At 42.9% G+C, this 115343-nt stretch carries 110 protein-coding genes and 1 pseudogene (1 of these 111 running past the window's edge); 80 read left to right on the top strand and 31 right to left on the bottom strand.

Features of this window, described 5'->3' with window-relative positions:
• The 12 genes from E5331_RS08160 to E5331_RS08105 all read left to right on the top strand — a co-directional run.
• Window positions 1–192: the final stretch of a phage portal protein family protein gene (locus tag E5331_RS08160; protein ID WP_275441139.1), read on the top strand. 1269 nt of this gene lie to the left of the window's left edge; only the last 192 of its 1461 coding nucleotides appear in the window; its start codon lies beyond the left edge, outside the window; its stop codon occupies window positions 190–192.
• A gap of 44 nt (window positions 193–236) precedes the next feature.
• Window positions 237–1091 carry a structural protein gene (locus E5331_RS08155; RefSeq protein WP_135984498.1) on the top strand — a complete coding sequence of 285 codons (855 nt, stop codon included), beginning with the start codon at window positions 237–239 and terminating at the stop codon, window positions 1089–1091.
• Complete coding sequence (locus E5331_RS08150) at window positions 1072–1995, top strand: phage virion morphogenesis protein (RefSeq protein WP_135984496.1); 924 nt, start codon at window positions 1072–1074, stop codon at window positions 1993–1995. Before E5331_RS08155 ends, E5331_RS08150 begins: the two co-directional genes overlap by 20 nt.
• Before the next feature lie 24 nt (window positions 1996–2019).
• Window positions 2020–2760 carry a hypothetical protein gene (locus tag E5331_RS08145; RefSeq protein WP_135984494.1) on the top strand — a complete coding sequence of 247 codons (741 nt, stop codon included), beginning with the start codon at window positions 2020–2022 and terminating at the stop codon, window positions 2758–2760.
• A gap of 97 nt (window positions 2761–2857) precedes the next feature.
• Window positions 2858–4105 carry an ATP-dependent Clp protease proteolytic subunit gene (locus tag E5331_RS08140; RefSeq protein WP_135984493.1) on the top strand — a complete coding sequence of 416 codons (1248 nt, stop codon included), beginning with the start codon at window positions 2858–2860 and terminating at the stop codon, window positions 4103–4105.
• A 43-nt stretch (window positions 4106–4148) separates the two neighbouring features.
• Window positions 4149–5204 (top strand): hypothetical protein, encoded by a 1056-nt coding sequence (locus E5331_RS08135; protein WP_135984491.1) that lies wholly within the window; start codon window positions 4149–4151, stop codon window positions 5202–5204.
• A 60-nt stretch (window positions 5205–5264) separates the two neighbouring features.
• Window positions 5265–5621, top strand: a complete 357-nt coding sequence (locus tag E5331_RS08130; protein ID WP_135984489.1) for a hypothetical protein — start codon at window positions 5265–5267, stop codon at window positions 5619–5621.
• A 6-nt stretch (window positions 5622–5627) separates the two neighbouring features.
• Window positions 5628–6998, top strand: coding sequence for a DUF2586 family protein (locus E5331_RS08125; RefSeq protein WP_135984484.1), 1371 nt, complete (start codon window positions 5628–5630; stop codon window positions 6996–6998).
• Window positions 6999–7031: 33 nt separating this feature from the next.
• Window positions 7032–7532, top strand: a complete 501-nt coding sequence (locus tag E5331_RS08120; RefSeq protein ID WP_275441138.1) for a hypothetical protein — start codon at window positions 7032–7034, stop codon at window positions 7530–7532.
• A 147-nt stretch (window positions 7533–7679) separates the two neighbouring features.
• Entirely contained in the window at window positions 7680–8099 is a 420-nt protein-coding gene (locus E5331_RS08115) for a hypothetical protein (protein WP_135984482.1), read from the top strand.
• A 262-nt stretch (window positions 8100–8361) separates the two neighbouring features.
• The gene (locus tag E5331_RS08110; protein ID WP_135984480.1) at window positions 8362–9645 is read left to right on the top strand and encodes a DUF2586 family protein; all 1284 of its coding nucleotides are present in this window, start codon (window positions 8362–8364) and stop codon (window positions 9643–9645) included.
• Between the two features lie 108 nt (window positions 9646–9753).
• Window positions 9754–17601 (top strand): phage tail tape measure protein, encoded by a 7848-nt coding sequence (locus E5331_RS08105; protein WP_135984478.1) that lies wholly within the window; start codon window positions 9754–9756, stop codon window positions 17599–17601.
• Between the two features lie 70 nt (window positions 17602–17671).
• Here the strand turns inward: E5331_RS08105 and E5331_RS08100 are convergent, their stop codons facing one another.
• Window positions 17672–18016: a hypothetical protein gene (locus tag E5331_RS08100; protein ID WP_135984476.1), complete on the bottom strand. Its 345-nt coding sequence runs from the start codon at window positions 18014–18016 to the stop codon at window positions 17672–17674.
• A 49-nt stretch (window positions 18017–18065) separates the two neighbouring features.
• Window positions 18066–18287, bottom strand: a complete 222-nt coding sequence (locus E5331_RS08095) for a hypothetical protein (protein WP_135984474.1) — start codon at window positions 18285–18287, stop codon at window positions 18066–18068.
• A gap of 182 nt (window positions 18288–18469) precedes the next feature.
• Here E5331_RS08095 and E5331_RS08090 point away from each other — a divergent pair, with 182 nt between their 5' ends.
• From E5331_RS08090 to E5331_RS08010, 17 genes are all read left to right on the top strand, one after another.
• Entirely contained in the window at window positions 18470–19549 is a 1080-nt protein-coding gene (locus E5331_RS08090; protein WP_135984472.1) for a DUF6046 domain-containing protein, read from the top strand.
• Between the two features lie 2 nt (window positions 19550–19551).
• Window positions 19552–21195 carry a hypothetical protein gene (locus E5331_RS08085; RefSeq protein ID WP_135984470.1) on the top strand — a complete coding sequence of 548 codons (1644 nt, stop codon included), beginning with the start codon at window positions 19552–19554 and terminating at the stop codon, window positions 21193–21195.
• A 2-nt stretch (window positions 21196–21197) separates the two neighbouring features.
• Complete coding sequence (locus tag E5331_RS08080) at window positions 21198–22130, top strand: hypothetical protein (RefSeq protein ID WP_135984469.1); 933 nt, start codon at window positions 21198–21200, stop codon at window positions 22128–22130.
• 1 nt (window position 22131) lies between these two features.
• A complete protein-coding gene (locus E5331_RS08075; protein WP_135984467.1) occupies window positions 22132–22707 on the top strand; it encodes a hypothetical protein in 576 nt (191 codons plus the stop codon).
• A 67-nt stretch (window positions 22708–22774) separates the two neighbouring features.
• Complete coding sequence (locus E5331_RS08070; protein WP_135984465.1) at window positions 22775–24133, top strand: hypothetical protein; 1359 nt, start codon at window positions 22775–22777, stop codon at window positions 24131–24133.
• Between the two features lies 1 nt (window position 24134).
• Window positions 24135–27491, top strand: coding sequence for a coiled-coil domain-containing protein (locus E5331_RS08065; protein WP_135984463.1), 3357 nt, complete (start codon window positions 24135–24137; stop codon window positions 27489–27491).
• Between the two features lie 60 nt (window positions 27492–27551).
• Window positions 27552–28382, top strand: coding sequence for a hypothetical protein (locus E5331_RS08060; RefSeq protein ID WP_135984461.1), 831 nt, complete (start codon window positions 27552–27554; stop codon window positions 28380–28382).
• 19 nt (window positions 28383–28401) lie between these two features.
• Entirely contained in the window at window positions 28402–28866 is a 465-nt protein-coding gene (locus E5331_RS08055; RefSeq protein WP_135984460.1) for a hypothetical protein, read from the top strand.
• A 60-nt stretch (window positions 28867–28926) separates the two neighbouring features.
• Window positions 28927–29760, top strand: a complete 834-nt coding sequence (locus E5331_RS08050; RefSeq protein ID WP_135984458.1) for an Lcl C-terminal domain-containing protein — start codon at window positions 28927–28929, stop codon at window positions 29758–29760.
• A 264-nt stretch (window positions 29761–30024) separates the two neighbouring features.
• Window positions 30025–30408, top strand: a complete 384-nt coding sequence (locus E5331_RS08045) for a four helix bundle protein (protein ID WP_104404834.1) — start codon at window positions 30025–30027, stop codon at window positions 30406–30408.
• Between the two features lie 382 nt (window positions 30409–30790).
• Window positions 30791–32020 (top strand): RNA-directed DNA polymerase, encoded by a 1230-nt coding sequence (locus E5331_RS08040; RefSeq protein WP_168355179.1) that lies wholly within the window; start codon window positions 30791–30793, stop codon window positions 32018–32020.
• Between the two features lie 41 nt (window positions 32021–32061).
• Entirely contained in the window at window positions 32062–32472 is a 411-nt protein-coding gene (locus tag E5331_RS08035; protein ID WP_135984454.1) for a hypothetical protein, read from the top strand.
• Window positions 32473–32555: 83 nt separating this feature from the next.
• Window positions 32556–32786 carry a hypothetical protein gene (locus tag E5331_RS08030; RefSeq protein ID WP_121698833.1) on the top strand — a complete coding sequence of 77 codons (231 nt, stop codon included), beginning with the start codon at window positions 32556–32558 and terminating at the stop codon, window positions 32784–32786.
• 26 nt (window positions 32787–32812) lie between these two features.
• A complete protein-coding gene (locus E5331_RS08025) occupies window positions 32813–33484 on the top strand; it encodes a hypothetical protein (protein WP_135984452.1) in 672 nt (223 codons plus the stop codon).
• Window positions 33481–34422, top strand: coding sequence for a hypothetical protein (locus E5331_RS08020; protein WP_121698835.1), 942 nt, complete (start codon window positions 33481–33483; stop codon window positions 34420–34422). The genes E5331_RS08025 and E5331_RS08020 overlap by 4 nt, the downstream gene beginning before the upstream one ends.
• Window positions 34419–35063 (top strand): hypothetical protein, encoded by a 645-nt coding sequence (locus E5331_RS08015; protein ID WP_135984450.1) that lies wholly within the window; start codon window positions 34419–34421, stop codon window positions 35061–35063. The genes E5331_RS08020 and E5331_RS08015 overlap by 4 nt, the downstream gene beginning before the upstream one ends.
• 19 nt (window positions 35064–35082) lie before the next feature.
• Window positions 35083–35331, top strand: coding sequence for a hypothetical protein (locus E5331_RS08010; RefSeq protein WP_135984448.1), 249 nt, complete (start codon window positions 35083–35085; stop codon window positions 35329–35331).
• A gap of 343 nt (window positions 35332–35674) precedes the next feature.
• On the opposite strand, the gene E5331_RS08005 is transcribed toward E5331_RS08010, so the two are convergent.
• The 5 genes from E5331_RS08005 to E5331_RS07985 form a co-directional block, all read right to left on the bottom strand.
• Window positions 35675–36052: a hypothetical protein gene (locus tag E5331_RS08005; RefSeq protein WP_135984447.1), complete on the bottom strand. Its 378-nt coding sequence runs from the start codon at window positions 36050–36052 to the stop codon at window positions 35675–35677.
• 323 nt (window positions 36053–36375) lie between these two features.
• Entirely contained in the window at window positions 36376–36837 is a 462-nt protein-coding gene (locus E5331_RS08000) for a 4Fe-4S cluster-binding domain-containing protein (RefSeq protein ID WP_275441137.1), read from the bottom strand.
• Window positions 36837–39080, bottom strand: coding sequence for an adenosylcobalamin-dependent ribonucleoside-diphosphate reductase (locus E5331_RS07995; protein ID WP_136013237.1), 2244 nt, complete (start codon window positions 39078–39080; stop codon window positions 36837–36839). The genes E5331_RS08000 and E5331_RS07995 overlap by 1 nt, the downstream gene beginning before the upstream one ends.
• Before the next feature lie 107 nt (window positions 39081–39187).
• On the bottom strand, window positions 39188–39586 hold the full coding sequence (locus E5331_RS07990; RefSeq protein ID WP_135984443.1) for a hypothetical protein: 399 nt from the start codon (window positions 39584–39586) through the stop codon (window positions 39188–39190).
• A complete protein-coding gene (locus tag E5331_RS07985) occupies window positions 39573–39773 on the bottom strand; it encodes a hypothetical protein (RefSeq protein WP_135984441.1) in 201 nt (66 codons plus the stop codon). The genes E5331_RS07990 and E5331_RS07985 overlap by 14 nt, the downstream gene beginning before the upstream one ends.
• A 1000-nt stretch (window positions 39774–40773) precedes the next feature.
• Here E5331_RS07985 and E5331_RS07980 point away from each other — a divergent pair.
• The 20 genes from E5331_RS07980 (at window position 40774) to E5331_RS07885 (ending at window position 62913) form a co-directional block, all read left to right on the top strand.
• Entirely contained in the window at window positions 40774–41298 is a 525-nt protein-coding gene (locus E5331_RS07980; RefSeq protein ID WP_135984439.1) for a hypothetical protein, read from the top strand.
• A complete protein-coding gene (locus tag E5331_RS07975; RefSeq protein WP_135984437.1) occupies window positions 41264–42739 on the top strand; it encodes a hypothetical protein in 1476 nt (491 codons plus the stop codon). The genes E5331_RS07980 and E5331_RS07975 overlap by 35 nt, the downstream gene beginning before the upstream one ends.
• Window positions 42740–42830: 91 nt before the next feature.
• Window positions 42831–43868: a metallophosphoesterase family protein gene (locus tag E5331_RS07970; RefSeq protein ID WP_135984435.1), complete on the top strand. Its 1038-nt coding sequence runs from the start codon at window positions 42831–42833 to the stop codon at window positions 43866–43868.
• 3 nt (window positions 43869–43871) lie between these two features.
• Window positions 43872–46241, top strand: coding sequence for an AAA family ATPase (locus E5331_RS07965; protein WP_135984433.1), 2370 nt, complete (start codon window positions 43872–43874; stop codon window positions 46239–46241).
• 5 nt (window positions 46242–46246) lie between these two features.
• Complete coding sequence (locus E5331_RS07960; protein ID WP_135984431.1) at window positions 46247–46747, top strand: crossover junction endodeoxyribonuclease RuvC; 501 nt, start codon at window positions 46247–46249, stop codon at window positions 46745–46747.
• 57 nt (window positions 46748–46804) lie between these two features.
• Window positions 46805–47482, top strand: coding sequence for a sigma factor (locus tag E5331_RS07955; RefSeq protein ID WP_135984429.1), 678 nt, complete (start codon window positions 46805–46807; stop codon window positions 47480–47482).
• Window positions 47451–48047 (top strand): hypothetical protein, encoded by a 597-nt coding sequence (locus E5331_RS07950; protein WP_168355178.1) that lies wholly within the window; start codon window positions 47451–47453, stop codon window positions 48045–48047. Before E5331_RS07955 ends, E5331_RS07950 begins: the two co-directional genes overlap by 32 nt.
• Entirely contained in the window at window positions 48028–49386 is a 1359-nt protein-coding gene (locus tag E5331_RS07945; RefSeq protein ID WP_135984425.1) for a DnaB-like helicase C-terminal domain-containing protein, read from the top strand. Before E5331_RS07950 ends, E5331_RS07945 begins: the two co-directional genes overlap by 20 nt.
• A 45-nt stretch (window positions 49387–49431) precedes the next feature.
• A complete protein-coding gene (locus E5331_RS07940) occupies window positions 49432–50451 on the top strand; it encodes a toprim domain-containing protein (protein WP_275441136.1) in 1020 nt (339 codons plus the stop codon).
• A gap of 1 nt (window position 50452) precedes the next feature.
• Window positions 50453–52213, top strand: a complete 1761-nt coding sequence (locus E5331_RS07935; protein WP_135984423.1) for a PHP domain-containing protein — start codon at window positions 50453–50455, stop codon at window positions 52211–52213.
• Window positions 52107–55178 (top strand): helix-hairpin-helix domain-containing protein, encoded by a 3072-nt coding sequence (locus E5331_RS07930; RefSeq protein WP_168355177.1) that lies wholly within the window; start codon window positions 52107–52109, stop codon window positions 55176–55178. The genes E5331_RS07935 and E5331_RS07930 overlap by 107 nt, the downstream gene beginning before the upstream one ends.
• Window position 55179: 1 nt before the next feature.
• Window positions 55180–56079 carry a nucleoside/nucleotide kinase family protein gene (locus E5331_RS07925; RefSeq protein WP_135984419.1) on the top strand — a complete coding sequence of 300 codons (900 nt, stop codon included), beginning with the start codon at window positions 55180–55182 and terminating at the stop codon, window positions 56077–56079.
• Window position 56080: 1 nt separating this feature from the next.
• On the top strand, window positions 56081–56863 hold the full coding sequence (locus tag E5331_RS07920; protein WP_135984417.1) for a 3'-5' exonuclease: 783 nt from the start codon (window positions 56081–56083) through the stop codon (window positions 56861–56863).
• A gap of 3 nt (window positions 56864–56866) precedes the next feature.
• Window positions 56867–57379 (top strand): hypothetical protein, encoded by a 513-nt coding sequence (locus tag E5331_RS07915; RefSeq protein ID WP_135984415.1) that lies wholly within the window; start codon window positions 56867–56869, stop codon window positions 57377–57379.
• 67 nt (window positions 57380–57446) lie between these two features.
• Window positions 57447–57989 carry a hypothetical protein gene (locus E5331_RS07910; RefSeq protein WP_135984413.1) on the top strand — a complete coding sequence of 181 codons (543 nt, stop codon included), beginning with the start codon at window positions 57447–57449 and terminating at the stop codon, window positions 57987–57989.
• Window positions 57990–58009: 20 nt separating this feature from the next.
• Window positions 58010–58339, top strand: a complete 330-nt coding sequence (locus E5331_RS07905; protein WP_135984411.1) for a hypothetical protein — start codon at window positions 58010–58012, stop codon at window positions 58337–58339.
• A 259-nt stretch (window positions 58340–58598) separates the two neighbouring features.
• On the top strand, window positions 58599–59285 hold the full coding sequence (locus E5331_RS07900) for a peptidoglycan recognition protein family protein (protein ID WP_275441135.1): 687 nt from the start codon (window positions 58599–58601) through the stop codon (window positions 59283–59285).
• Window positions 59286–59296: 11 nt separating this feature from the next.
• Window positions 59297–59893, top strand: coding sequence for a DUF6549 family protein (locus tag E5331_RS07895; RefSeq protein ID WP_135984409.1), 597 nt, complete (start codon window positions 59297–59299; stop codon window positions 59891–59893).
• 211 nt (window positions 59894–60104) lie between these two features.
• Window positions 60105–61688, top strand: coding sequence for a phage terminase large subunit (locus E5331_RS07890; protein ID WP_135984407.1), 1584 nt, complete (start codon window positions 60105–60107; stop codon window positions 61686–61688).
• Window positions 61689–61707: 19 nt separating this feature from the next.
• Window positions 61708–62913, top strand: a complete 1206-nt coding sequence (locus tag E5331_RS07885; RefSeq protein ID WP_135984405.1) for a hypothetical protein — start codon at window positions 61708–61710, stop codon at window positions 62911–62913.
• Between the two features lie 534 nt (window positions 62914–63447).
• On the opposite strand, the gene E5331_RS07880 is transcribed toward E5331_RS07885, so the two are convergent.
• The 18 genes from E5331_RS07880 to E5331_RS07800 all read right to left on the bottom strand — a co-directional run bounded on the left by E5331_RS07880 (window position 63448) and on the right by E5331_RS07800 (window position 78598).
• The gene (locus E5331_RS07880; protein WP_123483805.1) at window positions 63448–65205 is read right to left on the bottom strand and encodes a relaxase/mobilization nuclease domain-containing protein; all 1758 of its coding nucleotides are present in this window, start codon (window positions 65203–65205) and stop codon (window positions 63448–63450) included.
• Entirely contained in the window at window positions 65202–65582 is a 381-nt protein-coding gene (locus tag E5331_RS07875) for a hypothetical protein (RefSeq protein ID WP_123483804.1), read from the bottom strand. Before E5331_RS07875 ends, E5331_RS07880 begins: the two co-directional genes overlap by 4 nt.
• 337 nt (window positions 65583–65919) lie before the next feature.
• On the bottom strand, window positions 65920–66087 hold the full coding sequence (locus tag E5331_RS20335; RefSeq protein WP_168353813.1) for a hypothetical protein: 168 nt from the start codon (window positions 66085–66087) through the stop codon (window positions 65920–65922).
• 32 nt (window positions 66088–66119) lie between these two features.
• Window positions 66120–67532 carry a DUF3987 domain-containing protein gene (locus E5331_RS07870; protein WP_123483803.1) on the bottom strand — a complete coding sequence of 471 codons (1413 nt, stop codon included), beginning with the start codon at window positions 67530–67532 and terminating at the stop codon, window positions 66120–66122.
• A 5-nt stretch (window positions 67533–67537) separates the two neighbouring features.
• Entirely contained in the window at window positions 67538–67852 is a 315-nt protein-coding gene (locus tag E5331_RS07865) for a helix-turn-helix domain-containing protein (protein WP_024988675.1), read from the bottom strand.
• 181 nt (window positions 67853–68033) lie between these two features.
• Window positions 68034–68981, bottom strand: a complete 948-nt coding sequence (locus tag E5331_RS07860; RefSeq protein WP_123483802.1) for a DUF6043 family protein — start codon at window positions 68979–68981, stop codon at window positions 68034–68036.
• A 182-nt stretch (window positions 68982–69163) separates the two neighbouring features.
• Entirely contained in the window at window positions 69164–70240 is a 1077-nt protein-coding gene (locus tag E5331_RS20660; protein ID WP_275441134.1) for a hypothetical protein, read from the bottom strand.
• Window positions 70237–70617 (bottom strand): hypothetical protein, encoded by a 381-nt coding sequence (locus tag E5331_RS07850; protein ID WP_123483801.1) that lies wholly within the window; start codon window positions 70615–70617, stop codon window positions 70237–70239. The genes E5331_RS20660 and E5331_RS07850 overlap by 4 nt, the downstream gene beginning before the upstream one ends.
• Window positions 70617–71192, bottom strand: a complete 576-nt coding sequence (locus E5331_RS07845; RefSeq protein WP_123483800.1) for a hypothetical protein — start codon at window positions 71190–71192, stop codon at window positions 70617–70619. The genes E5331_RS07850 and E5331_RS07845 overlap by 1 nt, the downstream gene beginning before the upstream one ends.
• A complete protein-coding gene (locus E5331_RS20330) occupies window positions 71176–71454 on the bottom strand; it encodes a hypothetical protein (protein WP_168355176.1) in 279 nt (92 codons plus the stop codon). The genes E5331_RS07845 and E5331_RS20330 overlap by 17 nt, the downstream gene beginning before the upstream one ends.
• A 376-nt stretch (window positions 71455–71830) precedes the next feature.
• Entirely contained in the window at window positions 71831–72388 is a 558-nt protein-coding gene (locus E5331_RS07835) for a hypothetical protein (RefSeq protein WP_123483798.1), read from the bottom strand.
• 45 nt (window positions 72389–72433) lie between these two features.
• Entirely contained in the window at window positions 72434–73024 is a 591-nt protein-coding gene (locus E5331_RS07830; RefSeq protein ID WP_123483797.1) for a hypothetical protein, read from the bottom strand.
• 172 nt (window positions 73025–73196) lie between these two features.
• Window positions 73197–74072, bottom strand: coding sequence for a hypothetical protein (locus E5331_RS07825; RefSeq protein WP_123483796.1), 876 nt, complete (start codon window positions 74070–74072; stop codon window positions 73197–73199).
• Window positions 74056–74823 carry a hypothetical protein gene (locus E5331_RS07820; protein ID WP_123483795.1) on the bottom strand — a complete coding sequence of 256 codons (768 nt, stop codon included), beginning with the start codon at window positions 74821–74823 and terminating at the stop codon, window positions 74056–74058. The genes E5331_RS07825 and E5331_RS07820 overlap by 17 nt, the downstream gene beginning before the upstream one ends.
• Window positions 74820–75533, bottom strand: coding sequence for a DUF4304 domain-containing protein (locus E5331_RS07815; RefSeq protein WP_123483794.1), 714 nt, complete (start codon window positions 75531–75533; stop codon window positions 74820–74822). The genes E5331_RS07820 and E5331_RS07815 overlap by 4 nt, the downstream gene beginning before the upstream one ends.
• Before the next feature lie 10 nt (window positions 75534–75543).
• Window positions 75544–75945: a hypothetical protein gene (locus tag E5331_RS07810; protein ID WP_123483793.1), complete on the bottom strand. Its 402-nt coding sequence runs from the start codon at window positions 75943–75945 to the stop codon at window positions 75544–75546.
• A gap of 188 nt (window positions 75946–76133) precedes the next feature.
• Window positions 76134–77108: a virulence RhuM family protein/type II toxin-antitoxin system death-on-curing family toxin gene (locus E5331_RS07805; RefSeq protein ID WP_123483792.1), complete on the bottom strand. Its 975-nt coding sequence runs from the start codon at window positions 77106–77108 to the stop codon at window positions 76134–76136.
• Window positions 77109–77161: 53 nt separating this feature from the next.
• Window positions 77162–78598, bottom strand: a complete 1437-nt coding sequence (locus tag E5331_RS07800) for a tyrosine-type recombinase/integrase (protein WP_123483791.1) — start codon at window positions 78596–78598, stop codon at window positions 77162–77164.
• A 621-nt stretch (window positions 78599–79219) separates the two neighbouring features.
• On the opposite strand from E5331_RS07800, the gene E5331_RS07795 reads away from it, so the two are divergent.
• The 4 genes from E5331_RS07795 to E5331_RS07780 all read left to right on the top strand — a co-directional run bounded on the left by E5331_RS07795 (window position 79220) and on the right by E5331_RS07780 (window position 84902).
• A complete protein-coding gene (locus tag E5331_RS07795; protein WP_123483263.1) occupies window positions 79220–80335 on the top strand; it encodes an ISAs1 family transposase in 1116 nt (371 codons plus the stop codon).
• A 71-nt stretch (window positions 80336–80406) separates the two neighbouring features.
• On the top strand, window positions 80407–82050 hold the full coding sequence (locus E5331_RS07790; protein ID WP_135984402.1) for a LuxR C-terminal-related transcriptional regulator: 1644 nt from the start codon (window positions 80407–80409) through the stop codon (window positions 82048–82050).
• 156 nt (window positions 82051–82206) lie between these two features.
• A complete protein-coding gene (locus E5331_RS07785) occupies window positions 82207–84300 on the top strand; it encodes a porin family protein (RefSeq protein WP_123484393.1) in 2094 nt (697 codons plus the stop codon).
• Window positions 84301–84518: 218 nt separating this feature from the next.
• Window positions 84519–84902, top strand: a complete 384-nt coding sequence (locus E5331_RS07780; protein WP_123484394.1) for a hypothetical protein — start codon at window positions 84519–84521, stop codon at window positions 84900–84902.
• A 288-nt stretch (window positions 84903–85190) separates the two neighbouring features.
• On the opposite strand, the gene E5331_RS07775 is transcribed toward E5331_RS07780, so the two are convergent.
• A complete protein-coding gene (locus E5331_RS07775; protein ID WP_135984401.1) occupies window positions 85191–85556 on the bottom strand; it encodes a hypothetical protein in 366 nt (121 codons plus the stop codon).
• 238 nt (window positions 85557–85794) lie between these two features.
• Window positions 85795–86409 carry a DJ-1 family glyoxalase III gene (locus E5331_RS07770; protein ID WP_123484396.1) on the bottom strand — a complete coding sequence of 205 codons (615 nt, stop codon included), beginning with the start codon at window positions 86407–86409 and terminating at the stop codon, window positions 85795–85797.
• A 153-nt stretch (window positions 86410–86562) separates the two neighbouring features.
• Between E5331_RS07770 and E5331_RS07765 the strand changes: the two genes are divergently transcribed.
• Window positions 86563–86931: a winged helix-turn-helix transcriptional regulator gene (locus tag E5331_RS07765; RefSeq protein WP_123484397.1), complete on the top strand. Its 369-nt coding sequence runs from the start codon at window positions 86563–86565 to the stop codon at window positions 86929–86931.
• A 24-nt stretch (window positions 86932–86955) separates the two neighbouring features.
• Here the strand turns inward: E5331_RS07765 and E5331_RS07760 are convergent, their stop codons facing one another.
• Window positions 86956–87306, bottom strand: a complete 351-nt coding sequence (locus E5331_RS07760; protein ID WP_123484443.1) for a winged helix-turn-helix transcriptional regulator — start codon at window positions 87304–87306, stop codon at window positions 86956–86958.
• Window positions 87307–87507: 201 nt separating this feature from the next.
• Between E5331_RS07760 and E5331_RS07755 the strand changes: the two genes are divergently transcribed.
• On the top strand, window positions 87508–88335 hold the full coding sequence (locus E5331_RS07755; protein WP_338033516.1) for a radical SAM protein: 828 nt from the start codon (window positions 87508–87510) through the stop codon (window positions 88333–88335).
• Between the two features lie 42 nt (window positions 88336–88377).
• Here E5331_RS07755 and dmpI (E5331_RS07750) read toward each other — a convergent pair whose 3' ends face one another.
• The gene (gene dmpI, locus E5331_RS07750; RefSeq protein WP_123484398.1) at window positions 88378–88581 is read right to left on the bottom strand and encodes a 4-oxalocrotonate tautomerase DmpI; all 204 of its coding nucleotides are present in this window, start codon (window positions 88579–88581) and stop codon (window positions 88378–88380) included.
• 366 nt (window positions 88582–88947) lie between these two features.
• On the opposite strand from dmpI (E5331_RS07750), the gene E5331_RS07745 reads away from it, so the two are divergent.
• Window positions 88948–89169, top strand: coding sequence for a hypothetical protein (locus E5331_RS07745; protein WP_123484400.1), 222 nt, complete (start codon window positions 88948–88950; stop codon window positions 89167–89169).
• Window positions 89170–89226: 57 nt separating this feature from the next.
• Here E5331_RS07745 and E5331_RS07740 read toward each other — a convergent pair whose 3' ends face one another.
• Complete coding sequence (locus E5331_RS07740) at window positions 89227–90174, bottom strand: LuxR C-terminal-related transcriptional regulator (RefSeq protein WP_135984400.1); 948 nt, start codon at window positions 90172–90174, stop codon at window positions 89227–89229.
• 221 nt (window positions 90175–90395) lie between these two features.
• On the opposite strand from E5331_RS07740, the gene E5331_RS07735 reads away from it, so the two are divergent.
• From E5331_RS07735 to E5331_RS07635, 21 genes and pseudogenes are all read left to right on the top strand, one after another.
• Window positions 90396–91235, top strand: coding sequence for a calycin-like domain-containing protein (locus tag E5331_RS07735; protein ID WP_123484402.1), 840 nt, complete (start codon window positions 90396–90398; stop codon window positions 91233–91235).
• A gap of 8 nt (window positions 91236–91243) precedes the next feature.
• The gene (locus E5331_RS07730) at window positions 91244–91957 is read left to right on the top strand and encodes an HmuY family protein (RefSeq protein WP_123484403.1); all 714 of its coding nucleotides are present in this window, start codon (window positions 91244–91246) and stop codon (window positions 91955–91957) included.
• Complete coding sequence (locus E5331_RS07725) at window positions 91954–94128, top strand: TonB-dependent receptor (RefSeq protein ID WP_123484404.1); 2175 nt, start codon at window positions 91954–91956, stop codon at window positions 94126–94128. The genes E5331_RS07730 and E5331_RS07725 overlap by 4 nt, the downstream gene beginning before the upstream one ends.
• A gap of 19 nt (window positions 94129–94147) precedes the next feature.
• Complete coding sequence (locus E5331_RS07720; protein WP_123484405.1) at window positions 94148–98107, top strand: cobaltochelatase subunit CobN; 3960 nt, start codon at window positions 94148–94150, stop codon at window positions 98105–98107.
• Between the two features lies 1 nt (window position 98108).
• Window positions 98109–98813 carry a hypothetical protein gene (locus E5331_RS07715; protein WP_123484406.1) on the top strand — a complete coding sequence of 235 codons (705 nt, stop codon included), beginning with the start codon at window positions 98109–98111 and terminating at the stop codon, window positions 98811–98813.
• Window positions 98810–99388: a MotA/TolQ/ExbB proton channel family protein gene (locus E5331_RS07710; RefSeq protein WP_135984399.1), complete on the top strand. Its 579-nt coding sequence runs from the start codon at window positions 98810–98812 to the stop codon at window positions 99386–99388. The genes E5331_RS07715 and E5331_RS07710 overlap by 4 nt, the downstream gene beginning before the upstream one ends.
• Window positions 99385–99711 carry a DUF2149 domain-containing protein gene (locus tag E5331_RS07705; RefSeq protein ID WP_123484408.1) on the top strand — a complete coding sequence of 109 codons (327 nt, stop codon included), beginning with the start codon at window positions 99385–99387 and terminating at the stop codon, window positions 99709–99711. The genes E5331_RS07710 and E5331_RS07705 overlap by 4 nt, the downstream gene beginning before the upstream one ends.
• Window positions 99712–99825: 114 nt before the next feature.
• Window positions 99826–100329 (top strand): flavodoxin FldA, encoded by a 504-nt coding sequence (gene fldA / locus E5331_RS07700; protein ID WP_135984397.1) that lies wholly within the window; start codon window positions 99826–99828, stop codon window positions 100327–100329.
• A 320-nt stretch (window positions 100330–100649) separates the two neighbouring features.
• Window positions 100650–101264 (top strand): TetR/AcrR family transcriptional regulator, encoded by a 615-nt coding sequence (locus E5331_RS07695; RefSeq protein WP_123484410.1) that lies wholly within the window; start codon window positions 100650–100652, stop codon window positions 101262–101264.
• A 121-nt stretch (window positions 101265–101385) separates the two neighbouring features.
• Window positions 101386–102594, top strand: coding sequence for an efflux RND transporter permease subunit (locus E5331_RS07690; protein ID WP_123484444.1), 1209 nt, complete (start codon window positions 101386–101388; stop codon window positions 102592–102594).
• A gap of 113 nt (window positions 102595–102707) precedes the next feature.
• A complete protein-coding gene (locus E5331_RS07685; protein ID WP_123484411.1) occupies window positions 102708–103058 on the top strand; it encodes a hypothetical protein in 351 nt (116 codons plus the stop codon).
• Window positions 103059–103788: 730 nt separating this feature from the next.
• Window positions 103789–104076, top strand: a pseudogene (locus E5331_RS07680) (YciI family protein).
• A complete protein-coding gene (locus tag E5331_RS07675; RefSeq protein ID WP_123484413.1) occupies window positions 104073–104573 on the top strand; it encodes a GNAT family N-acetyltransferase in 501 nt (166 codons plus the stop codon). The pseudogene E5331_RS07680 and the gene E5331_RS07675 overlap by 4 nt, the downstream one beginning before the upstream one ends.
• Before the next feature lie 10 nt (window positions 104574–104583).
• A complete protein-coding gene (dmpI, locus tag E5331_RS07670) occupies window positions 104584–104784 on the top strand; it encodes a 4-oxalocrotonate tautomerase DmpI (RefSeq protein WP_123484414.1) in 201 nt (66 codons plus the stop codon).
• A 146-nt stretch (window positions 104785–104930) separates the two neighbouring features.
• Window positions 104931–105725: a helix-turn-helix transcriptional regulator gene (locus E5331_RS07665; RefSeq protein ID WP_135984395.1), complete on the top strand. Its 795-nt coding sequence runs from the start codon at window positions 104931–104933 to the stop codon at window positions 105723–105725.
• Window positions 105726–105780: 55 nt separating this feature from the next.
• The gene (locus tag E5331_RS07660; protein ID WP_123484416.1) at window positions 105781–106413 is read left to right on the top strand and encodes a CatA-like O-acetyltransferase, family 2; all 633 of its coding nucleotides are present in this window, start codon (window positions 105781–105783) and stop codon (window positions 106411–106413) included.
• Window positions 106414–106581: 168 nt separating this feature from the next.
• Entirely contained in the window at window positions 106582–107073 is a 492-nt protein-coding gene (locus E5331_RS07655; protein WP_123484417.1) for an RNA polymerase sigma factor, read from the top strand.
• A 2-nt stretch (window positions 107074–107075) separates the two neighbouring features.
• Window positions 107076–107636 carry a hypothetical protein gene (locus tag E5331_RS07650; protein WP_123484418.1) on the top strand — a complete coding sequence of 187 codons (561 nt, stop codon included), beginning with the start codon at window positions 107076–107078 and terminating at the stop codon, window positions 107634–107636.
• Between the two features lie 32 nt (window positions 107637–107668).
• On the top strand, window positions 107669–108361 hold the full coding sequence (locus E5331_RS07645; RefSeq protein WP_123484419.1) for a CPBP family glutamic-type intramembrane protease: 693 nt from the start codon (window positions 107669–107671) through the stop codon (window positions 108359–108361).
• A gap of 661 nt (window positions 108362–109022) precedes the next feature.
• Window positions 109023–109742 carry a DUF3800 domain-containing protein gene (locus E5331_RS07640; protein WP_123484420.1) on the top strand — a complete coding sequence of 240 codons (720 nt, stop codon included), beginning with the start codon at window positions 109023–109025 and terminating at the stop codon, window positions 109740–109742.
• Window positions 109735–110271 (top strand): hypothetical protein, encoded by a 537-nt coding sequence (locus E5331_RS07635; RefSeq protein WP_168355175.1) that lies wholly within the window; start codon window positions 109735–109737, stop codon window positions 110269–110271. Before E5331_RS07640 ends, E5331_RS07635 begins: the two co-directional genes overlap by 8 nt.
• 489 nt (window positions 110272–110760) lie before the next feature.
• Here the strand turns inward: E5331_RS07635 and E5331_RS07630 are convergent, their stop codons facing one another.
• Entirely contained in the window at window positions 110761–111516 is a 756-nt protein-coding gene (locus E5331_RS07630; protein WP_123484421.1) for a hypothetical protein, read from the bottom strand.
• A gap of 133 nt (window positions 111517–111649) precedes the next feature.
• Here E5331_RS07630 and E5331_RS07625 point away from each other — a divergent pair, with 133 nt between their 5' ends.
• The 3 genes from E5331_RS07625 (at window position 111650) to E5331_RS07615 (ending at window position 115260) form a co-directional block, all read left to right on the top strand.
• Complete coding sequence (locus E5331_RS07625; RefSeq protein WP_135984393.1) at window positions 111650–112966, top strand: sensor histidine kinase; 1317 nt, start codon at window positions 111650–111652, stop codon at window positions 112964–112966.
• On the top strand, window positions 112953–113633 hold the full coding sequence (locus E5331_RS07620) for a response regulator transcription factor (RefSeq protein WP_123484423.1): 681 nt from the start codon (window positions 112953–112955) through the stop codon (window positions 113631–113633). Before E5331_RS07625 ends, E5331_RS07620 begins: the two co-directional genes overlap by 14 nt.
• A 421-nt stretch (window positions 113634–114054) precedes the next feature.
• Complete coding sequence (locus E5331_RS07615; RefSeq protein ID WP_123484424.1) at window positions 114055–115260, top strand: dicarboxylate/amino acid:cation symporter; 1206 nt, start codon at window positions 114055–114057, stop codon at window positions 115258–115260.
• Window positions 115261–115343 lie beyond the last annotated feature (83 nt).

The following is a 115343-nucleotide window of genomic DNA, read 5'->3' as shown; positions in this document are numbered from 1 at the left end:
GAAGAAATCAACAAAGAATGGGGTGTTGAAGTTGGCAAGCAACGCAACTTTGAAGCTGGTAACGGAGGCGGTGGCCTTGGTGACTGGGAAGGTGATGAAGATGGCGATGGTCATCGAATGAGTGATGAGGAGTATTACAAACGCTATGGTCATCACAGGAATAAAGTAAATTTTCTATCAGGGGTGCGTTAAAAGGCGGGCGCACCTCTGAATTGGTCAAACAGACTAAAGCTGCCATGACCGAAGAACAACAAGCAGAGCATGACAGCGATTATCAGTCTTTGTTAGCCTTATATACTCAGCTACTTAAATCCTTACATAACGATGATAAGGAAGAGGCTCTATATGCTCTTGCAGAACTGAGAACAGAGATTGCTTTTAAGCACGTTGTCAAAGGGTTAGGGATTGATATTGATGAGGCTCTTCAATTATTGAAGAACTCAAATGATGAAAACCTCACCCAGCATGATAAAGACCTTATAGCCCGTCTTACAGCCGGCATCTTAAATCTCATTGACTTTTCAGTATGTGAAGAGTATCAGTTGTATGATGAGGTGCTGGAGGTTGTGGGAGACACTGAGATTGACTTCAACTCTGATGATTATGATGACTTGGTTGCATTGTGTAAAAAATACAATGACCAATATTCTGCCATAGAAAACTCCGACATTGAATATGCTGGTGTGATGGCTGCCTTGTGGCTAAAGATGTCAGCAACTGATTATGCTGTCTATTGGACTCAAAATGATGCAAAGGTTAGACCCTGGCACATGGCGTTACAAGGATATGCTGCACCCAGAGATGAATTTCCATCGTGGATGATTCCACCTATTGAATACAACTGTCGTTGTTTCTTGGAGATTTTGGAGGTTCCACACGCTAATGCAAAGTTGAGCCAAATCAAGGGGTCTGCCAAAGACCTTACCAAACCTCAGCAGCTAAATACTGTTTACAGTGAGTCTTTGGCAAAATGTGGTAGAATTTTTGGACCATCCCATAGTTATTTTTCAATTAAAGAAGCTGATTCTTCGATGCTTATGGGCTTTGTTTCCAGATTAAGAGAAAAGTATTATGTCTCGGCAGAAATTTGATCCCAGTAAAGTCAAAACCCAATTTGGCAAGCATTTCTACGAGGGGCAACGATTAGGTTCTCATCGGGAGAGATTGTATCAGCAATGGCTTCGTAATCAAGGTGGTGGTAGCGTTAAAGGACGTGCCACCTTCCCGAAGCAATATAGCAAATACTTCAGCTCTGGTACAAAATTCACCACTCGACAAGGCCATATTGCTCCTTGGGCCAAACCTATGACTTTGAAAGGAGGCTCAAATCCCAACTATAACTGGGGAAGAGTAAGCTATATCAATTCAAAAGGTTTGGTCAGTAAGTCCTCATCCAGTGGTCGTTGGGGTGCTGATACCAATCAGGGGAAAAGAGGCGCCGGTGGTTCAGCTACAATTCTTAATGGAACAAAGCAATGGATAAGACAAATTCAAATCAGTCAGTATGCTCTTCGTGTGCAGGCAGAAAACTTTAGGGTTGTAGTCGGTCGAAGAGCAATGAAAGTGTTTCAAAATTCTTTCAAATATCAGCAATTCTATAGTAATCGCTCTCGAAGATGGACTCCGCTTTCCCCCTATACTCTAAAGAAACGTGCGAAAAGAGGTACTGGCAGTCGAATCCTCAAAGAATATGGGGATTTGTATAACTCAATCAAACTGGATGAAAGTGCTGGAATGGGACGTACCAGGGTTTACACTGATATTGTGCCGGCCAATGCTGGTCATCATAAAAAGCACAGCATCTGTTACGCTGGTTATCACAATGAGGGTAAAGGAACCTATGGTAGTGCATGGAATGGGCATAAACCCAAACCATATATAAAACGACAATTTATGGGCCACTCCAGTTACTTAAATCCATTTACCGATAGCTTTATGCGCAAAATGATGAAGCTATACCTCTTTGACAGTGTGTTCCTTATGAAGAAAACCTAAGCTATTATCAATAAAGATTGAACAATGCTTGTAGATAAGAAAAACAATAAAGTCATAAGTGGCAATAAAACCAGTGCCATAGCACCAAAAGACCCACCTAAAGAGAAGCCTATTAAGCCTCTTCAGGTGGAGTCTAATGGGCCTATGGATATACTGAAAGCGATGAAAGAGATTCTTCGCTCCGTCACTTGGGAATATGGGGTTGAAAATAGCCCTAAGATATTCAAAACTGTTCAAATTGATGATGGTCAATATGAGCGCATTATTTCTCCCAGTGGCAATAAGGAAGAAACTTTGGGTTTTCCAGCAGCCTTTGTTCACTTTATAAACTGGAGGTATTTGGTGCAGCAATCCAGAATTAATGAGGGTCGAGCAGAACTGAGAATAAGATTTATCCTCAATAGTCTTAACGTACATGAGGACGGTCACGATATGGGAGTGTATTATGTCGCAGAGCGTATCCATCAGACAATTCAAGAAAGTATCAGTAAATATGAGTGTCTGCAAGAACGCTGTCAACTGGAATATATCGACCCAATGGAAAGTTTTGATCACGGACTCCAACCTTGCTGGATGACTTATGAAGTATGGTGCAGGCAAAGGAATATTTGGGCCACACGCAATAAAATCTATAAGAAATTTGTGTGTCCTCCATTTACAAATCATGCCGACCAAGACCCCACAGTCGAAGGCGTTAATCCAGATGAACATACCAATTTGGAACACCCTAAGACTTATGATGAGGCCACAGAGTACATTCCATAGCCATTTTGAATGTAATATATTGTATTACCGATATTTAGCCCCTGTTTATCGCAGGGGCTTTTTTGTTGCTCACTATTACTAAGAAAATTAAGCAACAATGGCAAAAAGTAAAGAATTTAAGTTTATCAAAGGTGCTTATTGTACCGGTTCTCCTGCCGATATTTGCTACTACACCGATGTTGATTACTGGAGTGTACAAGACTTTATCTGGGAATTTGATTACCTCGTCAATTATATCAATCCCAGCAAAATCCGCATCCATATTAATTCAGTCGGGGGCAGTGTCATCGAAGGGATGAGCGTATTCGCCAAAATTATGGATTGTAAGATCCCCACTGAATGTATCAACGACGCTTTGGCTGCTTCTATGGGCTCAATCATTTGGGCTGCCGGCGATGAGCTCTTTATGAAAGATTATGCTCTTCTGATGATACACAATCCTTTTTGCGATTGCAATGGGGATAAGCAATACAATCAGGCAACTGAAGCCTTCACTCAGCAACTTAAAACTATCTATGTCAAGCGTTTCGGCCTCTCAGAAGATGAAGTTGAAAACATTATGAATGGCAAAGAGGGTGAAGATGGAACATTCCTTACAGCAACCCAGGCTCTTGAAAAGGGATTTGTGGACGCAGAACACATCATTGAAACACCAAAAGCCATCAAAGATAAAATTCAAGCTGCCCTGAAAGACACCAAAGATGTGGCTCAAATCAGGGCCATTTACGGATTGATGGCACCTACGCTTCCCTCCACGACTATTAACGAACAGAATATCACATCAAATTCAAACACAATGGATAAAAGCGAAATCACAGTTTTTGCCGCTCTTTTCGGACTGACTGGAGAGAAGGCTACCGCCGACAACATCACGGCGAAGATTAATGAGCTTAAAGCCAAAGCTGACAAGGCAGAGGCAAACCAGAAAGCTCTTGATGAAGCAAAGGCAGAGCTTACCACTGTCAAAGCGGAACTCACCGGCGCAAAGACTTCAATCAGCAACCTTACCGCCGATCTCACCAAGGCCAAGGATGCACTGAAGGTCTATCAGGATGCAGAGGCGAAGGCTAAGGAGGACAAGATAAATGCTCTTGTTGACAAGGCCATCAAGGACTGCAAAATCAGCAAGGATGATCGTGAGGCTTACGTCAAGATGGCCCAGAACGATTTTGAGCTTGCTGAACGCATCCTCGCCACCATCCCCGCTCGTGACAACATCGGCGCAGCTATTTCTGAGGCCAACCAGGACACCGCCAAAGACGGTATCCAGACCGAAGAGCAGAAAGTTCAGGCCAAGGTCGAAGATGTCGTGGGAAAAGACTTCAAGTTCAAATCCCTCGACTAATCGCCAGCAAATCAATCAATAAATAATTTAATTCACAACAACAATGGCAGCATTTACTTTTAACGCGGGTCAGAGTAACTATACTGGTGAAGTCCTTGGTGATCTTCTGACCCTTACCGCCCAGGAGAATGAGACCTACAAGGAGGGTCTTATTCACATCAAGTCGGGCATCCAGAAGAAATATGCTCTTCCCAGTGTACGTCTTGGAAAAATCATTCAGGACCACAAGGCTACTCCTAATTCAAGCGTGGGCGAATATCAGTTTGCAGAGCGCTATCTGGAGCCGGAAGATTTTATGATCTATCTGGAGTTCAACCCCCGCGACTTCGAGCAGTATTATCGTCCGTTCCAGCCGAAGGGCAATCTCGTATTCCGCGAACTCGACCCCAAGGTTCAGGCAACAATGATCCGTCTGCTTATGGAGTCAGAGCATGAATACATCAACCAGGCTATCTGGTGCTCCGCAACTGCAACAGAACGTGCCAAGATCGCAAGCAGCGATGGCTCAGTTGCCGCTGGTGCAACAGAAATTGGTGGCGATGCAGAGGCCGGCCCCATGAAGTATTTTAACGGTGCTATCGCCCGTATGCTTATGAACGCCGCCGCAGCTGCTACCTCCGAAGATGCAAAATGTGGTCAGGTCAATATCGCCGGCACCGGCACATTTGCCGATGGTGAGGCTGTCGAGAAAGAGCTTTACGCGATGTGGGAAGCAACCGCTCCCAAGATCCGCAAGAAAGCTGGTCTTGTCATCCTTATGGACTACAAGTCTTGGGATGCTTACAACAAGTACCTCTCGGCCAAGACCATGAAGTACAGCGACAACCGCAAGGAGAACGAGCATCGTTTCCAGGGCAAGCGCATCATTCCTATGGTTGCTCTTCCCAACGATACCATCTTCATGGGCGTGTTCACTACTGGCGTTGACTCAAATCTCTGGATGGGTGTTGACTACGCCAACGATGAGGACGTACTTCAGATCGACAAGCTCCAGAACAACTCTGAGCTTTACTTCTTCAAGGTGCTTCTCAAAATGGACGTCAACATTGTCCGTCCTTCGGAGATCACGGCTCACATTCCGTTCAAGTACACCGCGTAACCAACATCAACAACTTAGCAAGGTGGTGTAAAAGCCACCTTGCTTAAATCCTTCACAACTATGGGTAGAAGCAAAAAAACCGAAACAGCAAAAGCCGAAGAAGCAGTTGTGGTTGACGTTCAGGTGAGCGAAGAGGTAACACCCTCAGAACCTACTCCAGAAGCGGAAGCACAGCCGTCAAATGAAATCGAAGAGGTCGAAGAAGCTCCTAAGATTGCTAAAGAGGTGAAAACCTCAGCAAAGAGCGAGCCGGCCGAAGAGATTTCCCCTCGTGAAGCAGAGCTGATGCGCCTTTATCCCCAGTATGAGAAAATCTGGATTACTCCCAGAGGATTTGTACATCCCGAAGGAACTCCAGCCTATCTGCTGAAAGGTGCTAAACTTTTCAAAAACAAATTTTTCAACAATAAAAAGTAATTCACAATGGCTACGAATACAAATTTAGGTGGTGTTTTTACCACTGACATTGACGGCAAGCGCAATAGCAATGTGTTCCTGAGCACTGAGAATGTTGTGGGTATCATCTTCGATACAAGTATCGTTGGTGGTCTTGACAAGGCTCTGGGCGAAGATACTCTTGCTGCTCAGACGTTTGCCAAGGGCAGTGTCGTGGAACTTAACACCACAAAGGATGTAGCTGAAGCCGGTATCGACGATACTGTACTTGCTGGTATTGCAAAATATCATCTTGACAGCTTCTTCAGTCTGGCCGGTGGCACTCAGCGCATCTTCGTTTCATTTATGAACAGCGATGAGGATCCCGATTTTGAGGCTGTTGAGCAGATGCAGCTCGCATCGGGTGGTATCATCTATCAGATCGGTGTCTGGACCGGCAAGCCGATTGCCAAGACAAATAAGGATGGTTCCTATTCTGTCGAGGCCGGTAACATCTGTGCAAAGCTCGAAGCAGTGGCAGAAGTTCTCGGTGGCAAAGTCGGTATCACAAACTATGAGGGCAACGCGCCTCTGAACCTTCTCGTTTCGGCGCCTATTCTCAATGAGCCTACAATCGACATCAAGAAACTGCCCGATCTGAGCGGTCTCAATATGCCGAAAACTACAGTGCTTATTGGTCAGGCTCCCACCGATACTGTTCACGAGCTGATGTATGCTGTCAATCACGTTGCTGACACCCCCTCCTACGCTCCTGTAGGTTGTGTAGGTGCCGCTCTGGGTTGTCTTGCAGTTGCACCGGCCAATGAGAGTATCGCCCACGTCGCCAGCTTCAATCTTGCTGCTGTGATGCAGGATGCAGAGCTTGGTTTTGGTAATCTCGTCGAGGACGCAGAGAACAAGACCTACTCCGATGAGTCCTCATTCACCAACATCAAGACTCTTGGTTATACCAAGCGCAACACTTTCCTTCACAAGAATGGTTATGTGTTCCTGATGAACTATGATGGTCTTGAAAACAGCATCTTCTTCAGCAGCGACCAGACCCTCAGCACCGGCGATTATCGCACACTTGCTCGTTGTCGCGTAATGCACAAGAGCCGTCGTGTAGTTCGCCGCGCCCTTCTTCCCCGTGTCAACTCTAACGTAGAGGTGGATCTGTCAACCGGACATCTTTCTGCTTCTGCTGTGGCAGAGTTCCAGAATCTCGTTATCGAGGCTTTGGATAAGAATATGGTCGAACCCGGCACCTCAAAGCCCCAGGTAAGTGGCCGCACCTGTACGATTGACCCCAATCAGAACGTGCTTGACACTGATGCCATCGACATCAATTATGCCCTCGTTCCGCTGGGTGTAACTGGAGAGATCAAAGTCACCGAAGGTTTTGCCAACTCCATCTAAAGCCAATGTTTAACAAACTAATATAATACAACAATGGCAGCAACAATCAATAATGTAGCATACAGTTGGTCAATGATTCAGCTTCAGACCAACCTCGATGGTGAGAGTGCTCAGAACCCGATTTTCGTTGATTGTACCGCTATCAAGTGGGACACCAAACGTAAAATCGAGCCTATCTACGGACTCGGTGGCCAGCCTCGCAAGCGTGGTTTCGGTAATGTGACCTATGAGGCAAGTATCACTCTGCCTTACGGCACACAGATTGACCTTCGTGACCGTTCAACTGACGGTACGCTTCTGGGTCTTGGTGAGTTCAACCTCATCATCTCTTGGGTCAACGACGTGGCCGCAAACATCACTACCGAAACCGTAACTCTCGCAGGATGTATTCTTGCAGAAGGTGGTATGGATGCCAGCCAGGACGATACTTCTCTGTCAAGAGAGTTCGATCTGCACCCGCACCGCATCTACACCGGCAAGGTTCAAAGCAACGCAAACATGAGCTGGTCTCACGAGCTTTACGGCGGCGCGTAATCGGTTTTCTTGTTATACTTTCAGTTGGAGAGAGCAGTCGGAAACGGTTGCTCTCTCATATTTTTTTGAAGATGAACTATTATATATTGACGACTGACAAAACTCGTCAAACTGATAACATTTAACAATTAAACCAAATAACCAACAATGGCAAAAGAAAAGAAAACAGCAGATGCTGTAGCTGAGGCTCAGGCTGCTCCCGCAATCGAGTTCGTAGGTAACGTGAATGTACCTCTCGAAATCCGTGAAGAAATCGTCAAGAAGGCCGAAGCTCTGAAGGCCGAGCATAAGCTCCGCAAGATCTTTATCATCGTTGTCGAAGGCGAAGAAGGTGATGACAAACCTTTCTACATCGCTTACATGCGCCGCCCCAGCCTCATGCACTTCAGCCAGTATATGAATTTCGCCCAGAAGGACGTGATTCAGGCAAACAAGATGCTCGCAACAAACGTGTTCCTCGCCGGCGACCGCGAACTGGTCGATGATGATGAACTCTTCCTCTACGGTGCGATGAACCAGCTCACCTCGCTCATTGAGGCCCGCAATGCCGAAATGGTAAAAAAATAGAGCGTTGTCGAATAGACAAAGAGGATGTTTACAGACAACGCTATGCACTGATGGCTTACTACTATCCTCATTTGGACTTAGACAACATGACAGACGATGATTTTGCCTTTTGGTCAGAAAATGCCTACTGGGTACATTCTCAGATGCTCATGGTTCAACAAGCCAATACGGTAGGTATGCTGACAGGAGGTGCAAAATAATTCAGGATAGGAGCTTAACGGCTCCTATTCTTGTTTTTGGACTATTATTATAAAAAGACAGAATGGCACAACTCAGTTATATAAATACCGGGGTTAAGCAAACCCCAGACTTAACTTTCAATATCCCGACAGATGAGAGTGTCGGAGCCTTTTTATTTGACACAAGCGGGTTTGATAAGCCGTTTGAGTCATTCCCACTGCTATATCACAATTTCAAAGATGGCCAGATTCAGTGTATCAAAAATATGGATGATGCACTCTTGCTTGGTATAACTAATGATGGTTTTCTCAATGGATTGATATACTATCATTTATCTCAATTCTTTGATTTTATTGGAGAGAACCAAGCTGTATATATTGCCATTGCTGATTGTACTAAGGACTGGGATGTGATACAGTATATTCAGCAGCAGGCCAGCGGGCGAATATTTCATATTGGAGTTTGGACTTCTCAACCTATCTGGAATAAGAAAACCGATGGGTCAATGGGGTTTACCTCGCTCATAACCGACCTTCAGGCACAAGCTGATGAAATCAATGGTAAAATCGGAGTGTCAACTCATACGATGGTGCCTCTGCATATAATGTTATGCGGAAATACGAATTATATTGGAGGTGATCAAATCCATTATAAGAAATTGCCTAACGCTATTGAATTGAATTGCCCTAAGGTTTCCGTAGCTTTAGTACAAAACGGCTCTCAGGAAGTGCGCCAGATGCAGGGCAACAATCCTCTTCAGGCCCCAGTTTCTTCTTTGGGATTGATAATGGCTTGTCTGGCTTTATGTGGAGCTGAAGAAAGTATTGCATCTCTGGAAAAATGTGATTTGAACAAAAATGAGGGATTCAATAATCCGGAATGGGGCGTAGGTAGTACCGGCACTCCAATGAGTAGCGTACACCGTGTATGGGCCAATACTATCTCTTCACGAGGCTACATCATTCCAGTTGATTATGAAGGGTTGGAAGCCTCATACTTTCTTAGCAGTGACCAGACTTTGTGTGAAGGTGACTTCAACAATATAGCCAACAATCGTGTAATGCACAAATGTCGCCGGGCAATGTGTACAGCTCTTATTCCCTATGTAAACAGCAATCATATTTATGTTCCCGGCACCCATAATATCAGCGCAACATCAATCACTATTATCACAGATTCTATCAACACACTTTTGGATTCCGTGATGAGAAATAAGCAAGGTCAAAATCAGATTAATGGTCGAGTAGTAACATTCTTGGAAAATGATGAGCTTCTGGAGAATGACTCTATTTCACTGAGACTGGAAATCGGGCCGGTAAACTATAGTGGTTTCTTGTCAGAAGAAGTTTCTCACGATATAGATTAAGATTTTTAAGGTTCAAGCGTATCAAAGAACCACATGCCCCAGGCCGTAAATGGCTTGGGGCTTCTCTTTGACTATTAATAGGTAGCAAATCATTTAGCATTACTACCAATGGCAGATTATAAAGATTACATCGTTAGGTATGACATTATTGCTGATGTAACCAAGGCCGCCGAGGGACTTCAATCCATTGCGAACATCGCAAAGGAATTTGAAGTTCCAATGAACACGCTTAAAACAGCGATCACTCAGGTTAGCCAGTCGGTATATCAGCTCAAACAGAACTCGCAAATGACATTTGCTCCTAAGATTGATGTAGGGGCATTTAATAATCAGTTGCGAGCAATGGTGACACAAGTAAAAAGTGCCGCCGCCGAGATGCACGCTGCAATATTTGAAGCTCTCTCCGGCAATGCTACTGCTACAAAAACTGCTCAAAAGGGCATTGGAACAGCATTAGGAGGGAATAGATCAGTTGCAGCCATAAAGAAGGATATTGAGGCTTATAACAAAGAGTTAGACAAACTCTTAGGTACACCCAAAAAAAATAAAAAGGGGGAAACCATAAGGAATCGTGATGGCTCTATTTTAATGACCAAAAACGCTTTGGCAAAGGGCAATGCGCAGATTCAAGCTCAAATGCAAGATAGACTTCTGGAACTGGAGGCAAAAAAACAAATGTTCCAGAAGATGATTCAGCAGAGAAAAGCTGAACTGGCAGTTGCGGAAAAGATGGAAAAAGAAGCCGCTGCACAACAAGCGAAGGCTTCTAAAACATCTGCTCCAGCTACTGTTTCTCGATCAGCAGCCTCTCAGCCGGCGAAACTCACAAATGTAACCCCAGCTGTTATCAGAGAATGGAAAAAAGCATTTGGTGATGCAAAAAGTAAAGCTCTCACGGTCAATATCAGGGGTAACGCCACAGGTGCTGGTGGTGCCTTAACTGTTATTGAACAGATACAAGCCTCTCTAAAAGCATTACAAGCCCAAGGTACTTTCAATATCAATCCTATACTGAATACAGAAGGTTTTGCAGCAGCTGAAGCAAAACTTAAACAGTTGGCCGGTCTGAGTGCAGCAGTTGTCGCTCCTTTTACACCCAAAGAAACTAAGACTAAAACTGGAAAGTCATCCAGCCTTGTTTCTTCGCTTACAAAGGACGAAAAGACTAAACTCACAAACGCTCAAAAGCAGGTAAAAACTTGGAATGAGAAGATTGCCACCATCCAATCTCGTCTTAATACAAATCAGGCTATTCCGGAAGATCAACGTACTCCTGCTATAAAAGGTCAGATTACGAGAGACTCCAAAGCTCTTGCTACATATCAGGCCAATAAAGCGGAACAAGAAAATATAATCAAGTCTTTTCAAGGTAAAACAGCGGCGGCTACTCAAAGTGCGGTAAAAACTGCAAAACCATTTGCGATTGACGTTATAGGCAATATTTCAAAACTTAATGTCACTGCCAAGCCTCCAGTAATACCGATAGTCGGAGAAATATCTAAATTACAAGGCAAAGTAACTGAAGCAATTCCTGTTAATGTTAAAATTAGTGGGGAACAAGTTGCCGCATCCTTAAAGACCATTACTCCTACGCCTATATTGGATGTCAAAGTACATCTAATTCCAGATGGAATACAGCAACAACTTCAAGCTATTTCAGGTCAAACCAAACCAGTTAGTAAAACAGTTGCTAAAACTTCGACCTCAACTGCACCGACCGCTACACCTCATCCAGCATATACTCCCCCGACTTTTACAGCTGCTGATGAAAAACAGTTGAATAATTTGGCAGCGAAATATGGGACCCTATCAACAGCTCAAGAAAAAGCTGCCAAAGCAATGGCTTCTGCCAAGGCTAAATTGGATAAGAGTGGAGGCAGTAGTCATGCTTTTGACCGATATATGACAGCTCAACGTGAACATGCCAGCATTAAACAGCAGGCTATGGATGTTCATAAACAGCTCCAACCCCTAATGTTCAAGCAATTCCAAAGCACAGTACAAAGAGCTTTAACCAATGAAGAGCTTGTAAGAGGTATTGGAGCACAGAGTGTTATTAATCAGCTAAATGCCAAGAAACGACTGACGGCTGCTCAAAAGACCCAACTTGCAGAAGCAAATCAAACTCTTGCATCGTTACGCGCACCGGCGCCAATACCTACTACTCCTGCTCCTGAATCCACACAATCTACAGTAGCATCTCAACCAACTAAGGCGAAAAAGGCTCCTGCTAAAAATACTATAACCGCAACTGTTGATACAAAAAATATCATCAGTCAGATTCAAAGCATTCCCAAACAGACAATTCCAGTCTCAATTAAATTAAAATGGGAAAGAGGTGCTGTTGGCCGTCAAGAGCAGATAAAAAAACTCACTGGCAATATTCCTCCCATCCCCCTAAACTTAGATATTGCAAATGCAATTACAGGACTGGACGAGTTTATTGCCAAGGTAAAAGCTGCCAGCCCTCAAAATATCAAACTGACTGCTACTGGAGTCGCTACAAATGCAGCTCCAGCAACAACTGTAGCTCCTACACAAAAGGCTCCTACAACAGTTGCCACTCCAGCAAAGGGGAAAAAGACAACTGCCATCGGCCAGAAGAAACCTGCTGTTGTTGATACGACTAAGGGTTTAGCTCAAACTAAACTCCCTTCAGTCGCATTAAAACTCGACACTACAGCTGCTGTGGCCGCTTTGGAAGAGTTCGTAGCCAAGGTAAGAGCTGCCAGCCCTCAAAATATCAAACTGACTGCTACTGGAGTCGCTACAAATGCAGCTCCAGCAACAACTGTAGCTCCTACACAAAAGGCTCCTACAACAGTTGCCACTCCAGCAAAGGGGAAAAAGACAACTGCCATCGGCCAGAAGAAACCTGCTGTTGTTGATACGACTAAGGGTTTAGCTCAAACTAAACTCCCTTCAGTCGCATTAAAACTCGACACTACAGCTGCTGTGGCCGCTTTGGAAGAGTTCGTAGCCAAGGTAAGAGCTGCCAGCCCTCAAAATATCAAACTGACTGCTACTGGGGTGCCGCCTGCTGGAACACAACAAAATGTAACAGCGCCGGCCACAAATACTGTGCCGCCAGTTGCTCCGATTGTACCTCCTACGACCGGCGGAACTACTCAAAAAGGTCAAAAACAGAGTGGGCATACCGGCCACCAGCCTCTTACTCCAAGACAATATAGAGACCAACTTGGAGCACATTTGGCAAAAGGTGGAATGTTACCTCCAAATTACGCTACCCAAATTGCAGATCAGCAGAGAAGAAGAGCGTGGCATCTTGACCAGATGAAACGTGACGCTATGGCAGCTTTTGCGCAAAAGACTCCATACGAACTTGCTGAAGAAGAACGCTTGCGTAAGTTGGCTCCAACAACTGCTGGTACTGGGAAAAATAAAGTTGCCTGGGATTCTACTGCTCCGGCTGCCCATACTGCGCCTAATGGGTACAAGTGGGTACGAGCCAATGATCTTACATCATATCTCAATAATGAACAGCAACAGCAATTAGCCAAACTTAGAGGTGATGAAAGCAATGCGCGTGGAAATGTAGCGAGAATTCAATCTCAGATTGCTCGTAGTACAGGAAAGTCCAATGCTCGTCTGGAGGCGGCAAGGACACAATATGCAGCTATCCAAAAACAGATGGAGCCATATTTGAAACAAATGGCACAGCTGGAGGAGATGAAGAAGCCACTGCTCTCTTTGAAGAAACCCAATAAAACTCAGAGAAGTGCTCTTGCAAGAATCGAATCATCACAAGCTGCATTACAAACTCAGATAGACCAGTATCGTCAAGCACAAGCACCTTTCGCTAACGCAATTCAACACGAAACGGCATTGATGGCTCGATATGGTACGATGTCAAGTAATGCTCTTTCTGCCGCAACCCAACAACATTCTTCAGCACAGGCTGCTGTATCAAGATATACAGATGGCTGGAAATTGGCTCAAACAAATCCCAAGGGTAAGCCAAGTGAGTCTAATATCCAGAAAGCTGCTCGTTTACAAGCTCAGGCTCAAAATGCAATGTTGCCTTTTGCTCAAAACAAAGAGCAACTGAACATGCTGACAAAACATCGTCGGTATTTCCGTCAGGCCGTAGCAACGACTGGCATTATGCCGACTCCGGGTATGGAGGCACCTCAAATGCTGAAATACTTGCAGGGCGTATCAACTCAGATGCAGAAAGCAAGTGTTGCAGTACCCTGGACTTTGCAGAGTCAGATTAATAAACTTGAAGGTGATGTTGCTAAGGCAAATGGTGTAGGACAGCCCACCCAATCTCGTGGAACTGGTATGGTGCCTATGCGCACTGGTCAGCCAAAACCATTCTTTGATCGTTCCCGTAGATGGGCTTATCCATTTACGGGCCAGACCTCGTTTGGTGTTCGCACTCCAATGGCTGTAGATATGGCCAAGGGTATGGGTGTAATGTTTGCGATTGGTGGCGCGATGTCAGCCATTGGAAGCTCCTTCAGTCAGGCGATGGAGTATCAAAACACCATGCGCACTACTCAGGCCATTCTTCAGAACGGAACAGACTCATATAGTCAAAATTCGTTCAAGAATATGGAAGCCACTGTGCGTAATGTCGGTGTTAAGACAAAATTCTCTGCTCCCGAAGTCGCCAGTGCTGCTCGCTTCCTTGCTATGGCCGGATATGATATAGACGCTATCAATGCTGCTATACGACCCATCGCAGACCTTGCACTTATTGGAGATTCTGATTTGGGCGAGACTGCTGATAAGATGACCAATATTATGACCACCTTCCAAATCGCTCCTGAGCGTATGCGTGAGGCGGCAAATATAATGGCCACGACAGCTACTCGATCCAACACCGACCTTATGATGCTGGCAGAGTCTGCTAAATATGGCGGTGGTGTCGCAAATATGTATGGCCGTAATGACCCTCACCTTTTTGCCGATACAATGGCATTGTTTGGTGTTATGGGTAACGCCGGTATTCAGGCTTCTTCCGCTGGTACTGCACTCCGTATGATGTATCAAAACCTCTTTAAGCCGAACAAGACTCAAAAGGCGGTTCTTGATATGATGAAACAGAGCTATGGCATTACCACTCTTAAAGAGGATGGTAGCTATCGCTCTATATCTGACATCTTGATTGATATGGTCCAACGTATTCCTGAAAATCAGATGGCTCAGATTGTCGGAAACCTTTTCCGTATTACAGCTCAACCAGGTGCTGCTGCAACATTGTTGGCTGCTGCCGGTGGAGATACTGGAGTTGCACAAGAAATTGGCACTGGTATCGAAGCCATGTCATCAAAGATGAGTAGCAAGGCCGGCATGAGTTCTCTTGTATCTCTGATGTTGGCAAACCGCAACTCTGCATACGGCAATATCTCAGGAGCGATTGCTGAAGAGAAACAGAATACTATTTCAGGTCTTTGGGCGCAGGTAACTTCAACTTTTACTGAAGGTATCGTTCAGGCATTTGAAAATCGTCAAGGTGGCTTTGAGGGTATGCTCAAAAAGCTCAGGGATTACCTTGCAAAACCTGAAACTATACAAATGATGCAGAACCTTCTCGATTTGATTATCGAAATCGGCAAGGTTATGGCTTGGTTTGTTAAGATTTGGGCCTCGCTTTACAATGCTGCTCCCGGTCTTATCAAATTCTGGATTACATTCCAAATGGGCATTACTCAGATGGGTACTCTAATTGCTCCTATTATATCACTGATAGGTGTATTTGACCGTCTGAAGGGTTCAATTATGGCTCTGGCTGGCATTTCTGCTGTCGGAGGATCAGCTGTGACACGCAATGTGGCCGGTAGTGTGGCTGCCGGTACAGCAGCTAATGCTGCAATAGCGAACACACCATTCATAGTTGGTTCTGGTAAATTCGGCACTAATAAGGTTATTCGTGGTAATATTGCTACCAGAGCGCATAATGCTATGGCTGCAAATGCTATCCTTGCCGGAGAGCTTGCACTAAGTGGCGCCAATAAGCAGACCACACTGGCCGCTCTCAATAAAGAGACACGTCAGCATTATGCTGCTGTTCGTGAACGTGCTGCAAGAATATATGGACCGGCCAGGGCTGGCAGAGCTTTCCGTGCCGCCGCCACTGCTGTTCCTACAATGGCCTCTTTCGCTCCGATGTTTGGAGGATTGAAGAGTATGCTCATGGGATTGCTCACTGGTTTGGCTAAGGCTGCTGGATTCTTGGTTAATCCCGTAACATTAGCAGTAGGTGCAGTAGCCGGTTTAGGATATGGCTTATATAAGCTGAAACAGCGCATTGACGGTACTTCGGAAGCGCAGCAACGTGCAAGAGTGCAAGCGAACAAAGCTGCCGACCAGACTCATAGAGAGCTTACTAAGGAAGGTAAATGGTATCAGGATATGATGTCAGAGAATATTCCTGAAGCTGCCCCAGTTATATCCAGTATTGATACGGCTCAGATTGAGAAGTATAATGCAGATAAGCAAAGATTTAATCAGCTTTATGCAACAATCTTCAATGACTTCTCCAAGGATGCCAGCAAACAATCTATCAATGACGTAACTACCAAATGGCGTAATGTCATAACTGCAAACCCGGCATATTCGCTCGCTATTGGTAATGCCCGAAATTATGACTTCTCCAAGAAACATAAGCAAATGGAGTACAATGTTCATAATGACGCTGGCAATCTGGGCATAGCTTTGTGGAATTTATGGCACGCAGATGAAGATACCGCCATAAATCAACGTAATGGTATGGTTCAGGACGCCCTTATGATTGAGGGTGCAAATGATCTTCGGACTCAACAAGCTATCAGAGAAATTGCTGACCTCCGTCAAAAGTATCTTGCCGGAGAAACATCTTATAAAACTGAAGAGGAATATCAGCAAGCTGCCATTGCCATTAGAAACAAATATATGTCGCAATTCACAGCGAAACTTCCCTCTGCCGGAATGACACCAGAGCAATTCCAGCAGACTACTAATCGCAGTGTCTATGATAAATATCAGTTAGGCGCCCAGAATCTTATGGATGCAACTATCAATGGTCAAATGGGGACCTTGGTAGGAAAAATGAATGCTTATCAGTGGCTGTCAGATGCAGAAAATCGTGCTAAGTTATATACTGACGAATGGTATAATGCAATTTCCAATATCATTGGCGATTATCACGTTATCTACAACGCCGTCTCAGCCGATGGTCAGCAGCAGGCCAACATCGAATTAATGCTTTCGACTCTTCCAAATGGACGGTTGAACTTCACCAATATTTTAGACCAGATTCGAGCCAAAGTTACAAACTTTAATCTGACTCTTCAAGGTTTTTCTGATATTATTGGCGCGTCGTACAAAATGATGGCCGAAGCTGGAGTCATTGATATTAATGATGCAAATGGACTTAAAGAACAGATAAGGCATCAAATGAATGGCGCGAAATATGGAGATAAGACCGTTCAGGACTATTGGGCACAATGGATTGCAAGTAATGAAAACTCTGAATGGGTAAAAGCTGGTATCAATGAGAAGCAATATGTGGACTTTATAATGGGAAGATCTGGGGAAACTATCAATTTGGGTAATCGAATTGTTTCGCGTTCCGCAGAACAACAGCAAATGTACCATAATATCTCTCGTAAAACTGCTAACACCATTATTGAGCAGAATAAACATCTTATAGACAAAGCTCAACAGTTAGGGAATAATAACTCAGGCACTCAATATACTCCAACCCCAACCCCAACCTCTACCAAAGATCAGCAAGCATACGCCTCTCATTATGATCGGGCTGCTGCAAGACCAACTCAGGTTGTGTTTAATATCAATAATCTGGCGAGCTTCGACAGAACTACAGTGGCTTCCAGTGCTGAAGAGCGTGACTTGATGGCAGCAATGGAAGATAGAATTGCCGGAGCAGTATATCAAATGTTTGCAGAAGCCTCCAATCAGGCACAGCGAGTAATGGATCTTACATAATGATACACATAAAAAAGAAAGATGGGGCTTTTAGTCTCATCTTTCTTTTAACACTTATATAACCCCTAAATCAACACTCCTGAAGGTAAACACCAACTTTTGCTACTTGGTCATAAGGCATTTTGAGTCTGATAATTACATTCCCAACATAAGGTAGATTTCGTTTTTTTAATTCAAATTGCGTACTTTCTCCAATTTGAATAATCTTTCCATCATAGTCAAACAATGAGATAACAACATGAACCCATTGTTTGCTTTGCCTTCCAGCGCGAAACAAAAGATAATTCATAGTGATATATTCACTATCTATTGGAGAAAATGACATAGTTTGAACTTTTACGTTCAAATCTTCAAATGAAGAAGTACAGATCTCTATTTTTTCTGATAAAGATACTGCTTTTTCTACTGCATCCATATATATAAGATGAATTTTCTAAACGATAAAGTTAGAATCTTCACATTTATCATTTGCATTTATTTAATTCATCATTATACCATTGGGCTGCTTTATTTAGTTCTTCTGTTGTTTTATCGGCAGCTTCATTTGCACGTTTTCTGGCTTCTATCTGAGCCTTCGTGTTCCCATTGATATGGTCTATAAAATAGGACACGCCCCAACATACACTGACACCTACAATGGCAGCAAACAACATGCCTATCAGGGCACTTTTTTTAATTTTTCCCATAGTCATTTTGAATTTGGTATTATAGTTCACAAAATGACATATACCCTTTTTCTTATCCGAGGTGGTGATTTCGACGCGAAACAGGACTTATGCCACTTTCCAAAAATTTTCTGAAAAGTAGTGCAAAATTACTCAAAAATCGTCGATCTACCAAATTCATTGCACCAGAACTATTATAGAGTATGAGTACAAGTCTAAATAACCTCGCAATAACAACCACTGGCAGTGCAATGGCTTCTACAATGGGAGCCTTGTTTAATACTTTACAGAGTAAAATTGCTAATGGTGGTAGAGATAGTAACTGTAAATTTTACTATAAAGACGGCGCCGGCGGCTCACTTCTTCAAGTAGCAGTCAAGGGAGTTGTCCGGGGAGCCGTATCTGAATTAAAAAATGAAGCCGTCAATGCCTTTAACTCTTTGCTGAATGGTAAAAGAACCAAAGATACAGTTGGTGCAGCCTGGGTGGAGTCCGAATTGAAGAAGCAGGAGATCGAGGCAAAAGAATATGGGATGATGCAAGTAGATGGTGGTACTATCTATGCTTTAGATGACTGGGGTGGCAAAGCTCCAGAAGCTCTGATGTTGGGAATTGAACTCGATCAGAATATCACCATAACTCAAAAATTCCCTGTATATCGTACTAAAGTAATTGATGCAAAGAAAGGTATCTATAAAGAACAAGAGCCTGATACTGTAACCAATACCGTCAATACTAAAACTTTGGTATGGTATGACACCACTGCTTTGATAACCATTAATTCCGATAAAAATCTTATAGCCACTCGTGTTACCGGGCGTGATTATAGCCGTAAGGAACTTGTTTCCAATGGCGATATAAAATTTACTGTCTCAGGTCAAATCACAAGTGGAAAGCCAGACATCTATCCCACAGAAGAGATGCAGAAATTCTACAAGATTATGCAATACAAAGGCATTATCAAGGTCAATAATATGGTTCTTGATATGCTGGGTATCACGCATATTGTCATTGAGAACTTCAGTGTCTCTCCACGTCAAGGATACAAATCTCTCCAACAATACACCTTCTCAGCTATTGGATTGCAGCCGGAAAATGAAATTGAAATCTCTGAAGATACAGTTTCAATCATTCCGCAGAAGAATGTTTCCGCAAAAGAAGATGATGGCAGTGAATGGATGAAGATGTTGAACAATCAGCTTGAAGGACTTAAATCTATGGCTTCTGATTTGGTTAAGCAGGGCGTAGGTTTGGCTGCCGGCTTGCTGGAAGAACAATTATAATTATGGCATCAGATTTAACTTCACTCCGCACACAGCGACCCGATCTGGTGCAACAGGTCGAGTACACACTTACCCCTAAATACTATCAGCATAAAGCCTATGAGGATAAGCTCGCTATACTGGTATGTCAAATCAAAATTTGGAAAGCAAGTGGGAATAATTGGTTTTCTATTCCCTCTGCAAACCAGTGTTTGACCATACGAGAATGTGAGAGCATTGAAATATCTGACTCTGCTAAAAACCTTATCAATAAAGCAGTTGTCAGATTTCCTCGTGGCACTGTTATCAATCTCTCCAGTCGTAAGGAAAAAGATGTGATGAGTGGTGATAAAGCGGATTCAACCGATAAAGAAAACACCCTCAAAACAGCCAATAATGATGGTGATGTAACCTCCACTCCTACTGCATTATTCACTGAAGATGGTGTCTCCACCACCTCTATGGCTGCTAATTATGATGATAAGGGCTTAATTGACTTCAACCGCACCAAGACTGAAGCTGCATTGCTTAGTCCTAATGATGTGGCCGTCGGTAATCGTATCGAAATACGTTTAGGGTACGCATATTCTGAAACCGAGTTTAAGAAGATGAACACTGCTGACAGTGATCCGAATATGGATGTGGTGTTTACCGGCTTTATAACCGCTATTTCTGTTGATACTCCCTTGGAGTTAGAGTGTACCAATATGGCCCATATCCTCGCTTCTGTCAGCACACCCAACATATCAGCTAAGGCCACGTTAATGGTCAAGGATTTTCTTGATGATGACGGAGAATATCATCTTTTGAAAGATACAGGAATACCTCTGGCCGAAGCAAGTAAAGGCTCAACCATTTCTGTGAGTGGTGGCTCTATCAGCAATAACTTGACCATTGCCGATGTGCTTACTGAATGGAGCAAGAGCGGTGTCCTTTGTATGATTGAAACAAAATCAGATGGGTCCGCTCAACTGCGTGTTGGTCTTACTTATTATGCCGGCAAAGGAGGTGGGCTTCCCAATAATGATAAGAAGTACATTACCTATAATGGGGGAAACAACTCAGTCAAACTCATTCAGTTTGATTGGGATGTTGCCCAGGATAAACTGAATCTGAAACGCAACGACAAGAAATATCTGGCAGTCGAAGCTCAGGGGCGCACGAAAGACAATCAATTTTTTAAGCTGACACTCCGAAAAAATCCAAACCCTGATGATGAGGGGTGGATGATTGAGAGTGACGGTCAATTCCAGATTGTCAATCGCCGAAAGGTAAAGGATCGTAAGAAAATGAAATTTGTCAATGGTACTTATAGCACCAAAAGAATTGAAGGTCATCTTACGGATCCGGCCAAGCTCGATAAGTACAATGTCATCCAATATCTCTCAACCAAGGTAGGTATTACTGAAGAAGAACTTATTGAGGAGGCAAAGCAATATTGGGCCAACTATAATCCCAACGGTATATCAGGCTCAATAGTGATATTTGGTGATTTGTACATCAAACCTACTGATATAGTTGGCCTGATAGATGTACGCCAGCCGGAGAAAAACGGATATTACTATGTCGAAGCTGTGAATACCAGCTTTGGAATGGGTGGTTATCGCCGTGAACTTCATATCCCTTATAAGATAGCCACGTTTTCAAAACCAGTTCAAATCATATAATTATGTCGCTTAAAGGAGAAATCAATAAATATTTAGGAGATGTCAGACGTTCTGTAGGGCAAATGGCCCGACAAGGGATGACTGGTCCTGATGGTGCTGTGCGTGGCACCAAGAAAATTCTGGGATATGTATGTGCTATTCACGAAGAGGGGGATTTAGCTGGCACTATTGACGTTCAGGAATTTAACTATGAGCCTGATGAATATCCGATTATGGGTACTGGTCATCACGAAGGAGTATTGCTTTCTGCTATTCAGGACAATTCCCAGGGTGTGCTGATTGTTCCGGTGCTTTATTCGGAAGTTGTCATTACTCAAAATCCCACCGATGGCCGTGAATATGTGCTGATGTATAGTCACGCAAAGCGTATTCAATTTTTAGCTCAATCTATCGAAGGTGAAGATGATGGGGAAATTGAGATTGGTGTTACCGAAACGGAAAAGCCTGTTGAAACAGATGATGGCCTGGATAAGGATTATTATGAGTTGGAACCTACCAAAAATAAAACCAACACAAAATATACTTCCAAATCTATCACTGACCAAATCACCTCTCCAGATGATGAAGAAGGCTTTAAGCAAGAAAAAACTGTTGAGCATAAAATTATTACTGTGGGAGACACCAAAATTACTATTGATGGTGAGAATGTGACAATCGAGACAAGTGGTAAGGTTTCATTCACGGTTGGAGGCACCAGCATTACTGAAGAGGACGGCTCTGTCAATATTAAGACCGATAAGGCCAAAATCGAAACAAGCAGTTGTGAAATCAAAGGTTCTGATGTCAAAGTTGATGGGGCCTCAGTAACTATTACTGGTGGTACTCTTAAAACCAAGGGAGTGTCAGCAACAGATTTGAATGGCCCATTTAACGCCATTAAAGTCTGTCCTTTCAGTGGCGCTCCCCATTGCGGATCGTCAGTTAGCGGAACATAATATGAGTAAATCAGCATTTGCACAAACTATCATATCAAAGCTCAAAAGCTCAATAGGCACTTCTGGTAAAGATTATTCTGCCGGAAGTGCCTCTGCCGCTATGAGCGCAGTAGCAGCTGGGATAACCGAATATCTGATTGCTAATACAACTGTTATGGTTGCTTATGTAGGCATTATCCCTGGAACCCCACCAGTTCCCGACCCATTAGTTACTGATACATTCAAGATAATCGGAAGTTGCGCACCTACTGGCCCATCAAACAGCTTTGATAGTTGGATAAGGCAAATAGAGTCCAATATTATTGCTGGATTCCAGCTTGCACCCAAGGGAAATGCTGGCCTTGTGTTCGCTCAAATGCCTTTTGCCATTCCCGGCATTGTTACGACACAAGCTAATTTGACCGCAACACACGATGTGAGTGATGAGGATCCTCAGCAAAAAGTTTGGGAGGTTGTATGTGGAGGAATTATGGACTGGATAAACAGTTTGGCAATGAACGTAACTCCGGGAGCAGCTACTCATCCCACAGCACCCTCCACTGGCACAGCAACTATCACCAAAATAACCATCACTTGACCCATCTCACTTGACTATTATAGATAAAAAGCAGTCAAGAAAGATGGTAAGAGACATAATCATAGATATGAAGGAGCGTGACTTATTGACCGAAGATAAGTCAAATGCTTCTATACCCATATTTGATTCACTTTGGGGCAATATATTCGATGAGGATAAAGAACTTGACATCCTGATTTGTAACATCATTATCCCTGAAGCGTATTGGAGTATGGTTAAGTATGAGGACGGCGAAATGACTTGTCGTTTCAAGTCTGCATATATACCCAACACCAGCAATTTCAGAATCCGACTTGTTGGTTTGCGCAGTGGCAAATATTATGTGTTCAGCAACATCAGAGGTGAATTTGGATTGCCGGTAAACAGCTATGTCCTAAGTAAGAATATTGCTGCTCCTATTTCGGCAAGTATGCTCCCTTTCATAGACATTGATGGTGAGTTCTTAGTAAGACTGGTGCAGAACAGCAAATCAGAAGTGCTGGATAAGGCTTATATCTATTCTGCTAAAAGCACCGACATCAGTATTAACTATAGTGATGACCAAGCCTCTCAGCTTCTTACTTTATGTGCCCCCGGCAAAAGTTACCGATACCCCACTACCGGTGTTGGGATTACTAAATACCTAAACTGTGTGGTTGCGCACTCAGATTTGCAGAAAGTTCTGGAAGCTCAGTTCAATGGCGATAAAAAGCCCATTCAAAATGCGGAGTTCGATAACGAAACCTGCAAACTTGATGTGCTTTTCAATCCTGAAAAAGAAGAACCTGATACTGGGTTGGATGATATTGATGACCTCAATCTCGCCTTTTTCAGTATGTTTACTGATGAATATGTCAGACGTAATATAGTTCTTAATGAATTGTCTGACACCGACTTTATGGAGCTGCTCAATGGTTATCCTTATGCCCTTAACATTCTTCTGTTTACCGATTACACCACCAGTGTCTCCCGCATTGCCAATAAGGTTGAACCGGGCCAATTTAATGGTGTAGGCGATATAGAGGCCAGCGATAAATACTATATCGTTTCTGCAACTCTGGAGGCAAACACCATAGTGATGTTTGATGATGAAACAGAAGATGAGGTAAAGGACGCACCTATCTTTATCATCAACGATAACGATGAATCTCGACTATATACCGCCTTGGTAGAGCAACCCTATTGGCTCACTGAAACTTGTCATAAGTGCTTCATATTAAAGCGGAGGTCCGTAGTAAAGTATATGATTCGTCAAGACCAATTCCGTGCCGGCAAAGGATTGTATATGGTGCCTCAAACCAGTGCCAACATAAAAAATATGCTGGGATTGGTGCAAGACATCAATACCGGTAGATTGCTTGGCATCGTCTCTAATAGCACTAACATCAGTGACATGACACTGGATGAAATCACTCAGCATATTTACGCAACTCAAATAAATCAGTGATATGAATAACGATAACGTGGTCAAAATTGGAACCGCTCTAAAGTGGCGCAACACTTTTGACTTAACCAAGAAATACTATCAGGAGAACGTGGTCACGGCGTGTGGCTGCGTATTCCGATGTAAAGTATTGCAGGCCCAGGGGAAATCCCCAATCAAAATGACGGATGATCAGGGTCATATCGTATATACCAACACCGACGTCTGGGATGTACTTGTAGATATGGCATATTATTACAACTATGCCGTTGATACCAAGAAACTTACTCAGCAGATGCTGGATTATGCGAAGAAACTGGATGAGGCTTTCCAGAAGCAGCAGAAAGAAATTGAGGCTATTCAGAAAGACAACAAGGACCAGTGGGATCACATCAACGCCATTGAAAAAGTCAACGATGAACAGCAGCGTGAGCTAAACGCCATCTTTGATACCATCAGCTGTTTCAGTGAGGGTATTTGGATTGACACTCTGCTTTGGAGTAACGAAACCATCTGGGATAACAACAAGTATGCGATTACTGATGACTTGCAAAATCAGATAAACGAACTGACCGAAACACATCGTCAGGACATAGAAGATTTAACTGAGAAGCATAATTCAGAAATCAGCAAACTTGCTGCCCACGTCGTACAGCGTGAGAAATATCAGGATGGCATAAACGACTATCTCCAGGATCAGGTTTACGACCTTAACAATACTTTATCCTGCTTTAGCACCGGTGTTTGGGAAAACGACTTGCACTGGAGCCAGCTCACACTTTGGGATAACAACAAGTATGCTATTACCGACGCTCTTGCTGAAGAACTCAAAAGTATGGCCGACACCCATAAAAAGGATGTTGAAGCCATCAACAACAGAATTAGTGATAATAAGAAGGCTTTTGAAAAGGCAATGCTCGAAAATGCTAAAGAGCACGGTCTGGTCAAAACTCATCTTGAAAAACACGATGAAGAAATCAAAAGCCTTCAGGATCTCATTGCTATTCACGATGAACAGATTATTGATCTCATTGATACCCTTTGCTGCTTTAGCTCAGGTCAATGGGATAATGGTCTGAAGTGGAGCAATAAGGCTTTATGGGAGGATTCAAATCTGATGATAGATACCTTTGAAGATGTCTATTCCAAGATAGAAGAACATCAGAAAGCTATTGAGAATTTAACCAAAGAGATTCAAAAGGTTAAGTCTGATGCTGCTGAAACTCTGAAATCTATCAATCAGACTTTCGATGGGTTCCGAAAAGAGCATGAGGCCTTCCGAAAAGATCACGAGGCGTTTGGCAAAGAACACGAAACTTTCCGTGAAGAGCATCAGAAGTTCACTGACCGCCTGAATGGTCACGACACCCAAAATGAAGAACAGCAAAGAGAGCTTGACACTCTTCTGTATCGCATCTCCGTAGTCACAAATGGAGTATGGGACAATAACTTGTTATGGGTAAATGATTCTGAATGGGTCAACTCCAATCTTAGTGGTTCTTGTCATTGCCCGGAAGATACTGAAGAGAGATTAGATGACCTTCAGAATAATCTGGAAGCGGTTGAACAGCGTGTTTCCGATACAGAAACAAGGCTTAATGACGTAGAAAGTGGTATTGATACCAATTCTGCTAATATCGCCATCAACCAATCGGCAATAGCGGACAATGCTTCTGAAATCGAAAAGATTAAAGAGGCTGCTGTTGCGGAGCATAGAGCTGTCGCTTATCAGCTTCGAGCCATAGGGCGCGAACAAGCTGCTCAGGATGAAAACATCGCTAAACTGGGAGAGCATTTCAGTTGCTATGCCGATGGTATCTGGGGGGATTTATTCATCTGGGATAACGAACTTCTTTGGGCTAATCAGTCTGGGGTGGTAACGGAGGCTATATCTGATCTACGGAATGACCTTAGAGATACCCGCCAGAAACTGAATGAGGCCAATGAGGACATTATGACTAACCTCTCGCTCATTCGGACAAATCACCAGCTTATTGAGGGTAATTCGGTTGATATTCAGAACAACAAAGCTGAGATCGAGAAAACCCAATCTGACCTTCAGACAACTGCTGATGAAATCCGAAAAGAAGCACTTACGGAACATCGTCAAGTTGCCTATCAACTGAGAGCTATAGGACGTGATCAAGAAGTTCAAAACGATAATATTGCCAAGATAGGTGAACACTTCAGTTGCTTCGCCGATGGTGTATGGGGTAATCTCTTCGTATGGGATAATGATCACCTCTGGGCTAATGCTGCCGGTGTCATCACAACCGCTATTGAGGATATTCATATCGAGCTTGATTCTCATAAAGAAACACTTGACCTCATACTCGAAGAGAAAGATGAGCACTTCACTTGCTTCAGTGATGATGTCTGGTGTAATGCTTCTGTGTGGGATAATGGCCGTCTATGGCCAAGCGATTTTTCAAACTTTGCAGAAGCAATCCAGAAAAACGCAGAAGATATAGAAGCAATTACTAAGTCTGTGGGGGATTTCAAAACTCAAACAGATGAAAAAGTTGAGGCTATAGAGAATACTCTTTCCCAAGCGTCTGATAAAATCTCTGAGGTTTCCACTTTAAGTCAGAATAACCAAAAACTGATTGAAGAAAATACTCAGAAAATCAACAGTAACACTGAGGATATTCAAAAGTTGGGAAATGTAGTCGGCACTCTTCAGTCAGATGCTATAACCGAACATCGTCAGGTAGCCTATGAGTTGAGGGCTATTGCTCGTGAGCAGGCAACCCAAGATGAGAATATCTCCAAATTAGGAGAGCATTTTGGATGCTTTGTTGATGGCGAATGGTGCGATCTCTTCCTTTGGAATAATGGTCAGTTATGGCATAATGAGACTGGACTGGTCGAAGAAGCGATTGCTGACACTAACGAAAGGATTGATGCTATTGAAAGTGAGATTGAGGCTCTCAATCAAACAGCTGAAGAACATCAGTCCGAGTATCAGGAAATGCTCGATGATATTCGCTCTTATAACGGATGCTTTGAGAAAGGCGAGTGGGCAAGTCCATTCTTCTGGAATGATACTGATGTTTGGTACAATTCTCCCAATGTGGTTTCAGAAGCTGAAACTGAGATTATCAAACACGACACCCGTCTGACAGCTCTTGAATCTCAATTTAAGCTCTTCCTTCAGCAGTTTGCCGCTCAACAGACTATTATTGAACAGCAACAGGATATACTGGAAACATTTACCGATTGCTTCACAGTGCTCAATTTAGGTAAATGGCATAATCTGCTGTTCTGGGATAATTCCTCAAAATGGTCTGATGTGATGATAACAGAAGCAGTGGAGAGTGGTGGAATTGCCAGTGTCGCTGTAAGAGACTATGACCCGGCAACTCAAACGGTTTCAATATAAAACTCTATTTGTGAGGGAGTTAAGACTCACATTCTTATATAATTAATAACCATAAACAACATGGCAGATCTTAAAGTTACACGCTTTGTCATTGATGGCCAGCCTTTTGTCATTCCCTCTGCTGCCGCAGATCAGGAGGGCTTGATGTCGGCCAGTGACTTTAGCAAACTTGCCGGTATTGCACCCGGCGCTCAGGTCAATGTACTGGAGGGCGTTAAGGTCAATGGCGTTGCAGTCAGCATTGCATCCAAAATTGTGGATCTTCTGATTGCAACGGGTGCGACCAATGGCACACTTTCAGTGCAGGGGACTGACATTCCTATTAAGGGATTAGCAGCTCTGGCTTACAAAGCCAACATTACAGCCAATGAACTCGATGCAGCTCTGAAGGCAGTAATCGACGCAAAAGCAGAGTCATCTGAAGTTGCCACTCTCAGTGGTAAAATCGACACTCTTAATGGCACCGGAGCCGGTTCGGTGTCTAAGGCAATCACCGATGCTTTCAATGACTTTGCTACTAAAGTCACTGATGATGGAGTGGTCAACTCCTACAAAGAGCTTATCGACTGGGCAGCAGAACATGGCAGTGATGCTACTGAAATGGCCGCTTCTATCACCAACATTGAGAATATTCTTGATGGTATTGGAGGTGATGGCGAACCCGCCACAGTCAATGCCGCTATCACGGCTGCAATCAATGCCCTCAACCTGACTTCCGCTCTGAACGGTAAGGTTGATAAGGTAGATGGCAAAGGTCTTTCTACAAACGACTTCACCAACGACCTCAAAACAAAGCTCGATGGTATCGCTGCTAATGCAACGGCCAACACCTATGCGTATGACGCAGATACCAAGACCCTCACTCTCACTGGCTTCACAGCGGCAAACTAAACTCTAAAGACTCATCGCAATGGCAGATACTAACCCCAAAATATTACAAACGCTTAATCTGAACGGTCAGCGTTTTAGTATTCCGGCTTGCTGGGAAGAGTTAGGACTGACTAAGGACTATATGCTTGCCCTTCTGAGCCGTGATGAGTACACTCCCGTTGCGAACCAACAGCCCACCGACACGCACACGCTTTATACAGACACGGTAAGTGGGAATCCCGCAGGTTTTCACCCGGGACAGTGTGTGATTTATCCAGATTCAGATATACCTGATGGCTGGGGTTTATCCATAGCCAAAAATGTAACCACAAACGTCCAGGGTGTGCCTACCAAAGTAAATTGGTATCACGCCACTGATGTTGAAAAACGTCTTACACGTTTGGAGGAAAAAATAACCATAACACATGATGGTGTAATCGGTACTGGATTGTGGATCAATGAATATCCGTGGCAACAGGACGCTGTATGGGATAACGGGAATTAGTGTTTTTACAAGTTAATACTATTATATAAAAAAACCAACAGTTTTAATACATTTAACAACATGGCAACAGAAAAGCAAATTACAATGGACACAGACTGGGGTGCCAAGGGTGCACAACTTACCGGTGCTCAGGTTCAGGCTTTCATCAAGGGTCAGCTTCAGTCTCTGCATGACAAAGATGCAACCCTTCAGAATCAGCTTAACAGTCTGAACTCAGATCTGGGTGACGCCAACCCTCAGCTTCAGGCAGCTACAGACGGCTGTTTTGTAACCTATCATCGCAAAAGCGATAACTGGCCTCTTGCCGTACCACACTGGAAGTGGCCCGCTCTTGAACAGGCAGGTGAGGTTGCAGACGGTGTGCTTGTACTTATTGATGGTCAGGCTCCTATCATCGTTGCACCTACCCAAACCAACCTCAAATGGTCAAAGAACGCTATTGCGGTCAATGCTGATACCGGCGGTGACTATACCAAGGCGTATGTGGATTACACCGGCAAAACTCGCACAGCAGCTATCATGGCTAAGGGTGTCGAACTCTTTGGTGAAAACGAAGAGGAATGGACTCAGTATGCTCCCGCATGGTGTAACGCTTATGATCGTTCTTACAACAAGGGCGATGAAGCGGGCACTATGATTGGCATTGGTGCTGGTAAATGGTGGCTCCCATCTATAGCGGAACTGCTTACCATTTGGAAGCACAAATATGCAATCAACCTTTGCCTCTCAGTTATTTCTGGCGCAAGCCAGCTTTCTGAGAGCTGGTACTGGTCCAGCACTGAGTACTCGGCGACGAACGCTTGGAACTTGCACCTGAACGACGGCACCCTCAACGGCTGGCACGCTAAGGTGCAGGCCAGCGGCTACGTCCGTGCCGTGGCAGCATTTCATTAACCCTTTATCTCTTCAACCCTTTAACTCTTCGGAGCGTAGCGACGAGCGAGCGAAGCGAGCATAAGGGTTGAAGAGATTCACCTATTCAACTTATCTCAAAGTAAATTCGCCGACTTAGGAAGGTTCAGGATTATGTTCCAAGGCTTTAAGATAAGTAAATAAGTGAATGAGGGTAAAGTAGTTAAGGAATTTGGTGTATTTGGCTTGGTATTAAACAAATACACGAATTGATGAAAATCAGTTTTGTTATAAACAACTGTTGCGATGGCTTTATCCAACGAATTGCCGGTTTACGTTGAAACCTATCATTATATTCAAGCAGTGCTTGATACTCATAAAAATTTTCCAAGGGATATTAAACATACCGTTGGTCAAGAATGGATCAAGAGAGTGATTTCATTGCCTACATTCATTGTGCGGGCAAATATGTTCAAAAGTGAACGTGAAGCCTATCTCACTGATTTCATTTGTGAGTTTGAGTATTGCAAATTGATAGTTAGACTGGCTGGTGATAACCGTTGGATAAGCCGGAAGCAACAATCAAATCTCATGTATTTGGAGGCAGCTATCGGCAAACAAGTGACAGCATGGAAGAACGCATCGAAAAAGAGGTATCGAAAGCGGGAAATTGCTGAAGATGGCGATTGATCGGTGCAACGCACAGAGTATGGAAGTTTAAGGATGACCATAGAGTATGCGCTTCCGTGAGAAATGGGGGTACTACTGCCATAAGTAGTTAAGAATAAGACAACGTACCCGAAACACTGAGAACTCGGCGACGAACGCTTGGAACTTGAACCTGAACGACGGCAACCTCAACAACTGGCACGCTAAGGTGCAGGACAGCGGCTACGTCCGTGCCGTGGCAGCATTTCAACGAAAGGCATAATTGCGATAGATAACACAAATATATAATGGCATTATCACTTTTAGTGCTGATATGGTGACGTATGAGGATTTGGTAGAAGCCTATTTGGATTGTCGTGTACATAAGTCGCGGACAAACAACTGCATTAAGTTTACTCTTGATGTGGAAGGCAATCTGTATGATATGATGCAAGCCATCAATAACAGAACATATCGACCTCGACGTTCCATTTGTTTTGTTGTTAGCCGCCCCAAATACCGTGAGGTTTTTGCCGCTGATTTTGCGGATCGAATAATTCATCATTACATCAGGCTTCGTTTAGAGCCATTAATTGAACAAGAATTTAATGACAGAACATTTAATTGCCGTGATGGTAAAGGAACTTTAGCCGGTGTGGATCAGATGAAGAAAGACATAATTGAATGTTCAAACAATTACACAAAAGACTGTTATGTCGCTACCGTTGATATTAACAGTTTCTTTATGTCTATCCCAAAGAAATTAGTAGAAGATTTAGTTATCCGGTTGATTGATGAGAAATATACTGGCGATGACAAAGATGATTTAAGATTCTTATATCATGTTGTATTAAGCCACTGTCCTGAGGAAAATTGTATAAGGCAATCGTCAATTACCATGTGGACTCATTTGCCCGCAAGCAAATCGTTATTCACTAATGGCGAAGGATTAGGGATGCCGATTGGTAATCTACCTTCTCAGATGTTCGCCAATTATCTCTTAAACTCATTAGACTGGGCGATTGAAAAAGAATTTGGTATTAAATATCACGGAAGATATGTTGATGATATATATTTGGTAGCTGAAACTAAAGAGCAAATTCTCAATGCTATCCCAAAAATCAGACAAAAGTTAGAATCCTTGGGGTTGAAATTATCGCCCAAGAAATTCTATATGCAACATTATTCTAAAGGATTAGATTTTACTGGAGCCGTTGTTAAACCCGGAAGAGTCTATCCACTTAGTCGCACAGTCACTAACTTTAGACACAGCATTGGTAGGCTCAATAAATGTCGCACCAAAGCGCAGGTTATAAGAGCATTGTCCTCAGTCAATAGTTACCTTGGATTATTAAGACATTATGATAGCTATGCCATTAGATACAATGGATTGATGGAGATTGATGCAAAATTATTTAAGTGGGTTTACATCAAAGGACACATGGAAGTGGTGAAACTGAAGAAGAAGTATCACCCCAGAACCCGTATCCGTTACCGGCTTAACCATAACTTTCACGATAAACTCTCCCTGCCTCATCCCATTGCTGTGTTTGAGGAAAGAGACGATAAGGAAAAATATATGAGGATGTTAGCTGAATATACCCCAGTGAATATCCCCTCAATCCACATACTTGAAAGTCATTCGGACTATTAATAATAAACAACATCAGTTTTAACTTTCAAAAAATCTGAACAATGGACCAGATCAACAGCAACAACGAACCTGTAGAACAGCAGGTAGAAGTAATGGCTCCCGAAGAGTCAGTAATGTCGCCTGAAATGCTTGCAGAAATGGAAGCTCAGAAGAATCAGGAACTCTATGGTGATAACGTCAAGAAAATCGGCGGTTGCGCTGTAGTGACCGTTGGAGACGAAGTTATCGCTCTCGAACTCCCGATCACCTATCCCCAGCTCCTTTCGGCTATCATCAAGCGCAAGTATGACTCCGACCAGGCCGAAGCGATCACCGCAAACTTCCTCAACGCCCGCCTTCAGGCCGTTCCTGAGAACAAGGCCGCTGAGTATGTCGCAGAATATGAGGCATACCAGGCATGGCGCAATACGGCTAAGGCCGTTGCCAAGGAAGTGATGGGGGTTGAAGAGTAATTACCCATCACCATAAGGCCGTCCTTGGATATACTATGTCCTTGGACGGCTTTTTTACAAAACCAACCAACATCAAATTCACAATGAAAAAGGTATTTTCTACCATAAAAGAACGCTGGAAAGCTCAAATCCCTATCTTCTTCCAGTGGATTATAGGTATTGGTACTGGTGTGGCTGCTGTCGCACTTGCAATCCAAATGGCTCTTACTTCCGGGGGGGCAACAATCCCTGAATGGTGGGAGTCTCTTTATCCATACCTTATCGGTATCGGTGCCGGCATGACGGCAACTGCTAAGTTCACTCAAAAGCACTGAAGCCAGACTATTAATAATAAAAACCAATGGCGCAATATAGAGTCCGAAGCGGACAAAACATATACGATGTAGCATTAACTCTCTATGGCAGTGTAGAGGGCATTTTTGATTTGCTGGCAAGCAATAGCTGGCTCAATATGGAGACCCAGCTTTCTTATGGCATGATTCTCGATTACCACGAAGAGTTTGCTATCAATAAAAACATCGTGATATGGCTAAAGGACAATAATGTGCTGGTAAAAAATGGGGAGCATATCTATAACTATCTCAATATAGAAGAGGTGGTTAAGAATCATATTGCCACCTATCATTCCGCTCAATACAATTCACTCGCTGAAATGTCATCGGACGAGCAGAATATGTATTGGGAATCACTCTATACTCCCCGAATGGTCATACACCATCAGGGTCAGGTATCTGATATGATTGTGCGCTTGAAAGCTGACACTCATCTCATCGTGGACTGGGGAGATTACACCGCACCTCAGATTATTGAGGGTACCGAAGAACAAGAAGTGGAACACTGTTATAAGGGGTCCGGGAAACATATCATTACTCTATATGGAGACTTTGAATGTACCAAATTAGACTTCCGGGAATTGAATGGTGTATATTATCCACTTGGTGTCATATATGCTGATGAGTTTCTCTCAGTATTAGATAATGAGGATCTGAAAAAACTTATAATTACGCAATGAGAAGTGTAAGTCAAATATATTCCGAAGCTGTCAGCACAAGAAACAACTACTTGCAGCTGACAGAACTCAATACAGGCCGTAGCAACAGTAAGCTCAGTATGCTCAATCTGCTGACTTATGTTGTGGCGGTCTGCATCCACACCTATGAAGCCGTCCTCGATCTCTTTCAGGTAAGGATTGCTGAAGTCCTCAATGGCCGTATCAATGGCACTCCAGATTGGTATGCAATGATGGCGAAAAAGTTTCAGTACAACAGTGTAACTGAGACTGGTGATGAGCTACGGTTCAATGAAGATACTATGAAAATTGAATATGCCCAGCCGGACACTTCCCATAGGATCATTGAAAAAGCAGCCTGGCAAACCGATGACAAGTCTCTTACTCTGAAAATTTGTAAAGCAAACGATAACTCCAATGAGGTCAATAATGGTATTCCTTATATGGCTCTCAATGACTATGAGCTGACCGCTTTCCGTATGTTTATCCAACAAATTAAGTTTGTTGGTGCCGACATCTATTGTGAGAGTTCCCCCGGAGACATTGTGACGATAGTTGCTGACAAGCACAATCCCATTTTTTACAATGACAGCTATGTTACGGCAGCCCAAGCATTGACTGAATTACAGCAGGCTATGATTGACTTTGCCAATGAAATGGAGTTTAATGGTATGTTCTACTATCAGTCTGTCTTAGACGTGATTAGAAAAACAGAGCATATCACTGACATCAGCAATAACATCAAGATATACATCAGCTCTTACAATACTACCGACCGTAAGTATGACGAGCCGGTGGAACTGAGTAATCGGATCAGGTTAAAAAGTGGTTATATCCGCTTGCTCGATACGAACTCAGTAATGACAATCAATAGTGACAACCTCACGCTGGTGCCAGCATCAAAAATGGACCAGTATTTTGCCGAACTGGAAGAGCAATGATAAACATTGATTTTATAAATATCAACAATGCGAAACTGATTGGCAGACTATTGCCTTTCTGGGCCAGGGGCAAGAAAACATCTTTGCTCCTGCAAGCCATTCTTAGCCCTATCGCTTCAGCACATAGTCGATTTAAGGCGTGGGGATTGGAAAGGTATATAGAATGTCATATCACAGCGCAGAAATCTTCCTTGGAGTGGTATTTGAAGTATCGCCTCAAAACCCATTTCTTGAAAGAGAACGATAATTTCTTTATCACTCAGGGTATCAATGAATCCGTTTCTTGTTTCAGCAGTAATGTATGGCGAAATGGATTACACTGGGATAATGCTCTCAGATGGAGTGTTGATACAGAGCCTCTTGTCAATATGAATATGAATCTCACTTGTATCAATACTGGCTTGTGGGAAAATCGGATGCTCTGGAATAATGCTCTATTGTGGGATAATGAGGACAATGGCAAGAAGTATAATGACGATTATCTGGAGTCTATTGACCAGACCAATGTTTATGCTCCAGCCATTGTTGATACAGTCAATTACAACCACGAAGATTATGAACGAGACATCCGCAACATTATGTCGAAGTTTATGATCAACTTCAATAAAATCAACATCATTGTGGCAGACACCGAATATTAACTATCAAATTCAATAGATTATGAAAGTTCACAACCTGGGCAGTGACTATGCCTTTCAGAGAAAACAGAAACCAAAAAATCAGCCGGAAGTTAAGTCAACTGAATTGCCGGCGCCCACTGAAGTAACAACTGAAACCGATGCTGGAGATCAAGTTCCGAGCCGGGGAGAAGGAGAGGTTGTGGCAACAGCCGATGAAACCTCAGCCCCGAAGCAAAAAGGCCGTAAGAAAAAAGAAACGGGGACCGAAAACGAACAGCCGCAGGACTAAGGTCAAATTCAATGAAACGGCTGTAGGGCATTTTCTATTCGTATATGCTCCTATTCAATATTTACTATTGATGGAGTATCATAGTGTGTTGAGATTGACTCATAGAAATCAAATCATCAGCTATGAGGCGATAGAAACCATTGCTTTGAATAGCGATAACCCAGCTTTTCGATCAGCACGCTTCAGAAGAGCCCTTATCTCATATCGCCGTTTTGGAATGAAACCTCTACGTCCTACTGGATGGACTCTAAAAGATGCCGTTTATTACGCCAGAAACAGCTTCTACATTCACGAAGCTGTAAAGAAATGCACCGAGTAAATTGCCCGGTGCATTTCTCTTTTATCAATTTTCTTGTTTAGGACGCTTGAATACAAAATTAATCGTATTAGTCCGAGTGTTTTCTTTGACTCCAGTATGATAACTGGGATCACCAAAATTGGGGAAAACAGTTTCCGTAGTAGTGTACACACTCACGAGTTCCCATCCTTCTTTGCCATAAAGATTCAAAGAATTTGGGATAGAAGAGGCTTCTGGAAAATGAAGAGTCTGAGAATTGCTTAGTTCAATTAAAGCCTTTTCATCATTAGGGCTATACACTGTAGGTAGTTTTGAGCCGGGGAAAGAAACGATGTTGTATTCCCATTGTTGTGGCGCGGTGTCTTTGTTGCTGCAAGCTCCCAGCATCAAAGTGAGCAAAAGGATAATTATCGACTGTTTCATAGCCATTTTGGTTTATAGTTAATATTCTCTCAAAAACGGCAATGACACACAAAAAGCGTAGAGCCATGCCCTCGCGTCGTGGTTCACCACAAACCATATCTCACAAGGCAGGCTCCACGCTTATGCGCAGACCCGCCTAATGTGAGATAATGCCTTCTTCTTTTTCGAGGTGGTGATTTCGACGCGAATTAGGCTATGTCACGTCCGATACTCAATGTACGGATGCACCTGCAAAATTACTAAAAAACTCGTGTCGAGCCAAATAAAAAATCACAACCGTCAGAGTATCACTGACAAGTTGTGATTTCATTTTGTTAGGTAAGTTACCATAAAAGCCGGGTTATATTCCTTAATACCCCTCCTTCTACTTTATAAAGCCGTTGATTTGTCTTGGGAGAACTGAGTGGTCCTAACTTTTTGATGAATGGTCCAAATTTCAAATAATCGAAATTTTGATACTCAGTAAAAACCGTGATTGTTTCGCCACCACTATACCAGCCAATCTTCAAGTCTGGATAATGGTTTCTAATGTAAGCTGCCAATTCGTTGATCTCATCAGGAGCAACATCTCCACCCATAAATAAGACACAAGTTATATCTTGAATTGTAGAGTCTATCAGCATTTCAAGATTCTCATAACTCAATAGCTCACCAGAATCTTCCCATAAGTGTTTAGTATTGCATCCTTTGCATTTGAATGGGCAGTTGGCAATATTGATTACAAGAGACACCTCATTGGGTATCTCCTGTAATCCTATTGCTATGTCACGATACTTCAGCATCATCAGCTACATTTGGAATAACCACACGAAGGGCACGTCATACAACCCTCAGACATATTCAGTTCCTCGCCACACTTCGGACACTTGGGATTTCCGCTTTTGGTTCCATTCTGAACCGACTGATAAACACCAGTTTCCTTCTGTATATTTCTCACCTTCAACTCTTGCTGAAGCTGATTATACATATCGGTCAAAGCAAATCCGATAGCTACCGGGCAAGAAGATCCTTTGGAGGTATCATTCTTGGTGGCCTTGCGAACTGCATAAGAAGGACAAGTGCCAGCACTTTTAAGTTGATCCACAATATCCTCAATAGAGATATTTCCTCTGGCTGCCAGCGACACCATTCGTGATAGTCCGGCCATAAAGAGAGCGCACCCACCCTGGGAGCCTTTGCTGAAATATGTTTCAAGCAACTGACCAGTCTCTCGATCAAAGAAAGCTGTAAGATGAAGAGTACCACAACCAGTTATCAGAGTACGCTTTCGACCGATACAATCGTCAGAAGCCTTTTTGATTTTGGTCGGAGTATTCGGTGAAACCTCTTCTTTTGTAGGCTGTTCATCTTTTGATAAGATAGCCTGTCGCTCACATCCATTACGCCAGATAGTAATGCCTTTGAGTCCTTTCTTCCAGGCCAGCATATATAAGTCTGCCACATCTTCCACAGTAGTGGAATTAGGAAGATTTACAGTCGAACTGATAGAAGCGTCTATGAAGCTCTGGAGCATCGCCTGGACCTCTATTCTATCTTTGTAAGGGATTTCATCGGCCGCTACAAAAAAGTCCGGTAGAATGGTCTCTCCGGTCACTTCTTTATATAGAGCTGTAATGGGAGTATCAACTTTGTAGATAGTCTCTTCATTGTTGAGCGATACCGTCCTACGATTGTAAGAAAAAGCGAAGTTGGGCTCTACTCCAGTGCTTACCTGAAGCATTGTACCGATTGTACCGGTCGGAGCGCAAGTTAAAAGCTGAGAATTATATAGGCCATAATACTCAATCTCTTTCAGGATAGTGTCTGAGAGATTCAGATTGCGAATAAAATCGCTCTTTACCATAGCCTTCTTAATTTCATCAGCGCAGTTGGGGAAGGCTCCGTTCTCTTTTGCCAACTGTAAAGAGGTGAGAACGGCATTAATTGCTATAAGACGATAAACCTCTTCAATTACAGCAAGAGATTCAGGCGAACCATATTTCAGACCCAGTTTGATTAGCATATCACCTAAGCCCATTGTTCCCAGACCAATCTGACGCCAACCAGCAACCGATTCTCGTTGTTCCTGAAGTGGATGTAAGGGTAAACCCTCCATCAATACACTATTCAATGCTTTGATGGCGCACTCTACTGCTGATCGGAGAGCCATTGTATTAACACTGGCATCAGCAGTAAATGGTTTGCTTACAAACTTAGAAAGGTTCAAACTGCCAAGCAAGCAGGAACCACCGGCCGGCAGAGGTTCTTCGGCACACGGATTCACACCAGCATATTTGAAATCAGTGTTTTGAAGGAGATTATAGTTGGAAATTCGATTCCAGTATAATATACCCGGCTCTGCCATTTCCCAGTTGCGACGTGCCAGAAGCATAAACACCTCTTTGGCATTGACAACTCTTGTGATTTCAGAACCATTCTCCATTGTGAAATGGAGCTTAAAATCAGCATTAGCCTCTACAGCTCGCATAAAAGCATCTGTCACACGAACTGAGATATTGGCCTTAGTGCAGATGTCAAGATCTGATTTAAGATTGATGAACTCAACCAAATCAGGGTGTTCACAAGAAATGCTGATCATTAACGCACCGCGCCGGCCCTCCTGACCTATAAGGCCAGTAATGTAGCTGTAAAGAGCCATAAAGCTGACAGTGCCTGAAGTGCTTTTGGCTGCATTATTGACCGGGGCATTTTTGGGTCTGAGATTGCTGATGTCAAGACCGCATCCACCACCATAACTGAATGTTCTCGCCAATTTCGAGCCAGCATCAAAAATTGACTCCAGAGAGTCCTGGGGAGGGGTTAGGCAGTAACAATTACTGTATGTGATCTTACGATCAGTCACACCACGATTGGATAGGATTCTACCAGCAAAGATAAACTTCTGTTCTTTGATAAGCTGACGTATGCACTGATTGCCACCAGACACTCTATCAAGCCATTGCTCAAAAGTCTCATCTCCCTGCTGATATTTTCTCTTCCAAATGTCGATTGAAAGAGCTTCTCCATTCAGCCATTCCTCGACCGTCATGCCGGGGCCAGCTGAAGGATTATCACTTTGTTTGAGATTATTTGATTGTTCCATAGCTAAAAATGTTGGAGCCAGGCAGAACAGTCTGCCCGGCACCTAATAATAGATTAAAGTAGCTTGAAGTAATGTTTCAAAGCCAATACCACTTCAGAGATACCTTCTATTGAGATATAGACTGGTTTATACCCCATAAGGTCGTTATCTGCTACCTTATAATCGCTTATAGACAACTTTTCAACGTCCGACCGGAATATCTGATATTCTTCATCAGAAAGTGGGTGCTTCTGAGTGCTGAGACGTTCCAGAAGTACATCTACCCAAATTGGGGCGTAAAACTTCATAGCGCCGGCTGGAGGCTCTTCTTCTGTAAGCTTAGATTTCAAGATTACCAGAACCAATGGCAAGATTTCTTCCAGAGCCTGATAATCCCTGGTAGTGTGGTGATTTTCGAGCACACTGATAGCCTTCTTTACATCAGTGAGAGTATAATTATCATTCGTTTCCATACTCTTCGCCCTCCATGCGCTCCAGTTCTTCGATGTGAGATGATAGGACTGACTGGACGTATTCCATTTCATCCATCTCCTTCATCAGTCTGCTTACCTGATTGCCCTGAAGCCAGTTTAAGATTAAGCTCCACACAAGCAATATCAGCAGAAGTGTAATTACAACTTTTTGTTTTTGCTGTTTCATTACTGAATGAGTTTTGAAACACTGCCTTCATCACTTGCGCTCGTGTGCGCTCAAAAAAATATTCATTGCGGTAGTTTACGAACACAGTTACCCCTTATAGGGGGTTAAGTGTTCACCCTACTCGCTGTGCATCGCATTGTAATTCATTGCGTACAGTTGTACTGTGCACAGGGCAAAATCTTTTTTTAAGTCGCACTTGCCTAATGATGATAATGCGGTTCATCATTCCTACCCCGCGACTCTCGCTATATTTCCCTGCGAGTCTCAGACGTGCCCGGTGGGTTGTGAATATGCCGTCGGCACCATAGGTGTTCTTGAAGTTATCTCTCGGCTCAAAAGAACCTTGGCATTACCGTTTGCCGCTCCCTATGGGTTTTGCGTCCCAGAGTGTTTCATCTACTTGCCAACGACTGCTTTTTTCATTAACTTTGCAATCACCTATCCACGCATCGTTGTCGTGCCGGATTGCCGTGATGCTGCGGTTAAAGGCCCGCTACGGCTTTCGATGTTGTACCGACAGTTTGCTTGAAACACTCAAAGCTGGTGTCGGGCAATAAGGGAATACAAAAATTCCCCGCAATCTCTTGTGGTGCCAGATCGCGGGGAATTTGCAATATATTGAATGAGCCTTACGGACTCAACGTATATTCCGTATGTCCGCATTGTTGAGGCACCAATTCAACATTGCGATGCAAAGGTAATGCTAATTATTGGATGCTCCAAATATTTTTGGCATAAAATGATTTCAACCTCTAATAATTAACATTCATTCACATTTATAAAAGTTGCTTTTATAAGGTTCGTGTGCGCGTGAGAGGTTATTTTACTATACAGCAAAACGAAATTTATTTATCAGCATATCAGTAAATTAAGCCTATTTCAGTATTCAGGTCTAAAAATTTTTTCAAAAATATTTTGCCATCTCAAAATGTTTTTCTAATTTTGCCATCGAAAATGATTAAAGCAGCGCAAAACCAAATAACATGACCCGTATGATGACATGATTCGTGGAAAAGGAAAATTGAGGAAGGTAGCAGGTCACACCGTTATCGACGAGTTTAAGCAAGCGTGTGAGAAGCTCCCCGACAACGATAACTACCTTTTCGTGATATGTGACGATACGCGAAATAGGAATTTACCTTATATTTCCTATCTATTCTCGGTAGTGTTGAAATTCCTTTCGGACTCTTTGCCCGATCATCCCAGCACTACAGCACTCTACAAATATTTTGAGGATATGTTTGCTCCGATACATACCGTCAAAATAAAAGGTCAGCGGTTTAGTTACTGCGAATTAAAATCGGAGAAAGCAAGTGATGTCAACGATGTAATAGAGAAAATCGTTGAATATGCCCTAAAGGAATGGGGTATTGAGGTTCCACGCAATGAGGATCTTCGAGATCCGGCAATGCGAGAACTGCATAGCCAAGCCTACTTGAATCAAGAGGCTGATTGGAGCAATTTTATCTCTTCGCGCAAATTATCTAAAGATGAGCGAAGAAAAAAGAAAACTGAGCGCATTTGAAGCGTTCAAGCAAACCCAGCTGACTTTTGCAGAAGCAGAAGAGAAAGCTAAACAAGAAGCCGGTGCCCCCAAAGTCGAGCGTTTCCGTATTGGTGAGGACGGCGAGTATTCAATCCGCGTATTGCCTTTGGCTCCCAGCTTTGACAATGAAGGCAATATCATTCCGATGGACCGGAAAGGCTACGAATATGCCGTCCATCAGTTCTTCTTGACCATTGAAGTTCCCGGCAAGAAAGGCAAGAAGCCTAAAAAAATCAGTATTCCAGTTATTCGCACCACCGACAAGGAAGTCGGCAAGTCCGTTGACCTTCTTGATACCTATGTCAAGATTGGTAAGGAAATGTATGGTGATGATGAGGATCTGATGAAACTCCTTTCCGCATCGTCTTATGAGGGCGGTATTCGTTGGAATTACCAGCACGCAATTATGGTGCTTGACGTTTCCAGCGATAAAGAACGTGCAAAAGGTCCTCAGCTGTGGCAATGTTCTCACAGCCAGTATAAGGATCTTGATGCTGCCAAGATGCGTCTGTGGGCAGAGCTTAAAGCCGATGATGGCCAAGACACCTGTCCTATCAGTGGATTTACCAACGCATATCCCGTTAAGGTAATCCGTACAACTGAAAACAACAAAACCGGTTACAAAATCGAAATCGGTCGCAAAACCCTCGACATTACGGAAGCCGAAGCTGAAAAGCTGTTGGAACTTCCGCGTCTCCCCGAACAGCTTTATCGTTACACCCGCTATCAGCTTGAAGCCACTCTTGTGTTCCTCCAGCAGTATGATGAGAAGCACGATATGGAAGTCTGCAAAGAGCCTGACTTCATTGAGGCTGTTGAGAAGCTGAAGGGTGAACTTTCACCGGAAGATACCTCTCATTTCGATATTGCCACCGCCACAAATAAAGAGGATGGCAAGGATGAGGTTACTATCGACTCCCTCTATGCAGAGTACGACAATATCACCGACCAGGGCTTGAATGACAAGTCTGAGGAATACAAGGATCTGCGTGAAAAAATCCGTCAATTCATTGAGGATAAGAACCTCGATGTTCGTATTTCTCGCACAAAGAACAACCTTCAGCTTCTTGAAGAGGTTGAAGAGGCTCTGGATAACCAGGACAAACAGCCTAAAGAAGCACCAGCAGAAGAACCGGCCCCGGCTCCCGCTCAATCACGTCGCCGTGCCCCTCAACCCAAAGTTGAAGAGCCGGAAGAAGATGAGGATGAGGAACCTGAAGATGGTGACTCCGATTCTAAGGAAGAAGAGGAAGCTCCAGCTGCTCCGGCTCCTGAATCTGGCCGTCGTGCTCGCCGTGCTCGTCCGGGAAGCGAAGAAGCTGCTGCTCCTGCTCCTGAACCTGAAGCCGATGAGGAACCTGAAGAGGCTCCGGCTCCTGAAAGTTCACGTCGCAGACTTCATTCCCGCCGCCTGAGATAATTCCTGTCTTTAGATAATAATTCATGTAGTTCGAGAGGGCATTGGCTCAATGCCTGTGCCCTCTCATTCTTATTTAATCTCAGACAGGAATATGGAAAAAGAGGCTATCGCTTTATTAGTAAATGATTTACACGCTAACAAAGATAATATAGCTGAGTTCCTTAAAAACTGGGATGAGGCATTATCAATCTGTAAGCGCGAAGGTATTGAGGATATAGTTGTGGGTGGTGATGTTTTCACATCCAGAGCTTCTCAAACACTGGCTACATTACTTGCCGTTAAGAGTGCATTTGTCAAGGCTACACGCCAGGGCATATATGTTACTATCGGTGAAGGTAATCACGATAAAACTGATCAAGAGGCAATCGAGGGATATAATCATCTTTGGGTTGGCTTAGATCGCATAGAAGTAGTTGACACTCATTTAGCTCTTGTATGGCAAGGGTGCGATGTATGTCTGCTTCTAATAAGTTATTTCCCTGAGAATGGTTCGTTTTTAGATAAGCTCGATGAAGCTGTTTCACATACTCTTAGCAACCATCCTCAGTACACCAAAAAAGACATCATTCTCTACATTCACGAAGGGGTACACGGTGCGCTTGGTGATTTTGAGATTGATGGTGAACTTGCGCAGGCTCCGTTGCTTGATTTTAAGGCCGTTTTGTGTGGCCACTATCATAACCGGGTAAAAATCAAGAATACCAATATCGAATACATCGGTTCATCACGTCAGGGTAATTTTGGCGAAGATGAAGAGAAGGGTTATACCATTCTGTATTCCGATGGCTCCTATAGTTTTGTCAAGAATGAAGTCAACACCCGATTCCAGACCATTGAACTGGATTTCAAGGATGTTGATAAATTCACTCTGGATAAAGATGACCGCTACAAGTATAAGGTCAAGGTAAAGTGCAATGAAAAGCAAGCTAAACTCTTTGATAAGCAGAAGTTGATAGACTTAGGCTTTCATAAAGTCGAGGCTGTTTCAGAAAGCAATTTACCTAAAGAAACTGCTGCTTCAGACATTCAGGAAAAGTATGATAAGCAGGGCATTAAAAAAGAATATCAGAATTACTGCAATGAAAATTCGATTGACAGTAAGCTGGGTATGAAATATTTGGAGGGCTAAACTATGTGGAGATTAACAGAATTAAAAATCAGGAATATTGTCTCTTTTCACGAGGCAACCCTAAAGATCCAGCAGGGTGTAGCCACTCTAATCTTTGGCAAAAATGAAGATAATGCTTCTCAGCCTAATAATGGCTCCGGCAAATCTTCGTTGATTGAAGCCATATCTCTTGCCCTGAATGGTGAGCAGCTACGCAAAGTGAAGAGTGTGGAAGAGATTATCAATGATCATGCAGATGAGGCGTATGTCTATCTCAGACTTGATAATGATTATGATGACACTGTGTTTACCATTGAACGCAACATCAGTCGTAATGCAGCCCAGGTTGTCGAGTGTCACAAATATGCAGCTACCGGTGAAGAGATTGAAACGGATAAGACTATCCAGCCAACAGTATCGGATTACAATAAATTCATTCTCAGTGAAATCGGACTCTCAAAGGATGATATTTATAATAATTTCATTCTTTGTGATAACAAGTATGAGAGCTTTTTCGATTGCTCTGATAAGAATAAGAAAGAGGTTATCAATCGCTTCAGTAATGGTTTCATTATTGATGAGGGTATCGCCCGTGTTCAAGCCGACATGGAGCCTATTTCTGTGCGCTTAGGTGAAGCTAATAATACCGTCATAAATATTAAAGGCTCGATCTCCGCCATAGAGAATGAGCTTGTTCAGGTTGATGAGAAGAAGGCAAATGCAAAAGAAGAGCGGGAGGCGCGCATCGCAAGATTGGACCGGCAGATTCAACAGTGCCGTGAAGATATTGAGGCTGTTGAGGATAAAAAGCAAAAAGGAGAGAAAAGACTTGAACTTTTGCAAAGCCTCCAAACCAGTGTGGCCAGTCTGGAAGAATCCGACACAGCGTTGTTGGAAGCGTATAATCAGATAAAGCAAATGTGTCAGGACCATGAACTTGGCACTATCAGTGAATATGATGCTTTATCTGAAAAATATAAGCAGGAACTATCAAATCTGACTGTTTCGATTAAAGATATTAAAGCTCAGATTATTGAGGCTTCCAGACTGGTAAAGAAGCGTCAGAAAACTTATGAAGAGCAAAAAACTCTTTACAATCAACACTCTAATGAACAAACAGAGCTGACAAAACAAGATCAGGCTTTGATTGAAAAAATCAATAAAGAAATTGCGAAAATTGATCAGCAGCTTGATAACATTGAGGCTCAGGTAAAAACTCATAAAAAACGTCAAGCGGAATTGGAGGCTTTGATTGCTAAAAATTCTGCGATGATGGATGGGGTTGTTATCTGCCCTAAGTGTGAGCATAAGTTTTTTGTTGGCAACGAGGTTTCTGTCGAAGAAATTAGAAAAAATCTCATTGGTTTCCGCACTGAAATGGAAGAAAGCAAATCCAAAGTTGAGAAACTCAACGAGGAATTTGACTCGATAGATGAAAAAGCTGAAACCAAATCTGAAGAAGCTGATGAGATCAACAAGAAAATCAAAGCTCGCAATATTGAACTTAATAATGAGTATTCTGCTCTGGTAGCTTTATCAAGGGAGGTTGACCAGTCAGAAAATAACGTGTCTGTACTTCAGAAACGCCTTGTATCAACTGAGAATGATCTTGATCGACTGAATGGTAAGATTGAGGTCCTGCGTAACCGTCTTTTTGGTGAAATCAATGGTGTTCTGGAAGGCCGTGTAATGAATGGTGAAAACTTCATTAAGCAGCAGGATTCGTCTATTAAGTTTATCCAGGGTCAGATGACACAATACCAGCAATCCAAGAGAGATATACTGGAGGCCCCGGAAACAGATTTTGCAGCTTCCTTAAAGGCATCTCTGGAGAAATATCAGGCAGATCTTGAAAAAGCAGAAGAGATTGTAGCTGATGTTCAGGCAGAATACAACCGCCTGAAAGAGCAAGAGGTGCATTTCACTATGTTCAAATCTCATATTGCCAGAAAGAAAATTGATGCACTATCTCTCATTGTCAACGACTTTCTTGAAAAGATTGGTTCAGATATTCGACTCAAACTGGAAGGATTCACTGTAACCAAGACTGGTAAGCTGAGAGATAAGATTTCAGTTCAGGTGATGCGCGACGGCATTGACTGTGGCTCCTATCATAAGTTTTCCGGCGGTGAAAAGGCTCGATTAAATCTGGCTTGCATCTTATCTCTTCATACTCTTACTAACTCAAATTGTGAGGACGGTAAAGGACTGGATTGCATCATTATAGATGAGTTGCTGGATAAGTCTGATGAAATGGGTATGGCGACATACTGTGAGGCTCTTAACAAGCTCGGACAGACTGCTCTTCTGATCACTCAGGGAGGTGTCTCAGAAAGCTATCCGCATAAGCTATTAATAGTAAAAAAACAAGGAATTTCAACAATTTCAAATTAATAGTTATGCAGAAATTAACTGAAGAGTATGTTCGTCAGTTGGGGCGTGGTGACGTAATGGCTTTTGATGTGGCCACCCACTGTGGGTTCTACACCTTGGGCGATTACGGCACCAAGCACTTCCCTCCGACAGAGAAAGCCCCCAAGTATATGGGGCCCGATTATGCCCAGCACAAGGCTTTCAGAAACTGGCTCATTGAGATACTTACCTCTCATGGCATTAAAGTGGTTGCCGCCGAAGATGTAGTCTTTGGGCATTTTATAGATTTCCGAAAGTTGTGTGAGTTTCGTGGGATCTTGTTTGAAGTGTGTCAGACATTGGATATTCCGATTGTCACCTTCAAGCCTACCGACATCAAAAAGCACGGCACTGGCAATGGCCGGGCGGACAAGAAAATGATGATAGAGTTTGCCGAAAAGAGATACCATATAGACGTGGAAGGTGATGATAACCTTGCAGATGCCTTGCATATCTATATGTATTTCATTCATCGCTATAAGCTCTAATTAATCTGGTAAAAATAAGCAAATTATGAATGTTTTGCCCAATAAGTTCGCCCTTCAATGTCAAATAATGCTTCAAAAGATGCGGGAAAGCCCGCCAAACCGACTGCGCTTTGTCGGCAGTTGAGTCCAAAGGAAAAGGAACGTCTTTTCAACAAATATGTAGTTCCTAATCTGGCGGACATCAAAAGTTTAACTAAACACTATACAGCTAACTATCAAGATGTCGATGACAATTACAACATTTGTTTAACTCAACTCTATCACTATATCGGGTCATACGATCCGTCCAAAAAGTTGATGACTTGGCTCCATATTGTCGTTAAACGTGCTTGTCAAAAGCAGAATAAGGACAAATACGAAGAGTCTCAGCATTGGACTGATATTGAGATGTGCTCTATGGAGGATATTTATCAGCACGGCACCAGTATGGTCACTGAAGCTGAATTTGGGAATTTGATAGATAATATCTCAGACCAAATGCTTGCAGTGTTGATGACAATCCCCTCGCAACGACTTTCTCCCTTTATGCTGCACGTTCAGGGGCATAGGATAAGAGAGATAACTGCAATAGAATGGGAGCGCGGACATCTTGAAAAACGGAGTGAAGATATAGTAAAGAGCCGAATTTATTGGGCAAAACGTGAATTGCAATATAAACTGAGACAATATGGAATTACAAGAAAAAACCATAAAAGTACGCCAGATGATCGAGACCGTCGTGAAGAGGACGATTGATCCTAAATGGCGGTTTACACAGAGCGGTATGGTTGCACTCTATATTCAAAATGGATTGCAACAGCTACCGGCTTTGTTCGGTGTCTCAGATATTGATGATGAGCGAATTGTCGATTATCTGGTGTATCAGATATACCGATACAGGACATCTCTTGCTAATGGCTCCTGGCAATATACCTATCTGTTTTCTCAGGCAGCCTTGGAGAAGTATCGAAACCAATTCCTTAGCACTGATGGTAAATCAGGAATGAATTTCTACATCAATCAATGGTTGGATGAGGCTGAGTTGTCAAGGGGTCAGCTTACTTCGATGATAACAAAGCCGAAACCTAATCCATTGAAGAAAATGGTTTACCTTGCTTCTGAGGAACCCATAAAAAAGCGGTTTCTGAATACGAATGAGGGATTGGCCTTGTGTCAACGGTCAACGACCGGCTGGAGTCCGCTTTCAGAGGCTTGCGGACGATGTGATAACTGGGTGGAGTGTGGCAAAATGACCGCTAAGAAGTACCCAGAGCTTATGCGGTACAGAAAAGAAGTTTATCATGGCAGGAAAGAAAAATGAAAACGTCTTGACATCTGAGTTCCTTGCGGAGCTGTATAATTGCGCTATCACTAACAATCAGGTGTGTTCGGTGGTGTGCCGTTATATGGAGGATTCATTTCTCCCGGATCCGCAGTATCAGCTGCTCAACTCCACGCTGAAAGGGCATTTCAATGAATATAAGACGGCCCCTCAGTATGGCATTATCTCCCAGCGTTTATCTTCATCACGAGCTGTATCTGAATTGCTGGAGGAAATCAAAGAGGTTGCTACCAGTGTAAATCCTGAGAGTATTCGAGACCAATTTGAAGAGTATCTGAAACTGGTTCAGTTTAAGAAAATCATCAAAGAAGTCAATAAGAAATACGAGGATGGCGAGCGTATATCAGCAATGATGGCGTTTACCAAAGAAGCATTGAAGCTCCAGCAGTTCTCACTAAAGCCGGAAGAGTTTATTGACATCGCCCAAACATACGAAGAGCGTTTGCGCGAAAACAAAGTGCGCAATGAGAACCCGGTAGCTAAGATGGTCAATAGCTTCTATATTGATGGCCTCGATGAGATGAATCAGGGGCGTAATCTTCGCACTCAGCTTTCTCTCTTTTTGGCTATGTCTGGTGTCGGTAAAAGTCACATTGCTCGCTGGATTGGCTATAATGCCGCCTACATCAGTGGTCTTGATGTGCTCCACATACAGTTGGAGGGCGCTGCTTCGGAAACCACAGATGCGTATTCTGCAATGTTGAGCGGAACCACCACCTATGAATATGAGAGTGGTAAAGTCAACAATCATACGTTAGAGCATCTGAAAAGTATGCTCGACACCTACAAAGGCACTTTGAGAGTAAAGGCTTACCCTAAGTTCGGCAAGGAAGTTTCGACCACTGACATCAGAACCGACTGTGATAAATATCGTGAGAAATATGGCAAATATCCAGACGTGATCATCGTTGACTCGCTTGACCTCTGTACTGACTCTTCGGGTAAGAACTGGGATTCTAAATCCTTACGTCACAAGCGTATCGCAACCGCTCAGGACTTGAAAGATTTGGCCGGTGAAACTGACAGCTGGCTCGTTGTCACTTATCAGGCTACCATTGAAAATCCTGACTGGGTGAATGATGAGAAGAATGTGCTTACGGCTTTCAATACCTCAGAATGTAAAGGACTTCAGCGCCCTTGTACTCATTTGATTTCTCTCAATCAGAGTAAAAAAGAGTATCGAGAAGGCACTATGCGACTCTATGCCGACAAGTTCCGTTTCTGCAAAAAGGGAGAGCCTTTCAGAATTGCTCTTGACTATGAGCATGAGGTGTTCTATGACAGAGTACGCACTCTTAATCTTCCCCAAGAGTCTTAACTATTTTGAAGTTGATGAAAGCAGTGTTAAGACAGGACTACACGAATGATTATCACACCAGAAATGCAACAATCCATCAGAGAAGAGCTGCTATATGATTTAGGCGGCAAGATGGATGGTTCAAGACGAAATATATTGGTTCCTAATTGTCCTTTCTGTGGGCATGATGGCTTCAAATATGGTATCTATGTCGGTAATAATGTCGGCAAGAGGCGGTTTGGTATGTCGAATTGCTACCATTGTAACCGTCGTTTCGGCTCTTTGAAAGAGACTTTGAAAGCCTTGGATCGTGAGGATCTGATACCGGCAGAAACAGCGGAACTTGATGACAGTGAGACGGACATCTCAGCTATGCTGGATGATGAGATTGATGATGATCTCGTTGAAATCACCATGCCTCGTGGGTATAAGCGTTGTTACAAAAACTCATATCTCAAATCTCGTGGCTGGGAAGTAGATGATTATGAGTATTTTCCTGTCGGCACAAACCGTTCTATTGAACGAGAATATCAGGATTACATAATTCTTGAAGTTCGAGATGAAGGCCGGACTGTTGGGTTTGTGGCTCGCAGTATTCTCAGTAAAGAAGAGATTGACAGCTACAATTCCAGACATCACTTTAAGATTCGTCGCTATAAAAATTCCGATGAACGTGATGGTAACGGCTTTGCAAAAATGCTATACAACTATGATGCGATTGAGGTCGGCACCACACATTCAGTAATTCTTTGTGAAGGTCCGTTTGATGTGGTTGGTCTCAATCGCAAGTTGGAGCTTTATGATAACAAACATATAGTTCCCATAGCTACTTTTGGAAAGAAGATTTCTCAGGAACAGATGTACAAGCTCCAGAAAAAGGGGGTGGAACAGATTGTCATCGGTTATGATAATGATGCAAAGGAAACCACATCTAAAATTGCAATGGAGCTTGATAAATACTTCGATGTTCTGATTGCTGATATTCCTGATGGTGTAGGCAAAGATTGGGATGAAATGGATGTCGAGGACATTTATGATGTCTTTGCCTATAATCTTAAAACGGTTAGAGAATTTAATCTTGGATAAGATGAAAGAGGTAGTATCATTAAAAGAATGGCTGGATAACCATAACATCACTTACTCTTTGCGTAAGGACGTGGTTGTCATTCCTGGATTTGGCCGTTGTCTTATTCAGGATGATTATGACCACATCTTCAAACAAACCAAAGAGGGGAATGTGGTATTCAACAGCATTGAGAATTATTCTTATCTGATTGCAGATGAGATATATTATATAGTTTTTCCGTTTGGCTGCCGGTGGTTTTACATTGATGTTCGTAAAGATCCATCGGAAGTCCAATTCAAAATTCTGCGGTATGTGGGCAATACCCCCACATTCCAACACGAATGTGAATTTTATCCTTTAGGTATTCATTCCGGGTATGAGTTGTTGAATGGCAGTGGCTTATTGAAGGACTGGTGTACTAAAACTAAGTTCTTGGGCTACAAAGGGCTGGCTGTGTCAGATAGGAATACGATGGCTGCATCTTTGGATTTGCAGCAGTCGGCTACTGATGCTGGTCTAAAATACTGTTTCGGATATTCATTAACCGTGCGTACTGGTAAGGATAAGGTTGGTGTAAAACTCTACTCAGCTACTCAGCAGGGGTTTAAGAATATGCTGCGTATTCAGAAAGCTATAGCGGTAGATAACTATGAAACAAAAGAGATAGACCTAATCACTCTTCTTAATCTTGCTGAAGGCAATACCTTGGTGTTTGATAAGTGGAGTGGCCATTGGCTCGCCGAAAATAAGAACGCCCTTCAGGATTTTGTTGAAGCATTTGATGGTTGGGTATTCTTTCAGGTTGACACTTCAGAATATCGAGCTGATAGAATTGACTCCGCATTACTGCAAAGCCAAAAAGCATATTTCGATAACTTTTATCAGGGCAATCTGGAGTATTCAATGAATATTCGACCAGTTCTAATCCAAGATGTTTACTATTTGGATAAAGAAGATTGGCGTACCAAGGTTATTCTCAATAAGGTTGACACTGGGGCTGCCCATGAGCAATCATACAAGCAGTATCTCAAAACTATTGATGAGATTTATGATGAGTTCCGTGCTCTCTTCTCCGATAGATATGACGATGATGTTTTCTATGATATGTGTGAAGCGACTGCTGACATTATTGAAAACGCTTCAGCTGCTTATGATCTTAGTGATAACTATGCTCCCAAGTATGATATGACTCCTCAGGAACGTGAGAAGTATGGTGATACTTTGACTATGTTCCGATCATTGATTGAGGAAGGATTTAAGAAACTGGTTCCTGAAGGAGAGGAAGAGGAATATCGGAAGCGTGTCGAATATGAGAAGTACGTTATTGAAAGCACCGATAATGTTGATTATTTCCTTATTCAGAGAGATGAACTGAACTGGGCCCAAGAAAATGGTATCTTGACTGGAATTGGTCGAGGCTCTGCCGGTGGGTGCCTACTACTCTATCTTATGGGTATCACATTTATTGATCCCCTGAAATATGATTTGATTTTTGAGCGTTTCTTGTTGCCGGAGCGCGCCGGTCTGGAGCCGGATAAGGTAACTGTTATGGCCGATGATATAGAGTCCTCAGATTACTTTGAGTTGGCCTTAGATGATGATAAGATACTCTTGCTCGATAAGGATGCTGAGTTAGTTGTGATCAGAAATGGTGAGCAGCTGACCGTATATGCAGATGAGTTGCAAGAAGGTGATGACATTCAGTTCGATAACTGTGATATACTTCACACCTTACCCAAGAAACTTCTGCATGAAAATTCGGGCAATAACTCACAAAACTAATACCTCTCTTGTTTCAGATTGCTATGCCGGCGACGGATATGTGAAACGCAATCACGGCTCTCTTCCTGATATTGATTCTGACTTCAGTGCGGTTCGCCGTGATGAGGTAAAGGCATATTTGGAAAGACGCTATAACAAAGACGGTCTCCAGCGTGTCTTTTCAGCTGGTACATTTACAACTGAGAAGATAAAGTCAGTCATCAAAGACGTGGCCAGAACTCATAAAATTTCTCAGGCTACCACCAATTATCTGACAGCGATTCTGGATGATAATATGACGTGGACCGACCTGATGAAGATGGCTTCCACAGACAAACGTATGAGGGATTTCATTCAGAAATATCCCGATGTGTTTGAAGAGATATTACCGATTATGGGGCAAGCTCGCTCTGCCGGTATTCACGCCTCCGCACTTATCATCACTCCAGAATATGTCAAAGGAGAGCGTGTGGAATGTTTTGACCTACTACCTATCCGAAAGATGGGCGACCTGTTGGTATCTGAGATTTCAGGTAATGATATTGATGCTATTGGTATCTTGAAGAATGACGTACTGGGTATTAAGGAGCTTACCAGACTTTCAGATACGCTCAATCTTGTTGAGAGTGAGTATGGGGTCAAGTATAACATTCTTGAAATCGCTTCTAAGTATCTGAATGATGAGAAGGTATTTAAGATTATCCGTGAGGGCAATACTCAGGGCGTGTTCCAGATGGGTGGCGAGGGTATCACAAAATTCATCAAACGTCTGGCTCCGGATAATATTAATGACCTGATTGCTTCTGTTGCGCTGTTCCGTCCAGGTCCTCTCGACTCTGGAGCTGCTGATAATTATGTTCGTGCAAAGCGAGGTGAATATGAGCCAACCTACTTATGGGGAACTTATGAAATCTTGAAAGATACTTTTGCTCAGATGGTTTATCAGGAGCAGATTTCTCGTGTGGCTCAAAAGGTTGGTGGCCTTAGCCTTGGTGACGGTGTGAATCTTGTGAAGGCTCTGAGTAAGAAAAAACTGGAGAAAGTTCGTAAGTTTCAAGCTAAGTTCTTTGCCGGAGCCAAGCAAAACGGGTGTCCTAAAGAAGCTGCTGATCAAATCTGGAGCAATGTGGAAGATGCTGCAAAGTATTCTTTTAATGCTTGTATCGCCGGCCACGAATACTTGTGGGGCAGACATAAGGAGAAAGGTGCTGGCACTCGTATCAATATCGGTGATATGTGGCGCACCAAAAATGACTATGAATGGGCTAAAGCCAACAACCGTCTTGGTCTTAGAAATAAGTATCGGAAGTTCGGCTATGGCACTTGTTGGTCTTTGAATGAAGATGAGAAGTTGGTCATCAACCGCATTGTGGATATCCGTTATCAGGGTGTTCGCCCAGTATATCGTATTACATTGGCAAATGGCAGCACGATTGATGTAACCGACAATCATAAACACCCGACATTGGATGGCCAAAAGCGTACTGATGAGCTTATCCCCGGCGAGGATTTTATGTATATCCGTGTGGGTTGGATTAAGGAAGATACAACCTATCGGTTTACTGACAAGGGTAAATTGAACAATCCCAGGTATCATTCAAATGATAATGTGGAGGCCCACAGCATCAATGCGCAGAAAGGTCATCAGGGTTTTATGACTCGTGACTCCAATTATACAAAGCTGGAGTATTATAAGCAGCATCTGAAGAAAGATCACTGTGAGAAATGTGGCAAGCATTTGAAGCGACTGGAGATTCATCATATCAATGGCGATCATTCAGATGTCGGGGAAAATTACTCCAATATTCAGACCTTATGCCCAAGTTGTCATAAGAAAGCTCATTATGAAATGGGCCGTGTAAAGATGGGCCGTAAGGGTCTTGGCACTGCTGTGGTTCAGGTAGTATCAGTGGAATATCTTTGTGATACGGCAGTGTATGATGTAGAAATGGAGCATCCATACCATACTTTCCTTACTGGGAAGGGGGTTGTGACGTGCAATTCTCACGCTACAGCTTATGGGTTGACGGCTTATGTCGGTGCGTGGCTCAAAACTTACTATCCAACTGCTTTCTATACTGTCGTTCTACGAGACCAAGATGAGGATAAGATGGCAGTTCTTATGAATGAAATCAAGACTGTCGGTGGTACGGAGCTGGAGAAGCCAAACATCAACATCTCAGGTGAAAATTTCACGGCAGACTTCAAGAATAATAAGATTTACTGGTCTTTATCTCGCATTAAGCAATTAGGTCCTAAAGCGGTTAAGTATATCGTTCAGGAGCGTAATCTGTATGGTGAGTTTTATGACCTGGAAGATTTTATCAAGCGTATCTTCAAAAGCAAGTTCAAGAACTTTGATGATGAAGGGACGGCAGAGACTCGTGAACGCTGCCCGGTGACAGCAAGAAGTGTTCGTAATCTGATTTTTGCTGGAGCCTTTGATGCTTGCGAAAATGTTGGCTCAGTTCTGGAGCGATATGGCTTATTAGAAAAGGCTGCTACTCTTTTAGGATTTAAGCTGACTGAAAAGGATATTCCTGAAGAAATGCGAGATAAGCATTACTGGTGGAGTCGTCAGCAAATCACTGTTTCTGGTCACGGCACTATTGATTATCGTAGGATCTATGATAATATGGAGAAGCCAAAGAGTGTTTCAGCAAACAAGTATATCGAGTTCTCAGACCTCAGCAATATGTTCTATGAAGTCCGAAAAGGTGTCATTTGTGCCGCTATCTGCTCTGTTACTGATAAATCCTACAAGGATAAACGAACTGGCGAAACTAAGCACTTTGGCAAAATCGAGCTTCAGCAAAATACTGAAACTAATATCCTTACCATCTGGGATGATTGGGATATTTGGAAAAAGGAGCTGAAGAAAGCAGAGGGCCGAATGATCGTTGCAGTAGTAAATGTAAAATGGAGTGATTACGATGAGAAGAACACTCTTCAAATCGGCAGAAGCTCATTCTTAAAGTTGATTTGATATGTCGTTTCTTATTGACATACGCGAGGAACTGGATGATCAGGTTCAGAAACAGCTTCGCAAGTTTAGGCAAGAATGTGCTGGTACCGGCTATAATGGCTGGTACCGGATTCAAGCCGCCATTGCCAAAGCTCGTGATTTGACCATCTACCACGATAAGATTGAGAATTTTATAATGCCCAATCTCTTTGATGAAAATGGAGATGCGATTGCGTGGTATCACTGGCGTGACCCCCAACAAGTTCAGGTCAATATGATAAAACGTAATCTGCAAACATCCTCCAAACCCAGCAGAAAACGTGGTCGTGTCACTCCGACCAGACTACGGATGCTGATGAAGGAGATTCTGGACTATAGAATAAACGAATACTTAAATCCCAAACAAGATATGGCTAAACTTAAAATTCTGTGTATTGTAGGTGGTTCAGGCTGTGGCAAGACTTTAGCCTCATTGCACCTCAAATACCACAAGGATGCAAATGTGATTTGCTCCTTCACCACCAGACCCCCCAGACCTACGGAAGTGGAGGGGAGAGACCACCATTTCATTGACATTGTACCAGACCGAACAGAGCTGATTGCTTATGCTCATTTTGGTGGATATTATTACTATGCTACCAAATGGCAGGTATTTGGTCCTTGCACCGTCTATGTCATTGATGAGAAAGGACTTGAAAATCTGCGTAATGACTTTGGTGATGTCTATGACATCTACACTGTCTTGATTAAGCGAGATAAGGCTCTTCGCCGGAAATCTGGCATTGATGAAACTCGCTTGCGTCGAGATGAACGTCGTGACCTGAAAGATGAGGATTATGACTATGTGATTATCAATAACGGCAAGAAAGCAGCTCTTTTTGAGAGCATTGAGTGTATCTACGAAGAAATCAAAAACAAGTAATATGGCAGCTCCCGTAGAAAAAAGCAACGTAGTGGTTGCTATTGTGTATGACTTTGAAACTGGAGGGTTGGATTGCACCAAGAGCGCAGCCACTCAGATTTCTCTTCATGCAGTCCGTCTTGATACCTTTGAAGTAACTGAGAAATACTCGGCTTACATCTATCCTTATAGTAAGAAGGCCGATCTTGGCAAACCAAAGAAAAAGGTTCTCAAAAATAAGTATGACACCGAAGAAGAAGAGCTGATGGAGTATAGCTCTACTGCCCTGGATATAAGTGGTGTGACAATGGATTTGCTTTATCAGATGGGCAAGCCTATAGAGGATGTCTGCAATGAGATATGTGATTTCATTGAAAGGAATACTCTTCCAGTTGTGGCCGGCAATAAGCCATTTATGGTTGGCCAAAATCCGCTGTTTGATAACGGTTTTATGCAGCAGATTATGCTTTATACTGGGATATGGTCTCGTTTCATTAAACTTGTTCGTGGCCATAAGGATTTCTGGGGCAATTTCCAACCCACCCAGCTTGATACGATTTTATTATCTCAGCTCACCTTTGATAACGATAAAAGTATCACTACTTGGAAACTGGAAGCAATGGCAGAGCGTCTGGGTATTGATCTGGATGATGCTCACGATGCAGATGCTGATGTTACGGCCACCAGAGAAATTCTCAGGGTACTTACGGCAAGAATGAGAGAGCAATCAGCTGGTGGAGGTACTGCTATCGGAAGTCTGGCGGCTGAGAAGCGAGAAAAACTTAGAGATCATTTCAAAATATAACTTATGAAGAGCAATTTTCAATTCGATAAAAAGACTGGTACGATGGTGCCGGCCAGTGATGCGGTAGCTCAGGGCATTAAGGCAAATGTTCATAAGGAGGTGGTTGAGTCGAAATCTGACAAGACCACCACCCAGCCTCAGTTTCAGCAAGAGAAGAAGATTGATGTTAAGGCCGATACTGTCAATATCAATCGTAATCCAGTTGTTCAGATGAAACGTGTGGGCCATAACACCCCTATACAGTTGATTGATGAGAATGGTATGCCAGAGGCTTATCTCGACTCAACCACAACTGGAGTGATGATGTTCCGGGAGAGAGAGGATTATGACATCTGCCAGATCAGTGATGAAAAGACAGGTAAGGTTCTCGCATACATCGGTGGATATGCCCTTCAGTTCAATTTCAATATGGCAGAATTGAATACGATGGAGCGTATTGAGCAATGTTTGCAAGGACTTGTAAAACTTTTCCGACATCAGATAATGAATCAAAATCTAAGGAACTCTAACCCTTAACCGTAAGACACAGAGGCTTTGTGTGTAAGTTTTCTATTATCTATAAAGGAATAATTCAATATAGATAATGGAAAATATAAAGCTCACAAACCTTGAAGAGAAGTTCTGCTTGGTCTTTGCTTGCGGGCCTTCTCCATATAACGGCAATGCACGAAAAACCTATGATCTCGTGTTTAACGGGAGCACAGGATTGCTTTATGACCCTTCAAAAGATGGTATAGACGAGCATACTCGGAATGAGGTGGAAACCTCTATTGCCGTTAGGACACTTATGATGCGTGACGATATAAAGGACCGCATTGACCAGCTGAAAAGTGAAAATATGGTCAATGCGGCCACTTTGCGTCCGCGCCTGACTGAAACCCTTTTGAAGATTGCTGATGAGTGTTCAACTCTTCATGTAACTGACAGATGGGGTAATACTATGTCACCAGCCGCACTCCGTTCTGTTGCGGTCAACGCTATCTCAAAGCTCACCGATATGTATGGTATCAAAGAAGATATTGCGCATAAGGTTATGCTGGAGGGTGCTGATGGTGATGGCATCACATTTAACCTTATTGTGCCGGAGGCAAGTAAGGAAAATGGAATTGATAAAGTGATTGAATAACAACTTAAAAATTTGATATAATGGAAAGTAAGACAAATTCAATCATTGGAGATTTCATAATCAATAATGCCAAGTCCATATTCACTTTCATTATATTTGTTTGCGGATTGTACATTCAGTACCAAGCAAGTATGATGAGAATTGACAATATGGAGAAAGAGATTGCCCAGATCAAAGTTCAGATTGACGATCAGTATGTCAAGCTCGACAATATGAAGCTCGACAAAGCTGTCTTTGAGGCAACGATGAGGTCTTTTACTGATATGTCAACGGACATACGTCAGATCCGTGACAGATTAGAGGACATCCTTGGAGACCACCAACGTCATAATCCGCAAGCAAATAGATGAATGAGCTTAAAGTCGGAGATAGAGTTACAATCCGATACTCCAAAAAACTGGAGCAGAATGGCAATAGCCTCCTTACTAACCGGACTGGCATTGTCACTCGGATTTTGTTTACCGGTGGAAATTTGACTGGAGCCTATGTGGATGTGAAGGTAATGAGGCGTGTCAGGAATTACTACATTCCAATCAGCTCTATTGAAGGGCCGGATTTGATTAACAAAATGCGAACCCTTAGCATATTAAAATCAACTGTATTATAACTATGACTGTTTTGAAAATCGGTAGTAGAGGCGAAGAAGTTAAGACTCTACAGAAGAAACTGAACATTACAGCAGACGGTATCTTTGGGAAGAATACTGATGCTGCTGTTAAGGCATATCAGAAATCGCATGGGCTGACTGTCGATGGGATTGTCGGTGCCCACACCTGGGAAAGTCTTGGTTTCCCAGCAACCAATCGGTTTATTGATGAGATTATTGTCCACTGTTCGGCCACCAAAGAAGGCGTTGATTATTCGATTGACAAGATTGACGCTTCACATAAGGCTCGGAAATTCTCATCGTATGTTGATACCAACGGTAAAACACGATATATCGGGTATCACCATATCATACTCCGTGACGGCACAATCGTAAAGTGCCGCCCGGAAACAAAGATAGGGTGTCACGCTTCTGGCCACAATACAAGGTCAATCGGTGTGTGCTATATTGGTGGTCTTGATGCAAGAGATACCAACGGCACGATGATTAAGGACACTCGCACACCCCAGCAGAAAGCCAGTCTTATCACTGTCATCAAAGACATCAAGAAGCGATATGGCACAATCGCAAGGGTAATTGGTCATCGTGACACCTCTCCAGACCTGAATGGTAATGGCGTTATTGAGCCATACGAATTTATTAAGGGCTGTCCTTGCTTCGACGCTATCCCTGAATATTCAAAACTCTAAATTTCAACAGTATGTGGAAAACTATATTAAGCAAATGTAGCCTATATATAGTCATAGGAGTTCTCTGCGTTTCCTTATGGCAAACTTATAGTCAGGCTACCAAATACCAACATAAGGCTGACACTCTGGAGGCCACCATCAGTGATCTCACTCAGGAAATCGAATATACCAAAATTCAGCTGAACGACTCTATTGCGGTATATCAGGCCGAGGTAAAAACTCTGAATATCACACAGTCAAATTTGCAGGCCAAGTATGATAAACTTCTTGCTTCTTCTAAGCTGAAGCCCAAGGATGTCAGTAATGTGACTGAGGTTGCGACTGTAACCCATAGTGTAGATACTGTTATCGCTGTGGTTGATACATTTGGAGGTATTACAGCTAAGTTAGAAGATAATTTTGTCAATATAGATGTTGAGGTATTGCCAGATAGAAATGCTATTATAGATTACGAGGTGCGTGACAGTCTGACATTGCTCAATATTCAGAAAAAGCACTCCTGGTTGTTCGGTCTGATTAAATGGAAAGAACATAAGGGTGTTCGAGTGATAAATCACAATCCAAAAGCGAGTATCGTTAGTTTACAAACCATAGATATAATGGAATGATGAAACAGATAAAGACAAAGCCAATCATGCCGAAGGATTTGAAGCAGGTTGGGAAGAAACACGTTGATAAGCTGCACAGTATTAAATGCCAAAGTAAAAAAGATTGAAAAGGGTTTTAATAATAATGTGTTATTAAGCGATGATCCACTCTACTGAGAAGTAGGGTGGATTTTTCTTACTGGCCGGACTATTATTAGGAAAGAAAGATTTAATGGCAAGGTTAGAGCGACCGAGAGGTCTAAAAATAACATTTAAGCCGTCAGCACGACAATATGAGCTATGGAACGCCCTGCAACCTAATCATTGTGATAAGTGTGGGGGCAAGCTCGTTATGATGCCTAATGGATTTGACAGTAAGGGGCACCAGGTGTATAGGGCCACTTGTGAGAATTGTGGGAATACCGATATTCCAGAGCAAGTCTTAGGAGGTGGTTCTGCCGGTGGTGGTAAATCATATATTGGCTGTTGTTGGCTGGTATGCAGTTGCATACAATTCCCCGGCATCCGTATGGTGGTTGCCCGAAAGGTTCGTAAGACCCTTTTGGAAACTACTTGGAAAACCTTAAAGGACGTGCTAAATTCGTGGGGATTAAAGCAAGATGTGCATTATCATATAAATAATGTTACTTATATCATTACATTCTGGAATGGTTCAGAAATAATGGCAATGGACTTGACCCCCAGCCCCCAGGACCCTGACTTCAACTCCCTTGGTTCATTGGAAATCACTGGAGGCTTCATTGATGAGGTGTCTGAGGTTTCCGAAAAGGCTGTGGAGGTATTGGCATCCCGTATTCGTTACAAGATTGCCGAGACCTTTGTGGTAGGTAAACTGTTTATGTCAACCAACCCCTGCTTGACCTGGGTACGTTCTACCTTTGTAATGACCGATGATGGAGATCCGGTAGAATTACAATCCGGCTACCGTTACATCCCATTCAGTCTGTTCGATAATCCCAATGAATCGTTTAGAGCTATCTACTATAACAAGTTGAGCAAGCTGAGAAATAAAGCTGACCGAGACCGTCTGTTGTATGGTAACTGGCTCTTCACCACAAGCAATAAAATGGCTGCTTATTGGAACTTTGATGGTGATACACATCTGGTTCATAATTTAAGGGAGCAATCTTATGACCCGATGAAGCCGCTCATTCTCAGTTTTGACTTCAATGTAAATCCATATATGAGTTGTTTGCCCATTCAGATTGATTGGGAGAATAAGATTGTGTATGTTTTCCCTGAATATGTCGGCTACCCCAAAGACAAGAGAAACAACACCCCAGCTTTCACAAGATGGATAGCTTCTCAGTTGGTTGCCGACGGTCATATCGGTGGTGTATTGCTGACTGGCGATCCCGCTGGTCTATCTCGTTCCACTCAGACTGAAGAAGGGGTCAATAACTTTACCATTGCCAATAAGAATATGACCAATGCTGTGCTGAAGCCGAAAATTCAGCTTTTGAGCAAGCAGCCGGCAATGGTGACACGACTGGAATTTATCAATGAATTACTGCATAATTTCAAAGGCTGGAAGGTCTATATTGATGCTCGCTGCCACAGACTGATTGAGGACTTTGTATATCAGAAGAAAAATCCTGACGGAACTAAAGAAAAGAAGAAGGTTCTTAATGATAATGGAGAGCGTGTTGAGCGTTGGGGCCATTTCTCAGATTGTTTCGATTATGCGATGATTTACTATCTGAGTTCAATCTACACTCAGTATAAAACAGCCTCAACAGAGATAGTCACTACCATAGATTCAGAGGACACTGTATATGGGGAATTTGACTATTAATAAATAAAACAGCAATAATATGATATATCATCGTTTTCTGACAAATAGGGATTACTTTTGCATCGCTACGGAAGAGCACATGAGGCAGCTTATTCGTGGTGTGGAAGATCGTATTCCACAAGCGGAGCAAAGAGCCGAAATGCAGCTTCTGGAGTTTCTCGATCAGTATTATGAGATTGAAAAGGTGTTGGCTGTCGGTAAGAATATCAGGGAGTATAATATCAATGTGTCTTACCCTGGCCAGGCGTGGATTAAAAAAGATGAGGAAATCTTTAAGACATTGACCTGCATCAATGGCCTCAAAAGACCTACTAAGGTGGAATATTGGAAGCAGGTTAATGATTTTATCAACCCCTGCCTCATTGAACACGCTAAGAAATACTCTCAGCTTCGGATGTATCCTAAAGGCGAAGTTGTCAAGTTCGGAACTGAATATTGGCAATGCGCAGTTCCTCACGGATATGAGGCTGGAGAAATTCATGTTCCCGGTGTAAAAGCATGGCGTGAAGCTGAAATAATCCCCTGGGAACCTAATATGGAATGGGAGAAAGATCAAGTATGCTCTTACAATGACCAATTCTATCAATTCCTTGGTAAATCAGAGGAAGAAGAGGAAGAGCCGGCCGAACCCACTCCAGAATTACCCGAAGAGCCTGAGACACCTAAAGAACCTGAAGATGTCGAAACTCTTTCTGAAGATAATCCAGAACCAATAGAGGGTAATGATGAAGAGCCTGAAGGTGGTGAAAAACCTACTCCTGAGTTACCGAGTGACGAGGCTGTTCTTACTCCAGAGGAAGATGATTGCTGGGGCCTTATCGGAGATTATTCTGAAGAGTTAGAATATGACTACTCAGAAGATGCTCGTGATTATGTTGTGGCAGAAGGAACGGTGTTCTATCCCGTTCTTAATCCTAATCCTGATAAACTTGTTGATGGCGTCAATATCACAAGAGATGACCCCAGAAACAGCAATATCGTTGCTCATTTGAGCCGTATCGCACTCTATCATCTTCATTCAATCATTTCTGCCACCAACATTCCAGAAACGCGCCGGTGGGCTTATGAGGACTCTATGCAGTGGCTCTATAATGCTTCCAAGTTCAAGATCAATCCTCAGCTTCCCCGAAAAAAAGAACGTGATTCTTGTGATCCAAAAGTGGACTGGGCGTTAGAGACATTCCAAAGGAGCTACGACCCGAATGAAAACATTTGGTTGATATAAAAATCTATTCTTTCTTGCCTGATAGGGCGGTTCAACTCAGGAAATCACGAGTTGGCCGCCTTATTTATTAAGAATATTTAACACTTATAGGGCTTTGATGAGGGCTTAAAATTCAAATTTTAGTGAAGTAATCACTCTTAAAATTCAAGTTTTTTAGCTAATTTTGCAGTACAAAACGCGGAGTTGTGATACAACTTGTGCATATTTTGTGACGAAATCGAACCATTAAATTACTGCAACAGACTGAATTTCAGCATAAAAGATATATAGGTGCGGAGTCCCCTGGTGGCACCACCTTCAAGAAAGTTAAATCGCTAATTCTAAAAGAGTTGGCGATTTTTCTTTTAGTCCCTATTGTCCGTAGTCACTATAATAGTCACTATCTAAATCGCTATAAACCACGATAAATCGGCTTGATTAAACTGTATTAAAAAGTAGCGTTTAATTCTAAACCCAATTAAATTCTACATTAAATTCTCTGCAAAATAATAGTGACTATCGGCGTGGTGCGCTGAGATAGTCACTACTTCATTCTTACATTGTAAGTCTTGTGCCGGACTGACGGTCGTCGATGTCATCGTAGCGGGAGCGGTTGCCGACTTCGTGCTCGCGCTTGTAACCGGATGAGCCGGAACTGACATTGAGGGAAGATAGTGCGTTGGCAAGATTGAATGTGAACACTTGCGAGATTTCCGGGGAGTAGTCCTGTGGACGGGAAGGGAGAATACGGACTCCGGCTTTGGATTGGGTATTCTGCTTTATCCTCTCTTTAACTGCCTCGGCATCCTTTCGAGTAAGATGCAGCATGGCTATTGACATCAGGAAGTCTTGTCTTGCTTGTTCATCGGCATGTAGAGAGCGGAACTTGGCTTCCTCCTCCGGAGTTAATTCGATCAAAGGCATATAGCCGTCAGTCAAGGCAGCGCGGAGGCAATAGTTGCCGTTTCTATGTTTGACAACGGCCATGCCTTTTATTCTCTCTTGATGGTTGTGTATCGGATAGCGCATGAGATATTCGGTCAGTATCTCCTCGGAGAACATCGTGGCCGCTATTGTCAGGCCTACATCTTCGCGCTCGTCGTCTTTCACGCCGTTATACCATGCGTACTGCCTCGGTGAGATTGGCTTGCGGTACGTCGAGCCGTCTTTGACATTGATGAGCATATAGTTTCCTCTGCTGTCTTTGCCCACCTCGACAGTGAACAGGTCGCGGTACACGTCAAGCGGCGATGGTTCCCTTTGTGGTATGATGGCGAAGTCAATAAGCTCCGACAGTTTCATCACCTTGCTGCCGTCGAAGGCAATCTTTTCGGCATGGTCGATTATACTGTAGCCTCTCACCCTGCCGTCCTTGTCCTTCTGGAAACTGATGTCTATGCCAAACTTTGTCTTGAGAACATCAATGAGAGTCTGTATGCGCTGGCAGTTCTCCTCGCTCAACGGTTTGCCGTGGTTGTCAAGTATTTTGCGGATGTCGGTGTTCAACTTTGCCTTTACCGGCTTTCGCTTCTTACCTTTTGACACTTTGACATTATCGACACTTTGACATTTTCCCTCGGCTATCTCGCTCTTGTATTTCCGGATTATGGAGCGGAGCTGTGTAGCGCGGTCTTTGCGCTTGGGGCTGTTCCTGGTGATTCGATTGAGGATGTCATCGATGGCGATATTCCCGGCGTCGCCTCCACACTTGAACAGACGGTAGCCGTCGAGCGATTTCTCTATCTTGTAACCATGAGTCTTGACGATATTGGCAAACTGCCCCTCCGTTTCGTAGTCGTAGCTGAGAATTCGGTCAATATCTTTCTTGATGTCAGGAGAGAGTATGCGATTTGCGCACTCGTTAAGCCTGCGCCTGTCCTGATGGTCAGAAATGGCATAACCGTTAGGCTTTATTCTCGTCGAGAGAATATGCACATGGTTGTTGCCGGTATCATGGTGGGCGTAAACAAAATACGGCTGACGGGCATATCCCATACCCACCATAAGCTCTCGCGCAAAGTCGGTAAGTTCTTCCGGCGACATGGCGCGTCCTTTCACGGAGGCCGACACGTGGAACTGGAAACGTGTTGTCTTTGTATTGCCGTAGGTCTTAGAGTTTTCTTTCATATACCTTTCGACTTCAGCCGAGGCATCAAGGCCGAAGCGGTGCAGCGTCTCGACATTGTGACGCAACGCCTCGCTGACGTTCTCCATCGCCATAAGGGTTGCCACGCCATCAGCAATCTTCTTCTCGTTATATCGAGCGCCGGGGAAACCGCCGCCGGACACATCGTTGAGCTTCTTGACTATCATTTTCCTGAAATTATCATGTTATAGAGGTATGTCAGCATCTGCCGGATTTTTTCTGTACCCTCGCAAAACTGACCGAAGGGAAGAAGATCTGCCGCCCGCAACGAGTAAGGATTCATTTTCTGCTGTTCGTTGATGTGCTTTGCAACCTGATTGGTGTTGGTGCCAGTTCTTTCGATGAGCTTGATAGCGGACTTGATCAAAGCAATCATACGGGGATTGTCGCGGTCAGTGACTGGCTCCTCGTTGTATTTGAGAGTAGCGCATCGGACAAACGCGCTGAGATTACCGTCGGTATATCTGTCGGCTCCTGACTGCATTTTTGTGTGGGTCTGCGAATCGACACGTATTTTTATAGTAATGGATTTTTTATCGGGCATAGAGATTAACTTTTTAAGATATTATGGTTTGATAGATTGGTTGATTGAATATCTGATACAATGAAGACTATATGACTTGGTATAATGATAGCTTGATGATTTGATGACCTGATACCTTGATGATATAATACCTGGTTGTCTCGATCGTCTAATGCTCCATTGTCCAATGGCTCATTATCATATTATCCAATGTATAGATTATCCAATGTGACGATGACCGATTAACCGAAGTATCACGGTTCATGATAAATGTGTTGCTTGATAATATATCAACCGCAGATTTTCAGTTTTTCATCATTCATTTTTCAGTCTATCATCGTTCACGGGCAATGTGTCATTAGACAAAAGACTGCGAGTTTCGAGCGGGATTGACCCTCACCTCGGGGGAGGCGGGATAGCCGTTGTGGACACAATCGGCATATCTTGCAAAGCAAGGTTTATACTCCAAATCAGGCGTGAGCAACCGGGGTATCTCAATCAGTTCGACCTCGGTCGAAAATGTCATAATGTCAAAAGTTCATAGTGTCAGCGCATGGGTCATATTTTGCTATAGCAACCGTGTGACTTTTTCTTCACGAATCCTCGGCCTCCGTCTCTTAGGAATCTCTTGACCGAAGATTCCGAGATTCCGAGTTGCAGGGCTTCCCGGACAGCTTCTGCCGTGGTGAACGAATCCCTGAGGTTTCCGAGTAACTCGGTGAACCGGTTGTCAAGGATACCGGTTTCAATCTCCGGTGCAATCCGGCTCTCCATGTTTCTGAAATATTCGGTGAGCCTGATGGCGAGTTCGGCAGTTCCCGGTTCAATTTTATCCATGCCCGATTCTCCACAGATGCAGTGCATAATCTGTATGACCAGACAGAAGCGGACCAGATAAGTTTCCAGTTTGCCGCACAACGCCCTGACAGCATCTGAATCCGTTTCAGCATAAGCCTTGTTATTGACCTCGTCTTTCCATTGAATTACGCGGAGCTTTGCCTCTTGGGAAAACAGTAGCTCTATTGAGGTTGCTTTTCCCTCTTGGTCTGTTGAAGGAGTGACTGTTACCACCTTTCGGATAATTCGCCCCCATTCTTCAAGAACGCCGTCAGGCATGGCGGTGTCATTCCACGATGGCATCTTGTCAATTTCGGGATAGACTTTCAGGAATCGAGATGAAAAGCCGTTCATCATGCGCTTGCCGCCGAACTGTTCGTCCAGGCGCCCCGGCTGAGTAGAGCCTATAATCGAACAGTAGGGATTGGCGAGGAAGATATGTTCGTTGTTTGACTTTCGGCTGTACTTGAAAGGCGTGCCGCTGAACAGACTGAGAAAGTAGCCCTCGTCCGAACCGTTGTAGCGGTTGAAATTGGAAAGAAGGCTGTCTATCTCATCCTTGTAAATCAGCACTCCGCGCGGATTGTCGCGCAAAGCTCCGATAAGAGCCTCTACGGTGGAGTCAACCACTACATGGCATTTTCGCTGAGGCATCTTCATTTCTTCAGGTAGAGAATGTTTCTCACGCTGCTTTGCCGACATGCGTTCCCATCGGCGGTAGGTTTCCATCTCCTTGCAGTAGATCATGTCATACTCTCCGTCGAGTTTGAGAAGAGGTGCGACCGCCTGTTGCAATGGAGGTGTCTTGCCACAGCTCGGCGAGCCGACAAGCACCATGTAGATTATCGGTCGGCTTACCCATCCTGTCATGAAGCGGACTGACCAAGTGTTGCCCATAGCAGCCGCGAATACTGTAAGGAATGAAGCCGAAGTGAAATCGACATTATAGTTCTCATACTCCTCAAGAGCCTCTATTATGTCGCGGATTGCTTTCGGAAATATCTCCAAAGGGAAAGAAGGAGTTTCGGTAGTTTTACCGGAATCGCAGGTAAAGGCAATGCTATCCTCCTCGATCAATCCACATCCGGCTTCCAACGGAAAGCGTGGATGGTTGTAATAGCCATTCGCTTTCATGATGCTCAGATATTGATGTTACGTTGTCCGAGGGCTTTGCGTACCTCATATTCCGGGTACATAATCTTGTTGCCGGTCTTGACAGGTTTGAGGATACCTTTATTTGCCCAGTGCCAGAGTGTGGCATCGCATACGCCAAAGAGTTCCTTTACTTCGGCTTTGGTGAGCATACGTTCTTTCTTGGCAGCCTCGACCATCGAGCCGAGTTCATCCTTTGCGCGGCGGATCAAGTCCTCCGAAAATGCTTTGAGGTCTTCGGCGTTCATCTCTACCTTGACATGGGCCCGACCCTCATTGAGCATATCTAATAAATCTTGCATTTTTGTTTTGATTGCCGACATTGTTCGACGCTTCTACTGGCGGCATAAGATAGAAACGCCACCGCTCCGAAATGGAACGATGGCGCAAAAGTATAGCGTAATTTCTTGGATTAAAAGGAATTGATGGTTCGTTAAGTTCGCGAACTATAAAACGAATCAAACGAATTGAAAAGAGGCTATTTCAGTCTACTCCATCTGGGTCAATTCGTAAAACATCGGTCTTTATAGAGTCAATAGCGAAGCGATGTTCTGGCTCGTCTTTGATAAATCGCTTACGATTGGGAGATAAATCTTGTAGCGTGTTTACGCTCTTCTGCACCTGACGCTCGCCGACGATTTTGCATTCAGGGAATGTGGCGGATAATATCTCGACAAATCGTTTGACAGGTGTTGACGGATCCAGCTCGCCAGACTCGACAAGTGCGACATATAAGTGCGCTATGTCAACGCCACGGATATGTGTTTCTATCCATTTGCCAATGCGCTTAACAATCTCACTGCCGTGAGATGCCAAAAGGGAAAGAAGGTCATGAGATAATTCTGCGTTTTCTGTAATTTTAGCAGTCGGTTTAGACTCATCAATACCCTCCAACGCCCAATCAGCCAAATTGCAGTTATCTACACTCATGCGATAATCAAGATACTCCTTCAAATCCTTGCGCGAGCGTCGTTTATCCTCTACCTCCCTCGCAAGAAATGTCTTCATGAACTTTGCAAGCTGCCACTGGTACTGTTTGTTGTCAATCGACTCTGCCGCTTCCTCAATATTATCTATCATCATTTCAGAAGAGCGTCCATATTTGAGCCATGCGGCAAAGGGCAACCGGTATTTAGCCCATTCGCTATCCGCCGGCTGCCCACTCAGTACAATCCGGGCATAGCCCGATTCCCGGATAATCTTCAAAAGCTCATCCAAGTCCAGATTGTCAAGGTCAATCATATTCTCCAATCGCTTCTGAAACTCCGGCGACGAAAGAAATGCTGCTGCACCCAACAAAAACACCTCCAGCGAGTCCGCTTCGCCCATCGCCGCAGCAAACTCGCCATATTCCTGCGGATGCTCCTCCATCCACATCTTCAAATCAATCTTTCCATCCTGACTGCCTAAGTTATCTTGCTGATTTTTCATAGTGAAATTTCTAATTCATAAAGTAATAACGCGCAAAGGTCAAAAAAGATAATAGTACTTTGAACGATAACAGCGACAGCGTATAAGCCGCACCAAGCAACGCTGTATCCTCGTTCCAGCCTCCTGTCATACAACTCACAATCGCCAAGATGAGAAGCACAAGCCATGCTATCCAAAATCGTTTATCGTTCGGTTTCATCTTCCATTCCAAGTCGGTTGCCCATTTTATCAATCCAATACCAGCTATTGCTTACCCAATAGTGGTATTCTCCATCACTTCCGATTACAGTTTCAAGATGACCGCTGTTCGTAACCCTTGCAAGGCCATTATGAAAAGGAAAACCAAATGCAAAACGAGGAGGTATTATCACCGCATTGTTTGCTGTGGCATATCCTATTCTTCCATCACTATCCACAATTCGATACCGTCCATCAGAGACATAATCATCGCCATTGTCATATCGATATGGCAGAAAACCAGATTCAGCCACAGAGGGGTAATGGTGATCCGTAGTCACGACCAACATTTTCTCAGCCTTTTTATAATACTCAGTGGGTATAAGTAAAAGTTTCTTGGTGTCAATGGCTACGGCATCTACTACACTGTCTATTCTCAGGATATTCGAGGCATATTTTATAGCCCCGGTTTCTCCTGCCAATCGCCCAGCTCGTTCCGTTATTATGCCACAATTTTCACCGTCAACAATTATCTGCACGGTGGTCGGTTTTGTATCTACCCGACATAATCCGGTGTATAGAATGTTTCCGAAGCATATAGTCGAGTCTATCAAATGTACTTTTTCTATATCATCCTCCCGCAACACAGGCATCGCTTCACAGACTAATGATTCCAATGTGATATCACCAAATGGCGATTGATACCATATATCCGGGTAGTTCACGTCAGCGATTACGCTGTCAATAATCCACAATGGATTTTTCCAGGTTCCATCATCGGCCAGTTCAATTAGTAGGTTTGACTTTGCGAAAACAAATGTATCCCTGTAACCCATATGTTGAAATCGCAATAGCTGATTCTCCGGAACTGACACCGTGAACAATCCCGCAGTATCCGCTACTGCCATTAGACTGTCTTTTTTATCGGTACAAGCGGCATATACACAAGCCCCTATCAACGGCTCGCCATTATATTTGTCAACCATACGTCCGCTGACACTGATATTGCGTGCATAAATACTTATGTACACCGATAGAAGCAATCCACATATAATCAAATATTTTGTATCGGTCAGTTTCATAGCTTCTTTGTAATGAATCCAAGACTAAACATAATGATTAAAGCCGTAGCTGCAAATAGAATAGTTAGTCCATAGATGACAAACAACCGCTGGTACAGCCTCTTCATACCGGAATAATGCTCCATTATCTCCTTGCGGCGTTGCACGGTATAACGCAGTCTACAAAAGATTTCAGGCAAAAATATCAGCGCGAGTCCGCATATTATCGCTGCCGGATTTCCAAAGAGCCGGAACATCACTGGCAGTAATAACGGAACAAGGATTCCAAACCACCAAACAAAACTCAGCGTCAGACTTCCGCTTGATGGATTGCCATCTTTTTTCCTCAAAGCCTCGCCAATATACCAGATGTAATCAAACAGATAGTATCGTTTCATCACTGATTCTCTGTTAATGATGAATAATCCTTTTGTATCAAGTACGTTGCTAATCTTCCCTGCATATATAACTTAGCCGCATAGCCCAAGGGCACTTGTCGCCCGCTACGACGAATGGCCGCTACATAGACCGGGATATTTATGATTGGGAACATGACCAAAACCGAATATCCCACATTTACACGATACTGAGTCAGTTCATACTGGTTATATTTGAATCTGATGTAATAGAGGTTCAGCAGATATACGTTCACATAGCCTAATGTCAGGAAATACAATAGTCTCAGTCGTTTACTACGGACTACTGACACAAGCCGTTTATATATCTTTGGCGAATACATTGTCAGCCATAATGTAAAATTGGAGAATAGTATGAGAATTATCCCAAATGCTCCAAATATTTTCAACAATGTCAACGATTTACCCATTTCCCCGAACAGGCATACTATGGCAGTCGCCAACATACACCATAAATCAATGGCGAGCAACACGGCAAACGCAATAAAGAGCCAAAAGAATAGTTCATTGACCGCGTTTCCACATCTGTTCCAAAATCGTTTATCGGTCAGCTTCATGGTGTTCAAGGAATTTATAAGCTGGCAATTTTTTTACTTTGGGGTCGGAGGAGTTAAGGACAACATTCTTGACTATTCTGCGCTTGTTTGATTCAAATTCAAGAAGTTTCGACAGTGATGTATCTTTATCGCCGTACCAATATTTGAATATCTTTGTGTCCCAGCCGGATATTTGATTTGAAATCTGTATGTACACATCCTGGGCTATATCTATTTTGTTGAGATAAAGAGCGACACCATATATCAACTCGTATATCTTCATTTGAAGTATAAAGTTGGTTTGTATGGACTTGTCGGTTGCAATAATTTCATATAAAATCCTGACAAATTCCGAGATTGTGTTGCTTCCGCTTAACAATTGAAATTGCTTGCTGCATTTTTCAATAATATTTGTACTGTCAGACAAATATATGTCAAGACCGTTGTCATCTACTAACGGTTGAAGCAATAAAGGAACATCTATGCAACTTTTCAGGGTAGAACGCCATAACGGATATATCGTAAAAAATAGTTTGTAATCCCGATTCGGAACTTTGACAAATGTCAAGCCTACCAAAATACACTCAACCTTATGGACATAACTTTTAGATGTAATACCCTTTAAGTTGAACACGGCACACAGTTGTTTTGATAATTCCTTATTCTCCATACTCAATGTTTTGGTTTAATGCGTATTCTTTGGCTTTTTCTTTATCAAACGAATCGTCAAGGGGGAGTATTGCCACGCCATCCTCTGTTGTTTCGCCATTATAGAAATCTCCGTAAATCACAATCGCCCCAATTGAGTCCAACGGGGTGAAGGATTTTGGATGAACAAACTTATATCGCTGTTTCTCTACTTCAAGCAGACCCTTCTTCTCATAAAGAATGGCACTGTCGAACCCTATAATTACCGACGGTTCCTTCATGATATATTTGTCCGTTTCGCAATACACGGCATCAAATGTCAGGAATGTAAAGATTATGCCTGCAATCGAGAGAAGTATCCAACAAAAGGCATATATCCAAGAGATAGTATTTATACACCGCTTTTTACCGCGAATGAAATATACCGCACAACCTGACAGAGCAGTCATCCAAAACAGTACATATCCCAACCGCCAACGCAACTGCAAGCCTTTCAACACCATAAAGAGGAACAGCACCAGCATCACGGCATGAAAAGCTACCAACAATATCTTCTGCCACTTATTCATAATACCTGTGTTTTATCTGATTAACGCGGATTCCCTCTTTGTTTTTCATAACCAGTTGTTTTTAAGGACGCGTCGTGAATAAATCGGGGCGTAGAAAAAACAGAACCACACGTTTAGCAATATATATCCGGGCGTGTCTTGTTTTATGGCTATTGCTATATTGCGTTGTATGAACACAGAGACAGCGATAATCAAAGCGATATAAAATATACCGCCTATTTTCGAGTCAATCAGTGGCGTATAGAACACTGCCGCTAATGTATATAGCAGCCAAAACAGTTGCACATTGCGAAGGAATAGATAGACCTTGCGCTTTGGAAATGTCTCCGATGCCTGTTTGCCGTCTGCCTTGCCGCTCAGGAAATATAAACTCAGGAAGGGATTGACAAAGAAGTTTCCGCAGAGTATCAATGACAGATACCTGCCACCGTATCGTACACGGCTAATACGGATATTGGCAAACAACAATCCCATCGCCGAAGCCATAAGCAGTAGCTGTGCTACTTTAGCCACATCAGAGTGCAGCCATAACTTACCGTCAAGCCACCCACCACTTATCCCGACAATAAGGACAGCAGCGTAAACCAGCAATATAAAATTACCGACAATTGCAGTGATATATAATGATTTATTCATTCAAAACCGGTTGTTAATGCTTTAATGGTATAATTCCAACTCATGATATATAAAAAGAATTACAAGCAAAGCGGCTCCGATCTCTTTATACTTGCTCCTGAACGCAAAGACCACATTTTCCGTCTGTAAGAATATCAGCAATATATTTGCGACCAACAGACACCAATTAATCTTAGTAGACCCTCCGGCAAAAAGAACAGCGAAAGAAAAGAAGAACGTAATCGCGAACAATACTACAATTATCCATTTCGCCCGATAAATCAGTTTCAATGCTTGCCTCCTTTTTATTATCCCTGACAGATTTTATCGGAGCCGGTCTAACAGCTTTGTTTGGCATTACGTTTTCAAGCATGTCCCTGACGGTCTGCTGAACTTTGATTTTTAGATATACCGATTCTTGACGTTTATGGTCGATGGTTTTCACATACAACGTATTGTTGTCATGCCAGAAGATAGTGCTAAGCCCGGATTCTTCGGTCTGACAATAAGGTCCTTCACCACTGTATTGAAGACTCTTGTATGACTCAAATTCATATATGAAGTTTCCTTCGCGACGAAAGAATCTCAAATCTAAGGGCCAGTCGCAATCATAACCGACCTGCGACACATAAATCCCATTGGTGTTTATCGCCGTGGGACAAGCCGCGCGACAGATATATTTACCGTTCTCAGAATCAAACCACCATATTGCATCGTCATGCGGCGATTCAGGGATATTGAAACCATATAATTTCAGTTCAGGCAGAAATGTTAGCCATCGTTTGTTAAAACCAAAATCCGAGTTATCATAAATAGCATATATTTCTTGTTGCCAAGCAGAATCAAGACGTTCAAATTTAGCTTGCGATTCCTTCAATACCATAGAAACAATATCATTATCGGCAATGGTATCAGCCGGAATGACATTATAGCGCGAACACTCTCTTTCGGCTTTAACATATTCCGTTTCGCTTATTTTCTCCACAGAGAAAACTGTTTGTGCGGACGCAACAGAAGCATACACCATCACAATCAGCAATATCCAAAATTGTTTATCGGTCAGTTTCATATATCAATCTGTCGTTTTCTTTATAGTTCCAAAACTTACGGTAGCAATTGCCTTGACCGTCATAATATTTCCATTCTCCAAACATACACCCTAAATATTCAGCAGGATATACATACCTATCAAATGCTGTCCAGCCTTCCATTCGTGTTTGCTTATCAGGAGATTTAATTGTCAGATATCCGATCGAATCACAATGTATTGTAATATCCGACAATATACTTAATATATTGTCGTTCCTTGTAACGCTATCCAATGTAAAAGGTATGCTGAACCTATAAGATGATACCGGATTTAATATGTCATGGATTTTCTTTATTTGGGATAACTCATAGGCTTTTGTTTCAATTTTGAACCATACCATATTATCCGGTTCGTTTTCCCACTGATGAGCAGGACTATAAAATTGGTTTATAATAGAATCTTCCTCTTCATTGAAAACTTCTACCAAATAACTGCCATCAGATAAATTATAATATCTGAAACGAATATCTATGCCCATGTTCCCCTCATATAAATAGCCGTTGATAGTTTGCTTAAAGTTTAATTGAGACATTGCTTCCGGCAACGTATGATTAGATACGTTATACGATTCAATTCTGCTTATTATACTGTCAAGGTTTTGTTTAATATCGCTTATCCTATGATCAGCTGTGCTATATCCCATAAGAATGATACCACAAATAGATAGCACAATTATTATTACAAAGCCTATGGCAATGGAATATGATACTATTTTCTGACACCTTTTCATCGCTTGCCTCCTTTCCGGTAGATAAATTGATTGGGTATGACATCGGACTCAGTGTTGTAACGGGCAAAGAATGGCAATATATATTCTGTTAGGTCGCGCTCTATTTCGCTCCTTAGTTTCATGACATCCGTGCCTGAGGTGATACAGTACCATTTATCCTCTTTGACCGTAAGCAAGCCGCCGATTCTCTCCCTGACGGCGCACTCATATTCTTTTGGGAAAGCGGGTCCGACTCCGGTGTGCTTGAAATCCTCATGTTCAAGCCAAAATCGCTCTGTGTATATGCCGAGGTTGAGTGTGAATCGTATTTGGCGGGCATTATTCCATTTGTCATTCTGAATGTTCATGCAATAGCCTATCGAGCCGTTGCTCTTGAAGAAATGGTTGCCGCGCTTCTTGAAATCATCCTCCTTTAGGAAATCTGCAATCTTATCAAATATAAATTTGCGCTTCTCTTGAATATCCATTTTAGGCAATGATGGTTTATCAAATCGAATCATGATGCCTAATGCCAGTAAAACAACAGCCCCGAAGAATGGAGTGTGCCATGTAATAGTCCACTCGGTAGGACTGCTGTATCGACCGGTCACGATGCTGGTTGAATCAACGCCGGTTACAAACATGAAGATTCCTATGCAAAGCATTATCGCCGAGCATACCATAAGGATGATGAATCCTTGACGTTGAATCCTATTACCGTTGCGATTCATGTGCTAAAAGTTATTGCCTTACCATTGCTGTATTATGTAAATAACCGATATATAATCCAATAAAGAAAAGTATTGCTAAAAGGACTGGATATAAAATCGCGAGCGTTTGATACATGGTCTTATCATAAATATCATGCTCTTGGGCTATTGTTTTATATTGTTTTCTTCTCAAAAACAGCAACCATGAGACCGCCAATCCGAGAATGAACATAGCGAAAATGGTCATTTTTATATCATACTTCTGCAAAATGACAAGCCCTATCACGTCAGCAAAAATTGCTATAAAACCTACTATACCAAATAGAGGAACCAAGAGACACAGCACAGCCAAAACAGGCACAAAGGATTCATCATTTTCTTTGCGCTTCTGCCACCAATAATATTGGTAAAATAAGGCTCTTAGCAGTTTCATTTGAGTCTATTATCTGTAATTAAGCAAAGTTACAACTAATAATCGACATTCGATGTGACAAATGTCCCATCAGGGTATGAAAATCAGCGCGGAGATTAGCCGCGGCATAATCATTCAGCACAGACGGGTCAATCCTCGGCATGAAGTCGTTAAGCCGTGCATATTTCGGGTGTTGTTTCGTCTTATCCTCAGTTGTTCTTGTTGATTAGGTTGACGATGACTTTTACTATTGTGTCCTTTTCCTCAGTGCGGCTTTCTGCTATCATAAGGGTAAGGGCGACGAGGGTGTTGTCGGCGATGCGTTTGGAGCCATCCTCATTGTAGAGAATGCCGTTGCCGTTGAGGAACCACAGGAACAGTGTGGCGGCAATGCGTTTGTTGCCGTCGCTGAATGAGTGGTTTTTGGTAACAAGGTACAGGAGCATGGCAGCTTTTTCCTCCACTGAGGGATATAGGTCAACGCCACCGAAGGTCTGGTAAATCTGACCGATGGAGCTTTTGAAGGAATCGTCCTTTTCGTTGCCGAACAATGTGCTGCCACCGAATTTTTCATGCAACTCGCGGATGACTTCCATGGCGTTTTCGTAAGTGGCATGAAACGACTCTTTACCGGTGGTGTCCTCGATCTTCAGTTCCTGATAGTCGTAGCGGTCAAGAGTGTCGAGGGCGTATGTGTAATCGACAACAACATCGAGCAATGAACGGCTGTCCTCCGTAAGCCTTTCCTGATTTTGGATTGTGCGGCCGAGCACTTTTATCAACTGACTAAGCTCGTCATATTTCTGTGCAGCTATCCGCTCGTTTATGGCATAGCCTTGAAGAAGATACTGCTTCAATATCTTATTTGCCCAGATGCGGAATTGAGTACCACGTTTGGATTTAACGCGATAGCCAACAGAGATAATAACATCAAGGCTGTAAACCTGAGTCGGTTTGTACTTCGACAGAGTATTATGCAAAATTTGCATATTACTCTCTTTCTCCAGCTCGCCTTCCTTGAAAACATTAGAGATGTGGCGGGCAATAACTGACTGATCTTTGTCAAAGAGTTCGGCCATCTGCCCTTGGCTCAGCCATACGGTATCATTCTGAACTGTCACATCAATCGACATATTTCCGTCCGGCGCCTGATAGATTACGAGCTGTGAATTATTTGTTTCCATATTCAAAATTACAATTTATATTTTGATTTGTAGCTGTTTCCGAGTAATAATAGTCAAAATACTTCGGATTTTGCGCCATTAGCGATTGCGTCTATCTCGTCGGCGATTTCGTCCGAGGAGAGTTTGATATAGTCCATAAAGGTCTTTTGTGTCTTGTGGCCGCTGACGTGCATCATCTGGACTATGGAGTATTTGTGGGTTAGGTACATGTTGGTGATTCCGCTACGGCGTGCTGTGTGGGTTGTCACGCACTTGTAGCGAGGCATTATCACCTCTCCCTTTTCGTTGTGCTCGACAACGAGTTTGCCGTCCTCCACCAGTTTCTTCTGCTTTTGAGTAAGTTTGGTTACTACCATCTTGCCGAGTGTCGGGACCGATTCGGACAGATTTTTCAGAATATCTTTGATGTAACGGTTGAGTATCACATCAACCACCGAAGGGAGATTGTAGGCGTATTTATCACAGATGGCTCTGAGATTGGGATTCATTATCGGAATCTTTACCTCATTGCGCGTTTTCTTCTGAACGAGTCGTATAACGGGTGTTCCCTTCGCGGTCGTCGTGAAACAGTCTTTGTCGATGTCGTTGTAATCGCTCACTCGCTGACAGGTGTAGCAGCCGACAAGAAAAATATCTCGTACCTCGTCCTGTTTACCTGACAATGGCATTTCGTATAATGCCTGCAACTCGGCTTCGGAAAGGTAAATTTCTATCGCCTTGTCTCCATCCTCGATTTTCTTCTTGGAGAAATATTGCATGGCGCGGTCGTTGTCGTGGATGCCGTCAAGGTAGGCGTAATTGACAATGGCGCGGAGATCAACAAGATACTTGTTCTGTGCCGATACCATGTAATCGTTCTTCTCCATAAAAGCAAGGAACTTGGTGACGAAAGCACGGTCAACTTGATACCATGTGAAACGGTGCTTCTTGTCGAACATGTCATAGAGTTTCCGGAAACTGAACCATGCCTTGACTGTCCCCGGTGCATATCTGTTATGTCCGTTCAGCCTGGCACCGCTCTTTATCTCTTCACAGAAGTGGTTGAGGAAATTCCATATTTTGGCACGCTCGGCGTCGATACCTTCCTTTATCAGTCGCTCCTGGTCCGCTTTGATTCTCTGTTCCTCTTGCTGACGCTCTTCCTCCTCGCGTTTGGCTTTCATTATTGCCTCTGCCTTCTTGGGATTGGCGATGGCAAGGATTTCCGCTTCGACATGAGATTTGTCGAAAGACATACCTTCGACCTCGGACTTTACAACAAGCTCAATCCTGTTGAGGGAATCATGCAGATTGAAATTCGCACGTTGGTGTCGCATCCATTTTTCAGGGCACGATAACGCACCTTTCCATTCAGCCACATTCACGCGGATTTGAGACGAGAAGAGGGTGTCAACCTTATGTTTCTTGTTCTGCACCCTAAAGAAAAGGGTGGCTATTTCGTTCTTTTCGTCCTGCTTGCGGATGAAGAACCGGGAAAGAGATTTTGCCATATAAATCAAGGTCTGATTCCCTTATGAATCTGACACTGCAAAGTTAGTGACTTTTCTTGAATAGTCACTATAATAGTCACTATCTTTCTTGAATCTCTTACTATCCGACTAAATTGAAAATGATTTAATTCGCTTTATTATCAGTATATTAGCATTAATTACAATTTAAGCTGATTGATAATAATTTAACTTTTATATTGCTGGTGGCACCACAGAAGGCTGCTAATTCTCAATGAGTTAGCGGTCTTTCTTTCATCCATGCCCCTCCGAGTCACCATAAAAGTCACCACGCCTACCTAAATTGCTGAACTATTGTCGGTTATGCGTGTCGCAGTGTGCGCATATCTATTTCACCTGACGCACAATTCACTTATAATCAACACAAATTGAAGCATTATTCATAGTCATTCACCATCATTCAACCCCACGCCACAGACTCCCAATCCCAAACTTTAACAGAGTTTAACTATAATCGGCGTCAGAAAATGTGGTGACCTCAACCAAAAATCAGCCGGGCCACCCAGGGCAACCGCATCAAAATAAATAAAGATTAAGAGTAATTTATATACAATTAAGAAATCACATCTTGACAAACGTGTCTCATGCTGTTATTTTATAGGCATGAGAAAACAACTTATTGCGATTTTTGATGGGGTCAGAGACCCTCGGAAGATAGATAAATGCACTTATGAACTTGGAGATCTCCTTGCAATCGCCTTTCTGACGTACCTTACAGACAAGAAAGATTATGCCGACATGGAGCTTTTTGCCAAACACAAGGCAAGGGATTTTGGTCTGTTGCCCTACACTGAGCAGAGTCCGTCAAGGGATACCTTTGAGAGATTGTTCGGAATATTGAAGACGGACTATCTGGAAAAGTGTGTCATTGAGCAGGGACGCCATATCCTGGATTTAATGAATGAGAAACAGATTGCCATCGACGGTAAAAAGGAGTGTGGCACAGCACCGAGAGAAAAGGGACCGAAGGGCGACTATATATTGAATGCATACGTCACAGAGAATGCCCTGTTTATTGGACAGGAGAAAGTGACGGACAAAGAAAACGAGATCCCCGCCATCCCGAGATTGCTTGACAAAATTGAAATCAAAGGGGCAGTCATAAGTATTGACGCGATAGGAACACAAGTCGATATTGCGGAGAAGATAATAGGTAAAGGTGGACATTATTTTCTTGCCGTGAAAGAGAATCAGGCAGGACTATTATCTGAGATAAAAGACGTTATACGATATAATAAGCCGACATCAACCTATAGCGAGACTGATAAGGAACATGCCCGTGTGGAGACACGCACCGTGTCAATATATCCTGCCGATAAAATTGAGGACAAGGAAATACTCAGCAGATGGAAGTGCCTCAGGACGGTGGTTAAGGTGGACACCAATACCTGTCATGTATCTGAGGGTGGGCGGCAAGAGACTCAGACAAGGTATTATATCAGTGATGAGGATTTTCCGTCCGCAAAATATTATGGCAGTCTTGCCAGAGGTCATTGGGCCATTGAGAATGGCCTTCACTGGCATCTTGATGTCACATTCAAGGAAGATGAATGCCGTGCCCGGAAACTTAATGCAGCACAGAATCTGTCTCTGCTTAGAAAACTAGTTCTTCAGGTAGTGAAAGCTACTGATGACAGACTCAGCGTAAGGAAAAGATTGGTCAGGGCATCCCTTGATTCTGAATATTTGTTTACACTTCTAAATAATTATGGATTTTGATGCGGTTGCCCTGCGGGCCACCACGCCAAATGGTTAAAATGTGATAAAAAATTCGTAACTTTGCAGAATATATGAGACATTGGTTCTTCGTCATATTATTATTTTGTGCTGCGGTTATGGTTTCATGTTCGCAGTCGGGTAAACAGCGGCAAATCCTTTCTGACGCGGAAAGGATTGTTGAACTATATCCCGATAGTGCATTGTCAATGGTGAGCGATATTGATGTTTCTGACATTAAAAATTCAGACAATAGAGCGTTATATGGTCTTGTCGTAGCGGCAGCCCATAAAGCTAAGGAGAGTTCCATGGCTTCTGATTCGCTAACACAATTCACTTTTCACCACTACCGCGACAAAGATTCTGTTCGTTTTCTCAAATGCGGGGAACTATATGCCTTGCATCTTTTTTGGAATAGTAATGGCGAGTCAGCACTTGCATTGTTGGACTCATTGGTAGCGTTACCATACGTTACGGATGGCATCGAGATTAAATTACTACGAACGAGAGTTGGTATTGGAGGAACGTTATATGACTGTGATAACAATATAAGATTTCTCAAGCGACTATTGACTATTGACAATGACTCCGTCTCAGAATGGTATTACAAGCAACAACTTTACCTGAACTACACTTATACAGGACATGCTGATTCTGCGTTGATTTATATTAACGAATTAATCGACCATGCCAAGTCGAATCATCTTAGTGAAGAGGAATTTGAGCTGAAATATGAAAAAATCGCCGTCCTTGAAGAATTAGGTGAGTATGATGAGGGCAACGCCTTGGCAGACTATATCATAGACAACGCTCCTGATAACTCCATTTTGCATTTTGTCCACCTATGGAAAGCGTTGAATCATTTCAATATGGGTGAAATCGAAATTTCAACACGGGAGCTTGCATTGGCAGATAGTTGCGTACAAAATGTGTCAAGAGAAGAACGAAAGTATTATGAAATTTTTGCCGGGCATCTTCGTAATTTCTTGCAGTACCGTAAGGACGGGAAAATACGGATTATACAGTTGGCGGCATTAACCAACAATCAGCGAGATAATTTCTTCAGAATGGAATCAACAAAGGTTGAGAACGAGAAGAATACATTGAGAGCTGAAAACCGAGCTTTGGAATTGAAATCCCAAAACCAGCGTAAGACAGCGATCATCATCATAGTCATTCTGATTGCTGTTATCATCGCTATAACTGCTGTATGGAATATACAGAAACGCAGACGCAAAATAATTGAAGCAGAAGAGCGAGTAGATGCTCTGAATAAGATGATTGAAGAACTTAAGCAACCGATCCCGACCTCCGGGCATGAAGCATTACGTCGTGCAATGCTTCAACAGCTCGGAATAATCAAAATGGTAGCAGAGACTCCGACCGAACAGAATAGAGAGATGCTTCGCAAATTATCCTCAATAGAAAGCGATACCAACGGCTCGCTTGTCAATTGGGATAATCTCTATGAAATTATCAACAATCTATACTCAAACTTCTATTCAAAACTACACACCAAGTACGCAGACATGCTCACTGAAAAGGAAGAGCAGGTCATAGTTCTTTTTGTGGCAGGTTTCTCAGCAAAAGAAATCAGCGTCATAACATCTCAGTCCACTGCATCTATTTATGTCCGTAAGTCTTCTATCAAAAAGAAACTGGATGTGCCGGAAAAGGAGGATGTGATAGCATTTATCCGTCAGGAGCTTTCCGTTTAAGGAGGTTTTAGATTGATAAAGTCTTATTTTAGATTTTTACATCATATATGCTTTGATAATCAATATATTACGAATACTATTTTAGATTTTTAGGTTTGGCGTTAAGATTGGTTTAGGTGTAATTTTGCGGTATCAAAATCAAAAACGTATCGTAAAATGAACGCAAAAATCTTCATCAAAATCTTGGTTGTGTTGATTGCAATCATTACCACAACCGCAGCCGCCGCCCAGGAATCAATGGACACCATTGCGGCTCAGGAACTCAACGAGGTTGTAGTTCAAGCTCCCAAAGTGATTCGCAAGGCTGATATGGATGTTTACTATCCATCGCAGAGCGCAGTTGAGAATTCCCGAAACGGAATGCAGTTGCTCAACAATCTTATGATTCCATCTTTGACTGTTACCGAAGCTCTCGGACAGATTAAAGCTGGCGGTCAATCAGTGCAGGTTCGCATCAATGGTCGTGAGGCGACTATCGATCAAGTGAAGGCTCTCTTACCGGAAACCATCAAACGTGTGGAGTGGATAGATAATCCCGGACTTCGTTATCATGGCGCAAGCTATGTGCTGAACTTCATCATTGCCAATCCAACACTTGGAGGTTCACTGCAAGCAGAAGGGCGACAGGCTCTGAATACGGCATGGGGCGATTACTTCGTTGATAGCAAATTCAACAATGGGCGTTCACAGTTTGAAGTAGGTGGTATGTTCAAACTCACAAACAACGTAAAGACCTATCGGGATTATCATGAGACTTTCACATATCCCGATGGCACTTCTCTGACACGCACAGAAACGCCAATCGGCGGCCAAGTTGATAATACTTTTGGTCGTCTATGGGGGTCGTACAGTTATATCAAACCTGACACCACAATATTCTATGCTGAGGTCAGTGCAGCTCCGACTTTCTCAGATAATATGACATACAATGGATTGTTATCCTTGAGTGACGGAACTGACGATATAATTCTGACAGATTCGCATGGGAACAATGGAACCGTCCCAAAATTTTCAGCATATTTTGAACAGCATTTTAGAGGTAAGCAGACACTTGTCGTTGACTTCAATAGTTCGTTTTACTTTGGTAAGTCCTATTCTGATTACATTGAACAGTCATCAAACGTATCCGGCAATTATCCCAGTGACATACATACGATGATTAAAGACCGTAATCAGGCTTACGCCATCGAGGCAAACTATATCAAGAGTTGGCGACGTTCTAAATTCACAGCCGGAGCATCCTACACTGCAAACCGAAACCGCTCAGTGTATGAAAATCTTGGTGGAGAGGTGTTCCACCAACGTCAAGATAAAGTTTATCTTTTTGCCGAGTATTTTCAACGCTTAAATAAATTCACTTTCACAGCTGGACTTGGAGCGCAATACACCGATTTCTTATTCAAGGAAACCAAGCAGGGCAACCAGTCATGGAACTTGCGTCCACAGGCTTCACTGTCATATCGCCTCAACCAAAGCAATCAGTTCAGACTCAGTTTCCAATCTTGGCAATCGGCTCCATCTCTCGCTCAGACGAATGTGGCACCGCAACAAATTGACGGCTTCCAATGGAGAATAGGCAATCCCAACCTGAAAACATCAACTTCTTATATGCTCACTTTCCGCTATAATTTCAGCTTGCCGCGAGTGGAAGGCACATTTGGAGTACGAGCATTTACCAGTCCCAATGCCATTACTCCCTATCTATATTGGGAAACCAATCGCCTTATTACCTCCTATGAAAACAGCAATGGTTTACAGAATCTTACATTCTTTTTATCTCCACAGGTTGAGGTTATTCCCGATTGGCTTATGGCAAGTGCCCACTTACAATACCGCGTGGAGCGAATGAAAGGCACAAGCTACAAACTCTATAACCATAATTGGAGCGGTAATGTAAGTCTGATGCTTTCACATTGGGGATTTCAACTCATAGGCCAGTATGTCCGTGCTCAGCATGACCTTTGTGGAGAGAAAATCAGTTGGGGTGAAAATCTATCCATCGTTCAGCTATCATACAATTGGAGGAATTGGCAATTTGGTGCTGGCGTAATCATGCCCTTTGGCAAATACGACCAAGGCTCAAGAATGCTCAGCAAATGGAACACCAACGAACAGCACATGCGCCTCGATATGAGAATGCCCTATGTAAGCGTTAGCTACAATATACAATGGGGCAGACAAAAATGCGGTGCAGACAAAATAATCAATGCTGATGCTACGATTGAAAAGTCTACCGCAGGTGGTAGATAAAAATCTGCCAATCATAAAAATAACTACTATCTGTTGTGAAATAAAAGAAACGAAAAGTCAAAAAAATGCAACTCAAATGAAGAAAATACTAATTTCTATGATGGTACTTGCAATGACAAGCGTTGCGTTTGCCGGAGACTGGCAGACGCAGAAAGGGTACCGCGGTGACTTGAACTGAAAAAAGTTGACACTTTTGGGAATCCAACTCGAAAGAGCCAATGAAAGAAGTTCTAAAACGAGACTTAGTTCTCAAAACAGACCCGGAAACCCAGGAACAATACTGGAGCATGGGGATTAGGACAGTCAGTAAACCTGAAGAGGAAGATCGTGTTAATGCAGTCCTCGACATCCTAAAAGGGGACAAGACAGCCGAGGAGGTCAGAAAAAAGTATGACATCACCTCAATAAACAGCATCTACACGTGGATAGGAAAGTACGTAAGTCAAGAAAAAGTGTTATCTTTGGAGGAACAAACTGAAGAAGATATGGCCAACAAAAGCAAGGACGACCAGATCCGAGAGCTGAAGGCAAAACTTAGACGAAACAAAACGTGTAAAGTAAATCGGTTCAACGCCTCTGGGCGTGTAAACCACATTAGTTAATCGCTCTCAAATCTGTCAACACTTTTCAGAGAAGGTCATCATCTGATGACTCTATTTTAAATTTTTGACATTTATGTCGGTTTTTTAAATTACAAAGTTAGTGTAATTACATTGACTAACCAAATTCTATTTTGAAAAATGGGCATTTATGCCAATTTTTCAAAATAATAGTCAAGGTTGTTCAAATTCTATTCCGAAAAATTGGACATCTGACCACTTTTTCGGAATAGACCAAATTAGATGGTCACCACATCTCGCTGTCTTTCTTTGACATTGCGGCGATTTGGCTCATGTTGGTATATCTAATATGTATTCGCCGATTTTCAATTCATCGGCGATCTCCTCGGAGGATAGCTTGATGTAATCCATGAAGGTCTTTTGGGTCTTATGGCCGCTGACGTGCATCATCTGGAGCATGGTATATTTATAGGAGAGATACATGTTGGTGATTCCGGTGCGTCGGGCGGTGTGGCTCGTCACACAGGCATAGCGCGGAACAATCACATTGCCGTTGAGGTCGGTTTCGGCTTCCTTACCCTCCTTTTTCAATGCCTCCTTTTGCTTCATTGTCAAGCGGGTCGGCACTTTCTCAGCGAGTGTGGGCACGGTTTCTGACAAATCTTTGAGGATATTCTTGATATAGCGATTCAACACCTGCTCGTTGGCTTTCGGTATGTTGTAGCCGTATTGGGTGTCAGGCGAAGTCCGTCACCATTTGTCGGCATAACGCCGCCAACAATGAAGCCTGTCACACCTCTCTCCGCTTTCACCGATTCATAAAAACTTACCGCTTCAACCCGTTGCCCAGCCTTGAAGCGGTAATAGTGTGATTGTGTACTTTATTTGAGTTTAGGATTTTAGCTATATTCTAAAACACAATTCCTTGTGATAGTTAGTTCTGCGTGTCTGCGATAACCATTCCTTCGCGTAAGGCTCTCTCTGTTTCTTCACCCTTTGTGGCTCGGACAATCGCCATTGCAAATTCAATTGTGGTACCGGGACCTTGTGATGTGATCAGACGGTCCGAAACCACAACATCTTCCGAGCAGTACCGTCCTCCATGCTTTTCAAATTCCTCTTTCAAGAAGGGATATCCTGTTGCCACTATTCCGTCAATGATGCCGATTGGACCCAAGACAAGTGCGGGAGCAGCGCAGATCGCAGCAATGCGTCCATCTTTATCCCAATGTCCTCTGACAAAGGTCTGAACTTCCTCTGCCAGATTTACGGCATCTTCGCTTTTGTCGGCTCCAGGGAATATCAGCCAATCAACCATTTCGGTCGTTATTTCAGAGATAGTTGTGTCGGCCACCATCAAATTGCCGGTCGCACCCCTTACTATGCGGTTTTCAGTCATGGATACTGTGTAAACTTCCATCCCGGCACGACGCATTACATCCACCGGGGCAAGAGCTTCGATTTCATCAAAGCCTGTTCCAAGCATAACCATCGCAGCCTTTCCCGAAGGTTTTGTCGGTGCCGGAATCTTGATGCTGATTTCAGTCATAATTTGTAATTGTTTTAAGATTTTGTTAACTTTGCAATGGATAACTGCTATCCATTTGATAGTGCAAAATTACGATACATAATCCTATCAAACAAGAGGTTACTTTGGAAGTAGCCACTTACTTCAAACTCACTTTTAGTCAGTATCAATAAGATGAAAGTCGAAAAGATTTCAGAAAAATATTCATGTGTGGCTTCATGCCCTATGCGTAACGTCATTGCTCATTTTGCTAATAAATGGTCAATGCTTCTGCTCGTCATACTTGATGAATTTGGAGTTATGCGTTTCAACGAACTGTCGAGAGCCATCCCCGACATCTCGCCAAAAGTATTGTCGGGTCACCTGAAAACACTTGAATCAATCGGACTTGTGAAACGCATACTCTATGCGGAAGTTCCCCCTCGAACTGAATATGAACTGACCGAACTTGGCAAATCACTGATTCCGATTCTAAACCAATTATCAGAATGGGCACGGCGGAATCTGGAAAAAATAAGTAAAAACTTGCGGAAACGTGACTGATTACCTTATCCGCGTTATCTGCGTTTACTCAGGCTTATTACGATTTTGCATTATTCGCTCGAAATTATCGCGTCCCCAATTTATCAATGCCTCCACATGAGGCAGAAGTGTCCGACCGAAATCCGACACAGAATATTCTACGCGCGGAGGAACGTCAGGATACAATTTTCGCTCGATGATACCGTCTGTGGTCAGTTGCTTCAGTACTTGCGAAAGCACTTTTTCCGATACCGACGGAATGTTACGGTAGATTTCATTAAAACGCACCGGCTCGTTCTCGGAAATCTTCACGAGAACGACCAACGCCCACTTGTTGCCTATCCATTCAAGCATCGGGGCTGCCTTGCAATATTCATAATCTAATTTTTTTGCCATTATGCGTTTTACAAAACTGATTGAAAATGAATAAAACAAACTTTTCGGTAAGGGTCAAACCTATCGGTAAGTTATTGTTTCCGCTCTGATATTGAGCTAATTTTGCAGCACAAAGTTAATAAAAAACGATGAAATATGATATATCCTGAATTACATTTCACGGGACAGGTGTGGCGGCCTCCATACTAAGCCAACTCCCAGCTGCTGCAAATAACATCGGGCTGCACATGGCATAAATGCAAATTCTGTTCGCTCTACCATGGCACCACGTTCAGAATGTCGCCGCTGTCTGAGGTGGAATCCGATCTGAAAGTCATCCGGGAATGGCAGCCATGGGCACGCCGCGTTTATCTCACTGGGGCAAATCCTTTTGCTCTGAGCTATAACAAACTGATGGAGATTGCCATCCTTCTCCGCAAATACCTCCCCTATATGGAGTCATTCGGAATGTTTGCCCGGGTCACGGACATTACGCCTAAATCGGTAGAGGAGTTGAAAAATCTCCGGCACATGAAGCTCGACAGCATCAACATTGGCATAGAGACCGCCCACGACCTCACACTGGAGCGGATGAACAAAGGTTATCATGCCTCGGATATTCTTGAGCAGCTATCAAAGCTTGATGAAGCCGGAATACGCTATAATGTCTTCTATCTGAATGGTCTCGGAGGAAAGGGATACGGAGTGGAGAGTGCGATTGCCTCGGCTGACTTGCTGAACAGGCTTCATCCCTGCATTATCAACATAGTGTCATTGACTGTCTTTCCAGAATCTCAGCTCTATCAAGAGGTGTTGGACGGAACTTATGAGGAAGAACCGGAGATTGAGAGGTTGATTGAGATGCGCACGTTAATCGAGCAATTGAAAATAAAAGTCAACCTGTTAGGACACCATGTTTCCAATACAGTCCCTATAACCGGAGCATTGCCACATGACAAAGTAGCGATACTCCGTGAATTTGACAAGGCGATAGCCGAATTTCCTGAAGAGGAGCTGAAAGCCTATCGCAACAGGATATGGCATCTGTGAAGATTCTCCGTCTTGTTCAGCCTGCTCATTTTGGGCAGGCTTTTATTTCCCTTTGTAATTGCGTTTGATTTCACCAATCGACTTTCCGCCGATACCGAAATTCTCATCGGGCAGTTCCTTGATAATGACAGTGAAGAACTGCACCGAGATGTGGGTAATCTCGGACGCAGTGGTCGTGAGCCGCCCGATGAGATGTGTCTTCTGCTCGTTTGTCAACTGTCCGCTTTCAATAGAAATGTATGGCATAATATTTTCACGTATCAGTAACACTGGGATATGAGCCAAATGTTATCGAAACGTCCGGCTTTCAAATTCTCATAGTAAAAGATTACATAAAGCCCAAACGCAATGAAGAAGGTATCTTTTGAAAGAAAGTCCTAATCTGAAAAAATACTTCCTCCAATAAAGGGGTGATAACCAACATCACCATTAACATATAAGGCACTGACCCCATATTCGCGACTTTGAACGGGTTACCTCCAAACGAAGTGAATGTCTCCGTATTAATTTCATTAGCCCTATATATGGGTGTGCATGCAATCAAGATTCCTGCACTTAATATTCTCGTCACAAGCCAAAACAAAAGGCGTACTCTAAAATCCATTTCTTTGAATGATGGAAGTCAAAATCGCCACCACCCAAAAAGTGTCAGACAAAAGAATCGGGGTCAACTATGCGGAAGCCGATAGCATTGAAAATAATAACGCCGAAACCAACACCATTGATGCACCCTCCACAGAGTCAAAGAAGTCAATGGCAGCAAACCCATCTATGAAATATACCAAGCACTGCAGACAACGACACTCCCATACAGGTCTTTCGGAATATAACTAATCAAGAGGGATGAGAATTGGAATCAGGAGAGTTCTCATTCCATTTTAATCATTTCTATTAGGGAAGTTTTATTTCATTTAAGTCTATAATATGATGAAGAATAGCATATACAGTCATTCCTGCTACTGAATGAATATTGAGTTTCTCGCTAATATTTTTCCGATATGTAGTGATTGTATGAAATGATAGGTGTATCTTATCAGCGATTTCCTTTGTTGACAGACCTTGTGCAATCTCTCTCAATATCTCCTTTTCCCTATATGTAAGCACTTCAGAATCCGAGATTTCTTCTTCAGTATGGCTATCTTCACTCTCTAACCTATTTTTAAGTTCCTTTTCCAATCTTATCACCTCAGGAAACAATATCTTGTTTTCCATCTCGCAATGTTGAATCAAATCTCTGCCGCACAGCATAAGTTCAAGAAGCGCGGAATTTATCATCTCATTATTTTTCTGTGTGTATTTGTAAATAAACAGCTCTTTCAAGTCATTCAATTTCCCCGCCATGTGGTCATGCCGCATTGAAAAATCCGTGATATTGAATTTATCAGTAATATCTCCATTCACCAAGTTCTCAACGTATGAGAATATTACGGTATCCTCATATCCCATGTGATTCTTAACCTCCTCTATATAAGTGTCGTAAAACTTCAGTATTACCATTGATATTTCAGAAGTTTCAATGCCATGTATGCCTTCAATCAATGTCCTCTTGATATTAGGAAGAGAGAAGTTAATGAAATGGATATGTGATTTTCTCAAATATCCGACCAAATACATAAGCGACACATGGTAATTCTCCCAATTTTTACCTGCGATATAATTTATCACGGCAAGAAATGTATCTGTATGAACCTCATTCTGCTTACATACCTCTTCAACGGTACTGTCTCCAAAACCGAGGGATATATCAAATCTATTGAGAACAATCAGAAGCCGATTATTGTCCTCAATTATGTCACGAAGGGTGTCTTGTCGCGTATATGTATTGTTATCCTTGATCATGTTTTTTTGTAAATTTTCCCGAAGCAAAGTTACTATAAGTGAAAATGTCCCACAATCCCATAAATTAGGGTATTTTTTTATGTTAAAGAAATGCACTATCTCTTGTTTGGACTATTTATCCTCTGAAAATTCGCCAATTTTAGGAATTGATTGCCATTGATTCATACTGTAATTTTGCATCTCGAAAATTAATAAAACAATCAAAATAACATCAGTACAACATGAACAAATTTTTGCTTTTAATGCTGGCAATTGTCAGCTTATTCGCTACCTCGTGCAGTAGCGATGACGAGCCGGAAATCAACTATGCCAAGGATGTGGCATCTGTATATTCCGGTTACACCAACGCTTCCTCAACTTACTTTTCAGATATGATAAGTGAGAATCAGTCTGTGAAAGTAGAGATTGTAAGCAACACAACCGTCAACGTGACCTTTGATAGCGACACATGGGGACATACGGTTATCAGCAACGCAGAAGTCTCTCTTTCATCCGAGGGATTTATCATTTCAGGCAAAGGAGAAGCCGAAATATCCGGACATGGTGGCACAAAAAAATATGAGTGCAATCTTAATGCCGTGATTGGGAAGAACAAGGAGAATGCAAAGTTCGAGTTCTCCATACCAAGTGTGATGGGAGGCCTGACGGTAAAATTCATACAAGGCGAAGCTCCGGCCAATCTTGTGGTAGCCGGTACATACGATGGTTATACGTCAACCTCATCCGCCTATTTTAAGGATATGATAACAGTCGACCAAAAAGTAATGGTAACGGCAAATGAAGATGGTACTGTTTCAATCAGTTATACAAGCGATACATGGGGCGAGGCGAATATATCCAATATCACAGTAACGAAAACCGGCACTGGTTATACCCTCGGAGGCAAAGGAACGCTCGCGATGCCCTCAATGGGTGGCGGTGAACCGAAGAACTACGATTGTGATTTTTCAGGTACGATCAGCTCATCAAAGGACGATGTGGAAATGTCATTCTCTGTTCCGAGCGTGATGGGAGGAACTGTAATTAAATTCATTCTCGGCCAAGCACCGGCAACAGAATAAGATTATTGATGATCACGATAAAAACATACCCATTTATACTGTCGGCGGTCATGATTTTCATGACCGCTTGCAGTTATACCAATCACTTTCTTGATGAAGAGGGTTTGGATCCGTCAGCGCCATATCGTACTATGGCTGATCTGGATGCCACCGCCTACGACTCATGGACATATATAAATCTTGAGACAGGCGAGATTGAAAAGCATAAGGATTCAGGTACGTGGTACTATACCGGTACGGAACAGACCAAAAAAGAACAGACTACTGAAGAAGTCGGTATAAATTGGCACATAGCTGTTCACCGGTACGAGATAAAGACAAACAACGGATCTGCCGTCAATACACATATTCCTGACATAGAGAATGTCATTGCGTTGCCTGATGGGAAGTATGAGGAAGATGAGACTGTTAATTATTTTACGGAATCAGCAGTTGAAGGTACCACTCCATATCTTCTTGTGATGGATATGAGCGGAATGATGGACGGCAATATAGGATATGCCCTTGACGGTCAGATAAACCGGGTACTATGTGACGCGGTGACCCGTACCGAAACTGGAGGGATGCCCCCCGTGCTGTATGGAACAACCGGCGAGGTGCTGGCAATCAAATATCCCGATGGTGATTGGGCTGCAATCAAGATTACGAAAACTTACGGAGGAAGCGATGGCGCAAGAAGCGGCATGATGTCTTTCCAATATAAATTCCATAAATCAAAATGAGTAGGATTGTTTGCTTCATACTTGCCGTCATTATGGCTATCAACTTGAAGGGAGCATCAACCGAGGGATTCTCCAGCCACCGTGAAATAATCGGTTATGTTGTCGATGAGAATAATGAGCCTCTCCCCGGAGCCTCTGTTCGTGTGCAGGGAACGGTGCTTGGAGCTGTCACAGATACCGATGGTAAATTCTCTGTAAGATTGAATGAATCAGGAAATGTGATTCTTCAAGTGTCTTTTATGGGATATAAACCTGTCACCGTGGAATCGGATAACATTACCAACACACCGATAAGACTTCTTCCCTCCAACCAACAACTTGATGAGGTGGTAGTGACAGGCTCTTTTGTTGAGCGTCCTTTGAAGAAAGTCCCGGTACTTACAAGAGTCGTTTCCCAACGGGATATTCAGGCTCTTAATCCCAACAGCATAGAGTCACTACTGCAATATGAACTGCCCGGAGTGCAGATCGGGTTCAACTCCATGAGTCAGCAACCGGAAATCAAGTATCAAGGAATGGATGGGGAGTATATCCTTTTCCTTATTGACGGTGAACGTGTGAGTGGCGAGGGAGCGGACCATAATGTTGATTTTACACGTTTCAACATTGATGACATTGAGCGTATTGAAGTGATAAAAGGGGCACACTCCACCATTTACGGCTCCAATGCGCTCGGCGGGGTGATAAACATAATAACAAAGACAGCAAACCGCCCTGTATCAGCGAATCTGAGTGCCAGAATATCCAATGGCTACGGACAAAAATACACGGGATCGGTTGGAGTTAACAAGTATAACCTTACCACATACACAAGCCTCACTTATCGCACAGCGGACACTTATACGATTGGAGATCCTGAAAGTGCATCCACCACAATCTGGGGCTATAATATCTGGGATTTCACCCAGAAACTTGGCTATAAATTCAATGAAAAGATTTCCGCAGATTTGAAATTCACAAATTATTGGAACCAAAAGGATATACGTACAGGCAGACTCTATCAGGAATATAACCGTGACTACACCTTAGGCGCAAAAATAAAGTATCTCCCTGCGACCAGTCATCAGATTACGATAGGGTATATGTTTGACAACTTCTGGAAAGACCATCATTTCTTTCGTGCGGATTCGACAGCATTGAATTACCGGAATATCCGTCAGACTCCGAGAATTGATTATGCCGGGAAATTCGGTAATGTAAGTATAAATGTAGGATCGGAAGGTGACATTGAATACCTGAAACACTATATGTTCAAGGACAGTACCCACTATACCAATCACGCAGTTGCCTTCTATGGACAAGGCGAATGGACTCCGATTGCAGAACTTGACATAGTGGCCGGACTCCGGGCGGATTGGCATCAGAAATACAAATGGCATCTTACTCCAAAATTGTCCGCCTTATATAAAGCATGGGATGCTGTGACATTCCGATTGGGATATGCGCAGGGATTCCGGTCTCCGTCACTGAAAGAACTCTACATGGAATATGATATGGGAGGACTCGGCTGGTTCATGATTTATGGAAACCCCAATCTCAAACCGGAGACAAGCAACCAATATTCGGCCTCCGTGGAATTCAGCAGATGGGGGTTGAACACTTCCATATCCGCTTCACACAACCGATTCAGCAACAAGATCGAGTATCTGATGCTGAGTGACGGCACAAGCGACATGCAATATGTCAATGCTGACAAAGCGCGGACCACTTCGATTGAAACCATACTTCGGTATAATTTCAATTTTGGACTGACACTGACGGGTTCATACGCATTTACCGACGATTACAGCAATGTTGACGGTCACAACACATCTTCAACCCGTCCACATTCAGCCACATTCAGTGCCATGTATCAGAAGAAATTCAAAAAGGTGTCATTGACCGCCTCTCTCAATGGTCAGTGGGGATCGGCTTTCGACACCTATTCCCGGTCATCGGAGGCTGATGTGAATGGAGAATATGCTTGGGAGAAACGCCATTACGATGGCAGGACTCTTGTCGCCATGAATGTGGGCGCCACCTTCCCGCGCGGGATATATGTGAATCTTGGTATCGACAATCTATTCAATTACAAGGACAAGGCTACCGACAGCTCACTTCAGACTCCACAGAGAGGTATCTCCTTTGTCGGCACTGTCGGCCTTAACCTTGCCGATATGTTCAAATGGTAAAATCATCATGAAACTAAAAATGACTAAAAAACAGATTATACTGGGATCAATCGTTTTACTTTTGGTGTTTGTATTTATTTTTTCGTGGGTGAAATGGATCTCGCCCACAAAAATTGCATTCCTGAATTATCAACCCATAGAGTTGGGGCAGATAGCTAAAGCCAACACCAACGGATTTATAAAGATCAAGGAACTTTCCACCGATGACATTGATGATGTCGGTGACTATGACATGGTCTTCATAAACGGGATGGGGCTGCGGATAACAGAGGAGCAGCGGACTATCATCCGTAAGGCTGCTGAAAATGGAACTCCCGTTTTGACCACTATGGCCACCAATCCCGACAACAATATCTGCTCAGTGGATTCATTGATGGTAAATGATCTGAAGGAGTATCTTTCAGGAGGCAGAGCAAATTACCGAAATCTGCTTGAATATGTGCGCACCTACATAGACTGCAAAGCCATGTTCACAAATGAGCCAGAAGAACCTGTGGAAAGTCAGTCATACCTGCTCTCGCATCCTGATGTGGACGATCCTGATGCTGAGGAGATAGGGTTTAACACTTTACGTGAATACAAAACTTATCTGAAATCCAGAAATCTTATTGCCGACAATGCTCCGAATATCATAATAACCGGACAAATGGGCGAGCCCTCGGAATTGATTGCCGCATTGGAAAAATCGGGCAACAATGTCTATCGCGTATGGAATATGCGCAAGTTCATAAATGACGGTCATGCAGATTCCATCTCTGTTGCCGCTGTTATAAATATGGCTCATGGCCGTATGGGTGACTATATGGTTGAATATCTTTCGGAGAATAATGTGCCTCTGTTCTGTCCGGTGAATGCAAATCAGCTTCAGGAAGATTGGGAAGCTGACAAGATGGGTATGAACGGAGGATTTCTCTCACAAAGTGTTGTCACTCCTGAAATTGACGGCGGCATACGTCCATACGCTTTGTTCGCCCATTATGAGAATGATGAGGGAATACGCGAGGTGAAAGCTATTCCCGGACGTCTTGACACTTTTGTAGAGACGGTGAATAACCACATATCTCTGAAGCGCACGCCGAACAAGGATAAAAAGATCGCTATCGTATATTACAAAGGACCGGGGGTATCGGCTATGTCGGCGGCAGGCATGGATGTCGGCCCGTCACTGTATAATCTCTTGTCAAGATTGGGCAAAGAGGGTTATTACCTGAAGAATCTACCATCTTCTCCTGCTGAACTTGAGAAGATGGTGCAGGCAGACCGTAGAATCCTTTTCGGAAATGTGGCCATAGTGCCCCAGCCATTGCCCAACCAAGGGGAAAACTCTTTCAAGATAATCCACGGCACAGATCAAGATCCAGAAGAAAGCTATATCAGTACGTATAAATGGATTTCAGACACACTTAAAGCCGATGCCCTCATCCATTTCGGCACACACGGTAGTCTGGAGTTCACACCACGCAAACAAGTGGCGCTGTGCAGTCAGGACTGGCCCGACAGACTTGTCGGACCTCTCCCTCACTTCTATATCTATTCCATAGCTGATGTCGGGGAAGGAATGATTGCCAAGCGTCGCTCCTACGCTGCACTGCAATCGTATCTGACCCCGCCTTTCCTTGAAAGCAACCTGCGGGGTGAGTATAAAGGGCTGATGGATAAAGTCGAGGTATACTTTAAGAATCCTTCACAAGCAACATCCCTTGATGTCAAGAAGAAGGCAGTTGAATTAGGTCTGCACCGCGATCTTGAACTGGACAGCATATTATCAACTCCTTATACAGAGGATGACATTCTCCGTATCGAAAATTTTGCAGAAGAGATTGCCGCTGAAAAGATTACCGGACAGCTTTATGTCATGGGAGTTCCATACGAGGATGCGAGAATAGGCACAAGCGTCTTTGCCATGTCTGTAGATCCCATTGCTTATAGTCTGCTTGCTCTTGACAAACTGCGGAATCCAGCAAAGGCAAAAAAAACGGAACGCAAAGGTCTGTTCAACCGTCTTTATCTTGAACCTGCCAAATCCATCGTGGCAGCAAAACTCAATTCCGGACACCCCGTGTCTGATTCGGAAATATGTGACATTGCAGGAATATCATCTGAGGAACTGAATGAAGCTCGTGAGATAGTCTCAATGAAAGATGCTCCCCAACGAATGATGGAAATGATGATGTCACGTGCTATGCCGGAAAGAAAAGAAGGCTCGAAAACGAATAACGGGAATATCGTGAAGGCGATGGCCACAGCCAAAAAGATGGGAGCATCCGATGAGCAGTTGGAGAAGATGAAGAAGGCAATGCTTGCCAAACGAGAAAAAACATCCCAATCAGGTAATGCAGTAGGTAAAAAATCCAATCCTCATGCCGACATGAAGATGAAAATGCCTGAGTATACACCTGAGCAGAAAGCCAAGGCCGCAGCTATTATGGAAGTGGAGCGTACATTGAAGAATATATCCAATTACTCAGATGTACTGAGACAATCTCCTGAAATGGAATTGACATCGCTGATCAACGCTCTCGCCGGGGGGTATGTCAAGCCATCACCGGGAGGGGATCCCATAGCAAATCCCAACTCGCTTCCAACAGGACGTAACCTGTTCGGAATAAACGCGGAGGCAACACCAAGTGAATCAGCTTGGAACAAAGGCGTGGAGATGGCCAAGAATACGATCGATATGTACCGCAAGCGACATAATGACAGTATTCCGCGGAAAGTCAGCTATACGCTCTGGAGCGGAGAGTTTATTGAATCAGAAGGTGCTACCATAGCGCAGGTGCTTTATATGCTAGGAGTGGAACCGGTCCGAGACGCTTTCGGCAGGGTCACAGACCTTCGGCTCATTCCATCCGATGAACTTGGACGACCGAGGATAGATGTTGTTGTGCAGACCAGCGGACAGTTGCGCGATATAGCTGCCTCCCGTCTTTTCCTGATAAACCGCGCTGTTGAGATGGCTGCCGCCTCTAAAGATGACAATTATGAAAATCAGGTTGCGCAGGGTATCACCGACTCGGAGAGGAAACTTGTCGAGCGGGGCATATCTCCTAAAGAAGCCCGCGCGATAGCGGCATACCGTGTATTCGGAGGCCTTAACGGTGGATATGGGACCGGAATACAAGGGATGGTGCAAGGGAACCAATGGAAAGAGGAATCGGAGATAGCCGACACTTATCTCAACAATATGGGCGCTTATTACGGCGATGAGGATAATTGGGAAGCCTTCACACAGTATGCTTTCGAGGCAGCCCTGACTAATACCGATGCAGTCATCCAACCCCGGCAATCCAATACGTGGGGAACCCTTAGCCTTGACCATGTATATGAGTTTATGGGTGGTATGAACCTTGCTGTCAGAAATGTCACGGGCAAGGATCCTGACGCATATCTCAGCGATTACCGCAACCGTTCCAACTACCGTATGCAGGAAGTGAAAGAGGCTATAGGTGTGGAAGGACGCTCCACCATATTCAATCCTACATATATAAAGGAAAAGATGAAAGGCGGCGCGGGCGACGCATCGACTTTTGCAGAGATAGTGCAGAATACATACGGATGGAATGTGATGAAACCTGCGGCGATTGATCCGGAGATGTGGAGTGAAATTTACGAAGTGTATGTCAACGACAAGCACAATCTTGGTATCCGCGAATTTTTCAAGGACAAAAATCCTTCCGCCATGCAACAGATGACTACGGTCATGAAAGAAGCTGCTGAAAGAGGGTATTGGAAGCCTGATGCCGGTCAGATTAACAATCTGGAAAATCTTAATCAGGAAATGTCTGCCACTATTTCATCTGCTTCAGAGCAGTCTGCCGACGATGGCATGGTCATGAAAAAAGAGGAAATGAACAATGTGGAGCATGCCACGGTAGGCAATGTCGGAAAGGTTGCTGTCGCAGTGGCTGTGGCCGCTTTAATAATCCTTCTGGTTGTGGTGGCTAAACGGCGTAGAAATTCCGCAAAAGATATGGAATGATATGGAAACTGTCGTACTTATATTGATGTTATTGGTAAGTTTCAGCTTCGTGCTGAAACTTACTTTCCAAAAAGTTCCGGTAAGTATCTCCATTTGTGGTTTATGCCTCCTTTTCATCGGACTCTCCACTCCGTTTGCCATTGAGCAATCAAGCACACAGATACAGCAATGGCTGCAAAATTCCCGGTTGATGCTTGACACATCGGTAATTCTATTCATTGATGTGTTCATGCAGATTTCATTCGCAGTGCTTTCCGCGCAACTCATGACCGCAGGTAAGGTACGGAAAACTATCATCCGCACTTATCGTGTCCTGCGTCTTTTTCCCGGATTACTGATATTTCCCGTACTCTTCTACACGGTCGTGCAGGCAGTATTCTCTTTTCCGGGAGTGTCCTTTGGAATTGTAGGATGGTCCGTCGCCGTGGTTGCGTCATCACTGATTTTTCTTATGTCACGGCTGATAAAATATCTGCTGCCTGAGAAAGATATAAGATTGGAGATCCTATTCTTAGTGAATATTCTGATAGCAATGATGGGGGTGATAGCCACAGTCAATGGAAGGACTGCCGTGAGAGGTGTGTCCGATATAAATTGGGATGCTTTGCTTGGAGTATTCACAATTACCTTATTCGGAGGCCTAATCGGTTTTCTCATCAATAAATACTCATTAAACAGAATAATCAAAAAAATCAACAGACTATGATCTATATCTCAGACGTAATGTATTGGATCTCCACGGGACTATTGGTTCCTGTAGTAATCCTGCTTATCTATTTCTTTGTCCGTGCGCTGATTCTCGTCGGTTCTTTCTTCGGTCAGTATCTCGCCATGAAACGCACACAACGTTTTGTCAATTCCCATCTTGACAGGCTCACGCCCGACAATCTCGATGATTTTGTCAAGTCGTTACCCGATAACTGCAATGCACTTGTCATTCCTTATATAAGGAAAATTGTCGAGGCAAAAGGGAATAGGGCATTGACAGACAGGTTACTCGCTGATTTCGAAATTGCGGTGGACAAGGAACTGTCAACACCTAAGACACTTGGTAAACTCGGTCCTATACTCGGCCTGATGGGTACACTCATACCAATGGGACCCGCTCTTGCCGGTCTCGCACAGGGTGACATTGCATCTATGGCCTACAATATGCAGGTGGCTTTTGCAACAACAGTGATAGGCCTTGTGATCAGTGCCATCGGCTTTATTGTACTCCAGATGCGCCAACGTTGGCTGTTTCAGGATCTCACCAACCTTGAATACATCGCACAATTATGAGAAGGAGATTATTGCGTCAACAGGAGGATATTGACCCCATGAGCGTGGTCAGCAACCTATTTGATGTTGCAATGGTTTTTGCTGTAGCTCTGATGGTTGCGCTTGTCAGCCGTTACAATATGACAGAGATGTTCTCACAGGACGATTTCACTATGGTGAAGAATCCCGGCAAGGATAATATGGAGATCATCACAAAAGAGGGGCAAAAAATCAACCGCTACACTCCATCTGAGGATCAATCCTCCAAGGATAATAAAAAGGGAAAACGTGTGGGAGTGGCATACGAATTGGAAAACGGCGAAATTATATATGTTCCTGAATAATTACATTGAATTTTGGAACTGACAAAACAAAAATACCCTACTTTTAGGGATTTCATAGTTGCCGTTTAGTCAGTAATTTTGCATAAGAAATTAACAACAAGAAATCAAGAAATAATGAAAAAGACAGCTATTTTCTATGGCTCTACTTCAGGAAACTGCGAAGGAGTGGCCAATAAAATCGCTGAAGCACTGGGTGTCAATTCATCCGATGTTTTCAGCGCATCACAGATTGATGCAGCTAAGATTGCAGAGTATGATAATCTGCTGCTCGGATCCTCGACATGGGGAAACGGAGACCTTCAGGATGAGTGGTATGACGGAGTTGAGGTCATCAAGGCTTCTGACCTCAACGGCAAGACTGTCGCAGTATTCGGTTGTGGAGACTCTTGTGGTTTCAGCACCACTTATTGTGACGCTATGCGCACACTCTATGATGCAGCCAAAGATGCAGGAGCTAATATGATTGGTGCCGTATCGACCGACGGCTATACATTTGATGAATCTACATCGGTTGTTGACGGTAAGTTTGTCGGACTTGCTCTTGACGAAGACAATGAAAGTGATAAGACCGACGAGCGTATTGCCGCATGGGTTGATGAAATCAAACCGAGTCTCTAATTAGACCATCATGCAAGAATAATTACGTAAAGCCCAAAATATATTCAGAAGAGGATGGTCAGCAATGCCCGTCCTCTTTGCTTCTTCAATAAGCAATCAATGATAAGTACAAATTGAAAGATATGATGTCGGCAGCACTCCTAAAATTAGGTAGACTATGTTTTAGAAATTCAAATACTGAACATTGTTCAACGGATGTTCATTGTTGATGCATTATTTTATTGTCTTGTAGCGCAATGTGTTTACTAACTAATATTAGGTATTGCGTATTCCATTGAAATAATGTAATTTTGCAGTCGAAAACAGAACGTCGTTTGTTTATGCAGATATTAAAAGAAGATATTAAACACAGAATTCTTGATGTGGCTCGACAAGAGTTCGCATCAAGAGGATATGCAAAGGCTTCCATGAGGAGCATCGCATCCAAAGTAGGAGTTGGTGTGGGCAATATCTACAACTATTATCCCAGCAAGGATAAGCTGTTTTGCGCCGTCCTTGCCCCAGTGGTATCAGCCTGCTATGCGATGTTTGATAAGCATCATGGAGAATATGGACAGGATGCAATATCCATGACACAAGAAAATTATCTTGTATCGGCCGTATCTGACTACATGATCATACTAAAAGGAAATAGGACACTATTAAAAATTCTTCTTTTCAAAGCGCAAGGTTCATCTTTGGAGGACTTCAAAATTAAATTCACAGATAAAGCCACTGAACAGGTTAAATCATGGTTTGCGGATAATAAGAAGAAGCATCCATATATGAATATTGATGTCAGTGATTTCATGATACATCTTCATACAGTATGGATGTTCACAATGTTTGAGGAAATTATTATGCACCGTATAACCGGCGATGCTATGGTTCGTGTAATTGAGGAATATATAAAATTTGAAATAAACGGATGGAAAAACATACTGCACATCGGTTAGAGTTTCCAATATATCATAATGAGTTGGAGAGAGTTTCACATTTGGAATTCTCTCCTTTTTTATTGAACAAAATAAGACATTGTTCATTATTGACAGCCTGAAATCAACCAATATAGTGATTATGAAAATAGAAATGATCAACAAAAAATTTGGCAGTTATGCTAAGCGACTCCTGAAAGTACGCTGGCTTGCCTTACTAACATTTGCCGTTGCCATTGTGGGCGGCATCGTCGGTCTTAAGCACCTTGTGGTGGAAACATCATTTGACGACTATTTCGTTGAAGGAGATCCAATGTTAATCAAAACCGATGAATTCAAGGCTCATTTCGGCAACGACTATTTCATCGGGGTACTTACAGAGTGTGACAACCACTTTACGCCTGAAGCATTGACCACACTCCGGGCTTTATCCAATGAGTTGCTTGACAGCATCTCTTATGTGGATAAGATTACCTCCCTCACCGATATAGAATTTCTTGTCGGTAACGATGAGGGTATGGCGATAGAGCAAATAGTCCCGGATGTCATACCGACAGACAAAGCCGGATTGGATTCAATACGGACTTTGGCTTACAGCAAGCCTGAAATCGCCCGCAAGCTCGTGTCAAAGGATGGTCGATTGTCTTGGATTATGGTTAAACTTCGTCCGTTTCCAGAGGATTCTGTATGGAAGAAAGAGGGAACAATAGCTCCTGACTTGATAACAGGTGCGGAAGTTGAAAAGATAATTTCCAAATCATGCTACGCTCAACTGAATCCGAAAGCGACAGGTATGCCGTTTGTCAACCAGCAGAAAATGAAATTCATTGGCGAGGACATGAAACGCATGGTACTGATTGCCCTTGCCATTTCCATTATTGTCATGTTGATTGCCACCCGCTCTTGGCAGGGGATAATCGCTCCGTTCATTTCAACATTCGGTGGTCTGACACTGACATTCGGTGTTGCCGGATGGCTTGGGCTGTATGTGGATTCTGCAACAACAATGATACCCGTGATGCTTGCATTTGCGGTGTCAATAGCCTATAACATACATATATTCTCATTCTTCAAGCAACGGATGCGGCTCCACGGACAACGTAAGGGCGCTGTCATTGAAACAATCGAGGAAACTGGTTGGCCGACATTCTTCTGTGGAATGACCACGATTGTGTCATTGCTGTCTTTCCTCGCAGTTAATATCAGGCCCGTCAAGGCGATAGGCGTAAATACATCGCTATGTGTCCTGTTCGTATTGGTAACCCTATATCATCATTCTTCCAGCTGCCTATCGACCCCACTAATCCGTGGGCTATATCCTTTCCGGGGGTGGAACATCCATACTCTATAAATCTGGATTGCACGCCTTCAAAAAAACTGATAAATTCTGAATACGGAGGACGTTTCAGCGTATATTTACCGGGAATAGATTTTTCCGTGTCAGCAATGCGGACATGGAATAAAATGCCGTGTTTTGCAGGCTCAGTGTCACAGGATGGAAGTCTGGTTTTCAATGGCGTGTATGATAGGATGACAATGCTTGGGGCTGATGCCTCGTTACCGTTGGGCAAACTCGTGGTTCGCAGTGAATTTGCTGAATACCTTGGAGAGGTTCAAACCCCGACTCAAATTGAGACGAATCCACAGAAGAAAAATACCCTTAACTTCTTGATTGGCATTGACTGGTATCCGGGAAATGACTGGACCATAGCCGCACAGTATTCTCATAAATATATAGCAGGTTTTTCAACAGGCATTGCCGGTTATCGGAATTCCGGATTAGCGACATTGAGGATTGCTAAGGATCTGTTCTGAAATACACTTAATGTATCAACATTTGCGTATGTAGATTTAACAAATGGAGGAATCTACAACCGGCTATATGCAGATTATGCGCTGACAGACCAAATACATGCTTTTATTGGATATGATTTATTTCATGCCGATAATGGTTCTTTTGCTATGTATTCAAAAAACTCGGAAATATGGTTAAAACTGAAATACAGTTTCTAAGAATGGGTAAAACAAAACATAAAGACGCAGTGGTGGAAATATCAATCTGATTCAAAACATTGGCTTTGGTCTATGAGACCAAAATTACAATACGGTTTACAAGATTTTCAAATTCAGTATCTTCAATATTAGATATTTGTCCGTTTTGTATAGGCTTCATTTCAAATGCAAAATTACAAAATTTACTGACATACAGACGTCTGTCACCACATCTTGTAATCTTTGTTTGACATTGCGGTAATTTTGCGCATGTTGAGAAGTCTTATCGGTATTCGCTGATTTTCAATTCGTCGGCTATTCCCTCCGAGGATAGTTTGATGTAGTATGAAATAAAAGTTCCGCCTGGTACGCATGCAAAGCCTAAGCGCGGCGGAATCTGTTGATGCAAAGTTAATCAAATTATTTGAGCCGACAATTGATGTTGTTTAAATTTTTAGATTTCCCAGAATTTTAAGAACGTTAAATAATTTTATAACTTTGCATTTGGATTGACGCATGTTGGTTCACGACATTTTGGATAATAAGAAACAATATGTTCATAGCAATACTTACATATAAGAAGCCTCTGAGTGAGGTTGACAAATATCTTCAGGCTCATCGCGAGTATCTGGCTGAGAATTATGCTGCCGGAAATTTCATTACTTCCGGTCCGTAGACACCGCGCGTCGGAGGCGTGATAATGATGAGAGTGGCAAGCCGCGAGGCGGTCGATGCCCTGATAAAGCAAGACCCGTTCCATATCAACGCCATTGCCGATTATCAGATTGTAGAGTTTACACCGACTATGTTCTGCAACGATAGCTTGAAATCTCTGTTATGATTGAGACCGGAAGACTGATATTGCGACATTGGCGAGTTGAAGATGCTTCAGTTCTCTATAAATATGCTTCGGACAATCGGGTAAGTGAATTGGCATTGTGGCCGACTCATACTTCGATTGAGATGAGCCGCGAAGTGATTGAAAAAATATTTATGTCCAATCCAGATTGCTTTGCAATTGTCTTGAAAGAGAGCAGTGAGCCGGTAGGTTGTATCGGTCTTGTTCCGGTTGGGGACGAACATCACGAAACAAAACCCTCCGAAAGAGAGGTCGGTTATTGGATTGGTCATCCATATTGGAATATGGGAATCACAACGGAGGCATTGGAGGCATTGGTAGCCTATTGTCGTGATAATATCGGTCTTCAATCACTGCTTATAACCGTATACAACAGAAATATAGCATCGCAAAAAGTGGCTGAGAAGTGTGGATTCAGCAGCATAGACAACTATCTTTACGAAGGTGTCGGGAGCAGAGCTTACCGATTAGACTTATAATTATAAAATTATGCCATACATATCCATTGAAAGCGGACGACTGACCGCTGAACAGAAGAAAGAGCTTATTGAGCGACTTACAACAACGGCATCCGAGATAACACATATCCCAGCGCAGTTCTTCACTGTCACTATCAAAGAGCTGCCGGATGAGAATTTCGGCATCGGCGGAAAGTCGATTGACGAGATTAAACGCAACTACAAGCCATGAATGAAGGAAGATTGATATGACTAACAAAATATATCCGCGGACGGGTGAGGTGTAATTGTCCTGTGGACAAAATCAAAAAGTACATACCTGCGATTCAGTCAGGCGACATTGAAATGATTAGTCTTGAATAAGTGGCTGCTTAAATCATGTGTGGATTATTGATATTTCGACCGTGTAGATCACTTGATGCCTACATCCGATATTATTGGATATTGCGAAGTCGGAAGGAGTTGAGTACCTTGACGTTTCCCGTTGGTTGTCCGCAGTTGATATTCCACCGCAATAGATCGCTGTATATATCTGAATTGCGGACGCATCAACCTCAGTTTGCCATAAGCGGACAGGTGAATTTTCCTGCCACATTGCAGTCAACCGATGACACGGAGATGATTGTCGTTGTGTTAAAGCCCCATGCCGCCACACTTTTTGACATACCCATATCTGCATTCTATAATCATGAGATTGATGGATTTGATCTTGGAGATTCAGATCTTAATGATTTAGCCCGTAGGGTGTTTGATGCAGGGTGCGCAGAAGATGGCATCCGCATAATTGAACAGTGGTTGATTTCGAGATTGAATGAAAAACGCATATATGACTTCACTCGTATCGGAGTGTCATTGAGTATGCTGTTTTCAGATTGTAAGACCACGGTAAGGGATATGGCTTATGCCACCTGCCTTGGGAAAAGACAATTTGAGCGGGTGTTTTTCAATTCAGTAGGAATGAAGCCAAAGGAATATGCAAGGATTGTAAGGTTTCAAAAGTCACTGTGGTTTATGCAGACCGGCAATCATGATTACATGGATATTGCCTTTAACAGCGGCTATTCCGACCAGTCACATTTCATCCGTGAATGTCGGGAGTATTCCGGGTTGACGCCATCCAAGCTGATTGTCACGCAGCCGATTTATTCCGACCTATTTTCCTCACCGGTGTAAATGTCGCATTTATTCTATCGCATTATTGGCAGAAGGTGTAATTTTGCGGTAAAAAATGCAGGAAGTAAATCCAAAAGAGACGTCGCGGTCATACGCTTTTGAAATGTGGATGAAAGCACCGATGCCGATGGTGACGCTGATAAAGACACTTGATGTGTCGCATCTGTTGAAAATCAGCAGGAAACGAGGGCTTAAATTTAATATGCTGATGTGCTGGTGTATCGGTAGATCCGCCTCACAGATAAAGGAGTTCTATATGCTCCCGGTCGACAACAGACTTATCAGGTTTGATTCAATTGCCGTCAATACGATTGTGGCAAATAATGTCGGAGAAGTAAGTTCGTGCGACATACCTTATTCAGACGATATAGAGAAATTCAACAGTGATTATTTTCGGCTTACACGGCAAGTTGCTGAAAGCTGTGAGAATCATGATATAGCAGACAGTATGGTCATCGGCACATCGGCATTGGTGGAATGTGAGATAGATGGAGCGGTGGGAATGTACAGCGGCGTATTTAATAATCCGTTCATGATTTGGGGAAAATACAAGAAAAAGCTATTCAAAACCAAGCTTACCGTGTCGTTTCAATTCCATCATGCCCAAATGGATGGTGCTCATGTAGCCCGATTCCTTGATTTGTTGCAAAAAGAGATCAACAATGTTCATCACTTACGTGTACAATAATCAAAGCATCCGGATTATTAATCTTCATAAAATGTGAATTGTGTGACCTTATCCGAATTTTAGTAGAGTCACCACAGTTAAATGTTAAAATAATGAGTTGTGTAATTTTTTCTTACCATTGTGGAACTTTCGGGTAAATTCAGCAACTAACCTTGTAAAACAAAAATCATGGACAATCCTTCAGAATATAATCAATCCTTCACCGCTATGGTAAGAAGACACGAAAAGATCATTTTTAGTGTCTGCTTCTTCTATGCGACAACGGATGTTGGGTTTGATGATTTGAGGCAGGAGGTCCTGATTTCACTTTTCAAGGCTTATCGTCATTTCAGAAAAGATTCCTCGGAATCTACATGGGTTTACAAAGTCGCTTTGAATACGTGTCTTTTCTCACTCCGGAGGCTTACTCCGAAAGTTCGTATGCTCTCATTTGAAGAAATGCCATATATTCAATTTGAGGATGATTCGGAGCATGATATACAAAACAGACTTGAATGGCTTTATTCATCCATTTCAAGACTTAAGCCTATTGACAAGGCTTTGGTACTCATGTGGCTGGATGAATTAAGCTATGATGAAATTGCTGAAAATATGGGTATTCCCAGAAATACGGTTGCCTCGCGGCTACATAGGATAAAAGAAAAACTCTCAACAAAATAAATATGGAACTTGAAGATTTAAAAAAAACATGGAAATCTGTCGAGCCTCATATTGAAAAAGCCTCGACGGGAACTTCTGATATTCCTGATTTGGAGTCAAAAACCGATTATAAAACGCGATTATTACGGCGTTGCATCATCAGTCTTACCATTTCTGTGGTAAGCTTTCCATTGGTTGTTACATCCCGTTTATGGGCACCGATGTTGTTTCCAATATCATGGCTTGTATCGTTTGGAATAGTGGGTATTATCGCGATTATGGCGGAAATATATCTGATTAATATGATCAGAAAGGTTTCTATATCAGAATTCTCTATATCAGAAATTATGAAAGCAACCCTCAAAATAAAAAAATACTACAAAAATATTGAATTGATATTTTCCGTAGTGTTCGCCATTCTAATGGGTTGGTTAGTCTTTCTGCCACCGTTTCTTGGTAATTGGAGAATGGTCTTAGTTGTAATTGCTATAGTAATAACGTCAATTATTGAACTACGATTATATAATAAAAACATAACTTTGATTAACAGGTTATCAGGGTCGGAATATAGCGATATAAACTAATAAAAACTAATAAAAACTAATAAAAACATATAATGAGATACATCCTTTCCCGTACAGACGACTATATCTATCATTCAAAGAAATGGATTTTAGGGTATGCCTTTTTGTTTTGGCTTGTGACGAGAATATTAAGTGCAGGAATCTTGATTACATGCACAGCCATCTATAAGGCTAATGAAATTGATGCGGAGAAATTGACTTCGTTTGGAGGAAACCCGTTTGAAGTCGCAAATAAGGGATCAGTGCCTTTTATGTTAATGGTATTGTTGGTTATAGCCCCTTTATTGGAGGAGGGGATTTTCAGATTGGGACTTTCTTTTAAAAAGTGGCAGATTGCCATATCATTATCATTGATACCCATCGCGGTAATTTGGCAACACATATACTCCTTCTCAGCCATTGAATTTGCCGTCTGGAGCATTGCGGCGATTATGATACTCCTTTTTGTGAATTTATATTTTAAGCAGACTTTATGGATTGAGGTCAAAGAAAGATTTGAAGTGCCAATTATTTGGATTTCATCAATAGTATTTGCCATTATGCATCTAATGGCTTTCAGCAATATTTCAATCTCATTACTCCCTTATTGTCTGTGCGTAACGGCAGTCGTATTTTTTGCCGGATGTGCATGTGCATATTTGAGAGTCAATTTGGGATTTTGGTGGGCTGTAGGGTTCCATATATTCAACAATCTGCCTCCTGTTATCATAATATGTTCACTCTAAAATAATCACAAATGAAAACTATTCTTAAGTTTATGGCTTTTGTTCCTATGAAAACATTCTCTTGACGACCCAAGGTTACGTAGGAGATTTATGGCTTGTTTCATAGAATATTCATCTGCGTAAGTCTTCTTTCTGAGGAAATCCATCATATATTTATTTGTCGCGAAACGATTACTGGGTATTACCTTTATCTACCTATTGGTGATGACTATCGGTGATGCTTACTATATAGGTTAGGCAACTCCCAGATTATCCTTTCCATTGAGTGAAGAAAAAGCTATTGTGTCCAAGGATAACAAAATAGAATTTCAAACTGGCAATAGCTGCTCCGGTTACTCGTCGGCATATTTGTTGAGGCATTTTGGGGTACAGACAAAGGGTGATAGGATACGACGTAAGCATACGCTCTTGAAATATGAATTGAAGCTCCGATGCCGATGGTGACGCTGATAACGGCGCTTGAAGTGGCGCATCTGTTGAAAATCAGCCGGGAACTCCATCACCGTCGGTGGAGAGGCGATGACGGGATATGCCTATTATCTTTGCTTGGGGCTCCATTGCTATATCGGATTTTTAGGCAACGATGTCGTGCATGTAGCAAAGTTAGTCATAATATTTGGATTTCAGGATATTATTGACGAAAATTTATTAACTTTGCACTATGAAACAACCGCAAAAGGCATACTCGATATTTTGTGACGAAAGTTGTCATCTGCAATTTGACAATAGTGATGTCATGTGCATCGGCGCTATAATAGTGCCGGACAAATATCTTGAAACATATAAAACTGAGCTTAAACGACTGAAAAGTAAGTATGGTATTCTGCATGAATTGAAGTGGAATACTGTAAGCCGCACACATATTGCCATGTATGATGAGATTTTGCGTTTGTTCTTTGATTCGTCAATGGTATTCCGCAGTATCCTTATCAAAAATAAATCCAATATTCAAGCGCACTCATTGGAGAGGGATGAATATAATCGGTTCTATTATTCAGTAATTGAGCGTTTGATAAGGTTTTCTATCTGGCACAACTCCGATAGCGGGAATTTATACCGTGTTTTTCTTGATCTCAAGGATAATCACGGGAAAATAAAACTTGCCTCAATACACAAAGAACTCATAAATATGTTAGGAACGGATGGCACAATTCAATCAATGCAGAATATCCGTTCACATGAATCGCAGTTTATTCAACTTACTGATATTATAATCGGTGCGATAACATACAGGGCAAGAGGTCTGACCGGGAGCGAAGCTAAAATGAATATAGTCAGGCTTATTGAGGAACTATCCGGCTACCATCTTGATGAAGGAACAGAGCCGGGAGATGACAAATTTGCAATCTACGATTTTCAACCCAAGAGAAGAAATGGCTGATAACGATATGCTTGGAATATTGCAGCCATATTTTGATTGCGAACTATCAGTTGACGACAAAGACAAAATATTGGAGTTGCACGAACGGTTCAAAAATGATGTTCTTATTCAAAAGGTAAATTTGGATGGGGTAGAACTGATTGTGAAGCCATATCTATATAACTGCGCTCATAAGGATAGTTTGCCCGAATGGTTTGATGGTCTGCTTGAAAAGTTTGTCCATGTCATAACAAGAGATGCCAAAGAGGACAGACGCAAAATCGCCAAGACCGTTAGAGAGTTTCGCTCGGAGCGTGCCGTGCGTATCCATTGGATTAAACCTATTTTGGAAAACGCTTCCGACAAGCGTATTACACGATTCAAGTATATAGAAAATTCAGGACGGGAACGTGAATATTTTTGGTATCGCGCAAAGGGTTATATGGTAGTGGTAGAGTACATCAATCCTAATTTCGCATTGATTACAGGATTTTGCGTTGACCAATCCAATCATGCCTATTATATGCGTAAACTTCAGAACAAGGCATAAAAAAACCGCATTTACGGTAATGCGGCCAACCAAGTCTTTCGTTCTTCGATCGATGACAGTGCAAAGTTAGCGATTTTTTCTAACTCTACAAAATTTTAACGCTTTAATAAGCAAAGAGTTCATCAAAATATAGCGTACTGTGTTGAATTGGCTATTGCGTCTATTTCGTTGGCAATTTGGCTCATATAGGTAAGATTCGAAAGTATTTGCCGATTTTCAATTCATCGGAGGATAGTTTGATGTAGTCCAGGAATATCTTTGTATCCCTGTGTTTGCTGACGTGTATTATCCGGACGATGGTGTTTTTGTGGGAGAGATACGTATTCGTGATACCGTTGCATTGGGCAGTGTGCATATCATTCTTTTCTGAGACGGCTGCCGTCGTTGTTTTTCTCGATACGCAGTAAACGTAACCCCTTCCCTGAATTGAAGTTGTAGGTAACGCCCAGTTTAACAGTTATATACTGCTTCGTGCATGTAAGTCGGTTTTCATTTCTTTTTCTTTAATTGTTCCTGACCGATTTTATAATTGGCAAAAGCGTTCTGTCTATGACTGTCAATCCAATTGGACCAAAATTCAATATCACGCTCATAATCTTTGAGCTTATGTTTGGAGAAATCCCACAGTTGTTTCTGGGTCGGTAGCTGCATTCTGTCCGTCATTTTATTTCGTGATTGCATCACAAATATCTGGGCAATAGGAGTCTTGCCATAATCATAGAAATCCACGACAAGGATATGCTGTTTCTTCTTGTCAAAGTAGGTGTATGTATACATTTCGCCCGGCTTTCGGTGCCAGTCCTCCACATCGTCATCATACACCCACATTGTGTAGGGGCGGTCGTTATCTTTATTTAATGTAAGACATTGCATATTGGATGTCAGCGATGAGGGTCTCTTTGCAGGAGGCTCATTCTTCAGCTTGACAAATATTTTTCCATGCGTCGGAGAATAGAACAACACCTCTTCGTCCTGCAGTCTGGCGGTCTTGAGAATGTCGGCAATGAATTTGTCCATCCCTGGATATTTAGCAGCAGAATCTGCACAGGAGATTATCGCCATCTCCTGCGGAATAATCACATCACCGAATGTCATGCGGTAAGTGGTGTCCTTATCTATTATCTGACCGTAATAGTCACTTATATGCCAATCTCTGTTGGCATAGGTTACAGGTTTTAGAGAATTGCAACTGTTCATGAGTGCGATGATTAATCCCGCGAAAAGGATGTAGCTGATTTGTTTCATTGTTGAAGAGGTATTTGTTTATGTTGCAAAATTACCTCCAAAGTAAACAAAATAGTCTTAGCCTAACCTCCTTTAGTCTTAGTTGGTCTTAGCCGGGTAGGGATTTATTGGATTTATTCATTAAATTTGTAAAATGAAACGTTTTCGCTACATTACAATAACCACATTGGTTGTCATCGCTATAATGGTAGTGGCAAACATCGTGTATCTGCATAGCCTTTATAATTCCATAAAGGAGCAGTCAATTCAAACAGCAACCGAATGTCTTCGCCGGGCAGATATTCTGGAGATAATATCACGGATGAAAGGTACATCCGTAGGCGAGGATGACTCTTTCATCAGACTGACACTGATGGTTCAAGGTGAGAAGACTGCTGACGGAAGTTACGAATACCCCAATCTCTTGGAGAACATAGACAAGACCATGAGCTTGTATTTTCACTTCATAGCATCAAACACTCCGGATATGAATCCGCGTGATTTCTCAGACGTGGAGCATATCTATCGTAAGGAGTTATCCGGATTTGGATTGGCACCTGAAGATGTGATGGTCACGGATATACCCGGCGAATCTCCTGCTTTTGAGAAGCATTGGAAAATCAAAGTCAATAACGCAGAGGGTGAGCCTATTGTCATAGGTTATATAAGTCCATTGTCAGGTTACATATTCCGCCGCATGGCGGGAATAATCATAACGTCGGCGGTTATCCTGCTTCTGATGTCATTCCTGATATGGTATCTTCTTCATTGGGTAGGCAAATTTAGGTCTATCGAGCAGATGAAGGATGATTTCACCCATAACATGACACATGAGCTGAAAACACCGGTCGCAGTGGCTTATTCAGCCGCGGACTCCATGCTGAGATATTATGACCAGAGCGATGAGCAAAGAAACAAGAGGTTGCTTACCATCATCATGCAACGGCTCAATTTTCTCAGTGGCATGATTGAGAATATTCTCTCGATGAGCATGGAGCGGTTTAAGAGCATGCAACTTAATATTGAAAAAGTCCGGTTAAGACCACTTGTTGAAGAAGTCGTCGGTATGATTGAAATGAAAGCGGGCAAACCTGCAAAAATCGAGATTTATATTCCGGAAAATGTGGAAATATCAACCGATTCCCTGCACTTTGGCAACGTCATATCGAATCTTCTTGACAACGCGGTGAAATATTCGGGTGATGCTGTTGAGATAAAGATTTACGGAGACAATAACGAAATATCTATTTCGGATAATGGAATAGGAATACCCAAAGGGAGTTTACCATATATCTTCGATAAGTTTTATAGAGTCACGGATGGCGACCGTTATGAAGTTGGCGGCTATGGATTGGGATTGTATTATGTGAAGCAGATATCGGAAATGCAAGGATGGAGCATTTCTGTGATAAGCGAGGAGAATAAGGGTACAACTTTCACTATTAAATTTAACAGAGATGAGAAAAGATAAAGTTCTGTTGGTGGAGGATGATTCCACACTGTCATATATCATAGAAGACGCATTGCAACGTGAAGGTTTTGAAGTATCAACCGCACAAAATGGAGAGGTTGGGTTAAGACTATTTGAGGAGATATATCCCGACATTGTGGTTGCCGATGTTATGATGCCTAAAATGGACGGTTTTGAAATGGTGAAATTTATCCGTATGAAGTCGCCTCATACCCCTGTGCTTTTTCTCACAGCCCGCACCGCATTGGATGATGTGGTCCATGGTTTTGAAATCGGAGGCAATGACTATATCCGCAAGCCTTTCCAGATAGCGGAACTCGTGGTGCGTATAAAGGCTCTGCTTAGGCGAATGAGCGCAACTGTTGAAAATTCCGTTTTGACAGTCGCAGATTGCAGACTTGATTTTGCAGCTCAAAAACTTGTCGTTGATGGCAATTCCAGAGAACTATCTCATATAGAGGCTGTAATCTTTGATGAGTTATTTCATCATCCGAATGAAGTTGTCGAAGCCCGTACACTCATGTACCGAATCTGGCAAAATGACGACTACAACAACTTGAACCGTCTGCATGGTTTCATCTACAAGCTCCGCAAGTATCTCTCATCTTCTACGCTTGACATTCTGAATATCCGAGGGATCGGATACAAGCTTTCCAATAAAGATTGAATAGTATCCCATTCACGGCGTAAAGTTGAAAACCGGCTATTATATAGAAATCCTTTGTTGATTCGAGACAGTCCGGAGACGAGTCCGAGGAAGAATGTTCGGTTGTCAAACCTCTTTCCTTACCAAATTTTTAGACTACACAGTTAGTGTAATCTGTAGATATTTACAAACTGTAATCGACATATCTCTCGATCTTTTTTAGACATCGCAGCAATTAAGCTTCCATTTTTATGAGATGGAGGTTAAGTTGTTGAAATCTCATGATATTTTTGTAACTTTGCTTTCTATAAGTAACTTCACTGAAGTTTAAGGTTTAAGGTTTAGGGTTCACGGAAATCTACGAAATAAACCATAAACATTAAACTTTAAACTTAAAATAACTTCATAACCGGATTTGAATTTTAAATAAAAACGAAGAGATATGAAGAAGAGTAATAAGCAGACTCTTATATGGGTCGGTGCGCTGGTGCTGGGTGTGGTGCTGGGATTGCTTAATGTGGAAATGATCAACAGTACCATGACTGTTTTGGCACAGATTTTCGCGCGTTTGTTCCAGCTCATTGCCATACCTACGATTGCAGTGGCGGTGGTGGCAACGATGATGAATCTCGGTGCAGAGAAGGGCACCGTGAAAATATTCCGATGTGCCATGACATATACGTTGCTTACCACCATCATTGCCGCCGCAGTGGGAGTGAGCATATATTATATCGTGAGTCCGTCTAATCTCTCTGCCGACTTCATGGCTAACGGTGATGCCGCAGTGTCTGCCGACTTTTCGGGTGAGTCATACTCGGATCATCTGCTTAACGTTATACCCAATAATCTACTCACCCCGTTGCTTGATGGCAACGTGCTTGGTGTGTTGCTTATGGCATTCGCCATAGGCATCGGAATCTCGAAGTTGCCGGAAAGCAATTCTAAAACCACTCTAAAGAGCTTCATAGAGGGTGTTCAGAATCTTCTTTTCCTACTGATAAAATGGCTTATAGCGATATTGCCGATCGGCATTGTGGCGTTTGCAGCACAATTGACAGCGCAGGTGAGTGGCGGTCTTGTGGCGGATTCATTAGGTAAATACATATTGGTTGTGCTTGCCGCCAACTGCTCACAGATGTTCATAGTGCTCCCGCTCTTCCTTCTTTCCCACGGCATTAATCCGGTCAAGGCTGTCAAGGCTATGGGTCCGGCATTGCTTACAGCATTCTTCACGAAGAGTTCGGCAGCTACATTGCCGCTCACTATCTCCTCGGCAGAGGAGCGTATGGGAGTGAAGCCGAAGGTGGCACGTTTTGTATTGCCACTCTGCACCACCCTCAATATGAACGGATGCGCGGCGTTCATAGCCATAACATCAATCTTTGTGATGCAGAACGCAGGGATGGCACTCTCATTCTGGGAGGTGCTTCTTTGGGTGGGTATTGCTTCGATAGCGGCAGTGGGAAATGCCGGCGTGCCGATGGGTTGCTACTTCCTGACGCTCTCGCTCATGTCGGGAGTTGAAGGAGGAGTCGCCATATTGGGAGTTATCCTGCCCATCTATACCATAATAGATATGGTTGAGACTTGCGAGAATGTATGGTCCGACTCCACCGTGGCTATCGTGACCGACCGCCTCACTAAATAAGGTCTTGACTCATATTGAATAATATTTGATTTAAGTTTCACAAGTTTTCCAACTTGCTTCACTTAAATGGTTTAAGGTTTAAT

The sequence above is a fragment of the Lepagella muris genome (genome assembly GCF_004793975.1).
GTDB lineage: Bacteria > Bacteroidota > Bacteroidia > Bacteroidales > Muribaculaceae > Lepagella > Lepagella muris.
Note: the sequence above shows the minus strand (reverse complement) of the source record. Positions and strands in the feature narration are given on the sequence as shown.

What these genes read in the sequence shown, in the direction of transcription:
- E5331_RS08155 (WP_135984498.1), top strand. Translation starts at nt 237, where the DNA reads ATGACCGAAGAACAACAAGCAGAGCATGACAGCGATTATCAGTCTTTG.
- E5331_RS08150 (WP_135984496.1), top strand. Translation starts at nt 1,072, where the DNA reads ATGTCTCGGCAGAAATTTGATCCCAGTAAAGTCAAAACCCAATTTGGC.
- E5331_RS08145 (WP_135984494.1), top strand. Translation starts at nt 2,020, where the DNA reads ATGCTTGTAGATAAGAAAAACAATAAAGTCATAAGTGGCAATAAAACC.
- E5331_RS08140 (WP_135984493.1), top strand. Translation starts at nt 2,858, where the DNA reads ATGGCAAAAAGTAAAGAATTTAAGTTTATCAAAGGTGCTTATTGTACC.
- E5331_RS08135 (WP_135984491.1), top strand. Translation starts at nt 4,149, where the DNA reads ATGGCAGCATTTACTTTTAACGCGGGTCAGAGTAACTATACTGGTGAA.
- E5331_RS08130 (WP_135984489.1), top strand. Translation starts at nt 5,265, where the DNA reads ATGGGTAGAAGCAAAAAAACCGAAACAGCAAAAGCCGAAGAAGCAGTT.
- E5331_RS08125 (WP_135984484.1), top strand. Translation starts at nt 5,628, where the DNA reads ATGGCTACGAATACAAATTTAGGTGGTGTTTTTACCACTGACATTGAC.
- E5331_RS08120 (WP_275441138.1), top strand. Translation starts at nt 7,032, where the DNA reads ATGGCAGCAACAATCAATAATGTAGCATACAGTTGGTCAATGATTCAG.
- E5331_RS08115 (WP_135984482.1), top strand. Translation starts at nt 7,680, where the DNA reads ATGGCAAAAGAAAAGAAAACAGCAGATGCTGTAGCTGAGGCTCAGGCT.
- E5331_RS08110 (WP_135984480.1), top strand. Translation starts at nt 8,362, where the DNA reads ATGGCACAACTCAGTTATATAAATACCGGGGTTAAGCAAACCCCAGAC.
- E5331_RS08105 (WP_135984478.1), top strand. Translation starts at nt 9,754, where the DNA reads ATGGCAGATTATAAAGATTACATCGTTAGGTATGACATTATTGCTGAT.
- E5331_RS08100 (WP_135984476.1), bottom strand. Translation starts at nt 18,016, where the DNA reads ATGGATGCAGTAGAAAAAGCAGTATCTTTATCAGAAAAAATAGAGATC.
- E5331_RS08095 (WP_135984474.1), bottom strand. Translation starts at nt 18,287, where the DNA reads ATGGGAAAAATTAAAAAAAGTGCCCTGATAGGCATGTTGTTTGCTGCC.
- E5331_RS08090 (WP_135984472.1), top strand. Translation starts at nt 18,470, where the DNA reads ATGAGTACAAGTCTAAATAACCTCGCAATAACAACCACTGGCAGTGCA.
- E5331_RS08085 (WP_135984470.1), top strand. Translation starts at nt 19,552, where the DNA reads ATGGCATCAGATTTAACTTCACTCCGCACACAGCGACCCGATCTGGTG.
- E5331_RS08080 (WP_135984469.1), top strand. Translation starts at nt 21,198, where the DNA reads ATGTCGCTTAAAGGAGAAATCAATAAATATTTAGGAGATGTCAGACGT.
- E5331_RS08075 (WP_135984467.1), top strand. Translation starts at nt 22,132, where the DNA reads ATGAGTAAATCAGCATTTGCACAAACTATCATATCAAAGCTCAAAAGC.
- E5331_RS08070 (WP_135984465.1), top strand. Translation starts at nt 22,775, where the DNA reads ATGAAGGAGCGTGACTTATTGACCGAAGATAAGTCAAATGCTTCTATA.
- E5331_RS08065 (WP_135984463.1), top strand. Translation starts at nt 24,135, where the DNA reads ATGAATAACGATAACGTGGTCAAAATTGGAACCGCTCTAAAGTGGCGC.
- E5331_RS08060 (WP_135984461.1), top strand. Translation starts at nt 27,552, where the DNA reads ATGGCAGATCTTAAAGTTACACGCTTTGTCATTGATGGCCAGCCTTTT.
- E5331_RS08055 (WP_135984460.1), top strand. Translation starts at nt 28,402, where the DNA reads ATGGCAGATACTAACCCCAAAATATTACAAACGCTTAATCTGAACGGT.
- E5331_RS08050 (WP_135984458.1), top strand. Translation starts at nt 28,927, where the DNA reads ATGGCAACAGAAAAGCAAATTACAATGGACACAGACTGGGGTGCCAAG.
- E5331_RS08045 (WP_104404834.1), top strand. Translation starts at nt 30,025, where the DNA reads ATGGCTTTATCCAACGAATTGCCGGTTTACGTTGAAACCTATCATTAT.
- E5331_RS08035 (WP_135984454.1), top strand. Translation starts at nt 32,062, where the DNA reads ATGGACCAGATCAACAGCAACAACGAACCTGTAGAACAGCAGGTAGAA.
- E5331_RS08030 (WP_121698833.1), top strand. Translation starts at nt 32,556, where the DNA reads ATGAAAAAGGTATTTTCTACCATAAAAGAACGCTGGAAAGCTCAAATC.
- E5331_RS08025 (WP_135984452.1), top strand. Translation starts at nt 32,813, where the DNA reads ATGGCGCAATATAGAGTCCGAAGCGGACAAAACATATACGATGTAGCA.
- E5331_RS08020 (WP_121698835.1), top strand. Translation starts at nt 33,481, where the DNA reads ATGAGAAGTGTAAGTCAAATATATTCCGAAGCTGTCAGCACAAGAAAC.
- E5331_RS08015 (WP_135984450.1), top strand. Translation starts at nt 34,419, where the DNA reads ATGATAAACATTGATTTTATAAATATCAACAATGCGAAACTGATTGGC.
- E5331_RS08010 (WP_135984448.1), top strand. Translation starts at nt 35,083, where the DNA reads ATGAAAGTTCACAACCTGGGCAGTGACTATGCCTTTCAGAGAAAACAG.
- E5331_RS08005 (WP_135984447.1), bottom strand. Translation starts at nt 36,052, where the DNA reads ATGAAACAGTCGATAATTATCCTTTTGCTCACTTTGATGCTGGGAGCT.
- E5331_RS08000 (WP_275441137.1), bottom strand. Translation starts at nt 36,837, where the DNA reads ATGATGCTGAAGTATCGTGACATAGCAATAGGATTACAGGAGATACCC.
- E5331_RS07995 (WP_136013237.1), bottom strand. Translation starts at nt 39,080, where the DNA reads ATGACGGTCGAGGAATGGCTGAATGGAGAAGCTCTTTCAATCGACATT.
- E5331_RS07990 (WP_135984443.1), bottom strand. Translation starts at nt 39,586, where the DNA reads ATGGAAACGAATGATAATTATACTCTCACTGATGTAAAGAAGGCTATC.
- E5331_RS07985 (WP_135984441.1), bottom strand. Translation starts at nt 39,773, where the DNA reads ATGAAACAGCAAAAACAAAAAGTTGTAATTACACTTCTGCTGATATTG.
- E5331_RS07980 (WP_135984439.1), top strand. Translation starts at nt 40,774, where the DNA reads ATGATTCGTGGAAAAGGAAAATTGAGGAAGGTAGCAGGTCACACCGTT.
- E5331_RS07975 (WP_135984437.1), top strand. Translation starts at nt 41,264, where the DNA reads ATGAGCGAAGAAAAAAGAAAACTGAGCGCATTTGAAGCGTTCAAGCAA.
- E5331_RS07970 (WP_135984435.1), top strand. Translation starts at nt 42,831, where the DNA reads ATGGAAAAAGAGGCTATCGCTTTATTAGTAAATGATTTACACGCTAAC.
- E5331_RS07965 (WP_135984433.1), top strand. Translation starts at nt 43,872, where the DNA reads ATGTGGAGATTAACAGAATTAAAAATCAGGAATATTGTCTCTTTTCAC.
- E5331_RS07960 (WP_135984431.1), top strand. Translation starts at nt 46,247, where the DNA reads ATGCAGAAATTAACTGAAGAGTATGTTCGTCAGTTGGGGCGTGGTGAC.
- E5331_RS07955 (WP_135984429.1), top strand. Translation starts at nt 46,805, where the DNA reads ATGTCAAATAATGCTTCAAAAGATGCGGGAAAGCCCGCCAAACCGACT.
- E5331_RS07950 (WP_168355178.1), top strand. Translation starts at nt 47,451, where the DNA reads ATGATCGAGACCGTCGTGAAGAGGACGATTGATCCTAAATGGCGGTTT.
- E5331_RS07945 (WP_135984425.1), top strand. Translation starts at nt 48,028, where the DNA reads ATGGCAGGAAAGAAAAATGAAAACGTCTTGACATCTGAGTTCCTTGCG.
- E5331_RS07940 (WP_275441136.1), top strand. Translation starts at nt 49,432, where the DNA reads ATGATTATCACACCAGAAATGCAACAATCCATCAGAGAAGAGCTGCTA.
- E5331_RS07935 (WP_135984423.1), top strand. Translation starts at nt 50,453, where the DNA reads ATGAAAGAGGTAGTATCATTAAAAGAATGGCTGGATAACCATAACATC.
- E5331_RS07930 (WP_168355177.1), top strand. Translation starts at nt 52,107, where the DNA reads ATGAGTTGCAAGAAGGTGATGACATTCAGTTCGATAACTGTGATATAC.
- E5331_RS07925 (WP_135984419.1), top strand. Translation starts at nt 55,180, where the DNA reads ATGTCGTTTCTTATTGACATACGCGAGGAACTGGATGATCAGGTTCAG.
- E5331_RS07920 (WP_135984417.1), top strand. Translation starts at nt 56,081, where the DNA reads ATGGCAGCTCCCGTAGAAAAAAGCAACGTAGTGGTTGCTATTGTGTAT.
- E5331_RS07915 (WP_135984415.1), top strand. Translation starts at nt 56,867, where the DNA reads ATGAAGAGCAATTTTCAATTCGATAAAAAGACTGGTACGATGGTGCCG.
- E5331_RS07910 (WP_135984413.1), top strand. Translation starts at nt 57,447, where the DNA reads ATGGAAAATATAAAGCTCACAAACCTTGAAGAGAAGTTCTGCTTGGTC.
- E5331_RS07905 (WP_135984411.1), top strand. Translation starts at nt 58,010, where the DNA reads ATGGAAAGTAAGACAAATTCAATCATTGGAGATTTCATAATCAATAAT.
- E5331_RS07900 (WP_275441135.1), top strand. Translation starts at nt 58,599, where the DNA reads ATGACTGTTTTGAAAATCGGTAGTAGAGGCGAAGAAGTTAAGACTCTA.
- E5331_RS07895 (WP_135984409.1), top strand. Translation starts at nt 59,297, where the DNA reads ATGTGGAAAACTATATTAAGCAAATGTAGCCTATATATAGTCATAGGA.
- E5331_RS07890 (WP_135984407.1), top strand. Translation starts at nt 60,105, where the DNA reads ATGGCAAGGTTAGAGCGACCGAGAGGTCTAAAAATAACATTTAAGCCG.
- E5331_RS07885 (WP_135984405.1), top strand. Translation starts at nt 61,708, where the DNA reads ATGATATATCATCGTTTTCTGACAAATAGGGATTACTTTTGCATCGCT.
- E5331_RS07880 (WP_123483805.1), bottom strand. Translation starts at nt 65,205, where the DNA reads ATGATAGTCAAGAAGCTCAACGATGTGTCCGGCGGCGGTTTCCCCGGC.
- E5331_RS07875 (WP_123483804.1), bottom strand. Translation starts at nt 65,582, where the DNA reads ATGCCCGATAAAAAATCCATTACTATAAAAATACGTGTCGATTCGCAG.
- E5331_RS20335 (WP_168353813.1), bottom strand. Translation starts at nt 66,087, where the DNA reads ATGACATTTTCGACCGAGGTCGAACTGATTGAGATACCCCGGTTGCTC.
- E5331_RS07870 (WP_123483803.1), bottom strand. Translation starts at nt 67,532, where the DNA reads ATGAAAGCGAATGGCTATTACAACCATCCACGCTTTCCGTTGGAAGCC.
- E5331_RS07865 (WP_024988675.1), bottom strand. Translation starts at nt 67,852, where the DNA reads ATGCAAGATTTATTAGATATGCTCAATGAGGGTCGGGCCCATGTCAAG.
- E5331_RS07860 (WP_123483802.1), bottom strand. Translation starts at nt 68,981, where the DNA reads ATGAAAAATCAGCAAGATAACTTAGGCAGTCAGGATGGAAAGATTGAT.
- E5331_RS20660 (WP_275441134.1), bottom strand. Translation starts at nt 70,240, where the DNA reads ATGAAACTGACCGATACAAAATATTTGATTATATGTGGATTGCTTCTA.
- E5331_RS07850 (WP_123483801.1), bottom strand. Translation starts at nt 70,617, where the DNA reads ATGAAACGATACTATCTGTTTGATTACATCTGGTATATTGGCGAGGCT.
- E5331_RS07845 (WP_123483800.1), bottom strand. Translation starts at nt 71,192, where the DNA reads ATGAAGCTGACCGATAAACGATTTTGGAACAGATGTGGAAACGCGGTC.
- E5331_RS20330 (WP_168355176.1), bottom strand. Translation starts at nt 71,454, where the DNA reads ATGAAGATATACGAGTTGATATATGGTGTCGCTCTTTATCTCAACAAA.
- E5331_RS07835 (WP_123483798.1), bottom strand. Translation starts at nt 72,388, where the DNA reads ATGAATAAGTGGCAGAAGATATTGTTGGTAGCTTTTCATGCCGTGATG.
- E5331_RS07830 (WP_123483797.1), bottom strand. Translation starts at nt 73,024, where the DNA reads ATGAATAAATCATTATATATCACTGCAATTGTCGGTAATTTTATATTG.
- E5331_RS07825 (WP_123483796.1), bottom strand. Translation starts at nt 74,072, where the DNA reads ATGAAACTGACCGATAAACAATTTTGGATATTGCTGATTGTGATGGTG.
- E5331_RS07820 (WP_123483795.1), bottom strand. Translation starts at nt 74,823, where the DNA reads ATGAAAAGGTGTCAGAAAATAGTATCATATTCCATTGCCATAGGCTTT.
- E5331_RS07815 (WP_123483794.1), bottom strand. Translation starts at nt 75,533, where the DNA reads ATGAATCGCAACGGTAATAGGATTCAACGTCAAGGATTCATCATCCTT.
- E5331_RS07810 (WP_123483793.1), bottom strand. Translation starts at nt 75,945, where the DNA reads ATGAAACTGCTAAGAGCCTTATTTTACCAATATTATTGGTGGCAGAAG.
- E5331_RS07805 (WP_123483792.1), bottom strand. Translation starts at nt 77,108, where the DNA reads ATGGAAACAAATAATTCACAGCTCGTAATCTATCAGGCGCCGGACGGA.
- E5331_RS07800 (WP_123483791.1), bottom strand. Translation starts at nt 78,598, where the DNA reads ATGGCAAAATCTCTTTCCCGGTTCTTCATCCGCAAGCAGGACGAAAAG.
- E5331_RS07795 (WP_123483263.1), top strand. Translation starts at nt 79,220, where the DNA reads ATGAGAAAACAACTTATTGCGATTTTTGATGGGGTCAGAGACCCTCGG.
- E5331_RS07790 (WP_135984402.1), top strand. Translation starts at nt 80,407, where the DNA reads ATGAGACATTGGTTCTTCGTCATATTATTATTTTGTGCTGCGGTTATG.
- E5331_RS07785 (WP_123484393.1), top strand. Translation starts at nt 82,207, where the DNA reads ATGAACGCAAAAATCTTCATCAAAATCTTGGTTGTGTTGATTGCAATC.
- E5331_RS07780 (WP_123484394.1), top strand. Translation starts at nt 84,519, where the DNA reads ATGAAAGAAGTTCTAAAACGAGACTTAGTTCTCAAAACAGACCCGGAA.
- E5331_RS07770 (WP_123484396.1), bottom strand. Translation starts at nt 86,409, where the DNA reads ATGACTGAAATCAGCATCAAGATTCCGGCACCGACAAAACCTTCGGGA.
- E5331_RS07765 (WP_123484397.1), top strand. Translation starts at nt 86,563, where the DNA reads ATGAAAGTCGAAAAGATTTCAGAAAAATATTCATGTGTGGCTTCATGC.
- E5331_RS07760 (WP_123484443.1), bottom strand. Translation starts at nt 87,306, where the DNA reads ATGGCAAAAAAATTAGATTATGAATATTGCAAGGCAGCCCCGATGCTT.
- dmpI (WP_123484398.1), bottom strand. Translation starts at nt 88,581, where the DNA reads ATGCCATACATTTCTATTGAAAGCGGACAGTTGACAAACGAGCAGAAG.
- E5331_RS07745 (WP_123484400.1), top strand. Translation starts at nt 88,948, where the DNA reads ATGATGGAAGTCAAAATCGCCACCACCCAAAAAGTGTCAGACAAAAGA.
- E5331_RS07740 (WP_135984400.1), bottom strand. Translation starts at nt 90,174, where the DNA reads ATGATCAAGGATAACAATACATATACGCGACAAGACACCCTTCGTGAC.
- E5331_RS07735 (WP_123484402.1), top strand. Translation starts at nt 90,396, where the DNA reads ATGAACAAATTTTTGCTTTTAATGCTGGCAATTGTCAGCTTATTCGCT.
- E5331_RS07730 (WP_123484403.1), top strand. Translation starts at nt 91,244, where the DNA reads ATGATCACGATAAAAACATACCCATTTATACTGTCGGCGGTCATGATT.
- E5331_RS07725 (WP_123484404.1), top strand. Translation starts at nt 91,954, where the DNA reads ATGAGTAGGATTGTTTGCTTCATACTTGCCGTCATTATGGCTATCAAC.
- E5331_RS07720 (WP_123484405.1), top strand. Translation starts at nt 94,148, where the DNA reads ATGACTAAAAAACAGATTATACTGGGATCAATCGTTTTACTTTTGGTG.
- E5331_RS07715 (WP_123484406.1), top strand. Translation starts at nt 98,109, where the DNA reads ATGGAAACTGTCGTACTTATATTGATGTTATTGGTAAGTTTCAGCTTC.
- E5331_RS07710 (WP_135984399.1), top strand. Translation starts at nt 98,810, where the DNA reads ATGATCTATATCTCAGACGTAATGTATTGGATCTCCACGGGACTATTG.
- E5331_RS07705 (WP_123484408.1), top strand. Translation starts at nt 99,385, where the DNA reads ATGAGAAGGAGATTATTGCGTCAACAGGAGGATATTGACCCCATGAGC.
- fldA (WP_135984397.1), top strand. Translation starts at nt 99,826, where the DNA reads ATGAAAAAGACAGCTATTTTCTATGGCTCTACTTCAGGAAACTGCGAA.
- E5331_RS07695 (WP_123484410.1), top strand. Translation starts at nt 100,650, where the DNA reads ATGCAGATATTAAAAGAAGATATTAAACACAGAATTCTTGATGTGGCT.
- E5331_RS07690 (WP_123484444.1), top strand. Translation starts at nt 101,386, where the DNA reads ATGAAAATAGAAATGATCAACAAAAAATTTGGCAGTTATGCTAAGCGA.
- E5331_RS07685 (WP_123484411.1), top strand. Translation starts at nt 102,708, where the DNA reads ATGCCGTGTTTTGCAGGCTCAGTGTCACAGGATGGAAGTCTGGTTTTC.
- E5331_RS07675 (WP_123484413.1), top strand. Translation starts at nt 104,073, where the DNA reads ATGATTGAGACCGGAAGACTGATATTGCGACATTGGCGAGTTGAAGAT.
- dmpI (WP_123484414.1), top strand. Translation starts at nt 104,584, where the DNA reads ATGCCATACATATCCATTGAAAGCGGACGACTGACCGCTGAACAGAAG.
- E5331_RS07665 (WP_135984395.1), top strand. Translation starts at nt 104,931, where the DNA reads ATGTGTGGATTATTGATATTTCGACCGTGTAGATCACTTGATGCCTAC.
- E5331_RS07660 (WP_123484416.1), top strand. Translation starts at nt 105,781, where the DNA reads ATGCAGGAAGTAAATCCAAAAGAGACGTCGCGGTCATACGCTTTTGAA.
- E5331_RS07655 (WP_123484417.1), top strand. Translation starts at nt 106,582, where the DNA reads ATGGACAATCCTTCAGAATATAATCAATCCTTCACCGCTATGGTAAGA.
- E5331_RS07650 (WP_123484418.1), top strand. Translation starts at nt 107,076, where the DNA reads ATGGAACTTGAAGATTTAAAAAAAACATGGAAATCTGTCGAGCCTCAT.
- E5331_RS07645 (WP_123484419.1), top strand. Translation starts at nt 107,669, where the DNA reads ATGAGATACATCCTTTCCCGTACAGACGACTATATCTATCATTCAAAG.
- E5331_RS07640 (WP_123484420.1), top strand. Translation starts at nt 109,023, where the DNA reads ATGAAACAACCGCAAAAGGCATACTCGATATTTTGTGACGAAAGTTGT.
- E5331_RS07635 (WP_168355175.1), top strand. Translation starts at nt 109,735, where the DNA reads ATGGCTGATAACGATATGCTTGGAATATTGCAGCCATATTTTGATTGC.
- E5331_RS07630 (WP_123484421.1), bottom strand. Translation starts at nt 111,516, where the DNA reads ATGAAACAAATCAGCTACATCCTTTTCGCGGGATTAATCATCGCACTC.
- E5331_RS07625 (WP_135984393.1), top strand. Translation starts at nt 111,650, where the DNA reads ATGAAACGTTTTCGCTACATTACAATAACCACATTGGTTGTCATCGCT.
- E5331_RS07620 (WP_123484423.1), top strand. Translation starts at nt 112,953, where the DNA reads ATGAGAAAAGATAAAGTTCTGTTGGTGGAGGATGATTCCACACTGTCA.
- E5331_RS07615 (WP_123484424.1), top strand. Translation starts at nt 114,055, where the DNA reads ATGAAGAAGAGTAATAAGCAGACTCTTATATGGGTCGGTGCGCTGGTG.